The sequence below is a fragment of the Paenibacillus campi genome (assembly GCF_034659835.1).
Classification (GTDB): domain Bacteria; phylum Bacillota; class Bacilli; order Paenibacillales; family Paenibacillaceae; genus Saccharibacillus; species Saccharibacillus campi.
In genome coordinates this window covers 1-115,343 of record NZ_JAXSQZ010000010.1, presented here as the reverse complement: position 1 = coordinate 115,343, position 115,343 = coordinate 1, and the positions used below count along the sequence as shown (strand labels likewise).

The window sequence follows — 115,343 nt, the reverse complement described above, 5'->3', positions numbered from 1 at the left end:
GGAATACAACGAGTACGGCGAATGCGATCGCGATAATCGCGACACTGATATTGATGATCATAAATACGTCCTCTCCTTCGTCACAATCGAAATTTAGTCTATCTTCCGGTGTTAATCCTCCTGTATGGATGTTACTCATAACTACCCGCCAGCCTTTGACACGAAACAGAAAGGGCAAGCTTGCCAGCTCGATCGCACGCTTGTTTCAACCGAAAAAGCAAAGGTTAACAAACAGTACCAAACACTTCACGAAAGAAGGTGAACATCCATGCTGAAATGGTCTGTCCTTTTCCTTATTATCGCAATTGCAGCCGGGATTTTTGGCTTCTTTGGTCTCGTGGAAGCTGCGGCAACCGTCGCCAAAATTTTGTTTTTCCTGTTCCTCGTACTGTTTGTAGTGAGCTTGTTGACCGAGCGTCGCAAGACGTATTAGCAGGCATCCAACATACGAATAGACCGCCAGCGGCAGACTATTCCGATTATACGGCATAACGCCAAAAAAGCGAAAAAGCATGATGATCCTATACGGGGTCATGATGCTTTTTGCGCGTGCTGTTATTTCCATAATAAACGAGGCAATGTGAATAAATCCAGTTCAAATGTAAGCGTAATCTGCTCAGTACCAAATGTCAGCTCTTTCACCTTCGCAATCGCTGGCACATACTTGGTCAGCAAAATGCGAATGGGCTGCAAATGCGGCCATGCAAATGAGCCATGTTTTACCGTTGTATACCGATGCGTCAATACTAGCGTATTGCCATCCCGCACCACATCAAATTCAAGCAAACCGCCAAACGGAATGCCCCATAAACCGCCTCTCACATCCGCTTCCACAACCGAACCATGCCAGCTAAAATCGGCTCCGGTCACCCGCACACCTGGTGGAAAATGGCGCGCCCGCTCAAGCAGTTCCTGCCGCGCCAGATCGTTAAACTCCGCCGGCGATAGCGTCGTTTCCAGTTTGCGTTGCTCGATCATGCCGATAATTTTCGACTTTAGATCGATCTTGGTGTAGGCAAGCCCTGGCTCACGCTGCGGTGCCACCATCCAGGCGAGCCATACGACTGCTGCTGCTACCAGCACACATAACACTAGCAGGCTGCCAAGCAAACGTCGTTTATGTCGCTTATGTCGTTTATTGTGAAACTTGGGCGGTTGTCCGGGCGAAAATGTAGCGGGCTGCCTCGACTGATCCGATTGTGCATGCTGCTGCTCGTGTGATTGCGTCAACGAAGCTGCCTCCATTTCGGTGCAGTGGAGTGATCCGACAATGCTCAGCTTCCTTTCGGCTCCACATGCACATGTACATAATGAATATTATGCACTTTAGCCATCGTATGTTCAACCTGATCGGTAATATCATGGCTGTCACTGACCGACATATCGGGCGCAACTTCGATAATCACATCGACAAGCACCTGACTGCCATTGACGCGTGCTTTAATGTCTTTAATCGTCTCCACACCGGGAATAGACGCAATCGTCTCGCGCAGCTCAGGCAATTCTTTTTCGTCAAAACCATCGGTCAGCCGATGCATCGACTCTTGTAAAATATCCCAGGCGGTTTTACAAATGAGCAAGCCGACGACAATCGCTGCCGCCACATCGAGCCACGGCATACCGAATTGGGAACCGATGATGCCGACCGCTGCGCCGATACTGACCATCGCGTCAGACAGATTGTCTTTTGCTGCCGCGTGCAATGCTTGACTGTTCGTACGACGAGCAAGCGCCAAATTGTAGCGATACACACCGTACATAATGCCTGCGCACAAAATTGCCACTGCCGCCAGCCACGGTTCGGGCACCTGTTCATGACCACGGAACAGTGCACCGACCGCATCGATCAATACTTGAATGCCGACCATTGCCATAATGAGTGAAGCGACTAGCGCAGCGACCGTCTCGGCGCGAAAATGACCATACGCATGATCCGAATCCGGCGGCTTACGAGCGATACGCAAGCCGATCAAGACCGCGATCGAAGCGACGATATCGGTCAAATTATTCATACCGTCCGCACGCAACGCGCTGGACAGAAATATATAGCCAACAATCAATTTGAACGCCGACAACAGCAAATATGTGCCAATGCTAAGCCATGCCCCGCGCTCGCCTTCTTTTAAATTTTGATACACATCTACCATTTCGCTACAACCCCTCACATCCAGCAACAAACATAGGCTGCCTGTTCCCGATTTCATTTGTTCATCTTAACAAATGAGATTATTGTGGGTCTAGAGAAACGTTGTAGGGGAGGGCAAACCTTTTAGCCTTATATAAATGTTGTAGTGTCGGGCTAATCATGTGGTAGAAGTGAAATGTTGTAAGCAGGTGTAAACATTTTTGCATAGAGGAAAGATAGGGGGAGCAGGTCATTTTGTTCAATATCGTAAATACAATAGCGGTATGTGTACGACAGTTGACAGGATGATCGTGTTACTATCGTACAATAAAGCCAATAGTTGTCCATCACTCTTTGGTCATCCCCGTGTCAAATACATAAATGAACAAACCGAAAAAGCCCGCACCACCCATAACAAGTATACTTGTGTCAGGATGATACAGACTTTAATTAGATGCGATCAGGCTCATACGCAAACCAAGTTAAATTTCAACTTTGATTGTGTGCTGATATCCTCATCCATAATAGCTTAAGCCAGCTTAAACACTCCAATTCATCTCAGTCAAAATAGTAAACGATTCGGTTTACACTTCAACCGGATACATCTTTTGACGCATTTCCTGAATCTCTTTGCTTTCCAGGTATTCGTCATAACTCATCATCCGATCGATTACACCGTTTGGCGTAATTTCGATAATGCGGTTAGCGATCGTTTGCACGAACTGATGGTCATGCGATGTGAGCAAAATCGTACCGTCAAAGTCGATCAGACCGTTATTGAGCGCAGTGATCGATTCCAAGTCTAAGTGATTCGTTGGCTCGTCCAGCAGCAGTACGTTACCGCCCATCAGCATCATACGGGACAGCATACAACGAACTTTCTCGCCCCCGGACAATACGCTTGCTTTTTTCAAAGCTTCATCGCCGGAGAACAGCATCCGACCGAGGAATCCACGCAAGAACGATTCATCCGGGTCTTTGGAATATTCGCGCAACCAGTCAACAAGCGTCACGTCCACACCGTCAAAGTAAGCGGAGTTATCGTTCGGGAAATACGCTTGCGATGTCGTTACACCCCATTGATACGTCCCTGCATCTGGCTCGACTTCACCCATCAAAATTTGGAACAGCGTCGTTTTTACATTGCCGTTTGGCCCGACCAATGCGATTTTATCGCCTTTGTTTACGGTCAATGTCAAATTGTCGATCACTTTCTCGCCATCGATCGTTTTGGTCAAACCGTCGATTAGCAGCAATTGTTTGCCTGCTTCGCGTTCGCCTTTAAAGTTGATGAACGGATATTTACGGTTAGATGGACGAATGTCATCCAACGTAATTTTGTCGAGCATTTTTTTACGGGAAGTCGCTTGCTTGGATTTGGATTTGTTGGCGCTAAAACGTTGGATAAACGCCTGCAATTCCTTCACCTTATCTTCTTTTTTCTTATTTTGCTCACGGCTTAATTGCAGCGCAAGCTGGCTGGACTCGTACCAGAAGTCATAGTTACCTACGTACATTTGGATTTTGCCAAAGTCGATATCAGCGATATGCGTACAAACCGTGTTCAAAAAGTGACGGTCGTGACTGACTACGATAACGGTGCCGTCATAGGACGCGAGGAAGTTTTCGAGCCAGTGAATCGATTCGATGTCCAAATGGTTCGTAGGCTCATCCAGCAGCAGGATGTTCGGGTTGCCAAACAATGCCTGTGCGAGCAACACACGTACTTTCTCGTTGCCGTTCAGTTCCTTCATCATTTTGTATTGCATTTCGTTGTCGATCCCGAGACCGTTCAGCATTTCGGCAGCTTCGGATTCCGCTTCCCAGCCGTTCATTTCCGCAAATTCGGCTTCTAGCTCGCCGGCACGCATGCCGTCTTCATCGCTGAAATTTTCTTTTGCGTACAATGCATCTTTTTCCTTCATAATATCGTACAGACGCTTGTGACCCATAATTACGGTTTCCAGCACCTGAAATTCGTCATACTCGGATTGGTTCTGCTTCAGAATCGCCATCCGCTCGCCCGGTGTGATATGCACGTCACCTTCGTTTGGCTCTACTTCACCGGACAAAATTTTCAGAAATGTCGATTTACCGGCACCATTCGCACCGATCAAACCGTAACAGTTACCTGGTGTGAATTTAATATTTACATCTTCAAAAAGGGCGCGCTTACCGTAACGCAGCGTGACACCTGAAGTACTAATCATGTATACAACCCATCCTTATCCTTAGTAAAATATAATACTGAAACTTTCCAATCTCATGAAAAAGAGACAGTATTCGTTTTCATAAAACGACTGTTAGCATTAGTATACCACACAAATTAGGGTAATCGTAAGGATGGGCTGCTTGTTTAATCATTAAAATTTAAAAAGAACGCTTTTCGACAAGCAGAGTGAATGAGGGTATGAGCCGCCCATGTTTAACTGCTAGCAAAAGTAGTACTGATCTCGGATGGCGGATAGGGAATTGGATTTATACATAAACATCCTTCGTGTTACCGTATACTAACTGCTCACAACCTACAAACGATTGTAGTCTGCTTATGCTGTCATGCACATGTGCAAGCGTACTCTGGTTCGTTTTGCCGCTAAACAGAGTAAGCTGTTTGACGATCAGCGTTCGGGTAGAGCGTTCATTTTTCAGATCAACTACACCAACGATGTCTCGACCTACCAAAATAGGCAATGCATAATAACCGTATTTTCTTTTTTCAGGTGGGATATAGCTTTCCAGCTTGTAATCTACACCAAACAATCTTTGCAATCGTTCCCGGTTACGAATCATATTGTCAAATGGAGACAGCAGCGTGGATCGTTCCCCGTTGGCACAAGCCGCTGCATGAATTAAAGGTATATCCGCTGTACGCACAAATTGTCGCTCAGACTGATGATCCACGCGAATTTCTTGCACAATTTCTCGTTCTACTAAACGATGCAGCACCTTTTCTATAGCAGTACGCGGCAAATTAAAATAATGCTTTAACTCTTTTAGCGAAACAACACCTATATTTTCAAAACTTTTATTTACCAAATGCACAATGAGCGCATCATCCGGAGCGATGTTTTGCCAATCATAAAAGGAACGCACTGTCCGGCGATACAATTTATTGAAATTCGCGTCTCTGGACACTTCAATCAAGCCTGCACGCCACAAACGATCCAATGCACTGCGTACAGGCGAAACATGCCACTTTTCCTGTTGATTTGCGTTTGTAGCAGGCAGTGAATCGCTCTGAAACTCACGCGAGTATTTCGAGTTGGACGGATGCGTCTGTTCATAAATGCGGTACAAACTTGAGACATGTTCATGATCAAGCAAAGCCCGGTGCCGCAACGAATAATGATAATCCAGATGAGCAGCCGTTGCAGACGGAACGAGACATAACGCAAACAGATAACATTCCAATACTTGCTGTTTCCGGTACAGCTCGTTTAAATCGTCCATACGATAATGAGGATAGCGCGACCAGAAAAATAAATCTTGGCTACGCAACAAGACGTTCATGGAATCAAGCTGCACATAACCGATCCGCTTAAAAAAGGCTTGCCAGTCTTCATTGGGCTGTGATTGCGAATCGGTAAACAGCAGATTTTGCTTGTACAATTGCAGCGAAATGACTTCATTTACACCGATACTGTCCATGATTACACTCCTTCAAATGAGATGTTGCCACCATTAATATCCCATAAGATGAAGAACCATTCATCTGGCTAGCAAGCAGCGGCAATAGTGTAGGCGATGTCCGCCAGATAAGCAAATTCCAGCCAAAAGATACGATCATGCATCCGAACGACATGCTTCAATCCGCTGCTCTGCTTCTTCATCCAGTAATCCGTGCACAATTAACGTCTCGCCATAGCCAAGCACACGAATACGCTCCCCGGCAATATGCAGACGCTGGCGTTCAGCGTCCAGACGATCAAGCGCCTCGCGTGCTGTATCATCTGCCAGTTTAAATGTGCCATAATGCATCGGTACCATAATTTCGGCGCATATATCGTTAAATGCACGCAGCGCTTCCTCTGGTGTCGTATGCTGAGAACTGTTAAACCATTCCGGCTCATACGCACCGATCGGCAGCAAAGCCACATCGATCCGGTGACGGCGACCGATCTCGGCAAAACCTGGGAAATAACCGCTATCCCCGGCAAAATAGACCGTTGGTGGCACTGCACGCTGCTGATAACCTAGCTCCTGCCTACTGTCATCCGCCGCGATTGTCGGATGAAGCTGTACCGGATCATACGCGGTCACCCACGGATTATGCGCCTCATCCGGCATGATTGGATGATGCACCGGTTCCAGCACATATCCGCCCCAATGCGATGTGTTCGTATCGAGCAATGTGCGGCGGCTCCAATGCTGAGTCGGCACAAACGTCAAATTCAGATCACCGATTTTGAACGTTTCCCACCACTGCATTTCATGACAGCGCCCAAAGCCTTTACGCTGCATTTTCCGTTTCAAGCCCGCTGGCACGATAATCGTCGTCGAGCTGCGATACAATTTCCGGATTGAGCTAATATGCATATGATCATAATGCGAATGCGAGATCAAAATCAGATCGATCGGTGGAATGTCTTCAATCGGAATGCCCGGCTGTCCAATCCGACGCTGAAAAGCGAGCCGCTGCGCCCATACCGGATCAGTCACAATATTCAAACCTTCATATTGAATAAAAAAAGTCGAATGCCCGATCCATGTAATCGAAGCATCCTCACGGTTAGCATGCAAATAATCCATCTTTGGCTCATGATGGGGCACTAGATACGAGCGATCACGCAGCGCCTTTTTGCGCCGATCGTCACGCCATTGTCTGAATTGCTTCAGCGTTTTATCAATGCCGACATTGTCCACATTATGATAGCGAGCTTTAGCCATAAACAAACTCCCTCCCCTGCTGCATACAAAATGTAAGCGCTTGAATATAAGTCGGTAGACAAACATCACAACCTATCATGCAAACAAATGCTGCAAACAAAATGCCAAGGCGATGTCATCCACAGTTCCCTGGCATCGTTGGCAGGCGGGAGACACGTCTGGCTGTCGTCTTTGCCGATCTATTACCCGGTTTCAAACATGCCGCAACATCGCTTGCACTTGCATCGGTACGATATACATATATTAACGTGAATCGTACTTTACGAGCATTTACATATGCTCGATTTCTTACTCAACATATAGTTTTGCTCGACATCAACACGATCTAACAAATACATACATTTATTTATACAGCCTAATCCGTTAGCGAAAGATGGTGCTCTACACCAAATGGACGCACTAATGAACTCGTTAACGAACGCATTAACACATTCACTAACGAACTCACTATTGTTCGCTTGAAGCGTATTACTCCCTTACTTCACCGCGCACATAACGAATCATTTCTATATACTGCGTATCCCCAAGCCCATAATGCGTGAACAACGTTAACATATTACACACCAGCTCGTGCTCGTCTGTATCAGCATGGGCTACAATATAACGATGTAGCTCATTGTCCGACTGCTGAAGCTGAATGTACAGACGAATACTCTGATACATGACCGGTAATAACTGCTGCTGTGGCATCTGATGATGTAGCAGTACCTGTTCGTATAATGAAGCAAACGAACCGAGCTGCATTTCCGTCTGCTGTACTTCATACGTCTGCTCCTGCACGATGTTAAAATATACCGTTCCGCGATAATGCTGCTGTTCCAAATACGCCAGCATCGTCAGCAAATTCAACTGGCAAAATAGATCATCTCCAAACCATAACACTACACAAGTATATTCATGCAAATGAGTAAACAGCTTGTGCAGCGGCTTTAGCACAATCTGCTCATATTGCGCCAGCGTACTGCCATGCCCTGCCGCACGTACCGCACAAAACGATGCGTCAAAAGGATGATCTGTCACTTCATGCACACACATCGCTTCATTAAAAGGCACATAATTACTCGCCCCCATCCACTGGTGCGACTGAAATCGCTCATACATTAACTGTCCATTTAATACATTTAACAAATCATGCTCATGCAGCTGCTCCACCTGATTTTGCAAACGCCAAATCGTCTCGCTAATCGTCGTATCGATCTGCATTTTTACTTCGCTCCCTTTTACATTCCGTTTGGCATACATTTGCAGCGGCTGCGGATGTTGACGATACGCTGCTGGTGTGATGCCAAACAGCTCTTTAAACGCTCGCGCAAATGCCGCCTGTGATGAATATCCATACTGTATCGCAATATCAATAATCCGCTCATCCGTTTCGCTTAAACAGGCTGCCGCCAGCAACATTTTGCGTAACAGTGTATATTTTTTGATGCTAATGCCGGTATGGTGATGAAACAGAAACGAGCAATAAAATGGCGAATACCCGATCTGCTGACCGAGCTTTACTAGCGAAAACGGCTCAAGTTGAGTAAGGGAATATTCGATTTGGTCGATCATCTTCTGCACAGGATGAGCAGAAGCGGATAATCGGTTTGTTGAGGGTTTATACATGGGCTGACCCTTTCCTGTAAGTAGTTATAATATGTATGTAGTATAGCGGCTTGTATGGAACGATTTTTGATAATAGTTGTGATGATTATTCTCATATTAAAAAACTATGCATAGCCGATTAGTCGTCTTCTTTTATCAGGTAAAACATTGTGATGGTTTATATCTATTTATGATTTCGATCGCCATTACATCGTTTGATTTCTTAAATTAGTATGTATACATTCATACTGTTACGCATAAAAACATAAGTTGATAATCGTAATTTTCTTATCGAGAATTAGAAGTGCTACCTTAGTTTTCCCCGGTAACACTTCACGCAAATCTATTCCGATTATGCTTTTAAACATTCGTAGTGCCGAGCATATTAATATTCAAAACAATGCATAAATGCTGCTTCGTCTACTACTTTCGTTTTAATGCAATACGCAGAATAAAGAAAAGTAATCTTCCTTCTTGTATATGCATCTTCCGAAACAAAATATTGTGCTTTAGACGCATAAAAGCAATGATTCCCATCTCTTATCATATTGTCTAAAGAATTTTTATCTTTCTTTAATTTCTCATTAAATAATGGGTGTAGATCAAGAAGCGCATATCCTTGAATCAACAATAAATCACAGCTTAAATGCATATTATTTAGCGAAAACCAGCTTTTTGCTATCTCAGGCCATTTCTTAATCAACGTTTCTTCATCATCTTGAAACGAATCTAAAAAAGGGAACATATGATAAAGTAATTTACTTAATAATAACTGCTCACCTAGCGGGTATTTTTGATTTAAACTACTTTCAAAATCTGTGTTTTTAATATATTCTCTTAATTTTTTGTATTTGACAGTATCTTTAAAAATCGAATCATACATTTCTGTCAAAAAAACTTGCATATTTTCCGCTGAATATGTGCCTCCACACGAATTCAATAAATCATACATTGGATGCGAAGTGTCTATTTGACTCATATCCACATTAAACGAACAGATCATATCTTCTCTTGGAATAGATAATTTTGCTTCAGGGCCTATGATATAGTTTTCGAAACATTTTAGCATAGGTTCTTTTGTAATTACTGGTGATCCATTGTAAACTGCTACACAATTCATATCGTTGATAGTTTCAGCAAAATCAAAATCTTCCTTAACGTTATTGTAATACTCTTTTTTATAATTATTTGCTCGATCTTTAATGTGAGCCATGCTATAAGGAAATTTATATTTCTTTTTCAATTGAAAAATGGTTTGTTTAAATGCAATATCTACATCATTTTTATCTAAACGAGGTTCTTTCATATATTTAATTACATTCCAGTCTAAATATATATACTTAGCATTAGGATTTATTAACATATTTATCCCCCCTTTTTTTCCTATATTTTAGCATATTATTTTAAGTGAATCTTCAGGGGGAAATTCGTATCTTCAAATAGATTTACCTCACGAGAATTCAATGATGATTAAAAGTATTCTTTCCTAAGTCACTATGTAAATTAAAAATCCTAAATCATCTACGATTGTGACTTGCTTGCTGTGGTTAAAATGAACATAGAGAGCCATCATTTCTATAGCAATTAATAGTCTCCATCACCCAGTTAAGGAAAGGAGCATTACAGCATGTACAGCGTAATTCTTGTTCGGCATGGCGAAAGTGTATACAATCAGCAAAATCTGTTCACAGGCTGGACGGATGTGGCATTGACGGAGCGTGGCATTCATGAAGCGTGCGAAGCGGGGCAGTTGATTCGGGAAGCCGGGTATACGTTTGATATGGCGTTTTCGTCAGTTCTGAAGCGTTCGATCCAGACGATGCATTATATTTTGGATGAGCTTGATCTGCTGTGGATTCCGGAGCAAAAAGCATGGAAGCTGAATGAACGCCATTACGGTGCGCTGCAAGGATTGAGCAAAACGGATACGGCACACCAGTACGGCGAGGAGCAACTTCATCTGTGGCGCCGCAGTTTGGCCGTTCGTCCGCCGCTGCTCAAACCGGATGATCCACGCAGCCCGCGTCTGGAAGCACGTTACCAGAATATCCATCAGCATCAATTACCGCTAGGCGAAAGTTTGCAAGATACGGTCGTCCGTGTCGGCGACTTCTGGCATCACCGGATTGTCCCACTCATTCGCAAAAAAGAACGTATTCTAATTAGCGCCCACGGCAATACATTGCGCGCCTTAATCAAATACATGGAAAACATCGACGAAAAAACGCTGACTGAGCTGAATATTCCGACCGGCATTCCGCTCGTATATGAGCTGGATGAGCATGTAAAGCCGATTCGCCGTTTTTATTTGGGTGAGCAGGAACATATCGATCGCAAATCCGCTGAAGTTGCTGATCAAGGAAATGTGACGGAGTAATTGGCTGCGCTATTTTAGCGTATACTTTAGCTGTATATAACGATGTGGCAGTTTAACCCGCCTTGCCGAACAGCCGTACACATCATTATGTACAGCAGTCATACATAGTGAACATGACGGCTTACCGTTACCAATGGAACATCATCTACTCACAGAGGGGAATTTGATTATGAATCAGCATATGCGAAGCTTGCTTCGACAGTATGAAACAAAACCGGTTGAAATCCGTGATATCACCTATCCAGCACCTTATCAAAATGAGCACTGGTTGCTCGTCATCCCGAGCGAAAATTTGCTGGAAATGATGGAAGAAGCTGCTGCCGAAGCAGATTCATTTACAGCGGCTGTACAAACAAGTATCGCAAACTCCGAACAACTGACATTTACCGATGGACTGCGGCGCTCTATCTCGTGGCTGCTGGAATATAATGAATTGCCAGCCGAATACGAGCCGCTGGAAAAGCTGTCCACCGCGCAGCTTTATGCTGCCTACCGCCAAGTGCAGGAGTCGGAACAACCGCTGCACATGCTAGATGAGCAGCTAGTTGCCACCAGTAGTACATTGCCTGTACCGGACGCTCACTGGGCAGAATGCCGGCAAGAAGATGGCGCATTTTGGCTAAAACTGCCACAAGGACGTGAATATGAAGCACCAGCTCTGATTGCGATGGGCGGCTATAATGAATGCCCACTGCCGGAAATCCAAATCACCGTGTTCCGCGCATGGCAACAACAATACGGTGCACTTCCGATTGCAGTAAGTGAAAACGTCTGGATTTTGCGCGCAGCACGCCGTCCACAAACCGATGAAGAAGCACTCGCACTTGCTAGACAACATATGTTGTTTTGTCAGTATGTGCTAGAGCATTTTGATACGGTAGGCGAATATGCGCGCTATTTGCAACAGCAGGATATTTGGTATTTTTGGTGGGATTGATAGGATCGCTAAGCAAATACCAGTCGCTAACATTGTAGCTTGGAAATGGAGCAAGCACAGTGGATGATCCGATTGGCGAGCAATCAGTCGAAAGCAATCGGCAACACCGACTTGGAGATGGCACACGTATTTCAACAATGAACATATAGTATCGATATGGAAACGATATCAGTCATGCAGCACAGACGATTACAGTCTGTGCTTTAATTTTGCGGCAGCATGCTATACATCAAAACAGGCGCACAATCGGATTCCGGACTGCTTTTCTGATCATGGCTGTGCCAACGACTGATCATTTGGGGTACAATAGATAATGATCTAAAGCTAGTTTCGTGCTATACAGATGCGCGATGAATACTATAGCAGGCATTGCTAGCTGAGCGGCGGCAAATGATAATCTATTTTGCAGACGTTACTGATATGTACTGAAGCCTGCAACTGAACTGCCCCCTTTTCATGCATACGTATTCCATTCCACATATACAGGAGGTACACCTACAATGAACATTTTATCCATCGAGCCTACACCAAGTCCGAATACGATGATGCTGCGGGTCGACGAAACGCTGCCAGCTGGTATGCGCAAAACGTATACGCTGGATAATGAGCGTTCCGCGCCCGCTTTTATCCGCGAAATGCTGCACATTAATGGCGTCAAAAGCGTCTTCCATACCGCTGACTTTGTAGCGCTGGATCGGCGTGCGAATGCGGATTGGTCGGCTATTTTAAATGAGGTGCAACAAAAGCTCGGTCGTGACGGAATCGAGAACAAGCTGGACGTACCGGACGATTTGTCAGGCGAGCATTTTGGGGAAGCGAATGTATTTGTGCAGTTTTTCCGTGGCATTCCGATGCAAATTCGTGTCAAAGCAGGCACAAAAGAAGAACGGATTTCCCTAGCGGATCGTTTCGTACAAGCGGTCACCGAGGTGGCAAGCGCCACATTGATCAAGGAGCGCAAACTAACCGATTACGGTGTGCGTTATGGCGAGCTGCCAGATATCGCGCGTGAAGTGGAACAGGAACTGGAAGCTGCCTTTCCGCCGGAACGTCTGCGCAAAATTATCGCACAGGCGATTTCGCACGGGGCGAGTCATGAAGAATTTATCGAGCAGCGCCGCGAAATGTCACCGCAGGAAATTGCGCAAGCGCTGGAGCATGACGACTGGCGCGTGCGGTATGCTGCGTTTGATGTACTGGAACCGAATGAAGGTAGCCTGCCGCTGATCCGCAAAGCGCTAGACGATGACAAAATGCAAATTCGTCGCCTTGCCGTCGTCTATTTGGGCGATCTGAAAACACCTGCTGCGCTGGAGCTGCTTTATTATGCGCTGGAAGACAAATCGGCGGCAGTGCGCCGTACCGCTGGTGATACATTGTCCGATATCGGTGATCCGGCTGCCACACCAGCGATGCTGAAAACATTGCAAGATAGCAGCAAACTCGTCCGCTGGCGCGCAGCACGCTTCCTGTACGAAGTCGGCACCGAAGAAGCACGCGCTGCGCTGGAAACGGCGGTAGATGATCCTGAATTCGAAGTCAGCCTGCAAGCGAAAATGGCGCTGGAACGGATCGAATCCGGCGAAGAAGCAGCCGGCACGATCTGGCAGCAAATGGCACGCAGTCGCCAGCAAAACGGTTAAAAAATTCGGAGCATACAGCCGCTTTTTAAGCGATTAAAGTGCACGATATGACACTACAATATGGCTCGGTGTTGCTATGCTCATCATGTTCAGTACAAATACGTGCGCCGTTGGCGAAGTTAGTCATTTACGTCACCACTATGCAGCTATCATGCTGCGGATTCCAGCGCGCTCGATATGCTTTAGCGCATTGAAATGCTATCTGCCCAGTGTGCAGCTTCCGATCCGCTGACGGAAGATCGATTCTCCTTGTTAACGAATCGGTCATATGGCTATTGTTCACTCCAGCCACTTCATCCGTACTGTTTCACACTTGTATAAACATTGTATACTTTTTTGTATTGCAAAAGTAAAATCATTGCCAAATGAACGGTGAAAAGCTATACTTTAACACAGCCGTATCAGTATCGTACTGACCGGATTACAATTGCATAATGCCTCATCACACCAACCAAGATGAGGTAGAGGTCGCAGCATGGATGAGTACAATCGGAGCAGGCATAGGAGTTGCCGATGATCCCGGTCGGAAAGGTTATGCTGCCGAAGTGCGATGCTGCACTCCAATCGCATCGTGCTGGGGCTGTGCTCGAAAGGGACAGAACTGTCACAATGAAAAAAACCTAGCCTTTCATTGTGTTGAGCTATCTTAAAGGGGAAGTATGATGCGGGATCGATATCGATAGATCGCAGTTAGCCTGTGGTCTATTTTTTATTATCCTTCTTCCCCTGAACGATGATGAAGGAGTGTATCCAAGCAACATGAGTTCACCTGTAACAAACACAACCAAAACCCAACTTAAAGCCGGTCTACGTGCCCGCCATATGACGATGATCGCCCTCGGCGGCTCAATCGGAACCGGTCTGTTTCTGGCGAGCGGCGGCGCTGTCGCAAGCGCAGGCCCTGGCGGTGCGCTGCTCGCCTATGTGTGCGTTGGCATTATGGTTTATTTTCTGATGACTAGTCTTGGAGAAATGGCTACGTATATGCCAGACTCCGGTTCATTTAATACGTATGCGGCGCGTTTTGTTGATCCAGCTTTTGGATTTGCGATGGGCTGGAATTATTGGTACAACTGGGCGGTCACGATTGCTGCTGAGCTGTCGGCGGCGACGATTATTATTAAGTACTGGTTTCCGGAAAGCTCATCGTTCCTGTGGAGTTTGCTATTTCTCGCCGTACTGTTTTTACTAAATGTATTATCGGTAAAAGGATTCGGGGAATCAGAATACTGGTTTGCGATGATCAAAATCGCCATCGTCATTTTGTTTCTGATCGTCGGCGTGTTAATGATCTTCGGCATTATGGGCGGCGAAGCGGTCGGTTTCCGCAATTTCACGATTGGCGATGCACCGTTCCACGGTGGGTTGCTCGCTTTTATCGGCGTCTTTATGGCGGCAGGCTTCTCGTTTCAGGGCACCGAGCTAATCGGTGTGGCAGCAGGTGAAAGCGAGAATCCGCGTCAGCATGTACCGCGTGCGATTCGGCAGGTGTTTTGGCGCATTCTGATCTTTTACGTTTTGGCGATTCTCGTCATCGGTCTGCTTATTCCGTATACGACACCAACGCTGCTCGGCAGTGATTTGACTGATATCGGGGTAAGTCCGTTTACGCTTATTTTCCAAAAAGCAGGCTTGGCATTTGCAGCTGCCGTGATGAATGCGGTCATTTTGTCATCAGTGCTGTCTGCTGGTAACTCAGGTATGTACGCTTCTACCCGTGTACTGTTTGCACTCGCGCGCGAAGGCAAAGCGCCGAAGCTGTTTGCACGACTCAATTCACGCGGTATTCCGCAAAATGCACTGATCGTCACGGCTGCATTTGGGATGCTCGCCTTTTTCGCCTCGTTTTTTGGCGATGGAATCGTATATAGCTGGCTGCTGAACGCATCCGGTATGTGCGGCTTTATTACATGGCTCGGCATAGCGATTAGCCATTATCGTTTCCGCCGCGCGTTTGTCGCTCAAGGGCGTGATCTCAATGAACTGCCGTTCCGTGCTAGATGGTTTCCGTTTGGACCGCTGTTTGCCTTTATACTATGTGCGATCGTCATCGTTGGACAGAGCTTGTCGTACATTACGGCAGATGGGATCGACTGGAAATCGATCTTTGCCACTTATGTGAGCGTGCCGCTATTTCTAATCTTGTGGCTCGGTTACAAATGGATCAAACGCACACGCATCATCCCACTGGAGCAATGCGACCTGGACACCGGTGCCCGTGAAGATATGTAATAGAAACGATCTGTAATGGAAATGCTGTGTAATGGAAATAATATGCGCTGAAAACGACGTGGGATAGTCATCAGTTAAGATGAACGCATAATGCTCAACCGAACTAACTCCATCGCAGCTATCGCAAAGTTTGTGCTCGCACACCAACATAGACAAACCGTCTACGCTGCTGTACAAAACACTATTTTATATAAAAATAAAAAACCTTTCCGTTACGCCACCGTTATCTGTCTGTCAGATGACGGTGGTGTGATACGGAAAGGTTTTTGGTGTCTGCTTGATTTGTTCGTTAGTGCGTAATCGTTAGTTACGGTGTTGTAACTTCCAGCTTGCTTATTTGGAGTCTGCTTATTCCGAGCCTTTTCACTTCCAGTAAAGCGTCACTTTCAGATCATTATTGCTACTGTTCATCGACTGCACCGTATACGAGATCGAGCGTACGCCGATGGAAGATAGTGTGCGCAGATCGCTTTTCAGGCTAGTCAGATTGCCGCTATAGCGGAAAGTAAGCATCGCTTTGCCGTTAGTGCGTGCCGTTTGTACTTGCGCTTTGAGCGCTGCGCCAGAGATGATCGCATTGTTGTTCGCTGTAGTCGCACCTGTACTTGTGCCTGTCGTCGTAGTCGTCGTGCCGGAAGCTGCCGCATTGTTGCCTACGTTAGCATAATCAAGCGCTTGCGCCAGTTGCTCATATACGGTTGACTGACTGCCGCCACTGCTGATCAATTTATCGAGTGTGCTTTCGTACGTCGTGCTAGCAGCCGGATATTTTTTCGTCCAATTATGATCCTTTTTCATCTGTGCATCGGTCAGCAAATAATACGTTGTGTCCACACCATCGCCTTGATCTGGCACCGGATCATCCCATGTCGTATCCAAATGGTACCAAGTACCGTCCAAATTAACGAGGTTCCAGGCATGCAGTTCGCCGCCCGCCGTACCTTCGACGATCATGTTTTGAATGCCGGTTTCTTTGAGCAGTTCATAGGTGAGCAACGCATAACCTTGACATACGGCTGTACCGTCGTGCAAAGCTTCGTAAGCGGTATAACGCGTATACGTCTCATCATATTTCAAATGACGTACGACCCAATCATGAATCACTTTCACTTTTTCATGATCATTCATACCGGGCGTAATAATCGTAGCCAGAATCTGCTTCACCTGGCTTTGTACATAGCTCGTCTGTGCAGCGGTTTCCCGATAATTCATCGTTACGGTTACTTTGGCGGAATATGAATTTTGACGCCAGCTCAAACCGTAGCTGTCCAGTATATACTGTGTATACGGGTCTTTCTCCAGCGCCTGCTCAAAAGCATCCTGAAGCATCGCCTTCAGGCCTGCAGTCGTTCCATTATATACAAATGTCGTCTCCGCCTCACGGTTCATTAATGAACGATACAGCTGATTTACAACATCGCTGGAACTGTACATGACGTTTTGTGCAGTAGCTGCCTGAGCAGACTGCGGAGCACTAACAAGTGGCAAGCCGGCGAACAATAACGTTCCGGCCAGCAAAGTTTTGGCCCAGAGATGACTCGATTTTTTCATGCAGACGTATCCGCCCTTCCCAAAATGAATTCGCTTTAATGCATTATATCGGCAAAATGACAGGTTGCAATAATAGAATAAGCGAGCGATGACGTAAATTATTTTTGCCTCTATCATACAACGCATCAACGATTCTATAGTTGCGCGTATTGAACATACAGGCAACTAGTTTGTTTCGGCAAAGCGTGTCATTTTGCTCATTATAACACTAAGTTTGGCGCATATAACAGTCTCGGATTGTGAAGTGGCATAACGAATGGAATCCAAACTTACCTGCAATTTTCCGTACACATACTAAACGGGCTATGAACCTATTGTCCATAACCCGCCTGTTGTATTGTTATGTTGCCTGCCGCATCATTGTGATCAATTAAGCGACTGCATATTCTCATGTTCATTCAGGATAGCGGCGTCCTTTAAGCGCTTGACTTCCAATACGTTCAGACACATGTAAACTTGGCTTTTTATGGAAACAAATGATTGCGTTTATATGGTGTCAGATCGTCTATATGCTGCCAGATCGTCGATCATCACTAACGCTTACCGAGCGCCAGCACCTGCCAGCCTATCCATTAACCGCGTAGACGCGCCAATCTGCGATTCAGTTCAGCCGTCTGCTCATACACATCGCGATAGATCGCAAACAGCTCGTTATAACGCTGTACACGTTGTTCATCCGGCGCGTACGAACGCGAAGTGCGCAAAAATGCCGCCGCACATTGCTCCAACGATGGGAACCAGCCGCTGCCGTATGCTGCCAGCATCGCCGCGCCCATCGCCGGGCCTTGCTCATTTTCAAGCCGCACGACGGTAGCACCAAAAATATCCGCCTGCATTTGCAGCCATGTTTCGTTTTTGGCGCCACCACCGATCGAGATCACTTCGGTAATCGTTTTGCCAGACGCACGTAAAATGTCGATCGACTCGCGCAGTGAAAACGTAATTCCTTCCAGCACCGCCCGGGCAAAATGAGGCAATTTATGCGAAGCATCCATCCCGATAAAGCTGCCGCGGATGTCCGCATCCGGATGCGGTGTACGCTCACCGACAATATACGGCGTGAACAATAGTCCCTCCGCGCCCGGCGCAATCTCATCGATTCCACTTAGCAATGTCTCAAATGACTGCTCCGCCGCAAACGTACTGCGGAACCATTCCAGACTGTACCCGGCAGCAAGCGTCACGCCCATAATATAAAACGCATCCCGTTCACTATGATTGAAAAAGTGCACTTTACCTGCAAAATCAAGGTCCCTACGCTCCTCATACGACAAGACGACACCGGATGTACCGATGCTGCACATCGTCTGTCCTTCCGTCAAAATGCCCGCACCTATCGCACCGCATGCATTATCCGCACCGCCCGCATAAACGCGAGTATCCACACGCAGCCCGGTCGCAGCCGCAACATCCGGCAACAATCCACCTACATCGTCAAACGATTCCACCAACCGCGGGCAAAAAGACAGCGGCAGCTCAAACGCAGACGCAATCCGCTCGCTCCACACTTTGCCTGCTACATCGAGCAGCAGCGTACCCGCTGCATCGGAATAATCCATCGCCAAATCACCGGTTAACCGGAAACGTACATAATCTTTGGGCAATACAAACAGTGCGGCACGCTGCCAGTTGTCCGGCTCATGCTCTTGTACCCATAATATTTTGGGCAGCGTAAAGCCTTCCAGCGCGCGATTGCGGGCAATTTGCAGCAACTCGCTCCCGAGCGTTTGCTCAATCCGACGACACTGCGCCGTTGTGCGTGTATCATTCCACAACATTGCCGGACGAATGACATGCTGCTGCTCATCCAGCAGTACTAGTCCATGCATTTGCCCGGAAAAGCTCAAGCCCTCGATCTCGCTTGCTGGCACATTGGACACGTCCAGCAGTCTGCGCAGCGACAACAGCGTCTTGTCTACCCAATCTTCCGGATTTTGCTCACTATAGCCGGGCTTTGGTTGGGACAGCGGATACGACTCCGATGTTTCAAAAGCGACTTGTCCTTGGCGATTGACAAGCACCGTTTTCACTGCACTCGTACCGAGATCAACACCGATCACATAGCTCATACGATAACCTCCTAAGCGATAGCTGTTCATTTGCTAGTTTATGTCTGAATACATCGTTTGCACCTAGCTGAAAATGGATAATGTTATTTATACATAAGCAGCAAAATCGCTCCCTTCTCCCTTGCGGGAATCGAAAGAAGCGATTGTTGTCTGTTGGTCGGCAAACGATATTAGCATTGTTTTGCCGTTATATCATGGATTAAAGATTACTCGGTCACCAAATACTGGTTCAACGTCGCTTTCAGCAGTTCTTCACGACCGGATTCGTTCGCACGTGGCTGTTCATTGTTCAGCGCGTATTCGGCAAGCGATGACAATGTTGCTTTGCCATTAACGACGTCTGCACCGATCCCTTCGCGGAAGCTGCTGTACCGTTTGTCGATAAAGTTTTCAAATACGCGATCTTCCAGCAGGCGTGCCGCTGTAGTCAATCCTTTGGCAAATGTGTCCATGCCGGCGATATGCGCGATCACTAGATCGTCGGCGGCGAAGGAAGGACGGCGTACTTTGGCGTCAAAGTTAATACCGCCACGACCGATGCCGCCATTTTGTAGCACTTCATACATCGTTGTCGTTGCCGCATACAGATCAACCGGGAATTCATCCGTATCCCAGCCGATCAACAGATCGCCTTGGTTCGCATCAAGTGAACCGAGCATACCGTTCGTACGCGCTACACGCAATTCGTGCTGGAATGTATGTCCGGCAAGTGTAGCATGGTTCGCTTCCAAGTTTAATTTAAAGTGATCGGTCAGATCATATTTTTGCAGGAAGGCGATTGCAGTTGCTGCGTCGAAATCGTACTGGTGCTTCGTCGGCTCTTTTGGCTTAGGCTCGATCAGAAATTGCGCATCAAAACCGATTTCTTTGGCATAATCAACAGCCATATGGAACATGCGTGCGATATTGTCCTGTTCCAGCGCATAATCGGTGTTCAGCAATGTCTCGTATCCTTCACGACCGCCCCAGAACACATAGTTTTCGGCGCCGAGACGTTTGCCGACTTCAAGACCTTTTTTGATCTGTGCTGCCGCATGAGCGTATACATCCGCATTACAAGTTGATGCCGCACCGTGCATAAAACGCGGATTGCTAAACATGTTGGCGGTGTTCCAGAGCAGCTTTTTGCCGGTCTGTTTCATATGCTGTTCGATCAGCTCGACAATTGTATCGATATTGTTATAAAATTCGCGGAGGCTATTGCCTTCCGGTGCAATGTCCACATCATGGAAACAGAAGTATGGAATATTCAGCTTGTCGAGCAGCTCAAACAGCGCTTCAACGCGAGCTTTCGCCAAGTCCATACCGGAATAAGAAGACCACGGACGGGAAGCGGTTTCAACGCCAAACGGATCAGCCCCACCAGCGACAAGCGTATGCCAGTATGCCATACCGAAGCGCAAATGTTCTTCCATCGTCTTGCCAGCAACGACCTGGGTCGGGTTATAAAATTTAAATGCATATGGATTTTTGGATTGGACACCTTCATATTGCACACGTTCGATATTTGCAAAATAAGCCATTACATAAATCCTCCTCTGATTCGTTTTCGGTCATGAACTTCCGCGTCCGAATCGGTGTTGACCATGTCGTACGCTATCCGTTCCGCCAGATTACCACTTGAAAGAAATCGTTTACATCGCTATCCTAACATAGATAAAGAACTTTGTCTATTCATTAAACAAAGTTGTGATTGTCCATTCCGGAGAGGAGAAACAGCATGAAAATTACAGGTGATCAAGCACTCGTCAAAAAAATAAACAAATCGCTCGTGCTCGATAATATTCGCCTTTACGCCCCATTATCCAGAACACGTGTCTCCCAATTAACCGGGCTCAACAAAGCAACTGTATCCAATCTGGTACAGGAGCTAATCGACGATCGACTCGTACTGGAATTAGGCGAAGGGCAATCAAGCGGTGGACGCAAGCCGCTGATGTTAGAGTTTAATCATAGTGCCGGTTATGCGGCAGGGGTAGAACTAAGTGTGAACGAACTGACGATCGTACTGACCAATTTGGAAGGCAAAATCATTACCCGCCATACCGAGCCATTGCCGGATCACCGCCTCGAAACTACGCTGGAACTAATGCAGCGCATGATGGCAGTGCTCGTCGCAGAACTGCCTCCATCGGTGCACGGTTTAATCGGGATGGGCGTCGGCGTGCCTGGCATGGTCGATGAGCAAGGCAATGTATTGTTTGCGCCTAACTTAGGTTGGGAAGGAGTGCCGCTGCGTGAGGAGCTAGAGCAATTGTTCGGGCTGCCAGTCACGATCGATAATGAAGCCAATGCCGGGGCGATCGGTGAGCTACAATTCGGTGCCGGACGCCATGCCCGCCATCTCGTCTATATTAGTGTCGGCATGGGCATCGGCTCCGGCATCATTATCGATGGACAGCCGTATACAGGCGCACGCGGCTATGCTGGCGAAACCGGACATATGTCGGTGGAAGCGCACGGTCTTCCCTGCTCCTGCGGTAGCCGTGGCTGCTGGGAATTGTACGCTTCCGAGCTAGCCTACGAGCATACATTAGCCGATCCGCATCCAAATACGAATACCGCCTACTGGGTACAACAAGCGATGTGGGATGAGCAGGAAGCGATCCGACTGTTCCAGCGTATCGGTGAATATCTCGGCATCGGTATTACAAATCTCGTCAATAGCTTTAACCCGGAACTGGTCATTATCGGCGGTCATATGCGCCAAGCGGAGCCGTGGATCGCTCCGCATGTCGAAGCTGTCGTCTCCCAGCGTACGCTGCCGTATCATCGCCAGAAACTAGTCATCCAGTATTCCGAACTGGGCGAGCAATCGACCGTGATCGGTGCAGCTTATGCGGCAATCTCACAGTTTTTGGGGCGGGTACGGGTGTCGAATATCAATTAGTACATTGACCCTATTAAATGTAAATGCGAAGTTTGATGTCGTATAACAGCAAGCTACCTCGGCAAAATATCCGCGCAAACCGGGTACGCGGCACCATTTAATATCGTACAACATCAAGTAATATTGTATAGCATCAAGACGTACATGGTGGGATGTAACTATATTTTCATCACATAGAGTACATCAGCTGGAATATATTAGACATTGCATTTAAACGGGTCAATGAACTAGGTGTCTTCAAACTACTTTACAGATCGTTCGATACGGGTAATTTACGTCAGACTAAGCTGTACAGGGTCTTATTTCTAACTTTTATGAACGATAAATAATACGTAGGACAGTTTGAAGACACCACCTAGAGTACGTAAACTTGGATGATCCGAGCCGCACTTCACTTCAACATGCAAGCTAGCCTACATGTTCAAATGAAAGACAGCCAAAAATAACAGGAACCGTCCGATAGCGTTCCCGTTGTTTTGAGCTGTCTATAATTGTAATCTGCCACAAATTGTAGTATGCTAACAACGTCAGAGTGAACCATTCACTCTGCATCCGGTAACATCAAAAAACCATTTGAAGGAGTTGTCTACAATGGATAAAATGTGTATGCAAATGATGATGGGGATGTGCATGGAAGACATGATGGGTAAAATGAACAATATGAAAATGATGATGGAAATGTGCGGCAAGTCCGGCATGAACATGAAAGAAATGGATATGGACATGGATATGATGATGAGCCGTTTGCAAGAGTGCGATGAAATGATGACGTCCATGATGACGATGATGCGTGACATGAAACAAGCCAGCATGTAATTCACAGTGACATGTGAATGATGCCGGCTTGTTCGGGTTGATTACAGCTGTAAACATAGTCAATACGATCCACGCTTTGATACGGGATGCATGAACATCCCGTATGTGATCTGCTTTCATCTAGGCATGCTTAACGTTATAGCATAAATGTATAACCGAATGAGAGAGCCGACCTTTTCGCTAAGGTCGGTTCTTTTTATAATATAAAGTATAAAGGAATGATCCCTCTGATTATCGACATGATTCACAATCGCTGCTCAGCGACAGGTTTTCCGCCTGAATTTGACGCGATACGGAAATACGCTCCAACTTTAAGTGCCACCATTGCTCCAACAGACGCTGCTTGGAGCAGTCATCGGTCGTTTCACGGATGGAATCGTACAACGACATCAACTGTTGATTAATACGATCAAACTGTCTCCACAGGTGCTCGGTTACCGCCCATTCACGCTGCCACTCCTGCGAATGGTTCAAACGCTTCAGATTGACCAAAATCTCCTGCTGCCATTCCTCATCACCGATCTGGATCGCATAGTTGAGCAAATCCAAATAATCATCATTACGCTCTGCTACGATATTATGGATAGGGTTCTCGATTTCATTCACCTTCAATCTCTTTGTATACCGATTATTATACTCGGAATAATTCATTTTTCAACCGTATTTCGATCAAAATAACCGTTACCGTTATAGTTTTATTTGATAACAACGACACGATAATAGACAAATAAGTACGAATCAAACCGATTAAGGATCGTTTTTTGCTTGCTTGCTTATTTAAAATTTGACGTAAAATCGCCTTATTTATAGCGCACGATAGTAGCGATTATCGTCTATAATTTCGATATTGGTCATTGCAGGAACGTGTACAGGCTGCTTGATCGCTTCACTAATTGAAACGAATGCCAGCTCTGACTGGCTGAACGCTTTGAATGATGGTGTGTATGCGATAACACTATCAAATTTACAGAACTAGCATAAATATGGATAAATAGAGACAACTTTACCCGGTGTAAACGCCGTCGTCATTGCCCGTATATCGTTGTACGCAAGCTTGACAGCGTAACGTGCTGCGCCGTTATGATGATGACCTGAAATATGATAAACCTACTGTGAAATGGAGAGAAAGCAACTATGCATTTTTGGGAAACTGCTGATATTTCGTTGCCCTTTTATGTACTGATGTTTTTGTTTGCCTTGATTATTGTGCCGTTATTTAGCTTGGGCGTATTTAATTTTTCGCAAGCGAAACGCAAAAAAGGAGTATCTTTGCTGGCGGTTGGAGTCGGATTTTTGCTGATTTTCCAGGTGATATCTAGCGCTTTATTTTAATAACGAATTCACTACGGCTTGTTTTCAAACGGCTTCATAGGCAGTTCGATGCGCTTTTTTCATTAGATTACGCTTGTATACACAGCTCAACTCACTTAAAACGCGACCTACTTGAACAATAAAATGACAATGCTGAAGGTTTGAAGACACCACCTAGTAGCTTGACCAAGTTAAATGTTAATTTGGATTGTGTACTGAAATCCCGATCCATGCGACCTTAAAACAGATTCAATACTCAAATTAATCTCGGTCAAAGTGCTAGTAGGTTGTCTCAAATGAAAATTACGTTTAAACATCCCTAAATCGATTCAGCACCAAGCGATTGTTGGATCGACAAACTGTAAATGTATTCGAGACAAGCTACTAGTAGCTCGTCTCAGATACATTCATAGTATGTCTTTGTTATCAGCGCTTGATGATGAACGTATTTAGGGATGGTCGAATATGTTTTAACCTATTCGTTTGTTAGATCGACATACTGTAAACGTATTTAACACAGCCTGCTAAGCAGTCGATAATTGTGCAATCGGCACATACTACTCTAACAACATAAACTAGCACAAAACTACCCTTGCGAGCCGATCGCAAGGGTAGTTTGATGTTGTCGGTATACGATTTTATGATGATTGTATGATGCCGATTGATAATTGTATGATGCCGGATAGGATGAACGGTTCGTCCAATTACAGCGATACCGCTGCATGCTCGGTAGCTTCGATAAATTTCTCAGCATCCATCGCTGCCATACAGCCGCTGCCTGCTGCGGTAATCGCTTGGCGATAACGTGTATCTTGTACGTCGCCACAGGCGAATACGCCTGGGATATTCGTTTCCGCTGTGCCCGGATGGGTAACGATATAACCGTTCTCGTCAGTTGTAATCTGTCCGCCGAGGAAGCCGGTGTTAGGATGGTGACCGATCGCAACGAATACGCCATGAGCTTCAATGACTTCCTCTGCGCCAGTTTCATTGTTGAGCACTTTCAGACCGGTTACACCGAGTGGGCTAGCGACAACTTCAAGTGGTGTGCGGTTCAGTGCCCATTCGATTTTGTCGTTTGCACGAGCGCGATCTTGCATAATTTTGGATGCACGCAATTCCCCACGACGGTGTACAAGTGTTACTTTGGAAGCAAAACGAGTCAGAAAACTTGCTTCTTCCAGCGCCGAGTCGCCACCACCGACAACGATAATTTCTTTATTGCGGAAAAAGAAGCCGTCACATGTTGCGCAAGTGCTAACGCCGCGCCCGATATTGTCCTGCTCGTTCGGAATACCGAGGTATTTGGCGGTTGCACCGGTCGAGATGATTAACGTTTCGGTGATGATCTCGCCTTTGCCTTCCACTTGCAATTTAAATGGACGCTGCGACATATCTACACTGTCCACCCAACCGGTATAAAAAGTAGCGCCAAAACGCTCGGCTTGTTTACGCATATTGTCCATCAATTCCGGACCCATAATGCCATCAGGAAAACCGGGGAAATTTTCCACTTCGGTTGTCGTCGTTAATTGACCACCAGGCTGAGGGCCTTCGATAATAAGTGGGCTCATATTGGCGCGTGCCAGATAGATTGCCGCCGTAAGCCCTGCCGGGCCGGTTCCGATAATGACTGATTTATACATTGTTCATTCCTCCATTGTAGATCATTATTTTTAAATCATTATATGCTTTTATCATGATGTACACATAAAAACTATTTTAAATTATATTGTATGCAATTAATTTGTTTTGAAACTATTAATAGTATGCTTCTAATCGTGCAGATAGTCAAATGAAATTTTGATGAAACTGCGTGCGATCAGGGGGACACCGTGCCTATAAGAGCCTGCTGCAAATAAACAATCCAGGCTCTTATGAGGCTGCCCCAATTCAATGTAAGTTAGACTGCGTTCAATTTGTAAAAGCAGCCTGTTAACTTATCAATGAGTACGCAACAGACGCAATCCGTTCAAAATGACTAAAATCGTACTGCCTTCATGCCCCACTACACCGAGTGGCAATGCAAGATTGTCGGCAAAGTTACCGATAATGAGCAATATGATCATGCTAAGTGCAAAGATCATATTTTGCCGGACGACACGGCGGGCGCGCCTTGCTAGTTGGATCGTAGACGCGATCTGCTCAATCCCGTCACTCATCAACACCACATCCGCCACTTCCAGCGCTGCGCCACTGCCTCTCATGCCCATACCAAGTCCGACGGTCGCGGCGGCAAGTGCGGGCGCATCATTCACTCCATCCCCTACCATCACGACATGACCGTAGCGCTGCCGCAGCTCCTGAATACGTGCTACTTTATCTTCCGGCAACAGCCCAGCATACGTATGATCTACGCCTGCTGCATATGCGATTGCCTCGGCTACAGCCGGTCGATCACCAGTCAGCAGCGCTACTTTTATCCCAAGCTGCTGCAATTGATGTACCGCTTCTGCTGCCTGTGGTCGCAGCTCATCACGGATCGCGATCAATGCGACAATTTGTTCCTCTTTCAACATAAGCGATACAGTTTTGCCCTCTGCTTCCAGTTCAGCGCGGCGACGTACCCATTGCTCGTCCGCACCCGGTTGATCCAGCATGTCAGCGCGTCCTATTTGCCATTGTTGCCCATCCATTTTACCTGCGATGCCCCAGCCGGTTATCGCCTTAACATCATTCAGTTCCAACGGCTCGATTCCACGCTCGATGCTATATTGCACAATCGCGCGTGCGAGTGGATGCATGGACAGCGATTCCAAGCCTGCCGCAATCGCGATCAGTTGCTGTTCTGATGCTGTACACTCGGATACTGGCAACCAATCGGTCACGACAGGTTCACCGCGTGTTAAAGTACCTGTTTTGTCGAATGCTACTACAGCGGTCATTGCTATATTTTCCACATGTACACCGCTTTTGAACAAAACGCCGTGGCGAGCGCGATTAGAAATGGTGGATAGCATGACCGGCATAATCGACGACACAAGCGCACACGGTGAAGCGACGACCAGAAATACCATCGCTTTGTAAAAGCTATCGCCCCAGCTCCAACCTAGCAACAGCGGCAACAACGTAATTAGCAGTATCGTCACCACTACGACAATCCGTGCATACAACGATTCAAACCGTTTCATAAAGCGCTGTGAAGCAGGCACTTCGGTTTGCGCGGATTGTACCATTTTAATAATTTTGGCAAATACGGTACTTTCTGCCGAATCGGTGACTTCCACATACAATACGCCTTCACCATTGATCGTACCGGCAAATACTTCGTCACCGGACGTTTTGGCGATTGGCATCGACTCGCCAGTAATGGATGCTTGGTCAACAGCGGAGCGTCCACGCACGATCATGCCGTCCACTGGAATTAGTTCGCCCGGTTTCACCATCACCAGATCGCCTATCAATAGCTGCTCAATCGCTACATATTCCACTTTGCCATCTCGCATCCGCAGCGCCGTTTCCGGCTTAAGCGATAGCAATGCCGAGATATCTTTGCCGGAACGTTCATTCGTATAACTTTCCAACGCTCCGCTTAAGGCAAAAATAAAAATAAGCATTGCCCCTTCATTCCAGTAACCGATCGCCGCCGCTCCCATCGCAGCGGCAATCATTAACAGATTCACATCCAGATCGCGCTCCTGAATAAGCGTCTCTACACCTTCACGCGCTTTTTGCCAGCCTCCAACCACATAAGCGAGAATATAGAGCATGATCGATAATATGCTCATGCCTTGTGTAGACGATAACAGCCAGGCGAGCAGCATGAGCGCGCCACTGCCTAGCGCTGCTTGCATTTCGCGGTTTTGGATCATCGCTTTTATTTTTTGACCGCCTTTGCCGCCCGGTAAAAATGGATGACGTCCTTGACGAGCAGTCGGTAGAGTTGGCATCATTTTATTTGTTTTCATCGAAATCACAGTCCTTTCGTTATACGCTAATTGAGAATGAATTACATTGTTAATGCCCTTAAAACAGCTCATGCTGCTTTGGGAGCCCCAAAGCAGCATGATTAGTAATGAGAATGATATTCATTTTTGACTGACTACAACTATTTTTACTTAGACCAACTTTTGTTTTGATTATAATTTGTAAGCTCGAAAAAGTAAAGCCCGTCTGTGCAAATAGATGGTGCTATTTGCACAGAGGGGCTTATAGGCGCTGAGCTGCACATTTTTTGAAAAATGATTACAGCTGCCCGAGATTATGGACGATTTCTTTATTGTCGATTGGAACGGTTGCTTAACAACAAGCCCACTATCCGCTTACTATCTGGATCATGATCGATAGTATGTTTAACGTCGCTTTATGCTGTTGATGATAGCGACAAAACAACAAATTTACAACTATCTTCGCAATACAACGTCACGGCATCGATTGCTTATCCTATAACTTACCGTACATATAAGATCGCATAGCACACATGTTTCATACCTATTCATCCGCCGATATTGCGGTTCAAAACTACCCATGCCCTACCGCCATACGAACCTAAGCAATATCCACCCGTTTCCTATTGACCGCTGCCTTTCGCTTCCGCTCAAGGCTTATACACTCTGCCCCAGCCATATCCCGCTTCCGCTGACACATCCTCCGGCATACCTGGCAAAATAAGTCCGCCATCGACGCGCAAATTAATGCCGGTAATGTACGAAGCTTCATCCGAAGCAAGCCAAGCGACCGCTTCACCGATATCGCGCGGTGTGCCCATCCGACCGAGTGGAATTTTGTGACCGAGCGGCTCGGTCAGTGCATTTCGATGCAATCGATTAACGGTTGCGCCGGGCGCCACACAATTTACACGGATGCCATGTGGTGCCAGTTCCAGCGCGAGCGAACCGGTTGAGCGGATTAACGCTGCCTTCATCCCGCCATAAATGCTGTCATCCGGGTAAGAACGTTCACCGCGTGAGGACGTAATATGAACAATATTGCCGGGCATACCGCGTTCAATCATCGCTTGTGCTGCATACTTGGTCGCCAATATAGGCGCACGATAATTCAGTTGCACCATCCAGTTAATATCATCTTCTTCTAGGTCAAGCAGCGGCTTGCGTGTCGCTGCGCCGGCATTGTTAACGAGCAGATCGATCCGGTCAAAATGCTCCACCGTCTCGCGCACTGTCCGTTCTACATCCGCCTGCTGTGTCAGATCGCTTTGGATCAACAATGGTTCAATGCCATAGTTATGTGCCAGCTCTGCCGCAACTTGCTCCACTTCTTCATTTTCCGAATGATAGCTGATCGCCAGCCGATAGCCTTTTTGTGCGAGCACATTCGCGATGCCTCTGCCAATTCCAATTCCGGCACCGGTAACGAGCGCCACTTTGCGATGTTGTTCCTGCGATACATTGGTCATAATCACAATGCCCCTTTCAAGCTTCTGTAACAATGGTATGGGCATCATTACCCGCCGCAGCGGATCATTCATCCTTTGTATGCAAGGTTTTAGCAAATTTTGTTAAACATGGGCAAGACGCTGCTCTGTTGCTTGCCATAGTTGTCGCATATACTGTGCTGCTTGCGGCAATTGCTCACAGGTTACCCCTTCAAGTGAAATATCGATATGCGGTTTGTACTGTTGTAACAATTCGAAAAAGTATGGATAATCAAGCATCCCTGTACCGGCTACACATTCCTGTTTGGTGCCATCAGCCGCGATCGTAATGTCTTTGGCATGAATCAAAATGATCCGCTCCGCCAACAGCTCAAACACATGTCGTAAAAAGCGCTGCTGATCCGCCACATAGTCCGGCTTCATCATATTGCACGGATCAAACAACATGCCGAGCACCGATGACGGTACTTCTTCCATTAGCTGTGCCATCGCTTCGGCAGTTTGCACCGTATGGACGGCAACCGGTTCGATCGCCATATGCACGCCCCATTTGTCCGCTTCCTCCGCTAATTCGGACACGGTATCACGCAGTGTGTTCCAGCCGATTTGCGCATACTGCTCCGGATGCTGTTGCCGATACGTGTCAAAAGAACCCGTCTCGGTCGCCACCATACTGCAACCAAAATCACGCGCATACCGCAAATGCTCTTTAAAACGATCTATTTCCTGCCTCCGCACATCACGATCCGGATGGACAGGATCGATATAACAACCGAGCACAGCGATCCGTACGCCATGACGTTGGAATTGCTCGGCAACATAATTGCCCATACCTGGGCTTAGTTTGCCGTTACGGGTATCGATGTCGGAGATCGCTTTGGCAAGTGCAAGCTGCACGCCAGTAAAACCACCAGCAGCTACAGCCGCAGCCAGTTCAGCTACAGGTTGTTTGCCATAAATATGTGAAAGGACGGATTGTCTCATACATGCACCTCATTTTCCGTTAAATGTTAATGTGGTTTGATGACCGCTTTAAAGCCAATATTGAGAGTATTCAAGGTAGTACTACCTTGATCGAGATTAATATGAATGTGGAAGCTGGATCAAGCTTTTATTTATAAGGAGGTAAGGACATAAGCAAAATTAAAATTTAACTTGGTCTGCTCAGTACATATCTGTATAAATAAAGTGCAATGCACGATGTACATTGCACTTTATTTAGGTTGGATACGGTATATAGACGTGGCACAATTACTTCACACCATAACTGTAATTAAAGATGCACACATTAACGCGCCATCCAGCCGCCGTCGACACATAGTATATGACCGTTTAAATAATTCGAGGCATTCGAGGCGAGGAATACGACCGGGCCTTTCATATCTTGAGCTGTGCCCCAGCGTGCGGCTGGAATGCGCTCTGTAATCGAATCGAAGCGTGCTGGATCAGCAACGATCGGTGCCGTATTGTCGGTTAGCATATAACCCGGTGCAATCGCATTCACTTGCAAACCTTTGGCTGCCCATTCGTTAGCAAGCGCTTTCGTAATGCCAGCTACGCCATGTTTACTTGCCGTATAACCAGGTACATTAATACCGCCTTGATACGAAAGCATCGAGGCTACACTAATAATTTTGCCGCTGCCGCGTTCGATCATATGACGACCGACAAGCTGGGACAAATAAAACACCGTTTCCAAATTCAGATCAAGCACATCGGCAAAATCTTTCCATGCATGCTCGGCTGCCGGTTTACGGCGAATGATGCCTGCATTGTTGACGAGAATATCGAGCTGTCCTTTGAACGCCAGCGCCTCATTCACCAGCGCTTCCAACCCGTCATGCTTGCTCAAATCAGCCTGAATCGATACCGCTTCCCGCCCTAGCGCCTCAATTTTGCTCACCGTATCGGCACTGCTGGAATAGGATACACAGACAACATCGGCACCTGCTTCTGCCAATCCCAGCGCCATACCTTGTCCCAGCCCACCGCTGGCACCAGTCACAAGCGCCACTTTTCCGCTCAGATCAAATGCGTTCATCCTTTGTTCAACTCCTTGCGTCATATTGGGTATACGATGATAAACAGGCAGCAGCGTGTGGCAATAAATAGGCTGTGCCGTCTATTCGATTGTTGCGCTTACGCGCCTGCCCGATCAAGCGGAATGCCGATATGCTGGAAATGCTCCACCTGTTCGGCAGACAGACCGCTATCGGTAATGATCATATCGAGTTCCGAGCAAGCGGCAAATGTCCATAGCGCAAACTGTCCAAATTTCTGATGATCGACGACGCCGTATACTTTTTGCGCGGTAGCGACGAGTGCCTTTTTGAACGGCACCAGATCACCGGTATAAATGGACAGCCCGAACTCGGCATGCAGCGCGGTTGACGATACAAATGCTTTGTGAATATTCAAGCCACGTACATATTCGATCGCCTGGCTGCTAACGAGCATATTGCGATTGCGCTCTCCGCCTGGCACGACGAGCCGAATCTGTTCTTTTCTTGCCAGCTCGCTCAAAATAAACAGATCATTCGTCACGACGGTTAACGGCATCGCCGGCAGGCGGCGCGCAATTTCGAGTGTCGTGCTGCCGCCATCAAGCGCGATAATATCGCCAGACTGAATATACTGTAGCGCACGCTCAGCGATTTCGCTCTTTTCCGACATATGCTTCGTATTGATGCCTTGACCGGATAAAATGCCATATTGATCATTTTGCGCCAGTACTGCGCCGCCATGCACACGTACGAGCAGCCCCATTTCTTCCAGCTTGGCAAGGTCCTCACGGATCGTTTTACCAGTCACATGCAATGTATCGCTCAATTCGCCAACCGTAATTTCCTGGCTGGCAATTAATAATTCCATAATGCGTTCATGCCGCTTTAGTGCACTCATCCAATGAACCCCCGTCCTTTTCAGCGATCGCTCCGATTGCTCTATGATGTCGGTGATAGCGCTGAAATGGTGTTTTTGGGTTTATTTTAAATCTTTCATCGCAACCGCGTCCATATCATCGAACGTCTGGTTTTCACCTGCCATTGCCCAACAGAACGTATAGTTGCTTGTGCCAACACCGCTATGGATCGACCAGCTTGGCGAAATCGCCACCTGTCCGTTACGTACGACCAGATGCTTCGTTTCCTGCGGCTCACCCATAAAGTGGAAAACGACGCTATCTTCCGGCATATTAAAATACAAATATACTTCGGAGCGACGATTGTGCGTATGACATGGCATCGTGTTCCACATATTACCCGGTTCCAGTTCGGTAATGCCCATTACGAGCTGACAGCTTTGAATGCCGCCCTGATGGATATATTTATAAATAGTGCGCTCGTTAGACGTTTTAATATCGCCCAGATGACTTGGTGTTGCATCTTCGCGTGTTGCTTTTGTCGTCGGATACGCTTTATGCGCTGGGGTCGATACGAAATAGAATTTCGCCGGTTCGCCGCTATGGCTAGCAAAGCTGACTTCCTTCGTGCCGAGCGATACGTACAAACATTCAAATGCACCGATCTCGTATTGCTCACCGTCCGCTGTTACCATACCTGTCGCGCCGATATTAATGATACCGATCTCACGACGTTCCAGAAAAAAATCCGTTCCGATATCTTTCAAATTCACTTCCAGCTTAATCTCTTTGGAAGCGGGTACAGCTGAACCGACAATATAACGATCCACATGACTGTAAACGGTTACGAGTTCATCGGTTGCAAACAGATTGTCGATTAGAAACTCCTCGCGCAGACGTGCAGTATCAAATGTTTTCACATCGTTTGGGTGGGACACATAACGGTTTTCCATCATATTCATCCTTTCGTTTCGGTTTTATTTAAGTTCATATACGTTTATATTAGTTCATTTTGTTCGTTTTGGAAAGGTGTAAAATGAACGAATTAAACGTCGATTGCTGCTCATTTCCATAACAACGCTGGCAAGGCAACTTTTAGAGCGTTAGTTATGATTTCCAGCTAAGCTTCTATTCATATTTTATACATATTAGTATGGTAGGATAGGGATGACTATTTATAATAGAGAGAAACGGAATATGTCGATGTAAACTGTATCTCTAATCATAACGAAAACATGATAAATACATGACGAATAACCGATACAAAGGAGCGTAATGTGATGGTAAGAATACTCGTTGCCGATGATGATGCATCTATTTTGGAATTAATCCATGTTTATTTGACGCGTGAAGGTTATAGTATACATCGTGCCCATGACGGACAGGAAGCGTTTGATATGCTTAGCGACGGCAAATGGGATTTGATTATACTTGATGTGATGATGCCGCATATGGACGGCTGGCAATTGTGCACCGATATTCGCCGCTATTATGGCGATGTGCCGATTTTGCTCGTTACTGCCAAAGGCGAAGCCGAAGATAAAATTAAAGGCTTCCGGCTCGGCACAGACGATTATTTGGTCAAGCCATTTGTGCCGGAGGAACTGGTCATGCGGGTCAAAGCATTGCTGCGCCGCTATCGAATTTTTGCGGGTCAATCGCTGACGATCGGCAATGTGCGCCTTGATGCTGCCACCAAAGAAGCTGAGGTGAACGGAACGTTACAACCGCTACCAGCGAAAGAATTTGAACTGTTTTATACACTTGCTGGCTTCCCTGGACAGATTTTTACGCGCGATCAATTGATCGAGAAAATATGGGGGCATGATTATGACGGTGACGAGCGTACAGTAGATGTGCATATTAAGCGGCTGCGTGATCGTTTTTCCGAAGCCAATGGCTTTTTGATTCAGACGATCCGTGGCATTGGCTATCGGATTGAGGTGAAAACGGATTGAAAAATATATACAGCCAGCTCGTTGTGACGTTTATTATCGTCGTAGCAGCGAGCTTTCTAATCACTTTGCTCATGTCCGATTGGATATTCCAGCGACAACAGGTGAATTTTGTACAAGATCGGATTTTAAGTGATGCGGAAGCAATGGCGGAAATTCAAGCATCGATTCCCGCAAATCTGATGCAAAAATATTTAAACAGTCAGGGCGGTCAAACACAGCTCGTCGTCATCGGTGCAGACGGCAGCGAATATCGCTCTCAAGGCAACGGTCCCGGCGGGCCACTAGGTATCTCGCCTCCACCGCTTCCGCTCGGCGGCAATGATTCGTCATCATCGAATGACAGTTCTAACAACAGCAATTCCAGTGCAAACGAGACCGATGAGAATACATCGTCTGCAAGCGACAGCAGCCAAAAAGCAGCAAACAGCACAACTGACACCGATACAAATGCAAGCGATGCGGAAGCAGCAAATACGAATGGAACGAAAACGAGCAGCGAATCAACCTCATCGTCATCCACTGCTGCGTCTTCTGCAAGCGGACAAGCGGAAAGTGCAGACAGCAGCAGTGCTACCGGTAAAAAAAAGCCGCCGCCCCCTCCACCTCCGCCGCCACCGAAAAAAGAGGCTGACTGGGTCATTCCCGAATCGGTACAGCAACTTGTATTAAGCGGTCAAACGTATCATCCGCAAACAGGAACGAATCCGAGCGATCCGGATTTGCCTTCGCTTAATCTGTCACTGAATACGAGTGATGAGGATCAGGAGCCACGCTATGTAGGCGTTCCGTTTGAACGTGATGGCATTCATTATGCGCTGTTCGCCAGACCGTCTGCTGGACATTTTGTAAACCAATTCAATCAATGGATGTTCCTCGTATTGTTGGTCATGCTTATGATCGGGGTAATATTGTTCCTGTTTGCAGCACGTTTGATCGCGCGCCCGATCGCCAAGCTGTCAGATGCAACACGCCGCGTTGCTAAAGGTGATTACGATGTGCGTGTCCATCTGAAACGCAAAGACGAAATCGGACAACTGAGCGATAATTTCAATCTAATGACGACACGTCTGTCCAAAATCGAAGCGATGCGGCAGGAATTTGTGTCCAATGTGTCACATGAAATTCAGACGCCACTCACGTCGATTCGTGGGTTTGCCGTTGCGCTCAAAGATACCGCTAGCAGCGAACAGCTTAAACATTTAAAAATTATCGAACAGGAAAGCGAACGCTTGTCCAAGCTGAGCAGCAATTTGTTAAAGCTCGCTTCACTTGATGTCGTCAAGCTGAACAAACACCAATACCGGCTAGATGAACAAATTCGGATGGCGGTTGTATCCTGTGGCCCGATGTGGATGAACAAAGAAATCGAGCTGTCTGCCGAGCTGGACAAGCTGGACATCAACGGGGATGAAGACCTGCTTACCCAAGTGTGGATGAATCTGCTGTCCAATGCGATCAAGTTTACCCCGGAAAAAGGTACGATTCATATTACGTTAACCGAGCAAGAGCAATGGATCAAAGCAAGTGTGCAAGATAGCGGCTGCGGAATCGATGCGGAGCATGTAGAGCATATTTTCGAGCGCTTTTACAAAGCGGACAGCTCACGCAATTCAGCAACAGGTGGTAGCGGGCTCGGTTTATCGATCGTACAGAAAATTTTGCTTCTGCACGATGGACGGATCGAAGCGCATAGCGCACAAGGACAAGGCACAACGATGACGGTCTATTTACCACGCACAGCCGCAGCTGTCAGTACAGTCGCTGACACACCCCCAAAGGCAGTTTCACATTAACAGCAAGACGATCTGAGGACATGTCTTCAAACGGCTTTGCAGATCGTTCGCTGCGATTCGTTTAGGGCAGGCTGCGCGATACAGATAGCTCATTTCATCGGAAACTTAAACCGTTCGACCGATACGATGACACATGTGACGGTTCGCAAGTATCGACTAACCAATGATAGGCCATTGTATATTTATTCATATTATTAAATTAGCATTCATTACCATTAAAATATAATATGTAACTTCCATGTTATTTATTATGTTAGTTACACACTATAGATGCTTATTTCCGCCGCGAATAGCCTTTCTTTTAACAAGGTTATTCGCCTTTTTATATCGTTTTAAAGCAATCTTCAGTTTCGTTTAAGGTAGTATTCATTTGGTGTTCATATTACGTTGTTATATTTTGTACAGCAAATTGTGCCTGACTGAAGATGACTGTATGTTTATTGTATGTTGCATGTAGTAAAGGTATATCCGAATGCATAGATAGTGAATGTTTATGTATACGTCATTCCTGTCCATGCGTTCGCTTTAGATATTTAGATATTTATATATTTGGAGGAGGGTCACCGATGAAATATTCCATTATTATCCCGGTGTATAACGAAGAAGAAGTTGTACTGGAGTGCTATCGTCGTCTGACAGAAGTGATGCAACAAACAGGTGAAACGTATGAGCTAATTTTTGTTAATGATGGGAGTCGGGATCGTACAGCAGCGATCGTTAGCCAACTGTGCAGCAGTGATCAAACGGTAAAAATGATCGATTTCTCCCGCAACTTTGGACATCAGATCGCGATTACCGCAGGGATGGACAATGCTTCTGGCGAAGCGATTGTCGTCATCGATGCGGATTTGCAAGACCCGCCGGAACTGATTTTGCAAATGATTGCGAAATGGAACGAAGGCTATGATGTCGTATATGCGACACGTGCTGAACGCAAAGGGGAAACCGGCTTCAAAAAATGGTCGGCTGCCTTTTTCTATCGCACACTAAACAAGCTGAGTGATATTGATATTCCGCTCGACACCGGTGACTTCCGTCTGATCGATCGCAAAGTGTGTGACGCGATGAAAAGTTTAAAAGAAAGCAATCGCTTTGTACGCGGATTGGTCAGCTGGGTCGGCTTCCGTCAAACGTCCATCTCGTATGTACGTGAAGAACGCTTTGCTGGCGAAACGAAATATCCGCTCAAAAAGATGCTGCGCTTCGCCTCTGATGCATTGATCGCATTCTCGCTCAAGCCGCTGCGTCTGGCGAGTGTGCTCGGCAGTTTTGTGTCTTTGTTCAGCTTTGTGTTTCTCATCTGGGTCGTTGGGCAAAAGCTGCTCAACTACAATACAACACCCGGTTGGGCATCCATCCTTGCTTGCGTTCTGTTTCTCAACGGCATTATGTTAATTATTCTCGGAGTGCTTGGCGAATACGTCGGTCGTATTTACGATGAAGTCAAAGGTCGTCCACTGTACCTTATTCAGGAAAAACGAAATTTTGTCGGCATGCAGCAACAACCGCTAACGGAGCAGTCGCAGCATAGTGAGCAACGTCAAATCGTACAAGAGCAACGCTATGTTGGTTTCTAAGCTGTTTGGTATCCAGGCTGTTCGCTTTGCTGCTGTCGGTGTGTCCAATACGGCGATTGATTTTATCGTCTTTATGCTGCTGCAACATCTAACCGGTGTGGCAGCAGCGCAAATTATCGGTTATAGCGCTGGCACCGCCAATAGTTACTACTGGAATCGCAAATGGACATTTGCGCGCGGTACAGGCTGGAATGGCGGTGAGCTGCTGCGTTTTATCATTGTGAATGTGTCGGTGGCGCTCATTACGAGCGTTGTCATCAGTTTTATCCCGTCTACGATTCCGGTCTGGATTGCCAAACTATGTGTAACGGTGTTGGGGCTAGGTATTAATTTCGGCTTTAGCAAGCTATGGGTGTTCCGCTGAATACGTAGTGTGCGCTGTTATGTGCATATCATTTATACACGGTTTATGTTTTGCTGATATACTGTCTTCAAGTATCATTTTAACTATGCACACTTTATCACTCTGCCAAACAAGGAGGCATTTTCCATGAAAGTACGTAAAGCGATTATTCCGGCTGCCGGTCTCGGTACACGACTATTGCCCGCGACCAAAGCCCAGCCTAAGGAAATGCTTCCGATCGTCGACAAACCTGCGATTCAGTATATTATCGAAGAAGCCGTTGCTAGCGGGATCGAATCGATCCTAATCGTAACCGGACGTGGCAAACGTTCGATTGAAGATCATTTTGACCATTCGGTTGAATTGGAGTCAGAACTGGCTGCCAAAGGCAAAACAACATTGCTAGAGCAAGTCAATCATATTTCCGAGATGGCAGACATTCATTATATTCGTCAAAAAAAACCGCTTGGCTTAGGACATGCGATTTTATGTGCACGGCAATTTGTCGGTAATGAGCCTTTCGCTGTACTGCTCGGAGATGACCTAATCGTCAATGAGCAACAACCCGGACTAAAGCAGCTTATTAATCAACATGTATCACCGTCTACCGCGATTATCGGTGTACAGCATGTCCCTTATGCAGAAACGAACAAATACGGAATCGTCGCACCAGCCAGCATGCCGGATGATCCGCATTCGCTCATTACGCTGAGCGGAATCGTTGAAAAACCCGATATTGCTGACGCGCCATCCGATCTCGCCGTTATCGGTCGTTATGTGTTGCCTGCGGAAATTTTCGATATTTTGGAACATACATTGCCTGGCAAAGGTGGCGAAATCCAGCTAACCGATGCGATTTCACGCTTGCCGCATCTGACTGCGTTGGAAATTCAAGGCAAGCGTTATGATATCGGTGATCCGCTTGGCTACGTCAAGTCTACGATTGAATTTGCCTTGAATCGTCCAGAGCTGCGCGGGGAGATTGAGCAGTATTTGGATGAACTGTACAATCGTTTTCGTACTGCTATAAAATAAATAACAAATAAACAAATAACTACATCGTTTAGGATCGGATGCGAAAAAGCCTGCACTTCACCCTGTGCAGGCTTTTTCGCATATTCCAATGACAAGTTTGAGCTATTTTCGCTTTGGATCGACTTCCTCTTATGAAGCAGACAACGGTATCGCATCTTAAGCTCACTTGTACTGTACTCTATCAAACTGCGCATTTCATACAGTCAACATACTAGTAGGCTGTCTCAAGTGGAAATTGTGTTTGAACGTACCTTAACCGATTCATCATCAAGCAATGGTTAGATCGACAAACTGTAAATGTATTTGATACAAGCTACTAGTAGGATGTCTCAAATTAAAATTGTGTTTAAACGTCCCTAAATCGATTCAGCACCAAGCGATTGTTGGATTGACAAACTATAAATGTACTTGAGACAAGCTACTAGTAGCTTGACCGAGATTAATTTGAGTGTTCAATCTGTTTTAAGGTCGCATGGATCAGCATTTCAGTACACAATCCAAATTAACATTTAACTTGGTCAAGGTACTAGCATGTTAATAAACGCCGTACGACGCCTGCTTCTCTCAAACTTAGCTCATCCAGCACATTGTTATGTGTATCCAATCATTATATATGTTTTTATCATGATCTGCCTTTATCACGATCTGTCCTGATCAGCCCTTATCATTACAGACATAGCTTAAAGCCGATCGTTCTCTTTCCTGATCAAACGCCCTAATGCGCCAATACCCGCAATAATCTGCTCTTGCTGCAAATGACCATAACCAATCAGCAATTTATCGCGATGTTCTCCCTGTTCCAGGCAATAGTCGGAAGCGAGCTTTAAGCGTATTCCTTGCTTATGACATCGCTGGAGAAAATTATCGTGCAGCTGCAATCCCGGTAGCTCAATCGCAGTATGCAGACCGGAAGCATCTCCCCATACGATCGTATCAACAGGAAAGTTAGCGTCGATCGCTGCCAGTAATGCGTTTCTTTTCTCTCGATAGATACGCCGCATCCGCTGAATATGTCGATCCAGTTTACGCTGCTGTACAAAATGATGCAGGGCTACTTGTTCCATAACTGGATTTTGCACATCCAGATATTTACGATTTTCCTGCCATAGAGCATGTAACGGTTGCGGCAGGATGACAAATCCGATACGTAATGCTGGAAAAAGCGTCTTGCTGAATGTGCCGACATAAATCACTTTTGACCGATCCATACTGTACAACGGACTAACCGGAGAACCGGTATAACGAAATTCACTATCATAATCATCTTCAATAATATAAAAATGCTGACTGCGTGCCATTCGGATCAATTCGGCACGACGTACGGCAGGCAGGATAACACCGAGCGGGAATTGATGCGATGGGGTAACATATACCGCCGATAGCGCATGCTGGTGGAGGGCTGCCACATTCGCCCCCTGTGCATCAACAGGCATCCATACGAGCGGAATATGATTATTTTCAACGATCTGGCGAATAGCTGGGTGAGAGGGGCTTTCCAGAGCGAAGGCTTTGCCTTCCTGTTGCAAAATATGAACAAGCAGTTGGAAAGCTTGTGTAGCTCCTGAAGTAATAAAAATATTAGCCGGGTTGACCTCCATACTCCGGCTCCGCAACAACCAGTCAGCAATCTGCTCGCATAATGGCTCGTAGCCTTTATTATCGCTATAGGCTAACAGATTCGGCGATATGGCGAGCGCTGCCTGCTGCAAATCTTGACGCCAGCTGTACCACGGAAAAGCATCCAAATCAGGTTGCCCGGTTTTGAAGTCCCAGCGGACAGACTGTTGTTCATTTCGTTTATTGTCGCGCTTATGTGCAGCATGATCGATGTGTTTCTCCAGCGTTAATCCGGAAGCTACACGCGTGGTTGCTCCCTGCCGCCGAATAATAAAGCCTTCAATATCCAGCATATCATACGCTTCACAAACCGTATTGCGTGCCACCCCGAGTTCGCGTGCCAATTCGCGGGTAGACGGTAGAGCTTCACCTGCCAACATTTTGCCACCTAGAATCGCTTGCTGAAAGGATAGAAAAATCTGTCGTGCAAGCGCAATCTGACTTTCGTGCTGTAGCTGGATGCCCCACATCGATAATCCCCCCTTTTCAACTGGTATAGCCAAAATAATACCATACTGGCTCTTACACTCGTCCAGTTGTCTTTTTATAATGTGATCCATACCTATTCTATAATGATCGCAAAGGGGATTTGTAATGCAGCAACTCAAAGGAAAAATCTATTTACTGATCGCGTTCACGCTTGCTGGTACGTCTGTCGTTACAAGCTCTATTCTGTCCGTACGGCTGCACTTGTTCACTATTACAGCGGTAGCACTGGGCATCTTGCTGCTATGTATGACTCCCTTTTATGGCAAACAGATGCTCCGAACGATACGGCATATGGATCGAAATGACTGGTTGATGCTGATCTTACAGGCATTGATTGGCATGTTTGTATTCCGTATCTGTTTGTTGCTTGGTGTTAGCCGTACGAGCACGATGGAAGCTGGCATATTAAGCGGCACAACACCAATGATTACAGCTATACTCGCTTTTTTCGTATTAAAAGAAGCATTGACCATCAAAAATGTAATTGGAATCGGATGTACTGTCACAGGTATCGTACTGTTGCAAAACACAGGCTCCAACAGCTGGATACCGTCCATAGAGCATATCTGGGGCAATATGTTCATTCTCGGTGCGGCTGCCAGCGAGTCCCTATTTAATATTATTTCCCGCCAACAGCGCCTTGCTCACCAACGATCTTCTGCCGCCGATATTCATCCGATGGTACAGGTGTTTATCGTTTCCGCGATTACTTTCGGTTTCTGCCTGATTCCGTTTTTGCTGGAGCAACCTGTCGCAACGCTACCGCTCATCGGCTGGAATGAATGGTTAGGCTTGATCTGGTACGGGCTTGTCATCACCGGTCTTTCTTTTTTCTTTTTTTATAAAGGTGTTGCCTGCTGCAATGCGTACACGATTGCTGCTTTTTCGGGTATGATGCCGCTCACTTCGGTGTTGTTGTCACTGTTGATCTTGAAGGAACAGGCTAGTTATGTACAGAGTGTGGGAGGTATCTTAATTATTGTTAGTGTACTTTTAATCGCTGATACGAGGCGGAAAGCGGAGACGTCTCCGCCTCCCGAGAAGGAATTTTCTTCCAATATGCACTGATGTATTGGTCAGAGGCATACAGCAATCGATTTATGAGGAAATCATATTAACACTCCTGAATCTTTCTCATTACGCTCAGTTTGCAAGTTGCTGATCCAGCCATTTCATAGCTTCATACAACTGCTCTTGCGGCACGAGAGCATACTTATCACCGATAGTACATTCAAAGCTACAGCTACCGTTGTGATCAACTACATAAGATGTGATTCCGATATCGTATCGTTGAGCCAGGTTTCGTAATACATAGGTGGTGACCTCAATCGGTTGATCGATGTGGACATGGAACATATTCGATACTGGAACTGCGGGTAAGGTATGGATATGAGCGCAGCCATTGAACAGGGCAGCCAGTTCTTTTGCTTGTTCGTAATATTCATCCATCTTCCCGACACGTTGCTCATAATAATATTTGGAGCTTAAAATATACGGATACAGTCCGATCAGATTACCGCCGTGCCGATGCTTCCACACTTTCGCTTCTTGCATGACGTCTTGCTCACCAGCAAGGATCGCTCCGGCAATACCACCGATACCTTTGTAAAAGGAAATATAGACGGTATCGAACAGGCTGCATATTTGTGCAGCTGTTTTGCCATAGTACGGTGTAATCTCAAATAAACGCGCTCCATCCAGATGCAGTCGAATACCCTGCTCACGACAATAGTTGGCAATCGCCTCCAATTGTTCAACGGATGGTAACTGTCCGCCGATCTCGCGCTGCGGCAGCTCTAACAGCAGGCAAGAGATGTCTTCTTTTATACTCGTTACATCTTCCAACCCCGTAACACGATCTTGATCGCCAATGAGGATCGACTCGATATGATGCAGTTCTTTTAATGCATTCTGCTCATGCAGCTCTAGATGGGATAATGGATGGTAGGCGACACGTTTAACGCCATTACGATCACACCAAATTCGCAGTGCTATCTGCTGTGCCATCGTGCCACTCGGGAAAAAGACCGCGGCTGGCTTGCCCAATACTTCAGCCATTTGCTGCTGAAATTGCTCGATTAATTCGCCCTGACCATAATGGTCACTGCCTGTCGTTCCATCCACACTCTCAAACGCTTCCTTTAGCATATCGATATTACGTGGTCCATTGCCATTCACTCGAAAGGTCGCACCGGCAAAAGCATCTGCTAATGTAAGTGTATTGGTGTTATCGTCCATTGCTGTTCACTCCTATTCTATGCGCGTTGTGGTTCTATTATATTCGAAATCGTATCTCATCCGCATCCATCTCCGTCATGCTTTACTTCACCAAGGATCATCAAACTCGGTAATGAACAATATAACGATAATCAATAGATAAAGAAATCCGAGCTAACAAACACCGAAGAAATTCAGACTCATTTCTTCCTTCATCCTGGCTTATATTCCAATTCCATCGTTCGCTCCAGAGGCAATTATTCGTTTTAGGTATGATGATCCATTCTATATATGATTATTCGCTTTAGGTGTAATGATTCGCTCTCTATATAACTATCCACTTTCCGGGCGATCATCTATTACATAAGCAACTATTCATACAAAAAAGCCCTCCCGGTTACCCGGAAGGGCTTTATTATACAGACAATATGCCTGCAATCAACAACTTAGTAGCCTACACCATTGTACGTCATAATCCAGATCGAACCGGATACGACGACCAGTACAATCGCCAGACCGAAAATCAATGCCATAACGTTCCAACGAGGCTGGTTGCCTTGACGGTCACGTACGTGCATGAAGAAGAATAGCTGAACGACGAACTGCAAAATCGCTGTGATCATAATGACCAGAATCGTCGGGACTTCCGACAGCATATGGTTCAATACAACAACGAGCGGAATGATCGTCAGCACAATCGACAGGATAAAACCGATAATGTAAGACTTTAGTGAGCCGTGTGCATGTTCTTCATGTCCATGTGAATGATCGGAATGGTTCGCCATCTTACATCACCCCCATCAGATAGACGACCGACAAGAGGAAAATCCAGACGGCGTCCAAAAAGTGCCAGTACAAGCTGATCACATTGACTTTACCACGTGTTACATCGGTAATGCCTTTGCGTGCCAACTGAATCATAATGAGCAGCATCCAGCCGAGACCCATCGATACGTGAAGTCCGTGCGTACCGACAAGTGTAAAGAACGAAGTTGCAAATGCGCTAGTACCGTAGTTAAAGCCTTCATGTACCAGTTTAATAAACTCGTCAACTTCCAGGAAAATAAACGTTGCACCGAGCACCCAAGTAACGATCAACCAGCCGATCAGCTGTTTCACTTTACCAGCGTTCATTGCCAGTACAGCGAGACCGCTCGTAAAGCTCGATGTCAACAGGACAAACGTTTCAGCGATAACACCTGGCATTTCGAAAATATCGGCTGCTGTCGGGCCACCTGCTGTATTGTGGTGCAATACAACATACGTAGCAAACAGCGTACCGAACAAAATAACGTCCGTGATCAGAAAAATCCAGAAGCCAAGCATTTTCAGTTCTTGCGGATCATGGTGGCCGTGATCATGACCATGTGCATGATCATGACCGTGCTGTGATACGGCTTGTGCCATTAAAGTGTCCCCCTTAATGAAGCCTCAGTCTTTTCTACTTCCTCGGCAGGGATGTAGAAGCCCTCGTCATCATTCATGGAACGGGCTGCCAGACATGCAAGTACGCCGGCGAGTCCAAGCACTCCCATCCACACCCAGTGGAAGGTAAAGCCAAAGCCCGCAATGAAGAAGAAAGTAGAAAATACAATCGGGATACCCGAGTTACTAGGCATATGAATTGGTTCGTATTTTGGCTTGGCATCCTTTTGCGGAAGCTTGCCAGCAGCACGACGCTGCTTTTCAACCCATAATGGGTCTCTGCTGTCCACTACCGGAGTAATGGCAAAGTTGTATTCTGGAGCCGGAGACGGGATCGTCCATTCCAATGTGTGAGCATCCCAGATGTCGCCGGTAGTGTCTTTTTCACGATATTTAAAGCTGTAAGCAATTTGTACCGCCTGCAAAATGAAGGCAATCCCCATTAGGTACGCACCAACCGTCGATACAACGTTCAGTGGGCCCCAGCCGGTATCCCAGTCAAATGTACTTACACGACGAGTCATACCCATCAGACCGAGCAAGTATTGCGGCATGAAACATACGTAGAAACCGATGTTCCAGAACCAGAATGACCATCTGCCCAGCGTTTCGTTCAGCTTGAAGCCGAACATTTTTGGCCACCAGTAGTACATGCCGGCAAAGTAACCGAACACGACCCCACCGATCAGAACTTGGTGGAAGTGGGCAATCAGGAAGTAACTGTTATGGTATTGGAAGTCAGCAGGCGCAACCGCGAGCAGAACCCCTGTCATACCACCGACGATAAACGCCGGAATAAACGCTACTGTCCATAGCATCGGCAGATCGAAGCGAATGCGACCGCGATACATCGTAAACAGCCAGTTAAAGATTTTAACCCCGGTCGGGATCGCAATCAACATCGTTGATAAAGCGAAGAAGGCGTTAACGTCCGCCCCGGAACCCATCGTGAAGAAATGGTGAGCCCATGTGAAGAAGGAAACAAACGCGATAATCATCATCGCAAATACCATCGAGGTGTAACCGAACAGCTTTTTGCGTGAGAACACGCTGACGACTTCGGAGAAAATACCGAATGCCGGCAAAATAACGATATATACCTCTGGGTGACCCCACATCCAGATGAGGTTAATATACATCATCGGATTACCGCCACCGTCAAGGGTGAAGAAGTGCCCGCCCCCGAAACGGTCGAGGAACAGCAAAGCAAGTGTAACTGTCAAAATTGGGAATGCAAAAATGATGATAACGCAAGTTGCAAATACCGACCATGTGAACATTGGCAGCTTCATCATCGTCAGACCTGGTGAACGCATTTTGATAATCGTTACCAAGAAGTTAATACCTGTGGCAAGGGAACCAATACCGGAAATCTGGATACCCCAGATGTAAAAGTTCTGCCCTGGTCCAGGGTTAAATTGCAGCTCGGACAGCGGTGGATAGCTGAGCCAACCGGCATCCGGCGAACCGCCGATAACGAAGGAGAGGTTGAACAACATTGCGCCCAAGAAGAACAGCCAGAAGCTAAGCGAGTTCAAATAAGGGAACGCAACGTCACGCGCACCGATTTGTAACGGTACAACGACGTTAAACAAACCGAACATAAAGGGCATCGCCATAAACAGGATCATAACGACACCGTGTGTAGTAAATACCTGGTTATAATGTTCCGGATGCAGGAATTCAAAATTCGGAATCGCTAATTGCGTCCGCATCATGAGCGCATCGACACCGCCACGGAACATCATAATAATCGCAGCCAAAATGTACATGATACCGATTTTTTTGTGGTCAACCGTAGTCAACCAGTTGCGCCAGAGCCATTTCCACTTTTTGAAGTAGGTCAATCCGGCAACGATCGCAATCGTTACCAATCCAATGGATACGTCTGCACCGTAAATCAACGGATCGCCAGTAACAAAAAACTCGGATGCAAACTGTTTAATATTTTCAAGCATCGTTGAGCTCCTTTCACTTTCTTTGTCCATGCCCGGCGTATCGCCCGCATGTATGGAGGCATTGCATGAATACCATTGGAATACAGCACCGAACGCCGGGCACAAAAGCTCTCCCGACGCGCTGCTTATTTACGCGGACGCATGCGGCGCATATCGTCCGTACAACATAACGTCACTTCAACCAACCGTCTTAAATGCCTTGATCTCGCATTGCAGGTGTCGTGTGTACCGGTTTACGGTGTTCAGACAAACCGCCAGGCAAATACTGGGTTACGATTTTTTGGAACAATCCTTCAGGGAAGGAGGAGAAATATTGCTTGTCCGCTGTACCCGGTGTTGCGATGGACTCATACGTATCCAGCGTCATCGGCTGGGACTCGGTTTTCACCTTTTTCACCCATGCTTCATAATCGGATTCAGTTACGGCATTGACATCAAAGTTCATATCACCAAAATGCTCACCGCTAAAGTTGGCGCCTGAACCGTAGTATGTGCCTGTATGATCTGCTTGTAAATACAAATTCATCGCCATACCGGACATCGTATAAATTTGTCCACCGAGCTGCGGAATCCAGAAGGAGTTCATCGGAGCATCGGAAGTCAGTTCAAAGCGAATTGGACGATCTTCCGGAATCGTTAGCGTATTCACTGTAGCGACTCCTTCTTCCGGATAGAAAAACGCCCATTTCCAATCCAACGAAATGGCTTGAATGACGATAGGTGGTTTGTCAGACTTAATAGCTACGGAAGGCTCGAGTGCGTACGTATACCGAACGGTTACGATACCGAGTACGGCGATGACGACAATCGGAATGCCCCACCAGATCGATTCCAACACATTGCTGTGATTGAAATCCGGATCGTACTTAGCCTTTCTGCCCGGTTTGTCACGATATCTCCATACAATAACGAAGGTCAGTATGGTTGTCGGTACAATAACAATCGCGGTCAGAATCGTCGAAATGATAATGACATCGCGTTGTCCTTCTGCGATTGGTCCTTTCGGATTAAGAACAGCATAATTGCTAGAACCAGCAACTAGCGCCCAAACCGTCAGAGCCAGCGACAACACAGTCACAACCAGAACAACCCAGAACATAAGGCGCGAACCTGGTTTTTTGCTCATCTTGATCCCCTTTCTCACTTAACGCTTATGACGTTCATAATGTTGAAACCACACATTCCTATGTTAACACTAAGTGTCCTATTTGCGTATCCATAGAAGGTGTAAATTTCGATTTTTTTTGGCTTGTTAACAAATCTGTCAATTTATCAGCAAGCAGAAGTGAATGTTTTCACATTATTTAAAGATTAACATATATTTACTTCGTAAAAAAGCCCCTTTAAGAATAATTCTTAAAGGAGCCTTAATTTTAAAATTCAAGCTGGACAGCTATGTTTGCCTATGACAAATCGCATGGACAGTCAGGAAAATACTAGTCGTCCTTAATGCCATCTTTCCCTTCGTCACTGCGCGCCTGCATTGAGCCAAGCCATTTGGCTAAAGAATAAATAAAGGCAAATGCAGCCAAACAGCCGACACCGATCATCAAACCGAGATTGTTATCATTGAATGGTTGCAGATTAAGCACGATAAGCAAAATACCGGCAGCACAGCTTAGCCATGCGACAACAGTTAACATTTTGCTAAGTCCATATGTGTTTTGTGCCGAGCTTTTCTCGCTCGGTCCTCTGGATTTGGTAGCCACGGAATCCACTCCCCTTTCCCGGATAGTCGTATTACTGCTATGTCTGCCTGAATCGGTTCATCGTTTGAGCCGGCGTACCAAGCAGAAGTGCCATACGACTTATTACCACAAAAGGAAGCTTTTGATTCGCAATGCTTCATTTATATTTTGCCTTATCGTTTGCCTGCTCCGGTTGATACCGAATTAGCGCGTCTCCATCCAGTTGTTACGCACCACATTTTGATACCAGTAAAAGCTTTCTTTTGGTGTACGCACTTGGGTACGGAAATCAACATGGATCAGCCCAAAGCGCATGCGGTAACCTTCCGCCCATTCAAAATTGTCCATCAACGACCATGCCATATAACCTTTTAACTGGATGCCATCATTAATTACACGATGCACCTGAGCGATATGCTGCTGCAAATAACTAATCCGTACCGTATCGTTTACGATGCCGTTTTGCACACCATCATTAATGCACGCCCCGTTCTCGGTAATGTAAATATCGATATTGCCGTATTTTTGCAAATAATGGATCACATCATATAATCCGGTCGAATCGATCGGCCAGCCGATATCGGTTTTGAACAAGCCCATATCGATCGGTTCGCTGTGCAAATAACCGGCTTTCGGGTTGTACCGATTTACGGTCGGATGATAGTAGTTAATGCCGATCAGATCGATCGGCTGGGCGATGATGTCCATATCGCCTGCCTGCACCGGCGGGGTAGCGCCTGCTGCTTTGAACCAATCGTACAATGATTGCGGATAGCTTCCTTTATACACCGGATCAAGGAACCAGTCGGCATACACTTCGATGTTGCGATTGCAAGCTGCACGATCCGCTTCGCTTTTGCTGTACGGCACCGCCCAGGCAACATTGGGCGCAATGCCGATTTGACCGTCTGTCGGGCTAATTTGACGGAACAGCTTAACCGCATGTCCGTGCGCCACGAGCAAATTATGCCCTACATTGAGCGCAATTTGCAAATCGGTATTGCCAGGCGCATGCTTACCTTCCAAATTGGACAAAAAGGCGATACACCACGGCTCGTTAAATGTGAGCCACAATTTGATTTTGGCGCTAAATTCACGGAACATCACTTCGGCATATTTCACAAACGCATCGATCGTACGGCGATTTTCCCAGCCGCCATCATCTTGCAGCGTCTGCGGCAAATCCCAATGATACAGCGTGCAAAATGGCTCAATGCCCGCTTCCAGCAGCTTGTCCACAAACCGATGGTAAAAGTCGATCCCTTCGCGATTGATCTCACCATCTCCATCCGGAATAATACGCGGCCAAGCGATCGAGAAGCGGTACGTATCGATGCCAAGTTGCTTCATTAGCGCGATATCTTCTTCATACCGATGATAGCTGTCTGTGGCGATATTGCCGTTATGCCCGTCATATACATTGCCAGGTGTATGCGCAAATGTATCCCAGATCGACAAGCCACGCCCACCTTCCTCATACGCACCTTCAATCTGATATGAAGCGGTAGCTGTACCCCAGCGAAAATGTTGCGGAAATTGAAAAATAGTCATATGTATAGCCTCCCAAAATAGATGAGTATGTGAATGATACAACATACCAACGTATACGCTTACATCATAGTGTATACACTAGCGTCATAACAGGCTGTAACTTATGTTTCTATGTACGGGAAATTAGGGATTTGTATAGGGTTAGTCTGTTATGTCGGTCTAATTATGCTTTTAAGATCAGTGGAGCATGCAGTAGCTAGTGATAGTCTCCTTCTAATTGCAGGTAGATGTATCCCCTAATCGCTTGAGTATAAACGAGTTCAGATGCATGTTAATTGTATGTTGGATCGAGACTATGTACTTATGTGTTGACCGTGATTCATTTGAATTGTACAGCGACTTCGCTTCCTTCTTCATAACGACCTAAACAAGCACTCAAAGTCGGTATTAAAAAGTAGTCAACATACTCGTACTCGTCGACTAGTACGCTGTCTCAAATAAAAATCAGGTTCACACATACCTAAACGTATTCATTGTCAAGCAATTATGAACTAGGCATACCGTAAATATATTTGAGACAATTTACTAGGCTGCTATCGCTTTCCGCTTTTATTCGTCTAGTTATTGTAGATAGCAGAAAAGGAGCGCTGTTACGCGCGCCCCCTTTGTGCTTGGCTTGTATTGCTTTTGCTTACTCGTTTTTGCTTCATCTTCGTTTCTACTGCTCTTTCACCGGCGATGATGCGATCCATCATCAACAGTAATTCCCGGGAAATATTACTTCGTTGTACTCGATTTACTCCACAACTCCACTGTATTTTTGATCAATTCCGAATAACTTGCTTCCATCTTCTTCATCTCATCTGTATTCAGCTCGGCAACCATCTGATCATAAATACCATCAAATTGATCCGGTTTCGCCAAAATCGCTTCCGGCACCCGTTTGCGCACGATATCCTGTGATTTCTGGTACGCGACCGTATAACTTGGATCATCCGGTGAAGGCAAATTGTAAGCAGCACCCCACGCTTTAATCGGGAAATCTTCTTTTGGTGGGAATAGGTCTTTCCATGTGGTCGCACCGTACGCTTTAAGCGCATCTTTCTCCGGCTGGGTATAACTTGCCAAAATTTGCTCAGGGAAGTTCGTTGTGTAGTAGTTGCCGCCGGAATCTTTCACTCCATCCCCATAATGGACGGAGAAATAGTACATACCGATCCCGCTTTCTTTCGTAAAGTTGGTGTTATCATTAATTTTGCGATCTTGAATAGCTTGCGGAATGACGCGTTTGCCGTCTTTCACTTCATAATGTTTGCCTTCGATGCCCCAGTTGTTCAGCACTTGTGCTTCATCGGAAGCCATCCAGTCGAGGAATTTAATAATCCGAATCGGGTCTTTGGCGGATGTCGTAATGCCGATGCCATAACCGACCGGTGGGCCGATATCTTGGAAGGAGCGGTCTTTGGTGGAATCATCCAATTGTAGTGGATAATGTCCATACGTACGCTCTGGCATGCCGGATGTTTTGAGCGAGTTTTCGGCTTGCTGATAGTCCCAATCTTGGTCGATCAGACCGAGCACACGACCGCTGGCAATTTTGGACAAATACTGATCATTTTTCTGTGTAAATGTTTCCGGGTCAAGCAGACCTTCATTATACATATGGTTCAGCCAGCGGAAATATTCTTTTTCCTCTGGACGTTTATAATGCAGCTCGGCTTGATATGTTTCTGGATTAATGTAAAATTCACCATCATCCGGTGCGCCTGTTGCTAGGAAAGCAGGATTCGTGACAGTGATCATAATTTTCCAGTCATCCGCATTTAATGTCAGCGGAATCGTCGGTTGTCCATTGATCGTCGGGTGCTTCGCTTTGTATTCTTTTAGTACATTTTCAAAGTCTTTCACCGTTTTGATTTTCGGATAGCCAAGCTCTTTCATGACTTGGTGCTGAATTTCAAAGCCACCGCCCGCATCAAACTTCGTCTCGCCTACACCGGCATTAGTTGGCAGCACATAGATCGACGGGTCTTCTTTACTGTATTGCAGACGGGACAGATCATTGCCATATACTTTTTTAATATTCGGGCCATATTTGTTAATCAGATCGGTCAAATCAATCAATGCGCCAGCTTCAACCAGCTTTGTGATCGAGCCTTTTGGGAAAATAGTATCTGGATATTCGCCGGAAGCAGTCATCAGGGCGATCTTCTGCGTACCGCCGCCGCTCACATCGTACTCGGCATTAATCGTTACATTTGTCGCTTTCGTAATTGCTTGTCCGACATCATCCTTCATATTGTTCCATGTCGGATTCGCATCCGAGCCGAAGAAGGAAATTGTAATGGGTGTGGATACGTCCGATGTTTCCGTTTGCGCCGGATCACTGCTGCCTCCGCAAGCAGTTGCTGTTGCAAGTGAGACAACCGACAACGGGATCATAATGCATTTCAACCATTTACTAGCCATTCAAAAGCCCCCTTTGATTTCAGTGGTTGCACTCCATCTCTATATGCTAAGGCGACAGTATCGCCACATAGCTGTTGGATACGGTTACACATAGCTACTTGTTACGGTACGATCATACTCGGTATGTTTGTGCTTGATGCAGTTACATTGATTGCGCTCCACCCCTATACCGTCTCGCTTCCAATTGAGCTTATGCTATTGCGGTTTGGCTTACGCTTTCACCGCGCCTAATGTCATCCCGCTGACAAAATACTTTTGCAGAAACGGATACACGATCAGAATCGGCACCGTTACTACGATCGTAATCGCCATCCGAATCGATTCCGGCGAGATGCTCGCCATCTGTCTTGCCATATCATTCGCATTGACTGCACCGCTTTGCTGTGTGCTCTGCTGCAACACTTTCATTAGCTCATACTGCAATGTCGTCCATTGCGGCGCACTAGCATTGTACAAATACGTATCAAACCATGCATTCCACTGCCCTACCGCCAAAAACAGCGCAATCGTCGCTAATACCGGCTTACAGAGCGGCAAAATAACACGCCAGTAAATCGTAAAATCATTCGCACCATCCAGTTTGGCAGATTCCTGCAACGCATACGGCAAACCATCAATAAAGGAGCGGATAATAAACACATTGAATGCGCTTACAACACCAGGCAACACATACACCCAGAAGCTATTGATCATGCCGAGATCACGAATGAGCAGAAACGTTGGCACCAGCCCGGCAGTCACATACATCGTCAGCGCCAAAAAGACCGAGATAAAACGTCGTGCTTGAAAATCGACCCGGCTTAACGTAAACGCAAGCATCGATGCGCTCAACAAACCGAGCAATGTGCCGACGATCGTACGTAGCACCGAAATTTGCGCACCTTGCAACAATCCCTGATATTGGAAGATAACAGAATAGTTTTCCAGTGTAAAGGCACGTGGAATAATATGAATGCCGCCGCGTACCGTATCGGATGATTCATTTAGCGAGATCGCCAGTACATTCAAGAACGGATACAATGTCACAATCAACACGAGTGACATTAAAATCGTATTGCACACATCGAATATTTTATCGCCTCGGGTTGCGTTAAACGCTTTATTGGCTGCCATACGTAATCTCCCCTTTCAATCGAATCGGTGCCGCTATCCTGCTACTGCATACTTGTACAGCGAGCAGCAGCGGGGCAGCGATATGAGCGGCAAGCTACATAATGCTCTCTTTGGTCGTTTTCTTGAAAATGCCATTCGCCGTGAACAGCAATAAAATACTAATTACCGAGTTAAAAATACTGATCGCCGTACCGTAGGAGTACCGGTTCATTTCCAGCCCGTATTTCAGTGCATACAGATCAAGCACTTGTGAATAATCGGTCACAAGATTGTTGCCGAGCAAAAACTGCTTTTCAAATCCGATGCTGACTAGGTGACCGATCGACATAATGAGCAAGACGATAATCGTTGTCCGCATCCCTGGTAGTGTAATATGCCACATTTGCCGGAAACGGTTTGCCCCATCGACTTTGGACGCTTCATACTGCTCCTGATCGATACCGGTAATCGCCGCCAAATAAATAATCGTATTCCAACCCATCTCTTTCCACACATCGGAAGCGGTTACAATTCCCCAGAACCATTTCCCTTGTGCCATAAATTGAATCGGCTGATCGATAATGTGTAGCGATACTAGCAATTCGTTAATAATTCCACCGTCCGTTGACAATGATTTGGTTACGATCCCAGCCACAACGACCCATGATACAAAGTGTGGCAAATACGAAACGGTCTGCACCGTCCGTTTGAACATCATGCCACGCACTTCATTGAGCAAAATCGCAAACACAACCGGGAAAATAAAGCCAAAGATCAAGCCGAGAAAGCTCATCGCCAGTGTATTACGCAGTGCCAGGTAAAACTGCTGATCCTGAAACAATGTAATAAACTGGTCCAATCCGACCCATTTCTGCTCGAAAAACGAGCGTGCCGGACGAAACTCCTGAAAAGCCATCAACCAGCCCCATAACGGTACATAGCTAAATATAAATGCCCAGATGACAAACGGAACCGACATCAGATACAGAAACTTTTGCTGCTTAAACACTTTCCAGAAACCGCCTGTTTTAAGCTGACGGGCAGTAGCTAGCTCGTCCCGTTTGCGGGAAGAAGTCTGCTTCGTTGTTGAATCCATCGTCTCATCCACCTTCCTAATAATCGGCTTCATCCTTGCCGGATCAGGCTCTATACACCTGCCACGCATCTGTGTGGATTACATACTGAAATTATAAAAGAAAGCGCTTACTGTTAATACCTGACAAATTGTATGTAAAATCATATAAAAATTAGACATCTTCGCCACAGCACCGCTCATCACTACAAATAAACGGATATGCGCTGTCCATTTCCAACTGCCCGCTGTCTTTGTTCATACAAAAAACCTGCTCTCCATAAGGAAAGCAGGCTGCATACTATTTATTGGATGCCGTCATAACGTACTGTTCGCTTTAAGTGTAGGGCAAGCCGATGTATAGCAGCATGAACTACGCTATACAGGAATAAGGAACATTTATCTGCCAGCTGCAAAGTAAGCACATAAATCAATTTCCGCACGCAAAGCTGCACCATCTTGGGCTAATACTATTATGTTCAGCGCTATCGCGTTTGAATATGACCAACATAACAGATGATCTTCTCGGTCATTTATCCGTCATTTGATTGCCAGGTGATATGTGCTTCGCGTCTATCCGATATTGGCGCAAGCTCTATTGCTGCTCGTTATGAATGGCTGTACGGCTTGCTTTGCTAACAGCACCAACAGCTGCGTCCGTAACCGTTGGCAAGTTTTTAGCCTTGCTCGCCGCGCTCGATTTGCTCACGGTACGCCGAAGGCGAAACGCCGGTATACTTTTTAAATTTGCTATGAAAATAATCGACATTCGCGTATCCGACCAACGATGCCACCTTATGCACTTTCATCCCTTGCGCCAGTAACTGTTTCGCCCGATCAAGCCGCACCCCATCCAGAAAATGATTGAACGATTCGCCGGTGTACGTTTTAAACATTTTGCCAAGATAAGCGCTATTGTAGTTAAACACCTCGGCAAGCAGCTCTAGCTTCAGATTATCGCTATAATGACGACGAATAAAGTCGGTCATCTGCTTCATCACCGATTCGTGACTCACACCGTTGATCGATTGCAACAATCGTTCCAACCCGCATAGCATTAACCGAACCATCTCGGTAGCCGCCGGTGCCGAATACAGTTCCGGTATAAGGGCGAGACATTGCTGCACTGCCGGGCCGGAACCGGACACACTGCCTGGGAGCCGACTGAGTGCCAATGACAGCACATGGGAGGACAGGCTTTTCGTATCGCGTTCAGCCATTCCGGCAGCATGACAGGCGGTGATCAGATCGGACAATACACGTTCAGCCGCTTCCAAACTGCGAATATCGACCGCATAATACAATCGATCTGCCCATTCATTCGCCTGTGGCGTAGCTAAGATAGATTGCTGCCTTGCTACCTCTACTTGCTGCTGTTTGCTGCCAGCAAGCGCCAGCCCATTTGCACCAAACCAAAAGCGTTGCGCTAGCAAATCAGCTGCCTCTGCATAGCTATGACGAATCTGTTCCAGCTCATCGACTTCAGTTCCTGCGGCAACATACCATATTTCCGCTGCTGAACAATGAGCAAGTAGCCGCTCGCGCAGCTCACCTAGCTCACGTTGCCCATACGGACGACCGGTCAACAGCCCGATATAACTGCCTGCACGAAAAATGATATGCCGCTGCTCCGACGTCCACCAGCTACGCAACTGCTCCAGCTCGCTGCTCCAGCCATCGGCAGGATCGCCCTTGCCAACATATTGTTCCAGCAGCAGTACTTGATAAGAGGACCAATCGAGCGCCAACGCTTGCAACGCGCGTTCCTGCTCCTTGCCTGAGCTGCTGAGCAGCATCTGCTCGATCAGTTCATGCTCATGTACAGGCTGCTGACGCTGTACAGCGAGATGCTGTGCCTGTTGTAGCGATTCATACACACGCACGAGCTCGCGCTCCATCTCTACCTCGTCGACTGGCTTTAACAAATAGCCATCGACCCCATAACCAAGCGCACGGCGCGCATATTCAAAATCCGCATGCCCACTCAAAATAAGCACATGCGTCCGGCTATGCTGACGGCGAAGCTGCTCGATCACCTCCAGACCGTTCATGCCGGGCATACGAATATCCATGATCATCAGGTCAGGCTGAATGCGTTCCAACTTTTGCAGCGCTTCGCGACCATTCGCCGCCGCATCGACCACTTCAAATCCGATCCGATCCCAATCGATAATCGTCTTCAACCCTTCTCTGATCGCTGGCTCGTCATCGACAATCATTACCTTAAACATGATGCTCCCCCTTCATTGTCTATTCGATGTCTATTTTGTATTCACTCGATCGACTGCTCGACTGTAGCGGCGTGCAATGGGGCAAACGGAATTTTGAACGAAATTTGCGTACCACCGCCTGGCGTGCTGGCAATGTGCAGCCCGTAAGCAAGCCCATAAGATAGCGTTAACCGCTGGTGTACATTTTTCAGTCCGATGCGGTCGCCTTCACGATCTGTATGCAGCGATGCTCGCACTTGCTGAAGCCGTTCCGTGCTCATGCCGATCCCGTTATCGATCACATCGATCATGACCTCTTGCTCGATGCGCAACGTACGAATAATGATCAAACCGCCACCTTCCTTGCTTTCCATACCGTGTACGATCGCATTTTCGACTAATGGCTGAATGATCAACGGTGGAATGGAAGTGTGTGCTGTTTGTGGATCAAGCAGCAGCTCATAGCCAAGTCGAGCGCCAAAACGGAACTTTTGAATTTCCAAATAAGAACGAACAAGTTCCATCTCACCTTCGATCGTCGTATGCTTGTTGCCAATCTCCAAATTGTTACGAATGAGCTTGCCGAGCAAACGCACAATATAAGCGATCTCCTTCTCCCCGTTCACATGCGCTTTCATACGAATCGATTCCAACGCATTAAACAGAAAATGCGGATTCATCTGGCTTGCCAGCATTTTAAAATTAATTTCCCGCTGGCTAATCTCCAATCTTGTATTGCGCTCATTCGATTCATACACTTGATCCATTAGCTGACGAATGTTAAGCACCATATCATTAAAGCGACGGGAAAGCTGTCCGATTTCATCCATGCCACCGATATTGGACGACACTTTTAAATCTCCAGTTCCCAATTTATTCATTTGTCTGCTTAAATTTGACAAACGACGTGTAATCAATAGAGAGATCATCTGTAAAAATACAAGTCCAATTAGCAAAATGGCAACGAGCATCCCCGTACCGATCAAAATTATCCGATTGGAATCGCGCACGATGCTGTTATTGGAAAAGACAGAAATGATCTTTAGTCCATTGGCACTGCTCTCCGGAATCAGCTCATCAACAACGATGTTGGATAGCTGTCCATTCACCTCATGTTCGTAAATGCCTGGCTCGACTGATGGATCAATGTCAAGATCGATATCCGGATCATCCAGTCGTTTGCCGATTAATTCCGTATTTTTGGCGGATACGATATTGCCTTTGTCATCTAGAATCATCGTCTCAAACGGTTCGGCACTAATCAATGAATTTAAATACGATTGACTCAGCTCAATCACCAACACTCCGCTAGTCGTATAATCGGTAAAATTAACCTTCCGTACGAGGCTAAGCACTTTGATCGGGCTAATCTGATCGTCGCTACGGTAAAACCAGTTAATGACGCGGCTGTTCATCGCCGCTTTGTACCAATTGCTGCTGCGAATGTCGGAAGTGACCCGCATAAATTCCAGATTGTCCTGAATCGTATCATTTGTCGTATAAAAGCGAATAGCCGATACCTCGGAATAAAGGCGTTGGTATTCGTCGAATTCCTGATAATTGCGATACGCTTCTACCAGATCGTATACACGGTCATAACGGGTATTGACGACATGACTAAGACGGGTATCAAACAACAGCTCATTCGAAATGTTCGTCGGCACCCGTAACATCGTAGTTAGCTGATTTTTGATTCGCTCCACATTGTTGGTCGTTTGTTCAATCGCACTGTCCAGTGCATCCTGGCGCAAATAATTGACTACCACGCCGCCGATCACAAGCACAGGCAACATCACCACAAAAATATAGGCGATAATCAGCTTGTTTTTTATTTTAATATCGTTAATGCGTTGGATGAACAACTGCCACATTGGCTTACCGCTCTCCCTCATTAAGCTGTAATACACTGCCTGTATCGATCATCAATCATAACTGTACGGTACGTTTTTTAAATCAGCCTTTAAAATATGAAACGCTTACAAAAACGCATCTGGAAATATACTGTATCATAACATCATGGCAAAGAAAAAGACTGTCTGCAAGCGACAGCCTTCTTCTATGTCTTAAGTTTTAAAAAAGTATTAAATTTTATAACAAAAAAGTTTACCAAACTGTGCTTAATAACCGATATAATAGTTTAGAATTAAAGAGGCTTAATATATTCGGTATCCGGCAGACGGAATGGGTCTTGCTGATTGATATGATCATAGAACATCACACCGTTCAAATGATCATACTCATGCTGGAACACGATCGCGGAAAATCCTTTAAGTTTAAGCTTAAATGGCACTCCATCTGGTGTATACGCCTGTACGGTCACCTTTTCATAACGTGGTACATAGCCCTCAACATCGCGATCTACAGACAAACATCCTTCGCCATGCTCCAAATAGGTCATCGCAGCTGAGTGGCTTAACAGCTTGGGATTGCAAAATACGTGCTCCACTTGTCGGTCTTGATCATCCGTGAAATAGACGACAAATACGCGTTTATTCCAGCCGATCTGATTAGCCGACAAACCGATTCCTGGTCGTAAACCGTACTTTTCGGCTGCTTGTTCATCTTGGGATTGCTTTAGAAACTCCATCATGCGATTTACGATCGTGCGATCCGCTTCGGACAGCGGAAGACTTACCGGCTCGGTAACTTGGCGTAATACCGGATGCCCTTCACGTACGATTTCATCCATCGTTACAAAAGGAAGTGATGATTGATTCAATGTAGCTGATGCCACCTTTTACTTAAAATATTGTTCATTTTCTTAAAATCATCCTGCAAACAGGCAATATTGATAGTTAATTATAAAAAATGTTCAAATTTACGTCAATGATAGCGGTCTTTTGTCTCAATCTGTCGAATTTGCATTGACGTAATACTGGTAACAAATTACTATATTGTTAAGGAAGTTTTAAGAAATGTTTGAGTAACTGTGGTAAGGCTGTTTTAAAGTATGTTAGTTTCTCACATCTTGGCGATGTACATACTTTATTCTTGATAGCCAACCCATTTCCGGTTGCTTTCATTATACCAATAATTAACTAACAGTTTTATTTATTTCAACTAAGGAGGATTTCACAATTGGAGACATCTGGAGAGCTTTTGAAAAGTTACTTGCTGCTGGTAGATCGTATGCCGAGAATTATGGAGCTGCCGACGCTGATGCGTCAGCTCAAATCAAATACAACCGAAATTTTCATCCTGCATTTTCTGCTGAATAATGGCAGTCAATACGGTACCGATATCGTTAAGGCAACCGGGCTAACAACAAGCGCGGTTACGCAAATTTGCGACAAGCTGGAACAGGAAGAATTGATCGAGCGTACACGTTCCGATCAAGATCGCCGGTATGTGAGCATTTCGATTACGCGCAAAGGTGGACGTGCATTAGATAAAATTTTTGGCACTATGGCAAATAAGCTGATCGAAAACATTCGCGATTTAAGCGATGACGAAGCAGACGAACTGCTGCTGCATCTGCGCAGTGTAGAACAGCTTGTTTTAAAACGCCGTCAATTGGCAATGAAGTAGCCAATCCAGCATGCTTCGGTGCCAATCAAGAGTACACATCTACAAACAGCCTGACACGGAATACAATCCGGTCAGGCTGTTTCGTATGTGTTGGATCAAGATCGAGAGCGTGCGCCTCAAACGATTGCGCATACTGCTACCGCTGTTGTATTTTGTTGGAACAGCTTTATCCATCTAGGGCGTGTACACAAACGTGGCATGTTGGAGCAGACACTACTGCGGTACAGAATAAGGGAACGGACTCCCGTCTCGCACCGAAATCTACGGAGTAGGAGTAGGAGTAGGAGTAATGGTAGATTCCCGTGTTTCAAAAACGTAAACACTGAAGCCCATCTGTCCCCCTTATTTCCTTCCCGCAGTGAAGTGAGGCTCGCAGCCTACGAATTTGCGTACATGCTCTAGATGGTGTCTACAAACGATCCTACGTCTCATTTTATTGTTCACAAAGATCAGAAATAAGACTCTGTACAGCGTAGTCTGACGCAAACTATCCGTATCGAACGATCTATAAAGCAGTTTGAAGACACGCCCTAGTACGATAAGGTCTTACTTAATTTCCGCAAGGTATTGAGAAACTTCAGTCGGTGTTTTGGCGAATTTGCTGTGCAGATGGGCGATTTTCTCGCCGCCGCGATAGACGAGCAAACTCGGGATACCGCGCACTTCATTTTGCTCAGCTACATCTTGAAACTTCTCGGCATCCATCGCAAAAAAGCGTTTTTCCGGGTTTTGCTCGATAATATCTCCGATAAAGCGATCCAATGTTCTGCAGTCTGGGCACCAGTTCGTATCAAATTTGATCACCGTATAATCCTGACCGCCAATTAACTCACGATATTGTTCCTCTGTTTGAATGCGTTCCATGTGTAGAACCGCTCCCTTCTGTGCTGGCATACCAGCTTGTTTGATCGTTATCATTATTTCAGACGGATTGCCGGATCGCAATCTATCTTAATTTAAAGAAATATCTTTATTTATTATCCGCTTTTAACGTCAATTTGGCAAGGTAATCGCTTGTGTCACTTTGATTTATCGTATGTGTAGCTGATGATCGTTTGATCATCCATACGCTTAGGCATGTTTATATCCGATTTGAAATGGTGACAGTACACAGTACAGTACATTTTGCTTAACAGCATAAGACAGCAGCATACTATTTCAGCAGCCGTACCGTATTGCGGGCAAACAGCCAATCCATCATTTCAGGGAAACGACGATAAAACGAATCCGCCTCATGATCTTCCCCTTCACGACGCACAAAATATAGCTGATCCGGCTGCTGTTGATTACGCGCCAAAATCGCTGCCGCTTCATTAGTCAACGACTGCATGAAACGCTGACGATTTTGCTTGGCTACCCCTTCAAGCGAGCCGATATCCATATAGATGCGCAGTCCAGACGCCAGCTCACGCTCCGCCATAAACTCTACAAATCCTTCATACCAAAGCGATGCTGACATCGCGCCGATGCGCCCAAATACTTCGGGATAGACGTAGGCAGCAAACAGCGCTACTAGCCCGCCAAGCGACTTGCCGATCATGCCGGTGCATTCCGGTCTTGGATCGGTATAAAAATTACGATCGACCCACGGCTTCACCTGATGAGTGAGCGTATACAAATACTGACTGGCACGCCCGCCAAAATGATCATAATGGCGACCCGGTTGCAATTTTTGCGCCGACCAGGGCGTATATTCATGGATACGATCTTGCGGGGTAATGCCTACCATAATTAGCTCCGGCAACGTCCCTGCCGCAAATCTAAGTTCCAGATGATAAATGTTACCGTTTAATACCGGATCAAACAGATCACCGCTGTCCTGCACATACACAACAGGCAACGGATAGTTGGCGTGCTCATAGGAAGGCGGCAAATAAATAAGCATTTCCCGTCCGGCATGTCTCTCTACAAACAATGATCCCTTCATGACGACTCCCCTTCTCCCAGCAACATTCATTGCAAGCTTGTATGAACAATCTGATATGCATAAAACGGGTTGTACATCGTAGTATAGCAAATCCCGCGCTTGCTGTCGTGTAGACGCTTTCTTGGTTGTGGTGGGAGGGCATATAAGCAAACTTGGCATGTTAAGACAGCCACCACTGCAGTACGGAATAAGGGAACAGACTCCCGTCTCGACTAGGAAGCTGCGGATGAGGAATACATGTACATTCCTAGTTTCAAATCTGTACGGTATTTTGCTGCGCAAAAACCTCTTTTCATTGCACCTCGTGTTTGGAAACCGCAAACCCTGAAGTCGTCCTTCCCCCTTATTTCCTTCCCGCAGTGAAGTGCTGCTCACAGCATGCGAGTTTGCGTACATATCCTAGTAGGCTGTCTCGAATAAAAATTGTGTTTAAACGTATCTAAATCGATTCAGCACCAAGCGATTGTTGGATCAACAAACTGTAAATGTACTTGAGACAAGCTACTAATAAGCTGACCGCGTTAAATAAGTAGTTTGCTATTGCAGAGCAGCGCTGTTCTCCTGCTACGATTCCAGTGTATTTTCATAAGATGGAGTGAATCAGACACTGCATTTAAGCTGGTCAGCCTACTAGTCGGCAGCCTATTTCCGAACAATAACTGTATAAAACCAACTTCAATTACGCATCGCATCCATGATCACTTTATATCACTTAGCTTGTAGTAATAAATATAATTAAATGACACGCTAACGCCGTTATGTCCCTTATATGCTAAGCACCAGTGCAGCAAGCAATCCGAGCGAAGCGATCAAACCGACGATCGGGCCGCCTTCTTCATATGCTTCCGGTGCCATCGTAGAGCACAGCATAGCGATAATACCGCCACCGGCAAAAGCGCCGATGCCTGCCTTTAATTCCTTTGGCAGCATTTCCAGGAACAGATAACCGAGCATAGATGCTAGCGCTGAGATGGTCAGCACCGCGAGCCACATCCAAAATATTTTACGGCGTGAAAACCCGCTTTGCTGCATCCCTACTGTACTCGATAACCCTTCCGGAATATTGCTAACAAAAATGGAGACGACGAGCACCCAGCTTACACCTTGTCCAGTAAGCAAGCTTGCACCGATCATAATCGATTCAGGGATCGCATCCATAACTGTACCGGCGAAAATACCAAGCCCACTTTGTCCTTTTCCATCTTGTTGCTGTTTGCCATTCGCGGATGAACCGCCGCTACTATTACTATTACTATTACTATTACTATTACTATTACTGTTTTCGCTCCGCTTGCCGGACTGATTCTGGACAGCGGTTTCTGTTGCTGTATTTCCCTGTGCGCAGGCATGTGGCGGTAATATGCTAGTGCGGTAAATTCCATCTTGCGCAGAATGATCGGTACTGTGCGCTCCATTCCCTTGCGCGGCTGTACCTTCTGTACTAGTCGGAGACAGCGCCTGCTTCATCTTATACGAACGCTTGCGATTCGCACCGCCTTTACTGGACACATACAGATCGAAGATCGTATACACAACCGCCCCCACCAGAAAACCGATCGCAGTCGCTGCCAGTCCGCCATCATCGATCGCATCTTCTAATAGTTCAAACGAAGCAGCACCAATCAATGTACCTGTACCAAATGCCATAATCCAGCCGATGATCTTTTTGGGGATGTTGAAAAATGCTGCTACTACAGCGCCAAGCAACACCGCTGAGCCTGCAATCGCTCCCCACATCAATGCACTCCACATGTACTCTGCCTCCCGTCTGCAATCCACTCTGTCCACTTATTAACCAGATTAACAGGTCATGTCATACCTTTTATGTCATTTTCTGCTTATGCTGGCTAAATAACATAAACAAGCCGCCCTCGTCTAATGCCAAGAGCGGCTTGTTTGTGTGTCATTGATAGATGCAGATCGATGGATACAGACAAAGTGATCTGTAGCTGTAACCGTTCACGAGATCAAAGGACATGCCAAACGAGCAGAGTGTATTCGTCAACAATACAGTTCATGCTTCACCAAACGCATAGATGCTAAGCCACCTTCAAAAGCAATTGAAGTGTCAGTCCGACTTCAATAGATGACGGTTAATGTACTCGTTTCATTATGTGCACAAGTTGCCGGATCGTCCTATATACTTCCACGGTTGATCGTTGATCTCCTAACATGTACGGCAGCAGGCGATCAGCAATCTATCACAGCGCTTTATAACTGTGCTGTAATGACAGGTTCATTCCCTTGCACCGCATTGTCCGTTAACGATCCATTTCATTATCCTTACCGATGCTGCTCATACGTATTCGCCGGACGTAACGAGCGAATCAATGTCACCTCTTGATCAGTCAGCGGCGGCAAATTGCCTGCTTCCACATTGTGATGCAATTGCGCGGATGAGCTGGCGCCCGGAATGACTGCACCGGTTGCCGGATGGGCAAGCGCGTAGCGAATCGCCAGCTGGGTTAGGCTACGCCCTTCGTCACAAAGTTGTTCCAGATGATGGCGCAGCGTAATGATCTCGCTGCCTTCGATACCGAGATAGCCTTTTAACGCTTTATCTTCGCGTCCGTGCGCAAGCGCCCCACTCGCTACCGGGCCACGCACAATCGCACTAATGCCATGTTCGGCAAGCAGTGGCAGCACTTCTTCTTCAGGACGACGATCCAATATGCTATATTGGCTCATCAGGCTGACGATATGCGAACGTTTTACGTATTCACGGATCACATTCGGACGAATGGACGAAATACCGTATTGGCGAATAATACCTTCACGCTTCAGTTGCTCAAATGCCTCAATCGTTTCATCGATCGGATCATCCAGTGTACCGCCATGCAATTGGTACAGATCGATATAATCGGTTTGCAGACGGCGTAAACTATGTTTGACCGCTTCCATAATGTACGCTTTGGAAGCATCCCACACCCAGCCCTCTTTGCCAGGAATACGACGATTTCCGACTTTGGTGGCGAGTACAACATCGCTACGACGCCCTTTGATCGCTTTCCCTACAATTTCCTCGTTCCGCCCTTCATCATACAGATCGGCGGTATCGAGCAATGTGACGCCAAGCTCAAGCGCTTCATGCAGCAGCGAGATCGCTTGCTGTTCATCTGTACCGAGCGACATACAGCCCAGACCGATCTCACCAACGACCAGATCGGACGCACCTAATTTATTTTGTCTCATCCTGTGTACCCCTTTCGTATTCAGCTTATCCATTGCACTCCATTTTCCAGCTCAAGCGATCCAATGATGCGCTATAGCAGCGATGATCCGTTGGCAGACGCAACAATATGTTTTACCCGTCCAACTTGCCCGGATACCAGTCTGACTTTAATGCCATGCGGATGGGTTGGTGAATTAATTATAAATCTCTCATATTCAACAAAATAGTAGGGCAAAACATGTGAAATATATCTTTTTCACTTCATAATGAAACTTAAGATATAATAATACAATAAATATTCATATACTTGAGGTGCTATATATGTCATTTTTGCTTGAAGAAATCGATAAAAGAAGATTAGAAGTTAATAAATTGTTAAATTCAAAACGCCGATCCCAATTAGGTCAATTTATGACCCCTATAGGTGTTGCTGAGTACATGGCTTCTCTTTTCAAACCAACAAATACATGCGATCACTACTTACTTGATGCCGGAGCAGGTATCGGCTCATTAACTTGCGCTTACTTAGATCGGATAATTGTTTCCGAGTCAAGTGCTACTATAAATTCGTATACTTTTGAGATCGATGACATTTTGCGCGAACAGTTAAAGACTTCTATAAAAACATATACTGATAAATTAAAGCTAAACACCCAGATTATAGCTGATGATTTCATTGAATGGGCAGTAGACATTTTGATCAATAACAACACTTTACTGAACAGCAGTAATCCAGTTCGTTTCACTCATGCCATACTTAATCCTCCATACAAACAGTTTCCAAGCGATTCACGTTACCGGAAAATTCTTCGAGATGTAGGAATTGAAACTGGTAATTTGTACTCTGCCTTTGTTGCACTCGCTCTCGCTTTAATGGAAGAAGGAGGTCAGGTAGTAGCAATTATACCTCGCAGTTTTTGTAATGGTCCCTACTTCCGTCACTTCAGAAATTATTTACTTAATGAAGCTGCAATTCATCATCTTCATCTTTTCAACTCAAGAACTGAGGCTTTTAAAGACGATAAAGTTTTGCAAGAAAATGTAATCATTCTCTTAGAACGCGGCGGTATTCAAGGTGATGTTGTTGTATCGTCATCAACGGATAGTTCCTTTACTGATTATGTCACTAAAGTACGCCCATTTGAAAAAATCGTATCTTCTCTTGATGCTGAAAAATTTATTCACATCCCAACTTCATCAGTCGAAAACCCAATTGTTGAATCAGATCATATTGTATATACATTGCAAGATATTGGAGTACAAGTTTCTACCGGTCCTGTAGTTGATTTTCGGTCAAAAAACGATTTAGTTCAAATGCCTGAGCCGGATTCTGTACCGTTATTTTATCCTAACCACTTTGTAGGACAATACGTACAATGGCCCAAAGAAATGAAAAACCCTAATGCCATAAAAAGAAATGAGAAAACCGAAAAACTTTTATATCCAAATGGGTATTATACGGTTGTAAAACGTTTCTCGTCTAAAGAAGAAAAGAAAAGATTAGTTGCGGGTGTATTAAATCCAGATCAATTTAATAGTGAAGTTATTGCATTCGAAAATAGTTTAAATGTATTCCATTCAAAAAAGTCAGGCATTCCCAAAGAACTTGCACATGGTTTGTTGGCTTACCTTAATTCCTCATGGGTTGATGAATACTTTAGAATGTTTAATGGTCATACACAAGTAAATGCAACCGACTTACGGGCCATGAAATACCCAAGTAGAGAAGTACTGATTACTCTTGGCTGTTGGGTTCTTACTATTGCTGATAAAATAGAACAGCAGAAGCTTGATGAAAAGTTGGAGGAGATTTTATGATCAATGATCATCAGAATAAAATCAATGAAGCACTTGAGATTATTAAATCTCTAGGATTACCAAGAGGACAGCACAATGAGCGAACTGCTCTATGCTTACTTGCACTTTTGAATTTAAGCCCTGATAAAAACTGGATAGAATCCAGCGCCCCTCTAATAGGCATTACACCTATTATCGTTTTTGCCAGAGAATATTATGGGAAAATATATGCACCAAATACAAGAGAGACCTTTAGGCGACAATCAATACATCAATTTGTCGATGCTGGTATTGTGGTATACAATCCTGACAAACCAACCAGATCAGTTAATAGTCCTAAAGCAGTTTATCAAATTGAGCCAGAAGCATTAAAACTTTTCAAATCATTTGGAACTTCTCAATGGCAAGAAAATTTGCATGAATATTTACTTGTGAGAGAAACATTAATCCAACAATATGCTAAACAACGAGAGCAAAACCGAATACCTGTTCAGATCGCTCCAGGACGGCAAATACTCATTAGTCCTGGAGAACATAGTGAGCTAATTAAAGACATTATTGAAGACTTCGCGCCTCGGTATGCTCCAGGAGGAATCTTGATTTATGCTGGAGATACTGGAGAGAAATTAGGATATTTTGACAAAAACCTTTTGCAGAGTCTTAGAGTAAACGTTGACTCTCATGGAAAAATGCCCGATGTTGTCATTTACTATCAAGAACGGAATTGGCTTCTTCTAATCGAATCCGTTACAAGTCATGGCCCAGTTGACGGTAAACGACATAAAGAATTAGCACGATTATTTGAAAATTCTACCGCAGGTCTTGTGTATGTGACTGCTTTCCCTACTCGTAGTTTAATGGCAAAGTATTTGCCTAAAATAGCATGGGAAACAGAAGTCTGGGTTGCAGACGCACCATCTCACTTGATTCATTTCAATGGTGTACGTTTTCTAGGTCCCTATGATTAATAAAAACAGACATTGGAACTTCCTTATCCAATGTCTGTTTATCTTTTATCCTTTGTTCAGCAATTTCAACAACTATATTTCGTTTGGATTTTCTTTTTCAAATGCGAAAAATTTTTTCCAAAGGTTATAGACAAATTATTGAATTCGGTATGAGATAGCTGAGATTATCTTACTTATTAAGCAATTAATTATTTACAGTTCATATATCCACCTAATTTATTTTGTCTCATCCTGTGTACCCCTTTCGTATTCAGCTTATCCATTGCACTCCATTTTCCAGCTCAAGCGATCCAATGATGCGCTATAGCAGCGATGATCCGTTGGCAGACGCAACAATATGTTTTACCCGTCCAACTTGCCCGGATACCAGTCTGACTTTAATGCCATGCGGATGGGTTGGTGAATTAGTCAAAATATCTTTCACTACTCCGCGTGTCAATGTGCCTGACCGCTGATCTTGCTTAAGTACAATATCCACTTCCAGACCCGGACGGATGTTTGCTCGTGTTTGTCCATTCATCGTGTTATGTTCCTTTCGTTGATCGCCTGCATCCTATGCGGCATCTCTCTGTTGCATCCGTTGCAGATGTATTTTACCTTATCTCACCTAAATTTTGACCAAAAATAGCACCGATGTGCCAGCGGCATCTGCCGTTCACGTCCACACCGGTGCTATCTTTCACATCATCATCCATCTGCTCAGCGCAAGTGGATTATTTATATTTTTTCCAATCCTGCTTGCTATGATCGAGCAAATAGGCAAAATCATTATCGCGTCGCTTCTGCTCAGTACGGCGTTCTTCCTCTGCCTGACGGCGCTGCTGCTCCTGACGCTCATACTCTTGCTCACGCAGCTCTGTCGCCTGTGCTTTCAGCTTATCCAGCACATCCGCACTTAGCATATCTTTGAGCGTTGCTGGTTTATCGTGCGCCGTAACCGCTGGACGCGCAGATGCTTTATTTTTTTTCGCCATCTGATCCACCCCGCTATTCGTAAAATAGTTCCCTTTATTATACCATATTCCGTTCGTGCTGCTCCATGTTCTGCTGAATGATGATAAGTACGAACCGACTTTGACTGACAGCTATATGTAAAAGCTGTGCAGCATCAGCCGGTATACTAATCTATTCATAGGCTAATCAATGTCGGCATGTTTCTCCATATTGTACATTTTGGCTAATGCTCTAAACTCCCATTAGCCTGCTCATATGTTCGCTCTCCAACTACTAGGCGGTATTTTCAAACTATTCTACCTACCGTTCGATCCGGTTGCTTTGCATGAGACAGTGCTTTTTATATACGGTTCATTTCAAACCGCTTAATCCCGTTTATCGATATCAATCTCATCATCTTCCACATACGGCTGCACCTCAATCGCCCGAATATGCTGCTGCTCCATCCGTGTAACCGTAAAAGTAAAACCATCTTCCACTACCGAATCGCCCTCATGAATATTGAATTTGCGCGTCCACATCCAGCCGCCGATCGTATACGCTTCACCTGCTTCAATATCGGTACCGAGGCGACGATTCACCTCGTGAATAAGCGCCTGTGGCTGCAGCTGGTAATGCTTGTCGCCCAGCTTCGTAATCGTAGGTGTGGGCGGTGGCTCGCTATCTGACTTGGACGGAATATCGCCGACGATTTCCTCCAGCACATCTTCAAGCGTCACAATGCCCGCCGTACCGCCGTATTCATCCAGCAATACCGCCATATGAATATTATCCTTTTGCATCCGTCCAAGCAGCTCACGCGCAGGCACCGTCTCGATCAATTGCAGCACCGGACGGATAAACGAAGCGATTGCATCTTCGGGCGAATGCTGTCTGTGCACGACGTCGCGCAGCACTTCTTTTACGTTTAGCAGCCCGATAATTTTATCCTTATCGCCTTCAAGCGCAACCGGCAACAAGCTAAACGGCTCCTCTTTAATAATTTCATAAAAACGCGCCAGCTTCGCATCCTGCGCAATATAGATCATCTCTGTACGCGGCACCATAATCTCGCTGCCAACGAGTTCGTCAAAATCAAACACATTGTTTAAATACCGATATTCTGTCGGCGTAATGCTGCCACTTTTATACCCTTCAGACAGCGCAAACCGCAGTTCTGCTTCGCTTTGCGCCGCCTCATGCTCCGAGATCGGCTTCACCCCGAACAGACCGGTAATTAGGCGTGAAGAACGGCTCAACACCCAGTTAAACGGATAGGTGATCCGATAAAATACAATCATCGGTCTGGCAAAAAATAATGCCATCGGTTCCGCAACCTGAATCGCAAATGACTTTGGCACCAGCTCACCAATTACTACTTCAAAATACGTCAGCAATAAAAATGCTAGCAAAAACGACAACACTGGCGTGATCGCATCCGGAATATGCAGCAGCACAAATAGAGGCTGCAACAGTTCCTCAATCGTCGATTCTCCCAGCCAACCGAGTGCAAGCGAAGTCAACGTCGTACCAAGCTGACAGGCGGACAAAAACTCATCCAGCTTGCCGATGATCGACTGCACCGCTTTCGCATTTTTATTGCCTTCCTCTGCCAGTTGATTAATGCGCGATATCCGCACCCGAATAATCGAATATTCCGACGCCACAAAAAACGACGTCAATAAAATGAGCAAAATGACTAAAATAACATTAACCGTCTCCATCTGCATCAATCCCCTTTCCGTTTGCCTGCTATATGTATTGTTTTACTCAATGCACTCTAGTATATACCCTCAATCACCCGCTTTCGTACCGTTTTAATATGATAACAGGCTCACATCCACATCCTTGATCGGCTCCAATTTGCCATATACGTATCCAATCATCCGTGTAGGATCAACGAATAGAATCGTGCCCAAACTCCACTTTATATTGTAAATGAACACCTTATACCGTAAATACAATGCAATTCCGCCTCATGCAAAACGAGCTTATGCGCATCATCCAAACTAAAAAGCCCGCTCCAGCAAAGGAACAGGCTTTTATCGAAAATCATTCCCAGTAGTTTGTCTAACCTAAATTCAGGTGTGTCTATCTCATCATCATTTGCAGATGAACACAGGGGGCGATTTTTATGGAAACAACCTACTAAAGCGTGTACGCAAACTCGTAGGCTGCGAGCTGCACTTCAATGCGGGAAGGCAATAAGGGATAAGGATGGCTGCTAGTGTTTGCGTTTTTTAAACATAGGTTTGCGCACACACCCGAACACCATCTACCATTTCTCCCTACCAATCCTGCTTGCGCGCAAACATCATCCATGCCCCGCCCAACAGCAACGCTACTGCGACTAACGGCTGTACAAACACAAAACGCGACAACACCGAATCGATCGAAAATACCGCAAAAAACAACAGCGACAGCACAGTTAGCAAATTAATCGGAATAAGCAGCCATTTGTTGCGTGTACCAAACCAGTAAAATTCAAACAATCCGACCGCCACCGCCAAAATAAAGCCCGGCCACATCATGCCCCATAATCCAAACATTTGCGCAATCTGGCTCACCAATCCACCTACGATCAAAATCCCGCCCGGTATGAGCATTCCAATTCCTTGCCTACCCACAAGCGAAAAGGTCAACCAGTGCAAAAACAACCCCAGCGGAATCACAAACAATGTCGGCCAAAAAATCGCAAAAATCTCGCCCGCATTGCCCGAACCGCCCGGATTCAAAAATAAGTACACACCGAGCAACAGCAACACCGGTGCAATAATCGCCCTTTTAATCATCACGACGTCCTCCTTTTATAATCCTATGTCATAGTATGTACCCCGATATGTATAAATTAGCGTGCTCGTCTGTGGATAAGTTTGGGTTACTGCCATTCATTGTAGCACAACCGCCGCTCACTCGCTTCCGCCGCGGGGTAATGCGTCCACCTAGACTTTAGTCGGGGAAGCATCAGCTTCACCAGTGAGATCGAGATCGTTATTGCAGTCGTATGCACTACAATCATACACAATAAAAATTGAAATTTAACTTGGTCTGCATAGTAAGTACATAATCAAAATAAAATTTTAACTCGGTTTTAGGAAGCGTAAGCAAACCCGTATGTTGCGAGTTACACTTCACTGCGGGAAGGCAATAAGGGATAAGGACGGACTTCAGTGTTTGCGCTTTTCAAACACGAGGTGCAATGAAAAAAGGTTTTTACGTAGCAAACTACCATCCTAACTAATTAAGCATACTCAACGATCACACTAACAGAAAGCCCTTCAGCTACGTGAGCAGCATGAAGGGCTTCAGCTTTTTTTACCATTCAGTTCAATTTTCCACCATTCCGTGCAATCGATCGCTTAAACGGCAAATTCACTGCTTGTTTCCGCATCCGAAGGAACGACCGCATCGTGCAATTGTGCCTCAAGCTCATCGGTATAATGGCGTTTTTGCTCGGCAGTCCAGTCTAGACGTTTAGCCATATAATCGATCACTGGCTGTTTCCACTGCTGTACCCAGGCGATATTAAAAAAGAGCGCACCGGTGCGGCGAATAAAGAAATCGACCGGTTTAACCGTCATTTCCTCTGTCATCCCATATACGATGCGTACGCGCACATCGACTGGCAGCTTCAGCTCGGCAGCCAGCTCATCTTGCTGATTGACCAGTGCGAACAGTTTGCTCACATTGGAGCCATAAAAGCTCGACAACTGCTCCGCTTGCTCGCGTGTCAGTCCAACATTAGCGCCAGCATCGGCATGTTGGCGAATAAAGGCTGGCAGACCTGCCGAACCGCCTACATTACCGCCTGAAATCGTCATATGTTTCGTTTGGCAAGGTTTGAACGTTTTGCCTGTTTCTTTGCTCAGCAATGTGCTTGCCAGATCGACGACCATTTCTGCCATTTTGCGATACCCGGTCAGTTTGCCGCCTGCGATTGTAATCAAACCGCTATCAGACTGCCAGATTTCGTCTTTACGCGAAATTTCGGATGGTGATTTGCCGTCTTCGTGAATAAGTGGACGTACACCTGCCCAGCTTGATTCCACATCGTCCACCGTCACTTTGACGGTCGGGAACATATAGTTAATCGCATCGATCACATATTGACGATCTTCGGTCGTCATCCGTGGATGGATCGGGTCGGCTTTGTACACCGTGTCGGTCGTACCGACATATGTTTTGCCATCACGCGGAATCGCGAATACCATCCGTCCATCCGGTGTATCAAAATAAACCGCTTGTTCCAGTGGGAAACGCGCATGGTCGATCACAAGGTGAATCCCTTTGGTCATTTGCAATGTTTTGCCTTTTTTGGAGTTGTCGATTTTGCGCAATGTATCGACCCACGGTCCAGCGGCATTAATGACTTTATGCGCCATAATCCGGTATTCTTTGCCGCTGATCGTGTCTTTTACTTTAACGCCTTTTAGCTTGCCATCTTCATAAATAAAGTCGACTGCTTTGGCATAGTTCACCGCCAACGCCCCACGTGTTGTCGCTTCTTTGATCACTTCGATCGTCAGACGCGCATCATCGGTACGGTATTCGACATAATAACCGCCGCCTTTTAAGCCCTCTTGTTTGATCAAAGGTTCTTTATTTAGCGTTTCCTGGACGCTTAACATTTTGCGGCGTTCATTGCTTTTTACACCGGCAAGAAAGTCATACACACGCAGTCCAACCGATGTGCTAAAGCTGCCAAATGTACCGCCTTGGTGGAACGGCAACAGCATCCATTCCGGTGTGGTTACATGCGGGCCGTTTTCGTATACGATCGCACGCTCTTTACCGACTTCCGCTACCATTTTTACTTCAAATTGTTTTAAATAACGCAAACCACCATGCACTAGCTTGGTCGAACGGCTAGATGTACCTGCCGCAAAGTCCTGCATTTCGATCAGACCGACTTTCATCCCACGTGTGACAGCATCCAATGCGATCCCTGAACCGGTAATACCACCGCCGATTACTAACACGTCCAGCGTTTCAGTGCTCATCTTTTGCAATTGCTCTGCTCTTGTATGTGCCGCAAACATCGTCATTACATTTGCCTCCCTGTATCGTTAATTTAAATAGATGATTCGATATCGTATTTAATAACCGTTTCGTTAGCTCTGGAACTGCACAACTTCAGTCATAAAAAAGTTTCAATGGATCGTTCGAAATTCCAGCTTGCTCGACCTGTACTTTGCTTAATCCTTGAATATTTTTCCAAATAAGACCGTAAAAAAGAGACCACGAACAGTACACTGAATCGGCAAATGCCGTGTGTATGCGTGGTCTCTCAAAGTCTCATGACGTAATTATTAACTTGTTAACGTTATTATAGCATATTCATGTGAGGGTGGCAAAGAAATCGTTCAAATTTTATAAACATTTTGCCTCGGTTGCTAAACACGCAGCACCGCTATCTATTGCAGCTTAACATAGGTTAGCTATAGTTAAGAAGCCGCACCTGTCAAACTTTTCACGATAAAAGCAAGCTGTGCATCCATCGAGATCGGATCGTTGAAATAATACGCAATCGGATCGATAGTAAACACATGCCCTGCTTTGACGGCAGGCAAGTTTTTCCATAGACTGCTGTTGTACAATGCCAGACCGGTCGTATCGCCATCACCGCCCCACGGGGAAGTAAAAATATAGTCCCCAGCAAAGTCAGGTACATTTTCCAGCGAAATATCGACATAACCTGGTCCGCTTTGGATCGCTTTTTGCTCGGTCATCGGCGTGCCTTTCAAACCTAGCTCTTGGTAAATGATCTCACCGCCGCGTCCATAGCGGTCGCCCATCACATATACACCTTTGGCATATGGTTGGATGATCGAGACCGTTTTGTCGCCGACAGCTGCTTGCACTTTAGGCTTCGCTTCGTTAATTTTGCTTTCCCAGGCTGCGGCAAGTTCTTTTGCTTTGTCTTCAGTGCCGGTCATTTTGCCAAATTCCTGCAATTGCTGTTTGTAAGTATATTGACCGTATTTAATCGCTACCGTTGGCGCTACTTTTTCATAGTTGGCAAGATTGGCATCACCATCCCAAACGACGATCAGATCGGGATTTAGTGCCAGCACTTCCTCCACTTTGGGCGTTGCGCCCAGGTTCGTTACGCCGTCGGTTGTGCCTTTTAGCATACTGCTCGTAAATACATGGTCAACCGTCGCAATCGGCTTTAAACCTAGTGCTACAAAATAACCATAATAGCTGTCCGCCAGCACTACAATCCGTTTCGGATGACTCGGCACATCCACTTCGCCATTAGCTGCTTTATATTTAATCGTCGCTTGCGCTTCAGTTGACGTTGCCGCCTCATTATTGTTGCCTGTTGCTGTAGACGCATTGCCTGACTCGGATTGCGAACCGGTCTGTGCTTGCCCACATGCTGCCAACACCGCTACTAGCAAAATCGTCATTAATATCATGCTGTATTTGCGCAAAGTATACATACCGTTAAAACCGCCTTTTCTACTTTTATTGATAAAGATTATCATTTTCAATAGACATCGTAGCATACTGTGCACTATATTTCACTATGTATTTTAAAGGAAATGGTATCGTGCACGGGCAGGTAGCTGTTATGAGGGAATAGCCGTCGTTTTACGTGTTTAGTTAGGGGAAAGTTTGCGTTTAGGAAGTGGGAAAAGAGCTTATACAAGCGATCAGCATATTATGCAAACCTGCTTCTTCTCGTACAAACCTGCTTCTTCTCGTACAAATAAAGCCTGCACTCCCGCCTGGCGGCAAGAATGCAGGCTTTTCGCTCCGTCTCAAACGGATCATATCATCACCATGCTATATCGTATATTACTTAAACGCCATCGTAGCGTGTACCGCTTTTTGCCAACCTGCATACAGTTGTTCGCGTTGCTCATCCGGCATCGCTGGAGTGAAATTGTCCACTAGATCGCTATGGGTGGAAGCAATCTCATCCAGACTTTCCCAATATCCGACAGCCAGACCAGCCAAATACGCTGCGCCCAGCGCAGTCGTTTCATTGACGGCAGGACGCTCTACCGGTACGCCGAGAATATCGCTTTGGAACTGCATCAAAAAGCCATTTTTCACCGCACCACCATCGACTTTAAGCGACTCGACCGTCACGCCACTATCGCTCTCCATCGCGGTCAGTACATCTTTTGTCTGATACGCAAGTGACTCCAATGTCGCACGGATGAAATGCTCTTTGCTCGTACCGCGTGTCAGACCGAATGCTGCACCACGTACATCGCTATCCCAATACGGGCTACCCAGTCCGACAAACGCAGGTACGATATACACGCCATCCGTCGATTCAACGCGAGTCGCATAATTTTCGCTTTCCGCCGCATCGCGGAACATCCGTAAACCGTCGCGCAACCACTGAATCGCCGAACCTGCCACAAAAATACTGCCTTCCAGCGCATAGTTAATTTTGTCGCCTACACCGCATGCGATCGTGGTGATTAGTCCATGTTCAGAGCGGATTGGTTGTTCGCCTGTATTCATCAGCATAAAGCAGCCTGTACCGTATGTGTTTTTGACCGAGCCTTTTTCATAACAAGCTTGTCCGAACAGGGCAGCTTGCTGATCACCAGCGGCACCGGCAATCGGTACATTTTCACCAAAGAAATGATAATCTACCGTATGTGCGTACACTTCGGACGATGGGCGAACTTCAGGCAATAGCGAAGCCGGTACGCCGAGAATATCGAGCAGCTCCTCATCCCATTTCAGATCGAAAATATTGTACATGAGCGTACGGGATGCGTTTGAATAATCGGTCACATGCGCTTTGCCACCGGACAGTTTCCAGATCAACCATGTATCGATCGTACCGAACATCAGCTCGCCACGTTCAGCGCGTTCACGCACACCGTCTACATGATCCAAAATCCATTTTACTTTAGTGCCGGAGAAATAAGGGTCGATTAGCAGACCGGTTTTTTCACGGAATTTGGCTTCTAAACCTTGAGCCTTCAATTCATCGCAAATATCGGAACTTTGACGGGATTGCCAGACGAGCACATTGTAGACCGGATCGCCGGTTTTGCGATCCCAGATCACAGTCGTTTCACGTTGGTTGGTGATGCCGATCCCGGCGATTTGCGATGGCTTAACATGCGATTCAGACAGACAAGAGGCGATAACCGCCAAAATAGAACTCCAAATTTCATCCGCATTTTGCTCAACATGACCTGGCTTTGGAAAATATTGCGGAAATTCGCGCTGTGCCATATAAACGATCTCGCCTTTTTTGTTAAATAGAATCGCACGGGAGCTCGTTGTACCTTGATCAAGTGACATAATATATTGTTCCATAACATAGTTCCTCCTCAAAAGGGTTACTGTTTGATGTATTAGTTTATTAAGCGATCGGTTTGATCAAGTCCGAATTAAGCTGCGGCATGCTTGGAAGCAGCACGCTGAATTTTGCGACCATTCCAGTACGCCAGCAGCAAGCAGACGATCGTTACGCCAACGATGACCCACAACATCGGTGTGCTCTGATCGAGAAATACATGTTTGTAAAACAGTCCGCCCAGCGAACCACCGAGCAAAGGCCCGACAATCGGCACCCATGCATAACCCCAATTGGATGATCCTTTACCTGGAATCGGCAACAGAAAGTGCATCAGACGCGGACCGAAGTCACGTGCCGGGTTAATCGCATAACCGGTCGTACCGCCCAGCGACAAACCGATACTGACAACAAGCAAACCGACGATGAGCGGATGCAACCCCTGTGTGAACTGGTTCGCTCCCATCGACAACAATACCATGACAAAAATGAATGTACCAATAATCTCACTCAGCATATTACCAAGCGGGTCTTTGATCGCCGGCGAAGTGGAAAATACACCTAACTTTGCTGCCGGGTCTGGTGTAACGCCCCAATGCGGTAAATATTGCAAATATACTAACAACGCTCCAGCCATCGCCCCGATAATTTGCGCCAAAATGTACGCAGGCACTTCACTCCACGGGAAATCGCCATTAAACGCCAGCGCCAATGTAACCGCCGGATTCAAATGCGCTCCGCTAATGCTGCCAACCGCATAGACCGCCATCGCAACCGCAAGCCCCCAGCCAGCACCGATGACCATCCAGCCAGAGCTTTCGGAAAACGTTTTGCGCAGTGATACCCCCGCACAAACGCCGCCACCTAATGCGATCAAAATCATCGTCCCTACAAGTTCAGCCAAAAACGGTGACATGCTCATTACCTCCATTTCAAATGTGGAAATCGATCATTTAACGTATTACCTGATGACGATTCAAGTTGTCGTAAATTTCGTATGACATGAAAACCACAAACCGGTTTATACCGCTTCAAAGACGCAAAGGAGCCATCGCAAACTTCCCGCTGATATGCAGCAGGCTTTGCGTGGCTCTCCGGTTCTCCGTCACATGTATTAACTTGTGTTCATCATATCGTAACATGTAAGCGGTGTCAACATGATTTTTTTCATGTATTACTCATGCAAAATGAGTTTGAAAGCGCTATACTGTTTTATCGCGTAATCGGCTACAGTTGGACATTGATTGTGCATAATGATGCGCATCTACGTCTAAGCTGGTATTCAATGGCGCTGTCTGTTCACTGCTGTTTGTAATGAGCAAACAACTGCGGATTGGACGTCGTAATCGCCGTCGCCCCTGCCTTCAGCGCTTGTTCAACGTCCTCTACCGTCCGAATCAAACCGCCGGCAAATACCGGCACACCCGCCCGTTGTACAATTTCGTGAATCATATGGGGGACAACACCCGGCAATACTTCGATATAATCCGGCTGCGTCTTTTCGAGCAATGCATAACTTTTTTCGAGTGCGATCGTATCGAGCATAAATACACGCTGAATAGCGATGACACCTTTTTGTTTTGCTTTTAAAATCACATTGCCACGCGTCGAAATAATGCCGTACGGCTTGATCTCCTGACATAAATATTCGGTCGCATACTCATCGTTTTTCAAACCGTGCACAAGATCAGCATGCAAAAACATCTGCTTGCCCTGATTTTGCGCCATCCGGTAAATACTTTTCAATTGCGCCACATGCGTATCCAAAAACACGCCATATCGATACGGGCTATCCAACAGCTGATCAAACTGCTTCATCGTTTTGATCGCAGGCAAAATCGCTTGGCCTTCAAACATGATGCTCCTCTTTTCATAATAAATGTACTTCAAAAGCCTCTGCATATTGTCTCACTTCTGGCAATTTATGATTCACAATATATTCTTTCCAGTCATAATTAGTACCGTCATTATCAAACAATTTGCTATTGAAGGTATAACTAGCTAATCCTGCCATTGCAGAAATCAATTCAAAATCTTCTAAATTTCCAATCACTAAACTTCCATCTTTTATTTCTTGCAAACAATAGCTTAAATGGTGATTTAACATTGCTATATCAGAAGCATCAAATATAGATGGAGCAAATTCAAACAAATTACACAGCAAATTGTAACAATTAGTACTAACCTCCTTAGAAGTATATCTCATATTATCAAATATTATATTTTTCACTACATTTGGACTTTCTGAAATTTCATTTTTATTTATAAAGATAAGATAGTCATATAAGCAATTTAAACTTATTATTTTTTTATCATCTTCTTTACTATTTAATTGAGAAATTATTTTTTGTACTTCAGATTCATTTCTTAATCCTAATCTTATTAAACTAGGAAGCAGATATAATGAATGAGATGGATAAACCGAACAAAGTTCTAAGAAAAAAGACTCTGTGCATTCAATCAGTTCTTGAGTGAGACTTTGCTTAGGTATAACACCAAGTATATTGTTTTTCAAAGTAATCATGGTTTCTAAAAAACCATTTAAACGTGTAGAATGAATATCACTATTTTTTTGTAATATAGTCTTTTGAGTCGCCCACCATTCAAAAAATTTTGCAAGCCAGTTTTGATATTCTTCGTAGCTAGGAGTTTGCTGTTCTTGACTCAATACATAATCTGGGTAAATGGTGGATAGTTCTCTCATATACCTTGTTAGTGCTACTTCCCCAAATTCAATTAAAGGAATGCCTTTGAGCAAAAATTGTGTTGCAATTTTCTCATCTTTAATAATATTTTCTAAATCACAATTATTAATGGCATTGTCAATGTGTCTGTTCCAAAGAAAATCACTAATATCTTTCTTATGATGTGCTTTAAACTGGTCAACAAATGATTTGAACTTAGTTATAAACTCATAAGATAGAGCATCTTTTTTTATTAGTAAAAATATTCTTATTATTGCACCTTCTCTTAAACTCTGACTTTCAGTTTGCTCTAGATTCTCAAATAAATAGTCTACAAAACTTTGATTAGCATTAACTTTAAAACTAGAACTCAAATTATTCAAAACCACTAATATTGGATCAAAATAAAACATTTTATATAACTCAAGTTCAATAAAATCTTGTTTCATTATCTGAATTTTCAGTATTTCTTCTAAAAATTCAGATTGTTGTTTGCTATTTTTGTCTCTAAATATCCTTTTAACTAAATGCTCTAAAGACTTTTTCTTCTTTAGTCTCCAATCTTGAATAGAAGAATTTGCTTCCCAATTTTTAATCTCATCAATAGTTAGCTTGTCAATTTCTGACTTCATTTTATTGGGAAGCGCAAAATAAATTCTAGACAGCATTTCCAAAGCAGTATCTTGATCTAAAAGAGCTTGTTTAGGATGATTCAAAACGTTTTTTGATAGTCTTAGTAGAGACTCCAAACTATCTAAATCTAAGTTATAAATATACTCTCTTGAGATAATATCATCCATGCCTTTGCTGTTATTTAAATTTATTCTTTTAATAATTGATAAAAAGGGATGATAAAATTTTAAATTTTCTATTGCTGTATCATGTTTCTTTTTAGCACATTTATAATTAAAAAGCTCATTTATACTTATTAATGCATAAGAATCTAGAAGTTCCTGTGTTACAGGATCACCATAAGAGTAAGAAACATTTATGATGTCTGGATCAAATGCTTTTTTTCTACTTTTGCCTAAGCTATATTCGTAAGGTTTTACAGATAAAGCTATTTGTTCAAACTCTCTATTAGTGTTGCAATAAAGAATTTGAAGATATCTTGATCTATCTTTATCGTATCCTCGCTCGTTCTCCAATAACAAATTGGAATTTAAGATTACACTTTCGAAAGATAACAATCTATAATCATCCGGTTGAATCGTCAATAATCGTCTTATCACTTGCAATGCAGATTTAAATAAGTCTATCGACTTTTCTTTATGTTGTATGCGTTCTAATATAACTGCTTTTTTTAAAATCCATCCGATTTCATTTGAATCTACATTCCAACGATTTACTTCTTCTTCTACTCTCATAATTTCACCGAAAAAAAGAGCTAACTGTATAACCTCATAGATAGATTCATGCTGCTGTTCTGTTGTCAGATTTATTGTAGAAATCTTAAGCTGATACTTATTAAATTCTTCCACTTGACAATCTAATCTTGACTCTTTTAATAAAACTAAGAGTATTTCAGCAAACAATTCTTTTTTGTCATATAATTCAATAATTTGCTTTAACCGTCGATGAATTAAAGAGCCTAATGGAATTAAAAATATTTTATAACACCAAAGTAATTCATTAATTAAAGAGATAATTTTTTCTGAGTCTTGTTCATCTTCTAAAAATCTCAAATTCAAATCTCCAAAAAAGCGTTCTGTAAAATGGCGAATAGAACCAGCATATCCCCTCCTGATTACATCAGGTATAATAACCCAATTGGGGTAACTCTCGCGATTAAACTCTAATAGTTTTATCTTATCAACTAAGGTTTCTTGTTCTGCTAATAGTAAATCACCATAACTTTTGTAGGGCCAATCCATTTTCTGTTTTTTATTTTGAAAACTAAAAAATTCGAACAAATCTGTAAACATAGTATGGTAACGATTAGGATCATTTTTATAAATTTCTTCAAAATCAATTAAAGTTATGCCTTTTGAATTCAAATCATTTAAGCGCTCTTTTTGTCCAATCCCTATCATATAAATTTTCGGCATATGTTCACCTAAATTTTTAGAAACCCAGCTTGTCCACTGCTCAAAATTGGGGTCATCGCCAGAGAACCCTATCAACAAAAAAGTAGTTTCCATAATAGATTGTTGAACCATATTTACAAAGGGACTAAATTGGGAAGGATAATTCTCATAGTCTCTTTGAGTGAAAACAAACGGTCTTTGAGCTGGAAAGCTACCATGCAATTTAATAATTCTCGGTTGAATAGACCCAGGTATATCACTAATGTTATAAATTACTTCATAGCTACGCTCATACAAATTTGATCGAGTTCTCTCCAACAAAGTATCATAATTAGTCGTGTAGACATCGCTCCACGGTAACCTTAATAAATCGTAATGTAACCTAGAAGGCTCATAATTATTATCAGGTACAGACGTTTTTAGAATTTCATCTAGGGAAGTACGCCCATATTCATCAACATATATTTGTCCAATGTCTAGCACATTTTTTAATTCAATGCTTTTATGATGTGGCAATCTTTCTATTAACCGTTCTTTAATTTGAGGCCAATCAGACATTTTATCCAATGATTGCTCTATTATATTCGCATTTAAACTGAATCCAGCTCCAACCATGACAGAAACCCGACTTTTACCGTCTTTCAACCATAATTTGTTACGTATATATTTAAGATGAGGATACATACCTAATTTGTTTTCAAATAATTTTTCAGTTCTACTTTGTGTACTCATCTTTATTCTCCTTACTAAAATTAACTTTATTTTCCTATCTCATCCCAATCATACTCCATTCGCTTGGCGGTCATCCGTGCCACCTCCATACCGTAATAACGTCCAACGAGATACAGCGACATATGAATGCCTGCCGAGATGCCGCCAGACGTAACGATTTTACCTTGATCGACGAATTTGACGCCGGCTCGTACGCTCACATCCGGATATTGCTCCTTCAATCGTTGCAAATCCATCCAGTGTGTCGTTGCATGCAGACCATTCAGCAAGCCTGCTTCTGCCAGCAACAATGCGCCTGTACATACCGAAGCAATCTGTACGCCCTTTTCGGCATAACCGCGAATCCAATCTAACACTTCCGGCTTGTACAGCTCGATTTCTTCAGCTCCATAACCGCCCGGAATGAGGAGCAGATCAAGCGGGGGCACTTGCTCGAAACTATATTGTGGCTGTACACGCAAACCGCCACGCGCCGCAATCGGTTGCCCGTCGGCAGACATCGTATGTACATTAAAACATTTTACACCCGACGCAATTTCCGCAATCGAAAACACTTCAAACGGCCCCGCAAAATCCAGCACTTCAACTTCATCAAACAAAAAGATACCGACCTGATACGGCTTATGCACCGATTGCTCCATTCTATTCGCTCCTTTAAATAATGTAATGTTATCTCCAAATGATGTATATGGAGATGATACATCGTTATCGTTAGGCATATTTATGTATGCTGCCATGATGAATCATTCCGATTGTTCCTTTTACTATACCGTCATCTGCTATAAATCGCTCCTGAAATTTTCAATTATGATCATACGAGTTGAGTGGCAATGAATAAATAGTAACAGGAAACGATCGTTAGCGACTTATACGCACACGAGCGCTGTCTAATCGTAAATGGTCGCTTGAATAATCAAAGGCGTCTTTCCTTAATATGTGCTACCGCTACCACTAACTATACAGCAAGCTATGGCGAATTTAGCTGGCTAGGTTAACGCATCCATGCGTACGATATCGCTACGCCGCGTATTTTGATCTCGCCAAACTGCAATAACACAAAGCTCATAACAAACAAAAAAATACACAGACCGCTATAACGCTTCCTGTGTACAATAATTGCTCTGACTGCTTCTATTTCTATTTATGCGATCCACAACATCCATTACATAATAGTAACGATTGTGCATTTTGGACAAAAAACAGGCTAATTCCACTCCATTTTTCTGAACACGAAACGGTAGTTATGTAATGTTTTTTATAGTAGTATGAATCAGTCATACGCTTTGTAATGTGAGTGTATGCTACCAAAATGATGGATGAAGGGATACGATCACAATGAACACCATTGCCAAAATGAGCAAATTTATCGGAGATACGTTCTCCGTTTGGGTCATTCTGTTTGCCTTGCTCGGTTTTCTGCTGCCTGACTCGTTTATCGGGCTAAAAGCACAAATCTCGTTATTGCTCGGTATCGTCATGTTTGGGATGGGGCTAACATTATCGTCTGCGGACTTTCGAGAAGTGTTTCGCCGCCCACTGGATGTAGCGCTCGGTGTGATCGGTCATTATATGATTATGCCACTACTTGCTTACAGCCTAGCTGTAGCGCTTCATCTGCCGCCGGATATTGCCGTTGGCGTAATCCTTGTCGGATGCTGTCCGAGCGGTACCGCCTCTAATGTGATGACGTTTCTTGCTAAAGGCGATGTCGCACTTGGCGTTTCGATCGCCTCGGTCTCGACATTCATCGCGCCTCTAGCTACACCGGCGATGATCTCACTGCTAGCAGGTCAGTGGATGCATGTAAGTGCCGGTAGCTTGATTGTCGATATTTTGAAAGTTGTCATCATTCCGATCGTGCTGGGCGTGATCGTGAAGGCGGTATTCCGCAAGCAGGCTGAAGCGGCAGCAGTAACTTTACCGTTTGTATCCACACTGGCGATTGTGCTCATCGTTGCGATTGTCGTCGCACTGAACAAAACACCTATTGTGGAATCCGGTCTGTTCATCTTTGCCGTCGTCATTTTACACAATGTTCTTGGTTACGCGCTCGGTTATGGCTTTGCCCGTCTCGTTGGCATGAACGCAGCTAAACGCAAAGCGATCGTATTTGAGACAGGGATGCAAAATTCGGGTCTCGGTGCCAGCCTTGCCGCTGCTCACTTTAATCCGCTCGCTGCTGTACCGAGCGCTATCTTTAGCGTATGGCATAACATTTCCGGCTCGTTGCTTGCCACCTGGTTTGCAAGGCGTGAACAGAAGCTGCTTGCGCGTCAACAAGCTGATAAGCAACTATAACTAAGCAGCAAGCAACGCTCTGATGTCGTCCAACTAATCCGACATGATATCAGAGCGTTGCTGTTTTGCGATGTAACGATGGCTTAGTCTGCCATTTGTGTTTCGCGGGCATTTTCCTGCTTTTTACGTTGATTGGCATCATGCAGCAAATCCGCCAGCGTATATTTTTTTAAATATTCAACGACTTGACGCTCGGCGTCTTGCATCACACCGCTCAGCGCTTCACCGAGTGGTGCGCAGCCTGCTTTGTACGTCTCGCGTCCGGATTGTTCCTCTGTGCGAATCGCCTGATAAATGTCTGCCAATGTGAGCGTATCTGCCGGAATACGCAGCGAATAGCCACCATCTCTACCTTCGCGTGTATCCACAATACCGTGACTGGCAAGCGTTGCCAAAATACGGCGCAAAAATGTCGCGTGCGACTGGACTTGTGCCGCAATAATCGAGCTAGACACCGTTCCCCCATTATGTGCCAAACCTGCGAGCGCATGCACGGCTGTATTGAATCGTGCAGGTCCAATTGTTCGTGCTCTAGATACAGTCATATCGTTCCCCCTCCTAGTTCCTCCACCAAATCTTAGCTCAGTAATTAAGTTAAAGCAACACTATTTTACACTTTTCACAATTCTTAAAATAATACGTTTACGCGCACTAGAGTCGAATTATGTTTATTAACATTTGCTTAACAAAGGCGATGAAAAAAGGAATTTTAATACTTTTTATTCCATTATATGCAACAAGACAAGCGAACGATATTCAGGCTATAATCAGTGAACATGAATCATTACCGCCAGCAGCCTGTTTAAACATCCATTATGGCGTGCTTGTGAGTCTTAGGTAGAGGACGAATCGGCTATGGACTTTGATATTCGCGATATGCCTACACGTGATATGCTACAACGTATCTCGGCGCAAGTGCCGGAGATCGATGTACCGGCGACAGAGATGTTGCTATTGTTTATGCGTACTTCATTTAATATGTTCCGAGTGAGTAGTGAAGGTTTTGAGCAATTCGGCATTTCACCCGGCAAGTATGCACTATTGATTTTGCTCTATCGACATTTGGACAAAGGATTGCCCGCCAGCGAGCTGGCTGAACGTGCCAGTGTGACCAAAGCGACCGTTACCGGGCTGGTGGAACGGCTGGAGCGGGATGGTTTAGTACGTCGCCGCAATCATGCTTCAGATCGGCGGATTAGCATCATTTATTTGAGTGAGCAAGGCTTGGAATTGATGGAGCGATTGTTGCCGGTTCATTTTCGAAGCGCCTCCTATCTGATGAGCGGGCTATCGGAAACAGAGCGCACACTGCTGCTGGAGCTGATCGGCAAAATCGAAGCCAATATCCCGGCTGCTCATGCTGTATATCGCAATCATCCGTCCGCACCGTCTTAATCGCTGACGTGCTGACAGATGATCAATCTGTTGCCGCTAATCGATCGGTAACTGTATGAATACGGATACGCAAAAGGCTGTCACGGTGAAGCGGATGCTTCATAAGCGTGACAGCCTTTTGCGTTTAGATACGTCTGCTCTGTGACGCCTATTCAGGCATAACAGCAGACTGCGCATGAGCGGTAATCTAAGTATAATTTACTTGGTGAATGTTTCCGTCAATACAGGCACAACTTGCGATTTACGGGAAACGACACCTTTCAGCAATGCGGTATTGTTGTTCAGTGATACATTGTAGGCTGTTTCTACTACGTCTTGACGTTTACCAAGTGCCAAACCGACGGAATCATTGTTCAAAATATCCGTTACAACGAGCAGGAACAGGTCGAGACCTTTTTGCTCGATTACCGTTTGGATCGTTTGCTCCAATTCCGCTTGTTGGGACAGTACATCATTGATTTCAACCGTATTTACTTGGGCGATTTCAACTTTAGCATCGCCCATTTGGAATTCTTTGGCATCCAGTGAGATCAGTTGAGCAGGAGTTTTGCCGCTTAAATCAGCGCCCGCTTTCAACATATCCAGACCGTATTTGTCCGCATCTACACCAGCGATTTCAGCCAGTTCACGCGCAGCAGCTACATCTTGCTCCGTGCAAGTTGGCGATTTGAACAGCAGTGAATCGGAGATGATCGCAGACAGCATTAGACCAGCGATTTCTTTCGTAATCGTTACGCCGTGTTCTTTGTACAGCTTGTTCAAAATCGTTGCGGTGCAGCCGACTGGCTCAGCGCGATAGTACAGTGGAGCGCTCGTTTCAAAATTGGCGATCCGGTGATGGTCGATAACTTCGGTGACGGTAACTTGATCGATATCGTCGGCACTTTGCTGACGCTCATTATGATCGACGAGGATAACTTCTTTCACTTCACTCACTTTGTCAACTAGACGCGGTGCGGCTACATTGAAATAATCCAATGCATATTGTGTTTCACCGTTTACTTCGCCAAGCCGAACCGCTTCAGCATCTACGCCCAGCTCTTTTTTGAGAGCTGCATAAGCGATAGCAGATGAGATCGTGTCTGTATCGGGATTTTTATGTCCAAAAACAAGTACCTGTGGCATAATGACACTCCTTTGATGAGATAGGTTTGCGGGAAAAGTATAGCTTATTTTGCCCGTTTTCTTCAATAGTATACCTTGATTCCAAATTAAAATGAAGTTTATTCTTACTATTTGCATAGGAATTAACAAATTTAATCATGACGGTGTTGTCTTATTTAGGAAAAAGCCAATTACACGCTGTGTCATCATAGCCGGTATGCTAACTAGTTTACTCTAAGGCATTAACGACCTGGAAGCAAACTTCAGCCGGCTCAACCGTACAAACGCTTCTGTGCTAACATCTACTTGTACCGGATACAGTAGCTGTACGTACAAATTCACATCCTGCTCTGTCCACGGCAGTACATGCATGCCGCCCGGGTTTACGCGCGGCATATCCATGCCTTGTACCGCATACAACGGCAAAAAGCCAAGCCCCCAACTTTTACCGACCGCTTGCCGGATCGCTTCCATGCCTACCATCTCCCAACGAATATTAGCAGTTACGCCAGCCGCCTGCAACGTCCGCAGCAAATAGGCACGATACGTACAACCTTCTTCAGTTAAAATGAGCGGATATTCGTGCAAATCGGCAGCTTTTACACCTGTTTGCTGGTGCAGTGGATGATGATGCGGCAATAAAACCGCCATTTGGACAGCAAACAAAATCGCTGTTATCATGCCTTCTGCCGCCATAGGTGTATCCAGCACAAGTGCAATATCGATCTTCCCTTGACGAAGCTCGGTTAGCAGCTCTGACTCGGATGCAAGTACGATGCGCACTTTACAGTTAGGATGCTCGTCACGGAACAGTTCCAACAGCTCTGGCAACACATGAACCGACAATGACTCAATCGTACCGATCGTCAATACAGCTGCTTGTGGCTGAGTTTGCTGTAGCGCCTCATGTGCCGCTTGTTGCAGCTCCAACATTTGTCTTGCATACGGCAATAACCGTTCGCCTGCCGCTGTAGGCAGCACTTTATTGCCGCTACGAATGAGCAGCCGCTGCCCGCCGTAAAGCTGTTCCAGGCGCTGAATATGATTTGTGATGCTAGACTGCGCATAGTCTAGTTCCAGTGCGGTACGGGTATAGGTGCCCCATTTTACCAGCTCACAAAAGGTGCGCAAATAGAGCAATTCCATCTATATTCCACCTCCTGTTATCGGTTATTGGTAAACGTACACGATGTATAATTATGCACTTGAAAGTGCAGTGGCAACAATGCGTTCTCACTAAAATAAAATGTACTCCAATATACGGATTGAACATAAAGCAAAGTATTTAAGTTTAAGGTACATACACAATACTTATCGTTAGCACTCCTCCATTGTTACAGCCTAAATACGTATGAGCAAAGCGACATAGAAATAAATAAGCGGTGACGGAATACGAGCGCATTATCGATCTGTTCGATAGCTATCATCAGTTTTTTCACCGCAGTAACGGTTGGCGAGTAACGTACAATGAGCATACAAGCGGATCAGCGCAATCGATTGGATCATTGCATTGCATACCGTTACTATATCAGAAAACGACTACAGACCGTATCGGAAGCCGTAATCGCTAGCTGATCGTGTACAGCAGTACCCATCCGTCTGCCCTGTCTAGCTTGTAAAACGATGTTGATCGTTCAGACTAATGCTTATGCAGTCAAACCGCGTATGACGCATAAGCACATCGGATCGTCCACGAATAAGCTATGTAGTGAAAACTAAAGGAGATGTGATCGCTATGACTCAATCTACACCCCGTTATTCTGCTGTACTTCGCATACCAGCAGCACCGCCAGAGCAAGCGCTGCACTATTGGGCATCACGGCTTGCCTGTGAAACAGATGTAGCGGATGTGATGTCTGATCTGCATAAAGGCGAACCTCCTTTTCGTTTGCTTGATGTGAGAGATGCTGCTGCTTATGAACAATGTCATATTCCGGGCGCCATTCATCTCGCTGGCAAACAGATCAATCTTGCGACAACAGCAGACTGGAATCGTGAGCAGACGATCATTACCTATTGCTGGGGTCCTGCCTGCAATGGTGCCACCAAAGCAGCCGCTACACTCGCTAGCCTCGGCTTTTCTGTCAAAGAAATGCTCGGTGGACTGGAATATTGGCGTTTGGAAGGCGGCGAGCTAGCAGGAACGTTAAAAGAACAAGCCCCACTGCATTGGCGTATGCCGAATCCGATTCGTTCTAGGCATGCTGACGATAAAACCGTATAATTTGCTCACAAACGCATAAATGGAACCAAAAATACAGCTCGGTCTAAGCCAAATCTACGCTATAATTCATCGAAATAAGTGATGACCAAGAATGTTAAAATTATGAAGATAAAAATTTAAAATATAACTAATTGACTGCATAAAGTATGAAATATTATGAAGTACGACTGTATTGGACATATAGTAGGATAGCAACTGACCGCCGATGATGACCACATACGACTTGTGCCACAACAATATTCAACTTCACAGCATACTTGACCGCTACTTGTACGATGGCAAAGCCGATTAGCGGTACATTTGCAAATGGCTGTTCTTATACGGAACAGCCGTTTTGCGTTACTCATCAAATCCGTCTCCCAGCAACATAACCGAGCTAATCTATAGTTTAGCAGCATACTATTGTTTATCTTCATTAACGCACTATTGTTTATCTTCAACGCACTATTGTTTATCTTCAACGCACTGCTGTTCATCTTCATTCCTGTTAGGCAAGTTGCTCATACTCACTTGCCAGAATCGAATAGAGCAATGAGTCATGATAAGCGCCTTTATAAAACCAATGTTCTCGTAGCAAACCTTCGTGTTGCATACCGATGCGCTGCATTACTTTTGCGGAGGCGCTATTATGTGGACGGCATTTGGCATAAATGCGGTGAACGCCAAGCTGCTGAAAACCCGCTTCGATCACAGCCATACACGCTTCGGTTACATAGCCATTGCCTTGGTAGGCGGGATGAAGCACATAACCGAGTTCGGCGTTCGTTTGCTCGGTCAGATGTAACCCGATGCCGCCGATCAGCATGCCTTGCTCTTTTAAACATATCGCCAGCTCATACTCCGTTCTGGGCTGTTGTTGCTGCATACGCAGTACAGCTTGTACATAGCTTTTTGTATCCTGTTCCGTATTCGGTCCCCAGGCGGTGTACATCGTCACTTCAGGTAACGTCGTATAGCGATGTATGTACGTCCAGTCTCTGTCTACAATTTCGCGGATCAGCAGTCGTTCTGTCTGCAATTGCACAATGAATCACTCCTTTAAATGACAGATTATCTGACTTTGTAATCATTTTTTGCTTTAAATACACAATGGGCGCTCTAGCATCGTCCTAATTCACTAATTTTATGTTATGATCAAGAATAATATAAGTTATATAAAATAACATTACTATTTCAAGCACATTGATCTATATTGTGCTCATTTATGCTCATTCCTTCATTTTGTGAGCACAGGAATTTACCGCCGTTCCCTATTCGTAGATTCGCATGTAAGACAGGAGTCTGTCCACTTATTGTATACCGCAGTGGGGATGCTGCAAACACGCCAAGTTTGCGTATACGCTCTACTAGGCTGACCAGCTTAAATTCAGTGTCTGCTTCACTCCATCTTCTGAAAGATACACTCGCATCGTAGCAGGAGAACATCGCTGCTCTGCAATAGCAAACGGCTTATTTAACGAGGTCAACGCTCTAGTTTCCATGTATGACGCCATCAGGCAATATAAAGGAGTGATTGGATTGTATAAAGTGATGATCGCAACCAATGACCGTGTTATGCGTGACGGATTAAGCTATCGCATCGATTGGCATGCATACGGGTTTGAACTGGTCGGTACGTACGACAACGGGCAAACAGCGCTGCAAGCATTAGCGGATATCGTGCCGGATTTGATCATTTCGGATGTGGGCATGCCTGTGATGGATGGGCTTGAGCTGGCTGAACAAGTACAACGACACTGCCCGAACGCCAAAATGGCGCTGTTGACGAGCTTTGATGAATTTGATTATGCACGCCGGGCGAGTAAATATCATATTCACGATTTTATTTTCAAGCCGGTGATGATGCCGGATATTCGAAGTTTGTTATCCCGCATTCGCCAACAGCTGGATGAACGAACATTGCTCATTACCGATCATAAAGCTGTCGACTGCAACGGTTCTGCACATCTGACGAGCAAAGTGACCCACGATTAAACATTATCCACACTTATTTCTACTCTACACCGCCTGCTTTTCTCCTCCCCATAGTCAACAGCCATAATTATATAATGGCTAAGCAAGCATAACATCTGTAGCTGTCTGGATCATTATACCGCTCTATATTTTGCTATCGAATGACAGCAATGATCGTGGAATTTGCTATTTTTAAACGGTTCACGTTTCAGTATAGGTTATTTAGCCTTATACTTTATTATCAGGATTTTTTTCCTTTTAATTACAAATGATACTATTTTCGTTGCTGTATGCCCATTTCAGAAGGAGGCGCTTCGATGCTGGAAACACTGGAACCGCAATTTTGGAGTCTGACGTATCAGGAACGAATCTCTCCCCAAGCAGCCTTTGATTTGTATGATGAATTGGATGCGGTTGAGCTTGAACATATGATCGGCGTATGGCGCGGTTTTGAGCTGCATACCGGGCATCCGATGGAAGGTGCATTGGAACAGTTGCACTGGTATGGTAAAGCGTTTCACTCGGTCGATCAGGTCGATCCATTGCTATTTTACAAACGCAACGGTCATATTTTCGCTGCCGATCCGGGTCGTATTTTCGATAAAATGAAAATTGTACCCAGCTCTGGTGGTGAAGGTCGTCTGCGAATGGTCGAACATCGCGGACGCATTACAGCGACGCTCGTTTATGATCATTTGCCAATTATGGATCATTTTCGCCGTGTCAGTCCGGATGTGTTGATGGGTTATATGGATATGAAAGGCAATGTGGAGCCGTATTTCTTTTATTTGAAAAAGCTAGGGTAAACGAACGGTTGCTGTATTGCACGTTTGATCGATGTTGGAACCGCTTACTTTAATACTAAATTGAATATAAATAAAAGCGTAGCCGATCGTGCATCACTAGCTACGCTTTTTGCGCTGTCATACGGTAAATTGTCGTCCACATGACTGCTCTTGTATCAGTTTATAAAAAGTTTAAACTTCGTTTAAGCTCTGGCTAAAATCAAAGCGTTTTTATTTATATCGACTTTATGTTCTTCCTCTACACTACATCTATATACGTTACAACATAGCTAAAGATCAGGAGGAACATGAATGAAGAAGCATCCATCTTACGTTGCCCTGCTGGCTGGTATCGTTGTCGCCAGCAGCTTATCCGGCATGCCGGCAGCATGTGCCGCTCCCGCCAAAGTAGCCGCTACACAGAGCGCCGCTACCAACAATCGCTCGCTTGCCTCCTTACCCGCTATCTCGCTGCAAACTGGCGTTAGCGTCCGCTTGACCGACATACAGCTTGCCGCACGCCATGCAAGCGGCGTACTTACGTACACATTAACTTACACGAATCAAACATCCAGCCCGTACAAACTAATCAACTCTTTCGCACGTGTTTACACCGTCCAAAATGGCTTGGTCAAAGGCATCCTCATCCCCGAGCATAAAGATCGCATCATGATCGCCGCAGGCACGAGCCAGTCGATTACCTATTATGTGCGTGTACAAAACCAGAATCGGCTTGCAGGCAGCAAAATTTCCATATACGGTTGGGATTTTAACAGTGCCACTTATGAAAAGAAACTGGGCACCTTTACCGTACCCTCAAGCTATTCACCAGCGCTTCCGTCCGGGCAAAGTGCCAACGTAATCGTAAACGGCACACCAATGAAATTGCAGCCGCAACAACTGCAAATCGTCAATTTTAACGGAAAACGTTATGCACGATTGACCGTTACTGTGACCCATCTGGGCAGCGGGTTATTAAGCTCATTACCGTATACGTCTTATTTGCAAGCAACAGGTGGTGCCAGCTATCCGCTCTCACTGGATCAGTCCAGTCGTAAGCTTGATATACAACCAGGCGAGACGAGTACGGTGCAGTATGTAACAGCGATTCCGAGTGCGTTACAAACGAACAATCTGCTCATGCAAATTACACAAACAAATAGCTCAACCGACAGCAAAACCGATACCGCATCGACTGCCGCCAGTCTCGAACTACCTATCGCTTCATTCAAACTGCCTGCCGCCAGTGCATCCAGTCTGACGGTACCGGTTGCCCAATCACGCAAGTTGATGATCGATGGAACGACGATTGAGACACAACTTCGTGCCGCTACGATGTCTACGAGCGGTAATAAAGCGACATGGACATTGCAATTCCGCTTAAAAAATACAGGCGGCAAAACGATCGTATTGCCTGCTTACGAAACGGCGATTCGTTCGGCAGAAGGCTACACATTCCCGATTACGACGAAAGCTTTTGCCAGTCTTACCCTCAAACCGCTGGAAGAAAAGCTCATTCAGCTAGCGACCACAGTGCCGTTACAGCTCAAGCAACAACAGCTGCAATTGCAATTGATCGAGCCTGCGGTAACAGCGCAAGATAGCGGTGCCAATGCGGTGCCAACGACCGATACGGCGCGGACGGGCACAGCGATTATTTTGCCGACTGCCTTTTATATGATTCCGTACAAACAGGAACAGAGCCAATCGATTCAGACCGAATACACATTCGATAACAATTACGGCAGCTTTGGCGTGACTGTACAATCGGTGCAACGCCTGCCGTGGACGAGCGACGATATCGTTGTCACCAAGTTCACACTGCGTAATAGTGGAACAGACGCTGTTAATGTGCCGACGCTAGGGGGCTGGATCAAAACGGGGAACGATCGCAGCAGCCGCTCGATCCAGCTTATTGCCGAGAACAATAACAGCTCACTTGGTGCCGGGGAAAGCCGTGTTTATTATGCGGTAGCGAATTTAGATACCGGGCTGGACATCGATCAATTGAAACTGGAACTTGCTCCGACTGCCGATGTAGCTTCCGATAGCACTGACCAAACGGCGGCATCGACACTGGACAGCAGCAATCCGTTTCTGTCACTCCTGCTCGGACAGCCTAATTCAGCCGTTACACACATCGCTAGTGGAAACGCCTTCCACATAACGACAAGCGGCAAAAAAGCACAGCTTAACGAACGTCGTACATTAACGTATGGCGTACAGAGCCAAAAGATCGTGTATACCGAGCTAGAACTAAAAAACGAAGAAAAACACAGCACCGCTTCATCCCGTCTAGTCGCTTATTACAAAACACGTGCTAATGAATACTATGAAGCTACAGTCGTACAGCCAGAACAATCAATCGGTCCGGATGGCAAAAGTCTAATCAACGTATCCGCCAAACTACCTGCTTCAGTAAACACATCCGAGCTGACACTATATGTTGGCGAAGCGATTACAGATGGCAAAATGGCGACTGCCGGCACAACGCCTACTGGCTATATTAACGCTACCGAGCTTACCCTTCGTCCACAGACAACTCCGATCGTTGCTGGCGTCAGCAGTGAGATGGATTTGTTCCCATACCGTTTTGCGCTTAATAGTGTAACCGGATCACTAAATCAAGGTGAAGACAGCATGGCGATCAATATGACATACAGCTTAAGCAAAGATAATACGTACACGATGGGCACCTACGGACATACGCTTGTGTTGCAATGGATCGACCAGAATGGACGCGTACAAGAGAAAAGCTTTGCACCAGGCACAGACTTGACGCTTGGCAAATCGATCCCGTACTCGCTCACACTAACAAGCAATACGTACAAAACGAGCACAGGCGGTCATTTTACGATCAATGCGTATGACGAATTCCAAGGTGAGCGCATACTGCTTGGTGCACAAAGCTATCCGATCGACTTTGCCGCGGTCATCATTCCACCGACTACTTCCATGCAGAGCAGTAGCAATATGTCAGCCAATAACGGAGGTTCTCATGCATAACAAAAAGAAAATCTGGATCACCGCATCGGTCGTCGCCGCGCTTGTTGCCGCCTCTGCTACCGTTTATCTGTTATGGCCCAAACAGACGCAAGAAACAGTAATCGATGCCACACCGTCGATCGCTGTCCAAAAAAGCGAAATTACCGTGCTAATTAAAGGTTCAGGCCCAGTCAAAGCTACGAATCAGACCGTTGTGTACACCGAGCAGGAAGGCACGATTCGCCAAGTCGTCGGCAAACTGAATGCGCACGTCCAAAAAGGACAAGTACTCGTTAGCTACAAACCAAAAGACAACACCAAAGACGTAACCGAGCAGCAAAATACACTCAAACAGCAGCAAAGCGATCTGCATGCCAAACAAGAGCAATACAAACAGCAAATGATGGACAACACCGCTCAGACCGAGCTGGACAGTACCCATCAAGCGATTGAAAAAGCAAAGGATGATATCACCACTACTCAAACCGAGCTGGCGCGTCTGCTAAAAGAGCAAGCGGCACCGGCTCCACTGCTTGCCCCTGCCGACGGAACGATCACCAAAGTGAATGTGTTTGCTGGCAGCGCCACGAGCGCGGGAGCTGAAGCATTTACGATTGTAAATTATCGCGATTTGAGCGCCACGATTCAAGTGGACGAACTGGAAATTTTAAAAGTTCGTCCTGGTATGAAAGCGACGCTTACGCTCGATGCGATGCCTGCGCAAGCGTTTATCGGGCATGTCGCTTCCATCGCTAATGAAGGTTCTGCCAAAAACGGTGTTTCCACCTTCGGCGTCACGATCCATCTCGATGATCCCGGTCAAATTAAAGCAGGCATGTCAGCACAAGCGAACATTCTCGTACAGCACAAACAAAACATTCTTGTCCTACCGATCGAATCGATCATTCAGCAGGGCAATCGTTATATAGTCAATAAGCTGGACAGAACGACCCAACATTCGCCAGCATCCCCACCACCGACCAAAGAACAGCCGATTACGGTCGGTATTCACGATCAGAGTCAAGTGGAAATCGTAAGCGGATTAAAAGAAGGCGATCTTATCAGCGTTCCCTCCTCAGATATGAGCGGTCTTAGCACAGCGACGAGTAACGCCAATCAAGGTGCCAGCGGCTTGACGAGCGATAGCCAGACAATGACCGATGCCAGCACAACGGGCACGACCGGTGTAACAGATAGCACATCTTCTTCTACTGGCATCAACAGCGGTGATGCCACAAGCAGCAGTACCGGTAGCGGCGACAGCAGCAACTCCAGTAATGGAGGTGCATAATCAGATGGAACCGCTCATACAGATTGAACAGATGTCGCACGGCTATAAGATGGGCGGACAACAGATGCCGATTTTGCAAAACATTTCGCTTACGGTGCATAAAGGGGAATTTGTCGCCATTATCGGGCCTTCCGGTTCTGGCAAATCAACGTTAATGAATATGATCGGCTGTCTCGATTTGTCCAATAGCGGCGATTATATGCTGGATGGGCATAATGTGCGCAAGCTGTCCGATAATCGACTCGCCAGCATTCGTAACGAGAAAATCGGCTTTATTTTCCAAAGCTTTAATCTGCTGCCCAAGTTATCGGCAGTGGAAAATGTAGAACTGCCGCTCATCTATCGCGGACTGTCCCAACGCGAACGTAAACGACGAGCGATTCAAGCGTTACAGCAAGTCGGGCTGGAAGAACGGATGCACCATCGTCCTAACCAACTATCCGGCGGTCAGCAGCAACGGGTGGCGATTGCGCGCGCACTTGCCGGTAATCCGCCGCTGCTGCTTGCCGACGAACCGACTGGGGCGCTTGATACCCATACCGGGCATGAAGTGATGCAAATGATCCAACGGCTGCATGCACAAGGGCATACGATCATTTTGATTACCCATGATCTGGACATCGCCCAGCAAGCGAAGCGAGTTGTGCGCATTCAAAATGGGATGCTGACCGAGGACCGGAGGAATGAAGTATGATCTTTTTTCAAAGTATACGGATGGCGCTGCTTAGCATTATCGGCAATAAAGTACGCTCATTTTTAACGATGTTGGGCATTATTATCGGGGTGTCATCGGTTATTTTGATCGTGTCGCTCGGGCTTAGCTTTAACAATCAGGTGAGCGAGCAGTTTGGCGATCTGGGCACTGATCTGTTGTCCGTTAATATTTTCGGGTATGGAGCGGTGACGTCAATGACAGCGGAGGAAGTGAATGATCTCGGTAATATTCCAGGCATAGGCGGTGTATCACCGACCATTTCCGGTAATGTTACCGCCAAAAACCGCAATCGTAATACCGACGTATCGATCGAAGGTGTACTGCCTGCCTATGAATATGTAAAAGATTTTCATGTACAACGTGGACGTTTTTTGCTACAAATCGATAATCAGTATCGGCAAAAAGTCGCTTTGATCGGCACCGAAACGGCTACCAAGCTGTTTGGCATGCAAAACCCGGTCGGGCACGATATACGGCTAAATGGCGATACGTTTACGATCGTTGGCTTGCTCAAAGCAAAAGGCAGCAGTTTAAGCGGCTCCAATGACAATAAAATTCTAATTCCACTCGCTACAGCCGAGCGCTTTTTACAAACGAAAGGCATTCAATCGTTTGAGGTCAAAGCGCGTGATCCGCAGCAAATTCCTGCTATTAAAGCACGACTGCAACAAGTAATGACAGACAAGATTGGCGATCCGTCCGGCTTTGATATTTTTGATGCACAGGCGATGATCAAATCCGCGGAGAAAACGACCGCATTGCTCGCCGCTTCCCTTGCTGGCATCGCTGGCATTTCACTAATTGTGGGCGGTATCGGTATTATGAACATTATGATCGTCTCGGTTAATGAACGCACACGCGAAATTGGCATTCGCAAAGCGATCGGGGCGAAGAAAAGTAATATTTTGCTGCAATTTATGATCGAATCGATTTTTCTCAGTACGCTCGGCGGCAGCTTTGGCATTGGCACCGGGCTTGGACTCGTCTGGATTGCCGGGCATTTCACTCCGTTTCAAATTCAATATGCATGGAGTATGGTAGCGATCTCGTTTGCATTTTCGTTTGTGATCGGTGTGCTATTTGGCATCATTCCGGCGCATAAGGCAGCACGGTTGCGACCGATTCATGCGTTGCGTACGGACTAAATAATTAACGGGTATGCCAGCGCAGCCGATCTGCTAGGATACAATTGCGTACGGACTAACTAGAGTTAGCCGATACTACTCATTCACGATGTACAGACGAAGCTGGCAACGTATCGCTGCGTTACAGTCAACTTGATGCAGTTGGTGTTCATTGCGTGAACTCATTTCATTTGAAGGATGCTATCTCTAACTAATGAAATAACCACTATGACAATTTAAAGACACTGACTATTGCACACTACGATTAGAGCATCCTTGTAAACGAATCCAGGTATGTTGCCCATCCAACACGATCATGCAAACTGCTCCATCGACCGCATTATTCTGTGCTACAATAATTCCGTAAGCGCCCATAAGATGTCCAAAGGAGCAAAGGTATGACCATTAAACACCGACTGATTATTTCCAACATCCTGATGATTGTCGTACCTGTCATCATTTCCGCGATCATTATCGCAGCCGGTCAGTATATGTCGCTGCAATATTGGAAAGTCAAATATCCGAGCGATCCGTCCGGCTACGATGTGCCTGACACATTGACATCGACCGCGCTTGATTTAAGCCATGATACGAACAATACGCTCGTACAGAAGCGACAAAAGCTGGAAAGCTATTTGCAAACGAATCATATGCGGCTGACTGTGTACGATTACAAATCACGGCGATTGCTGCTTAATATGGGCGATCAAAATATCGATTCTGTGAACACGATGATTGCGGCAATCTGGGCGCTTAACGGTGATGGCAGTATCGTATTGGAAAATTCCAGTTTAACCAGCAAAAAAGTAACGATGGGCGATAAAACGTATCTGATCTCCACCTTTAATGAATATACGCCGCTGGCGGATAATTCCTACAGTACCGAATATGATTCGCTAATTACACTATTTACCGTATTATTCGCGTTAGGCGTGCTCATTACGATCTTTTTTACGAATCGGTTTTTAACGCATTTTGTGTTTAAACATATTAATCAGCCGCTGCATATGCTAATCGAAGGGGTACAGCAAATTCGCGACGGCAATTTGGATACACGTATTCGCTATCATGGCAAAGACGAATTTGCTGGCGTATGTCATGATTTTAACGATATGGCAGAAAAGCTTAAGCAATCGATGCAGCTTATCCAACGCCAGGAAAACAATCGCAAAGAACTGCTCGCCAGCATCTCGCACGATCTGCGCTCCCCGCTCACTTCGATTCGCGCGTATTCGGAAGGGCTGCTGGACGGTGTAGCCAACACGCCTGAAGCGCGGCATAACTATATTCAAATGATCAAAACAAAAGCCGAAGATATCGACCGCATGGTCGCCAAAATCTTTCTCTTTTCCAAAATGGATATGGGCGACTATCCCTATGACCCGGAGCTGCTCGATGTCAATCGTGAGCTGGAATCGCTCGTTCGGGCGACGATCGCGGAATATGCGGATCGAGGGCTCGATATTCAATTGGAACTGGCTGCTGAACCAGCCCGCATTTTCGCTGATCCGTTGCAACTGGACAGCATTTTTACGAATATTATGGAAAATAGTCTGAAATACAGACAACATGAACGCGGTTTGCTACAAATTCAGACGATCGTACAGCGCGAACAAATTATTATTTATTTGACCGATAATGGTCCAGGTGTACCGGAGCAATCGCTTGGTCATCTGTTTGATGTATTTTACCGCAGCGATCCGTCGCGCAACAATCCGAATAAAGGTAGCGGACTGGGACTGGCGATTACCGCCAAAGCCGTCGAACGTATGGGGGGCAGCATTAAAGCATTGCATGCTCCATCCGGCGGGCTGCGTATCATTATTCGTTTACCGCTGATCGTGCAGGAGGAACAAGGATGAAACATATTTTGATTATTGAAGATGATGAAGCGATCGCGGCGATTGAACGCGATTATTTGGAAATTAACAATTTTGCCGTTCAAATTGCCGACAATGGCATTACCGGTGCTGAACTGGCATTGTCGGGACGTTTTGATCTCATTTTGCTTGATTTGATGCTGCCCGGTGAAGATGGCTTCTCCGTCTGCCGCAGACTGCGCGAAAAGCTCGATATCCCGATTCTGATGGTTACCGCCAAACAGGAAGATATCGATAAAATACGCGGACTCGGTCTTGGCGCAGACGATTATATCGTAAAGCCGTTTTCTCCCAACGAAATGGTGGCACGGGTAAAGTCCAATTTGGCACAATATGCGCGCCTCAAAGGCAATCTGGAACAAAACGCACGCGGCGGCAATATCGAGATCGGCGCATTTTTAATCAATATTGATGCTCACCGCGCTTATTTGCATGGGCAGGAATTAGAGTTAAAAAAGAAAGAGTTCGAGCTGCTGCATTTTCTAGTCATTAATTCGAATATTGTGTTTAGTAAGGATGCGTTATACGAGCGGATTTGGGGACTGGATTCGATTGGGGATAGCGCTACGGTAGCAGTGCATATTAATCGACTACGCGATAAGATTGAAGTTGATCCAGGAAATCCCCAGTATATTCAGACAGTGTGGGGGGCAGGGTATCGGTTTCAGTTGTGAAGGTGAGGCGAAGCAGGTTTTGTCGTAGATAAGATGGAATTTGCTTCGGGCTTTTCTTTTGTGATCATGCGATCAGCAGTGCTCAGTAGTGCTCAGTAGTGTTCACCACTATGTTATATTAACGAGTATCATAGTTACTTTGTGTCAATAGCGGATCATCACCTGCTAATATGCCACAAACGACGAATGGCTTCGCCCCTCAAAACAAGGAGCGAAGCCATTATTTATATATAATTTCCTATCATTTGCAACGATTAAACTGTAATTCTACTCCACCGTCACACTTTTCGCCAAATTACGTGGCTTATCCACATCATGCTCCAATGCAAGCGAAGCATAATAAGCGAGCAATTGCAGCGTCACAACCGACAGTGCCGGGCTAAGCAATGGCAATGTTTTCGGGATCGTCATTACATAATCGACCGATTTCAGCAAGTCTTCGCGATGCTCGTCATACGAGATGACCATCACTTCGCCGCCGCGTGCTTTTACTTCTTTGATGTTACTGATCGTTTTCTCCAATACATCTTCCTGCGTCGCCAGCGCGATCACCGGAATGCCTTCTTCGATTAGCGCCAGTGTACCGTGCTTCAGTTCACCCGCTGCATACGCTTCAGAGTGAATGTAGGAGATTTCTTTCAGCTTCAAAGAACCTTCCTGTACGACCGCATAGTCAACGCCGCGTCCGATAAAAAACAGATGCTTATGCTGGGCGATATGCTCGGCATATTTTTTGATCTCTGGTGCCATAGCGAGTACCGTTTCTACTTGCTCTGGCAAAGATTCCATCGCTGCCAATGTAGCCGCGATTTCGTCTGTTGTTTGTGTACCGCGTACTTGAGCCAAATACAGACCGAACAGATAAAAAGCGATCAGCTGGGAAGTGTATGCTTTAGTCGAAGCAACCGCGATTTCAGGGCCTGCCAGCGTTGCAATCACATCATCCGCATCACGAGCGATCGAGCTGCCAACAACGTTTGTTACCGCGATCACATGCGCGCCATTTGCTTGTGCTTCACGCAAAGCGGCAAGTGTGTCCGCCGTTTCACCGGATTGACTAACTACGATCACAAGCGTGTTTTGATCGACGATTGGGGAGCGATAACGGTACTCGGAAGCAACGTCGGTTTCCACCGGAATTTTCGCCAACTTCTCAATGATGTTACGTCCGACCAGACCTGCATGGTATGCTGTACCACAAGCGACGATTTGCACGTTACGGATGTTGCGAATTTGCTCAGCCGTCAGCTTCAGATCGCTGAAATGAACGCCTTTGCCATCGTCATTAATGCGTCCTAGCATCGTATCACGATATGCTTTTGGCTGCTCGTGAATTTCTTTTAACATGAAGTGATCATAACCGCCTTTTTCAGCGGTGACTGCATCCCAGTCCACACGAATCATTTCCCGAGCAATAAAGTTGCCTTCAATCGTCATCAACTCAACCGCATCACGGGTCAGAACCGCCATTTCGCCATCGTTGAGGATGTAGACGTTACGTGTATATTTCAAAATTGCCGGAATATCAGAACCGATAAAGTTCTCGCCTTCGCCTACACCGATTACGAGTGGGCTTGCTTGACGCACAGCAACCAGTTTATCTGGTTCCAGTTCGGTCAGTACGCCAAGTGCAAATGCACCGCGCATGTACGTAACCGCCTTTTGCACAGCTTTCACGATGTCGCCTGCATATTCGCGTGCTACGAGGTGAGCGATAACTTCGGTATCGGTTTCGGATACAAATTGAATACCAGAGCGAATTAGTTCATCTTTCAGTTCCAGATAGTTTTCGATAATACCGTTGTGCACAACAGAGAACTTATGCTGTGCATCTGTATGCGGATGAGAGTTTTCGTCCGATGGTTTACCGTGTGTAGCCCAGCGTGTATGACCGATTCCTGCTGTACCGACAAGCGGATGTTGCTCCAGCTTTGATTCCAGGTTAGCCATACGTCCTTGTGCCTTTATAACTTGCAAACCTGTATCGGTAAATACCGAAATTCCCGCCGAATCGTACCCACGATACTCCAACTTACGCAAACCATCAATCAAAATTTCTTGTGTATTCTGATTTCCAATATATCCAACAATACCGCACATGTTTATATTCCTCCGCTTCAATCATTTATTTTAGAGATGAATCATACATAAGCATGCGGAAAAAGAAGCTTTACCAGGCGTTATTTGTGAATGTACATGTTTCCACCCGCTCTGCTTCCTGCTGCTTATGCACATTCATACGTATAATTAGTTATGATGCACCTGACAGAATCTTTGTCACCAGGATCACTCCTGGCATTTGGATTCCGCTTTGCGGTATAGTGCGTTACCGGAAGGTCCCCGCCGAATGTTTCGAACACCTTCACCTCGTCAGCTCGATGCATATCCGTCCGTCTCTCGAGCTCTGGCGCTTGATCTTGCAAAAGTAACCTCGATCCTCACTTTCCCTATTAGAGTCCAGCTGCTATCGTTTTATCCCTAATGTTACAGTTATATTACAAACAGCAACTCGTTCATTATATGCATCTTTTACGATTATAGCAATGATAAAAATGTGACAGCCGTATGATTGAGCAATGCAATAGGATACACCATCAATATTAACAATATCTTCATCATTAACCTATCATCTCAAACGTTAAACCGCTAGCTGGACGAGGCAGCCGTTTTATTTAGTTGTAGGGATGAATGTATAACTGGCACATCCGATACAACCACGATAGACGAGCATAAGGAGAATCGTACATGCGACAATATTGGCGAAAGTGGCTATAACGTTATATTACACCTATACAAATCCTATATTATTACACTATCATCTCGAAATTATTAACCATAGTCAGCTAAATGGAGTTTCTATTTGATCTACCACTACCGTTTCTGCCTCTCTATCGATATCAAAAAAGAGCATCCCTTTTCCAGGAATGCTCTTAGCTGATACAGCGATCAAACGAGTTCTTTTTTGACTACATCAACAATCTCACCCACATATTGCTCCAGTTCATCCTTATCTGGGCCTTCTGCCATAACACGAATTAGCGATTCTGTGCCGGATGGACGCACGAGTACACGACCGTTGCTGCCCAGCTTCGTTTCTACCCCTTTGACAGCTTCCGCGATTGCCGGATTACCTTCATAACGTGCTTTGCTTTCTACACGTACGTTGACGAGCACCTGCGGATATTTGTCCATCATCGTTTTCAGCTCGCTCAGCTTTTGACCGGATGCGACCAATGTATCGACCAACTGTACAGCCGTCAAAATGCCATCACCAGTCGTAATATAATCGAGGAAAATAACATGACCAGACTGCTCACCACCAAGTGTATAGCCGCCGCGTTTCATTTCCTCCATCACATATCGATCACCAACAGCCGTCTGTGCGGTGCGCAGGTCGAGCTTCTCAGTTGCTTTATAAAAGCCGATATTGCTCATAACCGTTGAGACGATCGTATTGTCTTTCAGCTTACCTGCACGATTCATCGCATCGCCACAAATGCACAAAATATAGTCGCCATCGACTTCTGCGCCTTGATCATCAATCGCAATCAGACGATCCGCATCCCCGTCAAAAGCAAGCCCGATATCCGCTCCATGACGCACAACTTCTTGCTTAAGCAATTCTGGATGGGTCGAACCACAGTGATCGTTAATGTTGAGTCCGTTTGGCTCAGCGCCGATCGTAATCACTTCTGCGCCCAGCTCTTTAAACAATGTCGGTGCCAGCTCATAAGCGGAACCGTTCGCGCAATCCATGACGATTTTTAGCCCTTTAAACGAATGCGTAATCGTCGATTTCAAATGTTCCAAATATTTGAATTTGGACGTATCATCATTTACGATCGTCCCCAGTTCCGCACCTACAGGGCGTGGCAATGTATCATGCTCCGCATCCATCAGCTGTTCGATCTTCAGCTCGGTTTCGTCAGACAGCTTAAAACCATCGCCACCGAAAAACTTAATTCCATTATCTTCAACCGGATTGTGCGAAGCAGAGATCATTACACCAGCGTCCGCTTTAAGCAGGCGGGTAATATAAGCAACTGCCGGGGTGCTGACAACGCCCAACCGAATAATATGAGCTCCGATCGACATCATACCCGCGACCAGCGCAGATTCCAGCATCAAACCCGAGATGCGTGTGTCCATACCGATGACCACAGTTGGTTTCTCGGCACCGTGGGTCAGTACATACCCTCCACAACGTCCGATTTGATAAGCCATTTCTGCTGTAAGCTCTTTATTGGCGACACCACGCACGCCGTCTGTTCCAAAATATTTACCCATGAATTATGCTCCTTATAATTATATTCAGTTGGATATTCTCATCCGATTAGACTAACCAATCCATCATTTGGGCATATCGGTGAATCGGTGCGGATGTGTCCGACCGATTCACCGATGTGCAACTCTTTCTTTATACGTCTTCTATACAGTCGATGTCAATAGCGTGATTCCGAGAGCACGAGCGACCGATTTAATGATACGTGTTGGCGGATACGACAGGTTTGCTCAGCGCTTGATCAACTGTGCTTGCTTGAGGAGTCGAAGCTGTACTACCTGTACCTGACTCGGCAGATGAACTATTACCGTCGTCTGCCGCTGGAGGTTTATCCGTACTGGAGCCGTTATTGCCATTTCCGCCGCCAGAAGGCTCTGTACCATTGTCGGATTCATTGCTTGGTGTTTCGGTGGGATTCGTAGGATTGTTACCTGAGCCATTTCCTGTGCCTGTACTGTTACTCGGCTCTCCCTCCCCGGTATTGCCAGTGGAACCTTCGCTATTGTTTTGCTCGGAATTGCTCGGCGTTGTAGAGCCGCTACTTTCGGTTACCGTAACGGTCACATTCATCTGTTCGCCCGGATTGGACAAACTTACCGTTTCAGGCAATACGATCTGCACAGGCAGTTTGTACGTGCCAACGACGCGCCCGCTTAAATTAACGGTAGCCTTAATATCTTCCGGTTTTACCGCTTGAATCGCATCCGGTGCTCCTTTAATACTGATTGCGACTTGCTGACTTTGCGGGTCGGTAATGGTCGCTTCCAAATTGTTGCCGATTCCAGTAAGACGCACCGGCACATTTTGCACCGTCCGCTCCGAGAATTTTTCGGTCGTAATTTTCACTTGTACCGATGACGGCGAAATGCGATCCGTATCTTCCGGCAAATCAAGCGCCGCCGTAAGCGTAACCGTTCCCGCCTGATTGATCGAACTTAGATTAACAGACGCGGTAATCGATGAACCAAGCGCCGCCAGCTCCGATTGTGAGCCATACACCGTTACTTCATCCGCGCTTACTTCCGTATTTGCCAGCACGAGATTATCCGGCAATTGACCGATATAGCTTAGCGTTAGCGGTAATGTGCGCGATGCTTTACCGATCGGCACTTGCACTTTAACCGTTGCCGGCGAGACGACAGCATCTTTCATCGCTGCACCGCTCTTATCGTATACCGCCAGTGTGACCGTTTTATTGACCGTGTCGGTCGCCCCTGCAATATTAATAACGCCTTGCACACTGCCCACATCGCGCAATCGGCTCTCCGGTAACGTTACGCTCACCTTGTCCGGGCCGTCCACAATGACAGGATCACCCTTTTGATAACCTGCCGCAGGTTCGCCCTCGACTTGAATTTGCGGTATAAACGAATTGGATGTTTTTTCTTCAATCGTTACTTTTACAAAACCTGGCGTAGACGATACATATTGCACACTAGCAGGCGTTTCCGCTACGATTGGCAATGTGACTGTGCCTGCACCTTTAATATCGCTTAAATTCACTTTGGCTTTATAACTGCTCGTTGAAAAGTAAGAAATCAGATCAGACTGTCCTCGCACTTCAATATTGACCGTAGCAGGTTCAATCGATTTTAATACATATTTGTCCTCATCAAATCCATATGGCTGCACTTCCACATTGTTGATCACACTCGTCCCCATTGCAGCGGACGTTGTTGAGGTCGGAATCGTATTGTTGTCCATGTGAACCATAACCCATAGCAAAATGCTCACTACAAGCGCGAGTATTTTGGCGACAGTATTATTACTGATCCATTTGTCCATCATCACGATTTCCCCCCTTCCGCTTCCAGAACGGGAGCTTTTTCTCTGCTGTCACATTAGGCTTAAGCGCTTCGTGCAGCTTGGAAATCAACGATTCTTCATTAATGTCACGCACTACTTGCCCGTTCATAGCAAGCGATACTTGCCCGGTCTCCTCCGATACGATCAGTGAAATCGCATCCCCGACTTCACTAATACCGATTGCTGCACGGTGCCGTGTGCCCAGTTCTTTGCTAATAAACGGATTTTCCGATAACGGAAGATAGCAGGCAGCAGCAGCAATCTGTTGTCCTTGCACAATGACCGCCCCATCATGCAGCGGCGTGTTCGGGATAAAAATATTAATGAGCAGTTCTGAACTGATCACCGACTGCATTTTAATGCCGGATTCGGTATATTCGTTCAGCCCGGTCGTACGCTCAAACACAACAAGCGCCCCGATTTTGCGCCGGGACAAATAGTTAACCGCCTTGATCACTTCGTTAATCATACGCGTAATTTCTTCTTCATCGGCTACCGTACGTCCAAATATTTTACCGCGTCCAAGCTGCTCCAAACCGCGTCGCAACTCCGGCTGAAAAATAATAAAGATCGCTAGTACACCAAACGTAAACGCCTGATTCATTAACCATTTCAGCGTATACAGATCAAACCAGCTACTGAGTGCCCAGACGACGACGAGCACCAAAATACCTTTGAGCAGCTGCACCGCACGCGTTCCACGTACGAGCAAAATGAGCTGATAAATGATATACGTAACAATCAAAATATCGATAATATCTTTAATGGAATCTTTCCAAGTCAAGTCCGCAAAATACTCCATACTGCAACCCCCGTTATGTTCTATCTGGTGGACCTTTAACCTGGCATCTGCCGTCCCGGTTATTTGCTAGAGCATCTGTAATGATAACCGCACTTGAGCACTATTATCCTATTACCCTAACTTGCTGCCAAAATGACGATCTTGGTTGAAAATAAATCAGTGAATTGGCGGCTGCAGACGACCGATGAAACCTGTTCCTATTTTCTTATTTTACACGGTTTTTCATTCAACATGCAAAGAACATCGGCAATGATACAAAAAAAGACGCCATCTTGGCAAGAGGCGCCTTTCGATTCATGATTTAATTGGTAGAGGCGACATCCGCGAATGCAGTTGAAATTTTGTACCAGAGCCAGCCTACTGCTTGATCGATCGTTTGAACTTGTCCGGAGATATGGGCAGTACTTGCTTGAAATACGCTACCGTCGATCACTGTTACATTGCCTTCAACGTCACCGTAAATCCTAGCTTGTCCTTTTTCTATCGTCAAATTGCCGTCAATAGTCTTTCCTTCCGGCACAATAACCGTATTTCCTTCAATCACAACCTGATCCAGATTTTGCCCTTTGACGATCATCTCAGGACCTTCATTCCAAAGCGGCAACGTACCGAGCAAAATAATAAAAAATGCTGCTGCTGCGGTTAAAGCCGGATGGCGTTTTAACCATGTAATCCATGCCGACGACTTTTTGGGCTTTGGCAATGCCTGCATGATCCGGTCAGTGAGCTCATCAGATACTGGCGGCTTGCGGTGATTGACAGCAAACAAGAGCAATTCAGTTTGCTCCAGCTCTTTAAAAACGGCTCGACATTCCGAGCATTCAGCCATGTGCTGCTTCAGCTCTGCTGCCCGTTCATCCGAGAGATCGCCGTCCAAATACTCATGAATATAGGAGACGGCCAGTTTGCAATCCATATGAGCCATTCCTTTCTCGTAAAATAGTGCCTCATGCATCATACCATAAACGGCAATGTGCATGGAACAGCGAATACTCTGTTAAATACGCTGCAACTTTAGTAACGTTTCAAAATAAACGAAGATTTTTACAAAATTCTCCTAGCGATGATTCATACGTAAATAATAGTGTATCGTAGGCATAAGCAGCTATATCGTTTCATCTATCAACGATTTATATATGTGTCTACGTATAGCATCGCTGTTTGCGATAGCATTCCTGCTTTGCTCACACGAATTATGCAAGGTCGGCAATACTTTTGTTTACATTGTTTATCGACTTTGGAAACTTAGAAATACATACTGATGTCCTCTACACCGTTGCCGCTGACGATTCATGCTACTGCTCGTATGGCATGCCGCCTAAAATAAAGCTCTTTCGCCACTGATTCGCGCTTAACGTATACGGTATACACAATACATAGCATCCATCATCAAAAAAACAATGTCCGCAAACATATTACAATTTGTTTTCCAGCTTTTTGCGCAAAAATTCCCGCCCACGGTGCACACGCGTTTTAATCGTCGTCACCGGCATATCCATCACTTCGCTAATTTCCTGCAGTGATAACTCCTGCAAATACCGTAGCACCATCACCGTCTTGTATTTGTCCGGCAGCGAATCGATCGCCTGATGAATCAGATGTTGTGTTTCGGTCAGCATATATTCACTCTCCGGCGTACGCTCATCACCAGGAATGAGCGCATAGCCATCGGTATTATCCTGATCGTTTAACTCGGCATCTAGCGAGAAGCTCGGCTTGCGTTTACGCAATCGATCAATACACAGATTCGTCGCAATCCGATAAATCCAGGTCGAAAATTTTTGTTTTGGATCATAACGATCCAGATTTTTATATACTCTCAAAAACGTTTCCTGCACGACATCTTCCGCCTCATGCCGATTGCTAAGCATACGATAACCGAGGTGAAAGAGTTTATCCTTATATAAATCCACGATCTCGGCAAATGCGCGCTGATCACCCTTTAGCGCCAGCTTCACCAGTCTCGTATCCAAATTATCCACCATCACTCCCCCAAACTATGTTCCCAATATGTATATGACGCACTCGTTTAACCCGTTACAGTCCACTTAAAATCGTACTGGATGATTCGATAAATTGCAATGTTAATCCATCAGTAAATATACAATTTGTTAAATTTCGACTGTAATTTATTCATTTTAACATAGGATCGTAAAATTACTGCTATCAAAACACGCTAGTGGCACACGCTAGTGGCACACGCTAGTGGCACACGCTAGTGGCACACGCTAGTGGCACACGCTAGTGGCACACGCTAGTGGCACACGCTAGTGGCACACGCTAGTGGCACACGCTAGTGGCACACGCTAGTGGCACACGCTAGTGGCACACGCTAGTGGCACACGCTAGTGGCACACAAAATGGAGCGGACGTATACCGTCCGCTCCATTTTGTATTACCTTAGCAAGTATCACAACATATGAATGTTCAGATCAACCTGTATTGCGCAGACCGGCTGCAATGCCATTGATCGTAAGCAATACTTCACGCAGCAACTCGGCATCATCTGAGCCATCTTCACGAATCGTACGCAGCTCGCTCAATAGCTGAACTTGCAAATAACTCAGTGGATCAACATACGGATTGCGCAGACGCACCGACTCTTGAATGACCGGCACATTATCCAAAATCTCTTGCTGACCGCTAATTTGCAGCACCAGCTCACGAGTCAAATTGAATTCCGCTTCGATCATACCGAAAATACGGGCACGCACTTCATCATTTTTGCACATTTTGGCATATTCCTGCGCGATCATCAGATCAGCCTTCGCAATCGCCATTTGCAATGTATCGATTAGCGTCTTAAAAAATGGGAATTCCTTATACATCTGCTGCAGTGTCGCCATATTTTCCGGCTTGTTCTGATAAAAATGCTGGATGCCCGTACCGGCTGCATACCATGCTGGCAGCAAATAACGGCTTTGTGTCCAAGCAAACACCCACGGAATCGCCCGCAAATCTTCAAAACGATCGCTGTTTTTGCGTTTGGATGGACGGGAACCGATATTCAGCTCACCTACTTCAGGCAATGGTGTCGATTGTTTAAAGAAACTCATAAAGTCCGGATCACGGAAAATTAAGTCTTGGTACTTATTCAGCGACACTTCCGAAATGCCGCGCACAATTTCGTCCCACTCCTGATTGTTTTCACCAGCAGGCTCGCCCACTTTGGCAATCATCGCTGAAGTGATCAGTGCCGAAATCGCCTGTTCCAAACTGCGATAAGCGATGCCTTGCAGCGAGTAACGAGAAGACAGCACTTCTCCTTGTTCGGTAATTTTAATACCGCCACCGATCGTATGAGGTGGTTGCGCCATAATACTGCGATCAAGCGACATACCGCCACGACCGAGCGCTCCACCACGACCGTGGAAAAATTTAAGCTTAATGCCGTATTCCTGTCCCATCGCCGTAATATCGTTTAATGCGAGACGTAGCTCCCAGTTCGCCGTCACTACGCCACCATCTTTATTACTGTCAGAATAGCCCAGCATAATTTCATGCAGATTGTTCATTGCAGCCACACCTGCACGATACGCAGGCAAATCAAGCACACGGCGCATAATCGCAGGTGCTGCATGCAAATCGTCGATCGTTTCAAACAACGGCACCGCTTGAACCGTACAATGCACCGAACCGTCCGGCAACAGACGGAACAGACCCGTTTCTTTAGCAAATACCATTACTTCAAGAATATCGCTTGCCCCTTGCGTCATACTGATCAGGTAGCTGGAAATACAAGTGCGGCCAAATTCCTGCTGTGCACGGGCAATCGTCCGATATACAGCTAAACATTCCGCTGTGCTATCGCTATAATGGAAGTAAGGCGAAGTGAGCGGACGCGGATCAACGAGCAGTTTGCCCAGCAATTCGATTTTGTCATGCTCGCTCAGCTTGGAGTAATCGTCCACAATCTGCATGCCCGCCAAAATTTCTTTTAGCGCATTTTCATGCTCCTGACTATGTTGACGTACATCCAGTGTAGCCGTATGGAAGCCAAATAGCTCCACCTGGCGAATCATTTTCTGTACATGCGTATCCGCGACATAGTCTGCATAATGATGGCGCAAACTTTTATCGATCGTCCACAAGTCTTCCAGCAGCTCGGATACGTCATTGTAACGCTCCAGTGTGCCTTGCTTCGATTCGTCCACTATATTGTTCAGCTTGCGCAGCATATAGGCGATTTTGATACGGTAAGGCTCGTTTTCATTGTTCCAGCTATATGTTTTTTCGATCGTAACGTGAAGACGGTCCTTCTGAATCGAAGACAACAGCTCCTCGGATACATCGATAATCGTTGTACTAAAGCTAAGCGAGTTCATCATTTCACGCAAAATGCGCTGATATTCGCGAATCGCCAATTTACGCTGCATCTGCAATGTTTTCCAGGTTACATCTGCCGTTACGGACGGGTTACCATCACGGTCACCGCCGATCCAGGAACCGAAACGCAGAAAGCCCGGTACATGCCAGTGATGATCCGGATAATGCTTGGCAAGCGAACGCTCAAGCTCCTGATACAGCTCTGGCAATACATCGAATAATGTTTCATGAAAATAATACATACCGTTTCGCACTTCATCCAGTACCGTCGGCTTGCGATCACGCAGCTCATCGGTTTGCCAAAGCGTAATCACTTCATTCAGAAGCTTTTCACGCAATTGCTCACGTTCACGGAAGGTCAGAGTCGGGTTGTCCAGCAGCTTCACATCTTCAGAGATACGCTTGTGAATGTCAAGAATGACACGACGCATAGCTTCAGTCGGATGAGCGGTCATGACGAGTTCCAGCGACAGATCAGCGAGCAGCGTTTCAATCTCATCAGCTGTAAAATTATGCTTTTTCAATTGTTGTACAGCGCTCTCCATCGAGCCTTTCTGTACCGTCTCTCCAGCAGAACGCTCGTAATCGCGTTTACGGCGAATACGATGATTCTGTTCAGCGATGTTAACGAGTTGAAAATAAATAGCAAACGCACGGATCACCTGATGTCGATTATCCGAATCCAGATGACGGATTAATGTTTTAAACTCATCAAATACTTCTGGCAGCGATACAGCACGCAGCGATTTGCTCAGCTCGCGGATTTTCTCTACAATATCCAATAGCTCTTGTCCGCCCTGATGCACGAGAACTTCACCAAGAATATTCCCCAAAAAGCGTACATCGCGTCGCAGCAAATTGTTCGAATGATTTTTACTTACATTCACAGTCAACTCAGACATGCTTCTCCTCCTATCCTTCCCCACCGGTATTGATTGTATTGAAGGTTAACATCTTCTTCACATCATACAACAAAGTATGTATGAATACTTTAATTAATTTGTAGGTTGTGAGTAATTATGCAAACATTCTGTCAATCATTCATAATGACTTCACAGCGTTATCGCACTACATTATTATACTACAATCGTTTAAAGTGTGAAGGCTAAATTCGTCCTATTGTCAAAATGACCATAATCCCAATCTTATTACACTGCTGCTGTAAGCTTGACCAAGAGTTACAAAATAAATCTCATTTTTCCTTTTCAGCAACTGCACCAGAATAAATGGAACAGATAGTTCCATGCATTTGCTTATACGGACTAAGTGATGTCTTCAAACGATCCTACGTATCATTTTATTGTTCACAAAGGTCGGAAATAAGACACTGTACAGCTTATCCTTTAAAATAAAACATGAATACGCTTGCATTACTATTATTACTTTGCTCGTCCACTATATCTATAATCAGCTGGGCTCACCAAGCACCATCCATCAATATAGAAGTTTCATAAAGCTGTATATAGCAAAAAAAGACCGTTTCCGGTCTTATTCACATGTTGGAGCGGGTGATGGGAATCGAACCCACGCTACCAGCTTGGAAGGCTGGAGTTCTACCATTGAACTACACCCGCGTACAATCGGGATGACACGATTTGAACATGCGACCCCCTGGTCCCAAACCAGGTGCTCTACCAAGCTGAGCTACATCCCGATGTGCAGTAATATGAAAATATGGCGCGCCCTAAGAGATTCGAACTCCTGACCTTTTGATTCGTAGTCAAACGCTCTATCCAGCTGAGCTAAGGGCGCATAATGGAGCGGACGACGGGAATCGAACCCGCGACCCTCGCCTTGGCAAGGCGATGCTCTACCGCTGAGCCACGTCCGCATGGTATGCGCGTGGAGGGACTTGAACCCCCACGTCGTAAGACGCTAGATCCTAAGTCTAGTGCGTCTGCCAATTCCGCCACACGCGCATATTGTGAATGAAGAATGGTGAGCCATGAAGGACTCGAACCTTCGACACCCTGATTAAAAGTCAGGTGCTCTACCAACTGAGCTAATGGCTCTTAATGGCTGGGGATATAGGATTTGAACCTATGCATGACGGAGTCAAAGTCCGTTGCCTTACCGCTTGGCTAATCCCCAACGTTTAAGAAAACGATGGTGGAGACTGAGGGGATCGAACCCCCGACCCTCTGCTTGTAAGGCAGATGCTCTCCCAGCTGAGCTAAGTCTCCATAAGTATTAGTCGTAAAGGTAATGCCGTCAATACAAAACGTTCAAGCGTATTTCCCAGACCCGATAGGCACTGACAAACCTTTACATCTTTAATCTTCTAATAATGATTAAAAGAAGAAAGAAATGACCCGTAGGGGATTCGAACCCCTGTTACCTCCGTGAAAGGGAGGTGTCTTAACCCCTTGACCAACGGGCCTTATTAAAATTTGAAAACAAGCTCTCAACCGGGATCGAACCGGTGACCTCATCCTTACCATGGATGCACTCTACCTACTGAGCTATGAGAGCATGGCTCCCCGAACAGGACTCGAACCTGTGACAACTCGATTAACAGTCGAGTGCTCTACCAACTGAGCTATCAGGGAATATTGTCCGCTCTTACGAGCGGTCGCTTACGCTTTCGAAGTCAGCTCTA

General features: G+C 45.7%; 87 protein-coding genes, 11 tRNA genes, 1 pseudogene and 1 riboswitch (1 of these 100 running past the window's edge). Of the genes and pseudogenes, 28 read left to right on the top strand and 71 right to left on the bottom strand.

The annotated features are described in order from the left end of the window. Positions 1-61: the start of a DUF948 domain-containing protein gene (locus U1I11_RS19390; RefSeq protein ID WP_322907774.1), read on the bottom strand. It extends 464 nt beyond the left edge of the window; 61 of the gene's 525 nt are visible here — the first part of the coding sequence; it begins with the start codon at positions 59-61; the stop codon falls past the left edge of the window. Between the two features lie 207 nt (positions 62-268). Between U1I11_RS19390 and U1I11_RS19385 the strand changes: the two genes are divergently transcribed. Further along, entirely contained in the window at positions 269-433 is a 165-nt protein-coding gene (locus U1I11_RS19385; protein ID WP_322907773.1) for a DUF1328 domain-containing protein, read from the top strand. Positions 434-555: 122 nt separating this feature from the next. Here U1I11_RS19385 and U1I11_RS19380 read toward each other — a convergent pair whose 3' ends face one another. The 7 genes from U1I11_RS19380 to U1I11_RS19350 all read right to left on the bottom strand — a co-directional run bounded on the left by U1I11_RS19380 (position 556) and on the right by U1I11_RS19350 (position 9,962). Further along, entirely contained in the window at positions 556-1,230 is a 675-nt protein-coding gene (locus tag U1I11_RS19380) for a hypothetical protein (RefSeq protein WP_322907772.1), read from the bottom strand. A gap of 44 nt (positions 1,231-1,274) precedes the next feature. Then, entirely contained in the window at positions 1,275-2,147 is an 873-nt protein-coding gene (locus U1I11_RS19375) for a cation diffusion facilitator family transporter (RefSeq protein WP_322907771.1), read from the bottom strand. Positions 2,148-2,709: 562 nt separating this feature from the next. Further along, positions 2,710-4,335, bottom strand: a complete 1,626-nt coding sequence (locus tag U1I11_RS19370) for an ABC-F family ATP-binding cassette domain-containing protein (RefSeq protein ID WP_322907770.1) — start codon at positions 4,333-4,335, stop codon at positions 2,710-2,712. 268 nt (positions 4,336-4,603) lie between these two features. Next, positions 4,604-5,773 carry a DNA glycosylase AlkZ-like family protein gene (locus tag U1I11_RS19365; RefSeq protein ID WP_322907769.1) on the bottom strand — a complete coding sequence of 390 codons (1,170 nt, stop codon included), beginning with the start codon at positions 5,771-5,773 and terminating at the stop codon, positions 4,604-4,606. 135 nt (positions 5,774-5,908) lie between these two features. After that, complete coding sequence (locus tag U1I11_RS19360; RefSeq protein ID WP_322907768.1) at positions 5,909-7,012, bottom strand: MBL fold metallo-hydrolase; 1,104 nt, start codon at positions 7,010-7,012, stop codon at positions 5,909-5,911. A 468-nt stretch (positions 7,013-7,480) separates the two neighbouring features. Beyond that, positions 7,481-8,620 carry a helix-turn-helix transcriptional regulator gene (locus tag U1I11_RS19355; protein WP_322907767.1) on the bottom strand — a complete coding sequence of 380 codons (1,140 nt, stop codon included), beginning with the start codon at positions 8,618-8,620 and terminating at the stop codon, positions 7,481-7,483. A gap of 364 nt (positions 8,621-8,984) precedes the next feature. Then, positions 8,985-9,962 carry a hypothetical protein gene (locus tag U1I11_RS19350; RefSeq protein ID WP_322907766.1) on the bottom strand — a complete coding sequence of 326 codons (978 nt, stop codon included), beginning with the start codon at positions 9,960-9,962 and terminating at the stop codon, positions 8,985-8,987. A gap of 264 nt (positions 9,963-10,226) precedes the next feature. On the opposite strand from U1I11_RS19350, the gene gpmA reads away from it, so the two are divergent. The 4 genes from gpmA (at position 10,227) to U1I11_RS19330 (ending at position 15,788) form a co-directional block, all read left to right on the top strand. Continuing rightward, positions 10,227-10,976, top strand: a complete 750-nt coding sequence (gene gpmA / locus U1I11_RS19345; RefSeq protein WP_322907765.1) for a 2,3-diphosphoglycerate-dependent phosphoglycerate mutase — start codon at positions 10,227-10,229, stop codon at positions 10,974-10,976. 169 nt (positions 10,977-11,145) lie between these two features. Beyond that, a complete protein-coding gene (locus U1I11_RS19340) occupies positions 11,146-11,913 on the top strand; it encodes a DUF4253 domain-containing protein (protein WP_322907764.1) in 768 nt (255 codons plus the stop codon). Positions 11,914-12,413: 500 nt separating this feature from the next. Beyond that, positions 12,414-13,556: a virulence factor gene (locus U1I11_RS19335; RefSeq protein WP_322907763.1), complete on the top strand. Its 1,143-nt coding sequence runs from the start codon at positions 12,414-12,416 to the stop codon at positions 13,554-13,556. 454 nt (positions 13,557-14,010) lie between these two features. Next, a riboswitch (Lysine riboswitch) is annotated at positions 14,011-14,208 on the top strand. A 107-nt stretch (positions 14,209-14,315) separates the two neighbouring features. Continuing rightward, a complete protein-coding gene (locus U1I11_RS19330) occupies positions 14,316-15,788 on the top strand; it encodes an amino acid permease (protein WP_322907762.1) in 1,473 nt (490 codons plus the stop codon). 363 nt (positions 15,789-16,151) lie between these two features. Here U1I11_RS19330 and U1I11_RS19325 read toward each other — a convergent pair whose 3' ends face one another. The 3 genes from U1I11_RS19325 to xylA all read right to left on the bottom strand — a co-directional run bounded on the left by U1I11_RS19325 (position 16,152) and on the right by xylA (position 20,931). Beyond that, a complete protein-coding gene (locus tag U1I11_RS19325; protein WP_322907761.1) occupies positions 16,152-17,339 on the bottom strand; it encodes a transglutaminase domain-containing protein in 1,188 nt (395 codons plus the stop codon). Between the two features lie 572 nt (positions 17,340-17,911). Next, entirely contained in the window at positions 17,912-19,408 is a 1,497-nt protein-coding gene (gene xylB / locus U1I11_RS19320; RefSeq protein WP_322907760.1) for a xylulokinase, read from the bottom strand. Positions 19,409-19,614: 206 nt separating this feature from the next. After that, positions 19,615-20,931 carry a xylose isomerase gene (gene xylA / locus U1I11_RS19315; protein WP_322907759.1) on the bottom strand — a complete coding sequence of 439 codons (1,317 nt, stop codon included), beginning with the start codon at positions 20,929-20,931 and terminating at the stop codon, positions 19,615-19,617. A gap of 197 nt (positions 20,932-21,128) precedes the next feature. Here xylA and U1I11_RS19310 point away from each other — a divergent pair, with 197 nt between their 5' ends. Continuing rightward, on the top strand, positions 21,129-22,298 hold the full coding sequence (locus U1I11_RS19310) for an ROK family transcriptional regulator (protein ID WP_322907758.1): 1,170 nt from the start codon (positions 21,129-21,131) through the stop codon (positions 22,296-22,298). A gap of 591 nt (positions 22,299-22,889) precedes the next feature. Then, positions 22,890-23,114, top strand: coding sequence for a hypothetical protein (locus U1I11_RS19305; protein ID WP_322907757.1), 225 nt, complete (start codon positions 22,890-22,892; stop codon positions 23,112-23,114). Between the two features lie 231 nt (positions 23,115-23,345). Here the strand turns inward: U1I11_RS19305 and U1I11_RS19300 are convergent, their stop codons facing one another. Beyond that, positions 23,346-23,720, bottom strand: coding sequence for a hypothetical protein (locus U1I11_RS19300; protein ID WP_322907756.1), 375 nt, complete (start codon positions 23,718-23,720; stop codon positions 23,346-23,348). A 528-nt stretch (positions 23,721-24,248) separates the two neighbouring features. On the opposite strand from U1I11_RS19300, the gene U1I11_RS19295 reads away from it, so the two are divergent. Next, complete coding sequence (locus U1I11_RS19295; RefSeq protein WP_322907755.1) at positions 24,249-24,446, top strand: hypothetical protein; 198 nt, start codon at positions 24,249-24,251, stop codon at positions 24,444-24,446. A gap of 683 nt (positions 24,447-25,129) precedes the next feature. Here U1I11_RS19295 and trxB read toward each other — a convergent pair. From trxB to kduI, 7 genes are all read right to left on the bottom strand, one after another. Continuing rightward, a complete protein-coding gene (trxB, locus tag U1I11_RS19290) occupies positions 25,130-26,071 on the bottom strand; it encodes a thioredoxin-disulfide reductase (RefSeq protein WP_322907754.1) in 942 nt (313 codons plus the stop codon). A 297-nt stretch (positions 26,072-26,368) separates the two neighbouring features. Beyond that, positions 26,369-28,318, bottom strand: a complete 1,950-nt coding sequence (locus U1I11_RS19285; protein ID WP_416235638.1) for a heavy metal translocating P-type ATPase — start codon at positions 28,316-28,318, stop codon at positions 26,369-26,371. Positions 28,319-28,962: 644 nt separating this feature from the next. Next, positions 28,963-29,781, bottom strand: coding sequence for an SDR family NAD(P)-dependent oxidoreductase (locus U1I11_RS19280; protein WP_322907752.1), 819 nt, complete (start codon positions 29,779-29,781; stop codon positions 28,963-28,965). 102 nt (positions 29,782-29,883) lie between these two features. Next, positions 29,884-30,744, bottom strand: a complete 861-nt coding sequence (locus U1I11_RS19275; RefSeq protein ID WP_322907751.1) for a sugar phosphate isomerase/epimerase family protein — start codon at positions 30,742-30,744, stop codon at positions 29,884-29,886. A gap of 304 nt (positions 30,745-31,048) precedes the next feature. Further along, positions 31,049-31,801: a 2-dehydro-3-deoxy-D-gluconate 5-dehydrogenase KduD gene (gene kduD / locus U1I11_RS19270; RefSeq protein ID WP_322907750.1), complete on the bottom strand. Its 753-nt coding sequence runs from the start codon at positions 31,799-31,801 to the stop codon at positions 31,049-31,051. A gap of 98 nt (positions 31,802-31,899) precedes the next feature. Next, positions 31,900-32,661 carry a DeoR/GlpR family DNA-binding transcription regulator gene (locus tag U1I11_RS19265; protein ID WP_322907749.1) on the bottom strand — a complete coding sequence of 254 codons (762 nt, stop codon included), beginning with the start codon at positions 32,659-32,661 and terminating at the stop codon, positions 31,900-31,902. Positions 32,662-32,742: 81 nt separating this feature from the next. After that, complete coding sequence (kduI, locus tag U1I11_RS19260; RefSeq protein WP_322907813.1) at positions 32,743-33,573, bottom strand: 5-dehydro-4-deoxy-D-glucuronate isomerase; 831 nt, start codon at positions 33,571-33,573, stop codon at positions 32,743-32,745. A gap of 327 nt (positions 33,574-33,900) precedes the next feature. Between kduI and U1I11_RS19255 the strand changes: the two genes are divergently transcribed. From U1I11_RS19255 to galU, 5 genes are all read left to right on the top strand, one after another. After that, a complete protein-coding gene (locus U1I11_RS19255) occupies positions 33,901-34,578 on the top strand; it encodes a response regulator transcription factor (RefSeq protein ID WP_322907748.1) in 678 nt (225 codons plus the stop codon). Next, positions 34,575-36,371: a sensor histidine kinase gene (locus tag U1I11_RS19250; protein ID WP_322907747.1), complete on the top strand. Its 1,797-nt coding sequence runs from the start codon at positions 34,575-34,577 to the stop codon at positions 36,369-36,371. Before U1I11_RS19255 ends, U1I11_RS19250 begins: the two co-directional genes overlap by 4 nt. A gap of 566 nt (positions 36,372-36,937) precedes the next feature. Next, positions 36,938-37,948, top strand: coding sequence for a glycosyltransferase family 2 protein (locus U1I11_RS19245; protein WP_322907746.1), 1,011 nt, complete (start codon positions 36,938-36,940; stop codon positions 37,946-37,948). Beyond that, complete coding sequence (locus U1I11_RS19240) at positions 37,935-38,312, top strand: GtrA family protein (protein ID WP_322907745.1); 378 nt, start codon at positions 37,935-37,937, stop codon at positions 38,310-38,312. The genes U1I11_RS19245 and U1I11_RS19240 overlap by 14 nt, the downstream gene beginning before the upstream one ends. A gap of 126 nt (positions 38,313-38,438) precedes the next feature. Beyond that, complete coding sequence (gene galU, locus U1I11_RS19235) at positions 38,439-39,326, top strand: UTP--glucose-1-phosphate uridylyltransferase GalU (RefSeq protein ID WP_322907744.1); 888 nt, start codon at positions 38,439-38,441, stop codon at positions 39,324-39,326. A 680-nt stretch (positions 39,327-40,006) separates the two neighbouring features. Here the strand turns inward: galU and pdxR are convergent. Next, on the bottom strand, positions 40,007-41,413 hold the full coding sequence (gene pdxR / locus U1I11_RS19230) for a MocR-like pyridoxine biosynthesis transcription factor PdxR (RefSeq protein WP_322907743.1): 1,407 nt from the start codon (positions 41,411-41,413) through the stop codon (positions 40,007-40,009). A gap of 124 nt (positions 41,414-41,537) precedes the next feature. On the opposite strand from pdxR, the gene U1I11_RS19225 reads away from it, so the two are divergent. Next, positions 41,538-42,500 carry a DMT family transporter gene (locus U1I11_RS19225; RefSeq protein WP_322907742.1) on the top strand — a complete coding sequence of 321 codons (963 nt, stop codon included), beginning with the start codon at positions 41,538-41,540 and terminating at the stop codon, positions 42,498-42,500. 75 nt (positions 42,501-42,575) lie between these two features. Here U1I11_RS19225 and U1I11_RS19220 read toward each other — a convergent pair whose 3' ends face one another. The 13 genes from U1I11_RS19220 to def form a co-directional block, all read right to left on the bottom strand. Beyond that, positions 42,576-43,670, bottom strand: a complete 1,095-nt coding sequence (locus U1I11_RS19220) for a threonine aldolase family protein (RefSeq protein WP_322907741.1) — start codon at positions 43,668-43,670, stop codon at positions 42,576-42,578. A 425-nt stretch (positions 43,671-44,095) separates the two neighbouring features. Continuing rightward, positions 44,096-44,434 (bottom strand): cytochrome o ubiquinol oxidase subunit IV, encoded by a 339-nt coding sequence (gene cyoD, locus U1I11_RS19215; RefSeq protein ID WP_322907740.1) that lies wholly within the window; start codon positions 44,432-44,434, stop codon positions 44,096-44,098. Between the two features lies 1 nt (position 44,435). After that, complete coding sequence (gene cyoC, locus U1I11_RS19210; protein WP_322907739.1) at positions 44,436-45,056, bottom strand: cytochrome o ubiquinol oxidase subunit III; 621 nt, start codon at positions 45,054-45,056, stop codon at positions 44,436-44,438. Beyond that, positions 45,056-47,032 carry a cbb3-type cytochrome c oxidase subunit I gene (locus U1I11_RS19205; protein WP_322907738.1) on the bottom strand — a complete coding sequence of 659 codons (1,977 nt, stop codon included), beginning with the start codon at positions 47,030-47,032 and terminating at the stop codon, positions 45,056-45,058. Before U1I11_RS19205 ends, cyoC begins: the two co-directional genes overlap by 1 nt. 190 nt (positions 47,033-47,222) lie before the next feature. Further along, entirely contained in the window at positions 47,223-48,158 is a 936-nt protein-coding gene (gene qoxA, locus U1I11_RS19200; RefSeq protein WP_322907737.1) for a cytochrome aa3 quinol oxidase subunit II, read from the bottom strand. Positions 48,159-48,468: 310 nt separating this feature from the next. Then, on the bottom strand, positions 48,469-48,741 hold the full coding sequence (locus tag U1I11_RS19195; protein ID WP_322907736.1) for a hypothetical protein: 273 nt from the start codon (positions 48,739-48,741) through the stop codon (positions 48,469-48,471). Between the two features lie 183 nt (positions 48,742-48,924). After that, positions 48,925-50,271 carry a GH1 family beta-glucosidase gene (locus tag U1I11_RS19190; RefSeq protein ID WP_322907735.1) on the bottom strand — a complete coding sequence of 449 codons (1,347 nt, stop codon included), beginning with the start codon at positions 50,269-50,271 and terminating at the stop codon, positions 48,925-48,927. A gap of 717 nt (positions 50,272-50,988) precedes the next feature. Next, positions 50,989-52,680 carry an ABC transporter substrate-binding protein gene (locus U1I11_RS19185; protein WP_322907734.1) on the bottom strand — a complete coding sequence of 564 codons (1,692 nt, stop codon included), beginning with the start codon at positions 52,678-52,680 and terminating at the stop codon, positions 50,989-50,991. 210 nt (positions 52,681-52,890) lie between these two features. Then, the gene (locus U1I11_RS19180) at positions 52,891-53,793 is read right to left on the bottom strand and encodes a carbohydrate ABC transporter permease (protein ID WP_322907733.1); all 903 of its coding nucleotides are present in this window, start codon (positions 53,791-53,793) and stop codon (positions 52,891-52,893) included. Positions 53,794-53,887: 94 nt separating this feature from the next. Then, complete coding sequence (locus U1I11_RS19175; RefSeq protein ID WP_322907732.1) at positions 53,888-54,868, bottom strand: ABC transporter permease; 981 nt, start codon at positions 54,866-54,868, stop codon at positions 53,888-53,890. Between the two features lie 653 nt (positions 54,869-55,521). Then, complete coding sequence (locus U1I11_RS19170; RefSeq protein ID WP_322907731.1) at positions 55,522-57,075, bottom strand: response regulator transcription factor; 1,554 nt, start codon at positions 57,073-57,075, stop codon at positions 55,522-55,524. Between the two features lie 41 nt (positions 57,076-57,116). Beyond that, positions 57,117-58,925: a sensor histidine kinase gene (locus tag U1I11_RS19165; RefSeq protein WP_322907730.1), complete on the bottom strand. Its 1,809-nt coding sequence runs from the start codon at positions 58,923-58,925 to the stop codon at positions 57,117-57,119. 272 nt (positions 58,926-59,197) lie between these two features. Continuing rightward, positions 59,198-59,773 carry a peptide deformylase gene (def, locus tag U1I11_RS19160; RefSeq protein ID WP_322907729.1) on the bottom strand — a complete coding sequence of 192 codons (576 nt, stop codon included), beginning with the start codon at positions 59,771-59,773 and terminating at the stop codon, positions 59,198-59,200. Positions 59,774-60,132: 359 nt separating this feature from the next. Here def and U1I11_RS19155 point away from each other — a divergent pair, with 359 nt between their 5' ends. Continuing rightward, positions 60,133-60,582 carry a MarR family winged helix-turn-helix transcriptional regulator gene (locus U1I11_RS19155; protein ID WP_322907728.1) on the top strand — a complete coding sequence of 150 codons (450 nt, stop codon included), beginning with the start codon at positions 60,133-60,135 and terminating at the stop codon, positions 60,580-60,582. Between the two features lie 546 nt (positions 60,583-61,128). On the opposite strand, the gene U1I11_RS19150 is transcribed toward U1I11_RS19155, so the two are convergent. The 5 genes and pseudogenes from U1I11_RS19150 to U1I11_RS19130 all read right to left on the bottom strand — a co-directional run. Continuing rightward, positions 61,129-61,446: a thioredoxin family protein gene (locus U1I11_RS19150; RefSeq protein WP_322907727.1), complete on the bottom strand. Its 318-nt coding sequence runs from the start codon at positions 61,444-61,446 to the stop codon at positions 61,129-61,131. A 289-nt stretch (positions 61,447-61,735) separates the two neighbouring features. Further along, entirely contained in the window at positions 61,736-62,509 is a 774-nt protein-coding gene (locus U1I11_RS19145) for an alpha/beta hydrolase (RefSeq protein WP_322907726.1), read from the bottom strand. Between the two features lie 765 nt (positions 62,510-63,274). Then, positions 63,275-64,246 carry a ZIP family metal transporter gene (locus tag U1I11_RS19140; RefSeq protein ID WP_322907812.1) on the bottom strand — a complete coding sequence of 324 codons (972 nt, stop codon included), beginning with the start codon at positions 64,244-64,246 and terminating at the stop codon, positions 63,275-63,277. A gap of 546 nt (positions 64,247-64,792) precedes the next feature. Beyond that, positions 64,793-65,701: an aldo/keto reductase gene (locus tag U1I11_RS19135; protein WP_322907725.1), complete on the bottom strand. Its 909-nt coding sequence runs from the start codon at positions 65,699-65,701 to the stop codon at positions 64,793-64,795. A gap of 71 nt (positions 65,702-65,772) precedes the next feature. Further along, positions 65,773-65,883, bottom strand: a pseudogene (locus tag U1I11_RS19130) (DUF2196 domain-containing protein); the annotation flags it as partial. A 119-nt stretch (positions 65,884-66,002) separates the two neighbouring features. Here U1I11_RS19130 and U1I11_RS19125 point away from each other — a divergent pair. Both U1I11_RS19125 and U1I11_RS19120 read left to right on the top strand, forming a co-directional pair. Then, on the top strand, positions 66,003-67,499 hold the full coding sequence (locus tag U1I11_RS19125; protein WP_322907724.1) for an Eco57I restriction-modification methylase domain-containing protein: 1,497 nt from the start codon (positions 66,003-66,005) through the stop codon (positions 67,497-67,499). Next, positions 67,496-68,446 carry a BsuBI/PstI family type II restriction endonuclease gene (locus U1I11_RS19120; RefSeq protein ID WP_322907723.1) on the top strand — a complete coding sequence of 317 codons (951 nt, stop codon included), beginning with the start codon at positions 67,496-67,498 and terminating at the stop codon, positions 68,444-68,446. Before U1I11_RS19125 ends, U1I11_RS19120 begins: the two co-directional genes overlap by 4 nt. A 301-nt stretch (positions 68,447-68,747) precedes the next feature. Here U1I11_RS19120 and U1I11_RS19115 read toward each other — a convergent pair whose 3' ends face one another. The 11 genes from U1I11_RS19115 to U1I11_RS19065 all read right to left on the bottom strand — a co-directional run bounded on the left by U1I11_RS19115 (position 68,748) and on the right by U1I11_RS19065 (position 83,729). Then, positions 68,748-68,966, bottom strand: coding sequence for a YwbE family protein (locus U1I11_RS19115; RefSeq protein WP_322907722.1), 219 nt, complete (start codon positions 68,964-68,966; stop codon positions 68,748-68,750). Positions 68,967-69,159: 193 nt separating this feature from the next. Continuing rightward, positions 69,160-69,420 carry a YqkE family protein gene (locus tag U1I11_RS19110; protein ID WP_322907721.1) on the bottom strand — a complete coding sequence of 87 codons (261 nt, stop codon included), beginning with the start codon at positions 69,418-69,420 and terminating at the stop codon, positions 69,160-69,162. A 345-nt stretch (positions 69,421-69,765) separates the two neighbouring features. Then, positions 69,766-71,103, bottom strand: a complete 1,338-nt coding sequence (locus U1I11_RS19105) for a hemolysin family protein (protein ID WP_322907720.1) — start codon at positions 71,101-71,103, stop codon at positions 69,766-69,768. A 564-nt stretch (positions 71,104-71,667) separates the two neighbouring features. Continuing rightward, the gene (locus U1I11_RS19100; RefSeq protein ID WP_322907811.1) at positions 71,668-72,171 is read right to left on the bottom strand and encodes a hypothetical protein; all 504 of its coding nucleotides are present in this window, start codon (positions 72,169-72,171) and stop codon (positions 71,668-71,670) included. Positions 72,172-72,738: 567 nt separating this feature from the next. After that, positions 72,739-74,418: a glycerol-3-phosphate dehydrogenase/oxidase gene (locus U1I11_RS19095; RefSeq protein WP_322907810.1), complete on the bottom strand. Its 1,680-nt coding sequence runs from the start codon at positions 74,416-74,418 to the stop codon at positions 72,739-72,741. A 405-nt stretch (positions 74,419-74,823) separates the two neighbouring features. After that, entirely contained in the window at positions 74,824-75,825 is a 1,002-nt protein-coding gene (locus U1I11_RS19090) for an iron-hydroxamate ABC transporter substrate-binding protein (RefSeq protein WP_322907719.1), read from the bottom strand. 358 nt (positions 75,826-76,183) lie between these two features. Continuing rightward, positions 76,184-77,677 carry a glycerol kinase GlpK gene (gene glpK / locus U1I11_RS19085; protein WP_322907718.1) on the bottom strand — a complete coding sequence of 498 codons (1,494 nt, stop codon included), beginning with the start codon at positions 77,675-77,677 and terminating at the stop codon, positions 76,184-76,186. A gap of 74 nt (positions 77,678-77,751) precedes the next feature. Then, positions 77,752-78,573 carry an MIP/aquaporin family protein gene (locus U1I11_RS19080; protein ID WP_322907717.1) on the bottom strand — a complete coding sequence of 274 codons (822 nt, stop codon included), beginning with the start codon at positions 78,571-78,573 and terminating at the stop codon, positions 77,752-77,754. A gap of 383 nt (positions 78,574-78,956) precedes the next feature. After that, on the bottom strand, positions 78,957-79,517 hold the full coding sequence (locus tag U1I11_RS19075; protein WP_322907809.1) for a glycerol-3-phosphate responsive antiterminator: 561 nt from the start codon (positions 79,515-79,517) through the stop codon (positions 78,957-78,959). Between the two features lie 10 nt (positions 79,518-79,527). Continuing rightward, positions 79,528-83,100, bottom strand: a complete 3,573-nt coding sequence (locus U1I11_RS19070) for an SIR2 family NAD-dependent protein deacylase (protein WP_322907716.1) — start codon at positions 83,098-83,100, stop codon at positions 79,528-79,530. A 26-nt stretch (positions 83,101-83,126) separates the two neighbouring features. Beyond that, entirely contained in the window at positions 83,127-83,729 is a 603-nt protein-coding gene (locus U1I11_RS19065) for a DJ-1/PfpI family protein (protein ID WP_322907808.1), read from the bottom strand. 706 nt (positions 83,730-84,435) lie between these two features. Here U1I11_RS19065 and U1I11_RS19060 point away from each other — a divergent pair. Then, entirely contained in the window at positions 84,436-85,398 is a 963-nt protein-coding gene (locus U1I11_RS19060) for a bile acid:sodium symporter family protein (protein ID WP_322907715.1), read from the top strand. 83 nt (positions 85,399-85,481) lie between these two features. On the opposite strand, the gene U1I11_RS19055 is transcribed toward U1I11_RS19060, so the two are convergent. Beyond that, complete coding sequence (locus U1I11_RS19055; RefSeq protein ID WP_322907714.1) at positions 85,482-85,943, bottom strand: RrF2 family transcriptional regulator; 462 nt, start codon at positions 85,941-85,943, stop codon at positions 85,482-85,484. A 310-nt stretch (positions 85,944-86,253) separates the two neighbouring features. Between U1I11_RS19055 and U1I11_RS19050 the strand changes: the two genes are divergently transcribed. Next, complete coding sequence (locus U1I11_RS19050) at positions 86,254-86,793, top strand: MarR family winged helix-turn-helix transcriptional regulator (protein ID WP_322907713.1); 540 nt, start codon at positions 86,254-86,256, stop codon at positions 86,791-86,793. Positions 86,794-86,991: 198 nt separating this feature from the next. On the opposite strand, the gene U1I11_RS19045 is transcribed toward U1I11_RS19050, so the two are convergent. After that, a complete protein-coding gene (locus U1I11_RS19045) occupies positions 86,992-87,918 on the bottom strand; it encodes a manganese-dependent inorganic pyrophosphatase (RefSeq protein ID WP_322907712.1) in 927 nt (308 codons plus the stop codon). Positions 87,919-88,131: 213 nt separating this feature from the next. Next, positions 88,132-89,043 (bottom strand): LysR family transcriptional regulator, encoded by a 912-nt coding sequence (locus U1I11_RS19040; RefSeq protein ID WP_322907711.1) that lies wholly within the window; start codon positions 89,041-89,043, stop codon positions 88,132-88,134. 589 nt (positions 89,044-89,632) lie between these two features. Here U1I11_RS19040 and U1I11_RS19035 point away from each other — a divergent pair. After that, positions 89,633-90,121 carry a rhodanese-like domain-containing protein gene (locus U1I11_RS19035; RefSeq protein ID WP_322907710.1) on the top strand — a complete coding sequence of 163 codons (489 nt, stop codon included), beginning with the start codon at positions 89,633-89,635 and terminating at the stop codon, positions 90,119-90,121. 487 nt (positions 90,122-90,608) lie between these two features. Here U1I11_RS19035 and U1I11_RS19030 read toward each other — a convergent pair whose 3' ends face one another. After that, positions 90,609-91,145, bottom strand: coding sequence for a GNAT family N-acetyltransferase (locus U1I11_RS19030; protein WP_322907709.1), 537 nt, complete (start codon positions 91,143-91,145; stop codon positions 90,609-90,611). Positions 91,146-91,648: 503 nt separating this feature from the next. On the opposite strand from U1I11_RS19030, the gene U1I11_RS19025 reads away from it, so the two are divergent. The 8 genes from U1I11_RS19025 to U1I11_RS18990 all read left to right on the top strand — a co-directional run bounded on the left by U1I11_RS19025 (position 91,649) and on the right by U1I11_RS18990 (position 101,528). Beyond that, complete coding sequence (locus U1I11_RS19025; RefSeq protein ID WP_322907807.1) at positions 91,649-92,095, top strand: response regulator; 447 nt, start codon at positions 91,649-91,651, stop codon at positions 92,093-92,095. A gap of 296 nt (positions 92,096-92,391) precedes the next feature. Then, positions 92,392-92,880, top strand: coding sequence for a DUF4334 domain-containing protein (locus U1I11_RS19020; protein WP_322907708.1), 489 nt, complete (start codon positions 92,392-92,394; stop codon positions 92,878-92,880). Positions 92,881-93,171: 291 nt separating this feature from the next. Further along, the gene (locus tag U1I11_RS19015) at positions 93,172-95,865 is read left to right on the top strand and encodes a hypothetical protein (RefSeq protein ID WP_322907707.1); all 2,694 of its coding nucleotides are present in this window, start codon (positions 93,172-93,174) and stop codon (positions 95,863-95,865) included. Beyond that, positions 95,858-97,135 carry an efflux RND transporter periplasmic adaptor subunit gene (locus U1I11_RS19010; protein WP_322907706.1) on the top strand — a complete coding sequence of 426 codons (1,278 nt, stop codon included), beginning with the start codon at positions 95,858-95,860 and terminating at the stop codon, positions 97,133-97,135. Before U1I11_RS19015 ends, U1I11_RS19010 begins: the two co-directional genes overlap by 8 nt. A gap of 4 nt (positions 97,136-97,139) precedes the next feature. Further along, positions 97,140-97,829: an ABC transporter ATP-binding protein gene (locus tag U1I11_RS19005; RefSeq protein ID WP_322907705.1), complete on the top strand. Its 690-nt coding sequence runs from the start codon at positions 97,140-97,142 to the stop codon at positions 97,827-97,829. After that, positions 97,826-98,995, top strand: a complete 1,170-nt coding sequence (locus tag U1I11_RS19000) for an ABC transporter permease (RefSeq protein ID WP_322907704.1) — start codon at positions 97,826-97,828, stop codon at positions 98,993-98,995. Before U1I11_RS19005 ends, U1I11_RS19000 begins: the two co-directional genes overlap by 4 nt. A gap of 377 nt (positions 98,996-99,372) precedes the next feature. After that, positions 99,373-100,836 carry a sensor histidine kinase gene (locus U1I11_RS18995; RefSeq protein ID WP_322907703.1) on the top strand — a complete coding sequence of 488 codons (1,464 nt, stop codon included), beginning with the start codon at positions 99,373-99,375 and terminating at the stop codon, positions 100,834-100,836. Continuing rightward, positions 100,833-101,528, top strand: a complete 696-nt coding sequence (locus U1I11_RS18990) for a response regulator transcription factor (RefSeq protein ID WP_322907702.1) — start codon at positions 100,833-100,835, stop codon at positions 101,526-101,528. The genes U1I11_RS18995 and U1I11_RS18990 overlap by 4 nt, the downstream gene beginning before the upstream one ends. A 267-nt stretch (positions 101,529-101,795) precedes the next feature. On the opposite strand, the gene glmS is transcribed toward U1I11_RS18990, so the two are convergent. From glmS to U1I11_RS18900, 18 genes are all read right to left on the bottom strand, one after another. Next, entirely contained in the window at positions 101,796-103,628 is a 1,833-nt protein-coding gene (gene glmS, locus U1I11_RS18985) for a glutamine--fructose-6-phosphate transaminase (isomerizing) (RefSeq protein ID WP_322907701.1), read from the bottom strand. Positions 103,629-104,474: 846 nt separating this feature from the next. Next, entirely contained in the window at positions 104,475-105,815 is a 1,341-nt protein-coding gene (gene glmM / locus U1I11_RS18980; RefSeq protein ID WP_322907700.1) for a phosphoglucosamine mutase, read from the bottom strand. Positions 105,816-106,005: 190 nt separating this feature from the next. Then, entirely contained in the window at positions 106,006-107,598 is a 1,593-nt protein-coding gene (locus U1I11_RS18975; protein WP_322907699.1) for a CdaR family protein, read from the bottom strand. Then, on the bottom strand, positions 107,576-108,418 hold the full coding sequence (gene cdaA / locus U1I11_RS18970) for a diadenylate cyclase CdaA (RefSeq protein WP_322907698.1): 843 nt from the start codon (positions 108,416-108,418) through the stop codon (positions 107,576-107,578). The genes U1I11_RS18975 and cdaA overlap by 23 nt, the downstream gene beginning before the upstream one ends. Before the next feature lie 301 nt (positions 108,419-108,719). After that, positions 108,720-109,334 (bottom strand): zf-HC2 domain-containing protein, encoded by a 615-nt coding sequence (locus U1I11_RS18965; RefSeq protein ID WP_322907697.1) that lies wholly within the window; start codon positions 109,332-109,334, stop codon positions 108,720-108,722. Between the two features lie 499 nt (positions 109,335-109,833). Continuing rightward, the gene (sigW, locus tag U1I11_RS18960) at positions 109,834-110,403 is read right to left on the bottom strand and encodes an RNA polymerase sigma factor SigW (RefSeq protein WP_322907696.1); all 570 of its coding nucleotides are present in this window, start codon (positions 110,401-110,403) and stop codon (positions 109,834-109,836) included. A 447-nt stretch (positions 110,404-110,850) separates the two neighbouring features. Further along, a complete protein-coding gene (gene ppc, locus U1I11_RS18955; RefSeq protein WP_322907695.1) occupies positions 110,851-113,646 on the bottom strand; it encodes a phosphoenolpyruvate carboxylase in 2,796 nt (931 codons plus the stop codon). 598 nt (positions 113,647-114,244) lie between these two features. Next, positions 114,245-114,318: transfer RNA gene (locus tag U1I11_RS18950), tRNA-Gly, on the bottom strand. Positions 114,319-114,324: 6 nt separating this feature from the next. Beyond that, a tRNA-Pro gene (locus tag U1I11_RS18945) sits at positions 114,325-114,398 on the bottom strand. 21 nt (positions 114,399-114,419) lie between these two features. After that, positions 114,420-114,496, bottom strand: a tRNA-Arg gene (locus U1I11_RS18940). A gap of 4 nt (positions 114,497-114,500) precedes the next feature. After that, positions 114,501-114,575 (bottom strand) — tRNA-Gly (locus U1I11_RS18935). Between the two features lie 6 nt (positions 114,576-114,581). Continuing rightward, positions 114,582-114,663 (bottom strand) — tRNA-Leu (locus tag U1I11_RS18930). 17 nt (positions 114,664-114,680) lie between these two features. Continuing rightward, positions 114,681-114,756: transfer RNA gene (locus U1I11_RS18925), tRNA-Lys, on the bottom strand. Between the two features lie 4 nt (positions 114,757-114,760). Beyond that, positions 114,761-114,835, bottom strand: a tRNA-Gln gene (locus U1I11_RS18920). A gap of 16 nt (positions 114,836-114,851) precedes the next feature. Then, positions 114,852-114,927: transfer RNA gene (locus tag U1I11_RS18915), tRNA-Val, on the bottom strand. A 125-nt stretch (positions 114,928-115,052) separates the two neighbouring features. Continuing rightward, positions 115,053-115,124, bottom strand: a tRNA-Glu gene (locus tag U1I11_RS18910). Between the two features lie 19 nt (positions 115,125-115,143). Then, positions 115,144-115,216, bottom strand: a tRNA-Thr gene (locus U1I11_RS18905). Between the two features lies 1 nt (position 115,217). Then, positions 115,218-115,293, bottom strand: a tRNA-Asn gene (locus U1I11_RS18900). Positions 115,294-115,343: the final 50 nt, after the last annotated feature.

What these genes read in the sequence shown, in the direction of transcription:
- U1I11_RS19385 (WP_322907773.1), top strand. Translation starts at nt 269, where the DNA reads ATGCTGAAATGGTCTGTCCTTTTCCTTATTATCGCAATTGCAGCCGGG.
- U1I11_RS19375 (WP_322907771.1), bottom strand. Translation starts at nt 2,147, where the DNA reads ATGGTAGATGTGTATCAAAATTTAAAAGAAGGCGAGCGCGGGGCATGG.
- U1I11_RS19370 (WP_322907770.1), bottom strand. Translation starts at nt 4,335, where the DNA reads ATGATTAGTACTTCAGGTGTCACGCTGCGTTACGGTAAGCGCGCCCTT.
- U1I11_RS19365 (WP_322907769.1), bottom strand. Translation starts at nt 5,773, where the DNA reads ATGGACAGTATCGGTGTAAATGAAGTCATTTCGCTGCAATTGTACAAG.
- U1I11_RS19360 (WP_322907768.1), bottom strand. Translation starts at nt 7,012, where the DNA reads ATGGCTAAAGCTCGCTATCATAATGTGGACAATGTCGGCATTGATAAA.
- U1I11_RS19355 (WP_322907767.1), bottom strand. Translation starts at nt 8,620, where the DNA reads ATGTATAAACCCTCAACAAACCGATTATCCGCTTCTGCTCATCCTGTG.
- U1I11_RS19350 (WP_322907766.1), bottom strand. Translation starts at nt 9,962, where the DNA reads ATGTTAATAAATCCTAATGCTAAGTATATATATTTAGACTGGAATGTA.
- gpmA (WP_322907765.1), top strand. Translation starts at nt 10,227, where the DNA reads ATGTACAGCGTAATTCTTGTTCGGCATGGCGAAAGTGTATACAATCAG.
- U1I11_RS19340 (WP_322907764.1), top strand. Translation starts at nt 11,146, where the DNA reads ATGAATCAGCATATGCGAAGCTTGCTTCGACAGTATGAAACAAAACCG.
- U1I11_RS19335 (WP_322907763.1), top strand. Translation starts at nt 12,414, where the DNA reads ATGAACATTTTATCCATCGAGCCTACACCAAGTCCGAATACGATGATG.
- U1I11_RS19330 (WP_322907762.1), top strand. Translation starts at nt 14,316, where the DNA reads ATGAGTTCACCTGTAACAAACACAACCAAAACCCAACTTAAAGCCGGT.
- U1I11_RS19325 (WP_322907761.1), bottom strand. Translation starts at nt 17,339, where the DNA reads ATGAAAAAATCGAGTCATCTCTGGGCCAAAACTTTGCTGGCCGGAACG.
- xylB (WP_322907760.1), bottom strand. Translation starts at nt 19,408, where the DNA reads ATGAGCTATGTGATCGGTGTTGATCTCGGTACGAGTGCAGTGAAAACG.
- xylA (WP_322907759.1), bottom strand. Translation starts at nt 20,931, where the DNA reads ATGGCTTATTTTGCAAATATCGAACGTGTGCAATATGAAGGTGTCCAA.
- U1I11_RS19310 (WP_322907758.1), top strand. Translation starts at nt 21,129, where the DNA reads ATGAAAATTACAGGTGATCAAGCACTCGTCAAAAAAATAAACAAATCG.
- U1I11_RS19305 (WP_322907757.1), top strand. Translation starts at nt 22,890, where the DNA reads ATGGATAAAATGTGTATGCAAATGATGATGGGGATGTGCATGGAAGAC.
- U1I11_RS19295 (WP_322907755.1), top strand. Translation starts at nt 24,249, where the DNA reads ATGCATTTTTGGGAAACTGCTGATATTTCGTTGCCCTTTTATGTACTG.
- trxB (WP_322907754.1), bottom strand. Translation starts at nt 26,071, where the DNA reads ATGTATAAATCAGTCATTATCGGAACCGGCCCGGCAGGGCTTACGGCG.
- U1I11_RS19285 (WP_416235638.1), bottom strand. Translation starts at nt 28,318, where the DNA reads ATGATGCCAACTCTACCGACTGCTCGTCAAGGACGTCATCCATTTTTA.
- U1I11_RS19280 (WP_322907752.1), bottom strand. Translation starts at nt 29,781, where the DNA reads ATGACCAATGTATCGCAGGAACAACATCGCAAAGTGGCGCTCGTTACC.
- U1I11_RS19275 (WP_322907751.1), bottom strand. Translation starts at nt 30,744, where the DNA reads ATGAGACAATCCGTCCTTTCACATATTTATGGCAAACAACCTGTAGCT.
- kduD (WP_322907750.1), bottom strand. Translation starts at nt 31,801, where the DNA reads ATGAACGCATTTGATCTGAGCGGAAAAGTGGCGCTTGTGACTGGTGCC.
- U1I11_RS19265 (WP_322907749.1), bottom strand. Translation starts at nt 32,661, where the DNA reads ATGAGTGCACTAAAGCGGCATGAACGCATTATGGAATTATTAATTGCC.
- kduI (WP_322907813.1), bottom strand. Translation starts at nt 33,573, where the DNA reads ATGGAAAACCGTTATGTGTCCCACCCAAACGATGTGAAAACATTTGAT.
- U1I11_RS19255 (WP_322907748.1), top strand. Translation starts at nt 33,901, where the DNA reads ATGGTAAGAATACTCGTTGCCGATGATGATGCATCTATTTTGGAATTA.
- U1I11_RS19245 (WP_322907746.1), top strand. Translation starts at nt 36,938, where the DNA reads ATGAAATATTCCATTATTATCCCGGTGTATAACGAAGAAGAAGTTGTA.
- U1I11_RS19240 (WP_322907745.1), top strand. Translation starts at nt 37,935, where the DNA reads ATGTTGGTTTCTAAGCTGTTTGGTATCCAGGCTGTTCGCTTTGCTGCT.
- galU (WP_322907744.1), top strand. Translation starts at nt 38,439, where the DNA reads ATGAAAGTACGTAAAGCGATTATTCCGGCTGCCGGTCTCGGTACACGA.
- pdxR (WP_322907743.1), bottom strand. Translation starts at nt 41,413, where the DNA reads ATGTGGGGCATCCAGCTACAGCACGAAAGTCAGATTGCGCTTGCACGA.
- U1I11_RS19225 (WP_322907742.1), top strand. Translation starts at nt 41,538, where the DNA reads ATGCAGCAACTCAAAGGAAAAATCTATTTACTGATCGCGTTCACGCTT.
- U1I11_RS19220 (WP_322907741.1), bottom strand. Translation starts at nt 43,670, where the DNA reads ATGGACGATAACACCAATACACTTACATTAGCAGATGCTTTTGCCGGT.
- cyoD (WP_322907740.1), bottom strand. Translation starts at nt 44,434, where the DNA reads ATGGCGAACCATTCCGATCATTCACATGGACATGAAGAACATGCACAC.
- cyoC (WP_322907739.1), bottom strand. Translation starts at nt 45,056, where the DNA reads ATGGCACAAGCCGTATCACAGCACGGTCATGATCATGCACATGGTCAT.
- U1I11_RS19205 (WP_322907738.1), bottom strand. Translation starts at nt 47,032, where the DNA reads ATGCTTGAAAATATTAAACAGTTTGCATCCGAGTTTTTTGTTACTGGC.
- qoxA (WP_322907737.1), bottom strand. Translation starts at nt 48,158, where the DNA reads ATGAGCAAAAAACCAGGTTCGCGCCTTATGTTCTGGGTTGTTCTGGTT.
- U1I11_RS19190 (WP_322907735.1), bottom strand. Translation starts at nt 50,271, where the DNA reads ATGACTATTTTTCAATTTCCGCAACATTTTCGCTGGGGTACAGCTACC.
- U1I11_RS19185 (WP_322907734.1), bottom strand. Translation starts at nt 52,680, where the DNA reads ATGGCTAGTAAATGGTTGAAATGCATTATGATCCCGTTGTCGGTTGTC.
- U1I11_RS19180 (WP_322907733.1), bottom strand. Translation starts at nt 53,793, where the DNA reads ATGGCAGCCAATAAAGCGTTTAACGCAACCCGAGGCGATAAAATATTC.
- U1I11_RS19175 (WP_322907732.1), bottom strand. Translation starts at nt 54,868, where the DNA reads ATGGATTCAACAACGAAGCAGACTTCTTCCCGCAAACGGGACGAGCTA.
- U1I11_RS19170 (WP_322907731.1), bottom strand. Translation starts at nt 57,075, where the DNA reads ATGTTTAAGGTAATGATTGTCGATGACGAGCCAGCGATCAGAGAAGGG.
- U1I11_RS19165 (WP_322907730.1), bottom strand. Translation starts at nt 58,925, where the DNA reads ATGTGGCAGTTGTTCATCCAACGCATTAACGATATTAAAATAAAAAAC.
- U1I11_RS19150 (WP_322907727.1), bottom strand. Translation starts at nt 61,446, where the DNA reads ATGGAACGCATTCAAACAGAGGAACAATATCGTGAGTTAATTGGCGGT.
- U1I11_RS19145 (WP_322907726.1), bottom strand. Translation starts at nt 62,509, where the DNA reads ATGAAGGGATCATTGTTTGTAGAGAGACATGCCGGACGGGAAATGCTT.
- U1I11_RS19140 (WP_322907812.1), bottom strand. Translation starts at nt 64,246, where the DNA reads ATGTGGGGAGCGATTGCAGGCTCAGCGGTGTTGCTTGGCGCTGTAGTA.
- U1I11_RS19135 (WP_322907725.1), bottom strand. Translation starts at nt 65,701, where the DNA reads ATGAGACAAAATAAATTAGGTGCGTCCGATCTGGTCGTTGGTGAGATC.
- U1I11_RS19125 (WP_322907724.1), top strand. Translation starts at nt 66,003, where the DNA reads ATGTCATTTTTGCTTGAAGAAATCGATAAAAGAAGATTAGAAGTTAAT.
- U1I11_RS19120 (WP_322907723.1), top strand. Translation starts at nt 67,496, where the DNA reads ATGATCAATGATCATCAGAATAAAATCAATGAAGCACTTGAGATTATT.
- U1I11_RS19115 (WP_322907722.1), bottom strand. Translation starts at nt 68,966, where the DNA reads ATGAATGGACAAACACGAGCAAACATCCGTCCGGGTCTGGAAGTGGAT.
- U1I11_RS19110 (WP_322907721.1), bottom strand. Translation starts at nt 69,420, where the DNA reads ATGGCGAAAAAAAATAAAGCATCTGCGCGTCCAGCGGTTACGGCGCAC.
- U1I11_RS19105 (WP_322907720.1), bottom strand. Translation starts at nt 71,103, where the DNA reads ATGGAGACGGTTAATGTTATTTTAGTCATTTTGCTCATTTTATTGACG.
- U1I11_RS19100 (WP_322907811.1), bottom strand. Translation starts at nt 72,171, where the DNA reads ATGATTAAAAGGGCGATTATTGCACCGGTGTTGCTGTTGCTCGGTGTG.
- U1I11_RS19095 (WP_322907810.1), bottom strand. Translation starts at nt 74,418, where the DNA reads ATGTTTGCGGCACATACAAGAGCAGAGCAATTGCAAAAGATGAGCACT.
- U1I11_RS19090 (WP_322907719.1), bottom strand. Translation starts at nt 75,825, where the DNA reads ATGTATACTTTGCGCAAATACAGCATGATATTAATGACGATTTTGCTA.
- glpK (WP_322907718.1), bottom strand. Translation starts at nt 77,677, where the DNA reads ATGGAACAATATATTATGTCACTTGATCAAGGTACAACGAGCTCCCGT.
- U1I11_RS19080 (WP_322907717.1), bottom strand. Translation starts at nt 78,573, where the DNA reads ATGTCACCGTTTTTGGCTGAACTTGTAGGGACGATGATTTTGATCGCA.
- U1I11_RS19070 (WP_322907716.1), bottom strand. Translation starts at nt 83,100, where the DNA reads ATGAGTACACAAAGTAGAACTGAAAAATTATTTGAAAACAAATTAGGT.
- U1I11_RS19060 (WP_322907715.1), top strand. Translation starts at nt 84,436, where the DNA reads ATGAACACCATTGCCAAAATGAGCAAATTTATCGGAGATACGTTCTCC.
- U1I11_RS19055 (WP_322907714.1), bottom strand. Translation starts at nt 85,943, where the DNA reads ATGACTGTATCTAGAGCACGAACAATTGGACCTGCACGATTCAATACA.
- U1I11_RS19050 (WP_322907713.1), top strand. Translation starts at nt 86,254, where the DNA reads ATGGACTTTGATATTCGCGATATGCCTACACGTGATATGCTACAACGT.
- U1I11_RS19045 (WP_322907712.1), bottom strand. Translation starts at nt 87,918, where the DNA reads ATGCCACAGGTACTTGTTTTTGGACATAAAAATCCCGATACAGACACG.
- U1I11_RS19040 (WP_322907711.1), bottom strand. Translation starts at nt 89,043, where the DNA reads ATGGAATTGCTCTATTTGCGCACCTTTTGTGAGCTGGTAAAATGGGGC.
- U1I11_RS19035 (WP_322907710.1), top strand. Translation starts at nt 89,633, where the DNA reads ATGACTCAATCTACACCCCGTTATTCTGCTGTACTTCGCATACCAGCA.
- U1I11_RS19020 (WP_322907708.1), top strand. Translation starts at nt 92,392, where the DNA reads ATGCTGGAAACACTGGAACCGCAATTTTGGAGTCTGACGTATCAGGAA.
- U1I11_RS19015 (WP_322907707.1), top strand. Translation starts at nt 93,172, where the DNA reads ATGAAGAAGCATCCATCTTACGTTGCCCTGCTGGCTGGTATCGTTGTC.
- U1I11_RS19010 (WP_322907706.1), top strand. Translation starts at nt 95,858, where the DNA reads ATGCATAACAAAAAGAAAATCTGGATCACCGCATCGGTCGTCGCCGCG.
- U1I11_RS19005 (WP_322907705.1), top strand. Translation starts at nt 97,140, where the DNA reads ATGGAACCGCTCATACAGATTGAACAGATGTCGCACGGCTATAAGATG.
- U1I11_RS19000 (WP_322907704.1), top strand. Translation starts at nt 97,826, where the DNA reads ATGATCTTTTTTCAAAGTATACGGATGGCGCTGCTTAGCATTATCGGC.
- U1I11_RS18995 (WP_322907703.1), top strand. Translation starts at nt 99,373, where the DNA reads ATGACCATTAAACACCGACTGATTATTTCCAACATCCTGATGATTGTC.
- U1I11_RS18990 (WP_322907702.1), top strand. Translation starts at nt 100,833, where the DNA reads ATGAAACATATTTTGATTATTGAAGATGATGAAGCGATCGCGGCGATT.
- glmS (WP_322907701.1), bottom strand. Translation starts at nt 103,628, where the DNA reads ATGTGCGGTATTGTTGGATATATTGGAAATCAGAATACACAAGAAATT.
- glmM (WP_322907700.1), bottom strand. Translation starts at nt 105,815, where the DNA reads ATGGGTAAATATTTTGGAACAGACGGCGTGCGTGGTGTCGCCAATAAA.
- U1I11_RS18975 (WP_322907699.1), bottom strand. Translation starts at nt 107,598, where the DNA reads ATGATGGACAAATGGATCAGTAATAATACTGTCGCCAAAATACTCGCG.
- cdaA (WP_322907698.1), bottom strand. Translation starts at nt 108,418, where the DNA reads ATGGAGTATTTTGCGGACTTGACTTGGAAAGATTCCATTAAAGATATT.
- U1I11_RS18965 (WP_322907697.1), bottom strand. Translation starts at nt 109,334, where the DNA reads ATGGATTGCAAACTGGCCGTCTCCTATATTCATGAGTATTTGGACGGC.
- sigW (WP_322907696.1), bottom strand. Translation starts at nt 110,403, where the DNA reads ATGGTGGATAATTTGGATACGAGACTGGTGAAGCTGGCGCTAAAGGGT.
- ppc (WP_322907695.1), bottom strand. Translation starts at nt 113,646, where the DNA reads ATGTCTGAGTTGACTGTGAATGTAAGTAAAAATCATTCGAACAATTTG.